The 105,818-nt window shown below is 63.0% G+C and carries 110 protein-coding genes and 6 pseudogenes; 58 read left to right on the top strand and 58 right to left on the bottom strand.

Going from position 1 to position 105,818, the window contains the following annotated elements:
- Positions 1 to 348 precede the first annotated feature (348 nt).
- From hisS to NKI47_RS22775, 7 genes are all read left to right on the top strand, one after another.
- The gene (hisS, locus tag NKI47_RS22805; RefSeq protein WP_352593745.1) at positions 349 to 1,908 is read left to right on the top strand and encodes a histidine--tRNA ligase; all 1,560 of its coding nucleotides are present in this window, start codon (positions 349 to 351) and stop codon (positions 1,906 to 1,908) included.
- A 171-nt stretch (positions 1,909 to 2,079) separates the two neighbouring features.
- Positions 2,080 to 3,198 carry an ATP phosphoribosyltransferase regulatory subunit gene (locus NKI47_RS22800; RefSeq protein WP_352593744.1) on the top strand — a complete coding sequence of 373 codons (1,119 nt, stop codon included), beginning with the start codon at positions 2,080 to 2,082 and terminating at the stop codon, positions 3,196 to 3,198.
- Positions 3,195 to 3,896 (top strand): ATP phosphoribosyltransferase, encoded by a 702-nt coding sequence (hisG, locus tag NKI47_RS22795; RefSeq protein WP_352593743.1) that lies wholly within the window; start codon positions 3,195 to 3,197, stop codon positions 3,894 to 3,896. The genes NKI47_RS22800 and hisG overlap by 4 nt, the downstream gene beginning before the upstream one ends.
- Before the next feature lie 401 nt (positions 3,897 to 4,297).
- Positions 4,298 to 6,064: an AMP-binding protein gene (locus NKI47_RS22790; RefSeq protein WP_023677129.1), complete on the top strand. Its 1,767-nt coding sequence runs from the start codon at positions 4,298 to 4,300 to the stop codon at positions 6,062 to 6,064.
- Positions 6,065 to 6,152: 88 nt separating this feature from the next.
- Positions 6,153 to 7,256, top strand: coding sequence for a calcium:cation antiporter (locus tag NKI47_RS22785; protein ID WP_352593742.1), 1,104 nt, complete (start codon positions 6,153 to 6,155; stop codon positions 7,254 to 7,256).
- 627 nt (positions 7,257 to 7,883) lie between these two features.
- Positions 7,884 to 8,990 (top strand): efflux RND transporter periplasmic adaptor subunit, encoded by a 1,107-nt coding sequence (locus tag NKI47_RS22780; protein ID WP_352593747.1) that lies wholly within the window; start codon positions 7,884 to 7,886, stop codon positions 8,988 to 8,990.
- Entirely contained in the window at positions 8,987 to 12,190 is a 3,204-nt protein-coding gene (locus NKI47_RS22775; RefSeq protein WP_352593741.1) for an efflux RND transporter permease subunit, read from the top strand. Before NKI47_RS22780 ends, NKI47_RS22775 begins: the two co-directional genes overlap by 4 nt.
- A gap of 411 nt (positions 12,191 to 12,601) precedes the next feature.
- Here the strand turns inward: NKI47_RS22775 and NKI47_RS22770 are convergent, their stop codons facing one another.
- Positions 12,602 to 13,243 (bottom strand): peroxiredoxin-like family protein, encoded by a 642-nt coding sequence (locus tag NKI47_RS22770; protein WP_352593740.1) that lies wholly within the window; start codon positions 13,241 to 13,243, stop codon positions 12,602 to 12,604.
- A gap of 414 nt (positions 13,244 to 13,657) precedes the next feature.
- On the opposite strand from NKI47_RS22770, the gene NKI47_RS22765 reads away from it, so the two are divergent.
- Positions 13,658 to 14,260: a cupin domain-containing protein gene (locus tag NKI47_RS22765; RefSeq protein ID WP_352593739.1), complete on the top strand. Its 603-nt coding sequence runs from the start codon at positions 13,658 to 13,660 to the stop codon at positions 14,258 to 14,260.
- Positions 14,261 to 14,319: 59 nt separating this feature from the next.
- Here NKI47_RS22765 and NKI47_RS22760 read toward each other — a convergent pair whose 3' ends face one another.
- Positions 14,320 to 15,228 (bottom strand): hydrogen peroxide-inducible genes activator, encoded by a 909-nt coding sequence (locus tag NKI47_RS22760; protein WP_352593738.1) that lies wholly within the window; start codon positions 15,226 to 15,228, stop codon positions 14,320 to 14,322.
- A 147-nt stretch (positions 15,229 to 15,375) separates the two neighbouring features.
- Between NKI47_RS22760 and katG the strand changes: the two genes are divergently transcribed.
- Positions 15,376 to 17,574 (top strand): catalase/peroxidase HPI, encoded by a 2,199-nt coding sequence (gene katG / locus NKI47_RS22755; RefSeq protein WP_352593737.1) that lies wholly within the window; start codon positions 15,376 to 15,378, stop codon positions 17,572 to 17,574.
- 78 nt (positions 17,575 to 17,652) lie between these two features.
- Here katG and NKI47_RS22750 read toward each other — a convergent pair whose 3' ends face one another.
- Positions 17,653 to 18,330, bottom strand: a complete 678-nt coding sequence (locus NKI47_RS22750; RefSeq protein WP_352593736.1) for an MIP/aquaporin family protein — start codon at positions 18,328 to 18,330, stop codon at positions 17,653 to 17,655.
- A 345-nt stretch (positions 18,331 to 18,675) separates the two neighbouring features.
- Here NKI47_RS22750 and NKI47_RS22745 point away from each other — a divergent pair, with 345 nt between their 5' ends.
- From NKI47_RS22745 to NKI47_RS22735, 3 genes are all read left to right on the top strand, one after another.
- Positions 18,676 to 19,965 (top strand): RsmB/NOP family class I SAM-dependent RNA methyltransferase, encoded by a 1,290-nt coding sequence (locus tag NKI47_RS22745; protein WP_352593735.1) that lies wholly within the window; start codon positions 18,676 to 18,678, stop codon positions 19,963 to 19,965.
- A 125-nt stretch (positions 19,966 to 20,090) separates the two neighbouring features.
- The gene (locus NKI47_RS22740) at positions 20,091 to 20,549 is read left to right on the top strand and encodes a PaaI family thioesterase (protein WP_023677140.1); all 459 of its coding nucleotides are present in this window, start codon (positions 20,091 to 20,093) and stop codon (positions 20,547 to 20,549) included.
- Positions 20,550 to 20,576: 27 nt separating this feature from the next.
- Entirely contained in the window at positions 20,577 to 21,251 is a 675-nt protein-coding gene (locus tag NKI47_RS22735; RefSeq protein ID WP_352593734.1) for a 5'-methylthioadenosine/S-adenosylhomocysteine nucleosidase, read from the top strand.
- On the opposite strand, the gene NKI47_RS22730 is transcribed toward NKI47_RS22735, so the two are convergent.
- Positions 21,223 to 21,549: a hypothetical protein gene (locus NKI47_RS22730; RefSeq protein WP_352457583.1), complete on the bottom strand. Its 327-nt coding sequence runs from the start codon at positions 21,547 to 21,549 to the stop codon at positions 21,223 to 21,225. The genes NKI47_RS22735 and NKI47_RS22730 overlap by 29 nt on opposite strands.
- Positions 21,550 to 21,620: 71 nt before the next feature.
- Here NKI47_RS22730 and NKI47_RS22725 point away from each other — a divergent pair, with 71 nt between their 5' ends.
- Positions 21,621 to 22,154 carry a MarR family winged helix-turn-helix transcriptional regulator gene (locus tag NKI47_RS22725; protein WP_352593733.1) on the top strand — a complete coding sequence of 178 codons (534 nt, stop codon included), beginning with the start codon at positions 21,621 to 21,623 and terminating at the stop codon, positions 22,152 to 22,154.
- 55 nt (positions 22,155 to 22,209) lie between these two features.
- Positions 22,210 to 23,772 (top strand): glutamine-hydrolyzing GMP synthase, encoded by a 1,563-nt coding sequence (gene guaA / locus NKI47_RS22720; protein WP_352593732.1) that lies wholly within the window; start codon positions 22,210 to 22,212, stop codon positions 23,770 to 23,772.
- Between the two features lie 231 nt (positions 23,773 to 24,003).
- Here guaA (NKI47_RS22720) and merBA read toward each other — a convergent pair whose 3' ends face one another.
- The 4 genes from merBA to NKI47_RS22700 form a co-directional block, all read right to left on the bottom strand.
- Complete coding sequence (gene merBA / locus NKI47_RS22715) at positions 24,004 to 26,268, bottom strand: bifunctional organomercurial lyase/mercury(II) reductase MerBA (protein ID WP_352593731.1); 2,265 nt, start codon at positions 26,266 to 26,268, stop codon at positions 24,004 to 24,006.
- 97 nt (positions 26,269 to 26,365) lie between these two features.
- Positions 26,366 to 26,512 (bottom strand): hypothetical protein, encoded by a 147-nt coding sequence (locus NKI47_RS22710; protein ID WP_352593730.1) that lies wholly within the window; start codon positions 26,510 to 26,512, stop codon positions 26,366 to 26,368.
- A 1-nt stretch (position 26,513) separates the two neighbouring features.
- Positions 26,514 to 26,807, bottom strand: coding sequence for a cation transporter (locus NKI47_RS22705; protein WP_352593729.1), 294 nt, complete (start codon positions 26,805 to 26,807; stop codon positions 26,514 to 26,516).
- Positions 26,808 to 26,825: 18 nt separating this feature from the next.
- On the bottom strand, positions 26,826 to 27,296 hold the full coding sequence (locus NKI47_RS22700) for a mercuric transporter MerT family protein (protein ID WP_502898071.1): 471 nt from the start codon (positions 27,294 to 27,296) through the stop codon (positions 26,826 to 26,828).
- 39 nt (positions 27,297 to 27,335) lie between these two features.
- On the opposite strand from NKI47_RS22700, the gene NKI47_RS22695 reads away from it, so the two are divergent.
- Positions 27,336 to 27,764 (top strand): MerR family transcriptional regulator, encoded by a 429-nt coding sequence (locus NKI47_RS22695; protein ID WP_352593727.1) that lies wholly within the window; start codon positions 27,336 to 27,338, stop codon positions 27,762 to 27,764.
- A gap of 14 nt (positions 27,765 to 27,778) precedes the next feature.
- Positions 27,779 to 28,732: pseudogene (gene guaA / locus NKI47_RS22690) on the top strand (glutamine-hydrolyzing GMP synthase); the annotation flags it as partial.
- 651 nt (positions 28,733 to 29,383) lie between these two features.
- Here the strand turns inward: guaA (NKI47_RS22690) and NKI47_RS22680 are convergent.
- Positions 29,384 to 30,031 carry a TetR/AcrR family transcriptional regulator gene (locus NKI47_RS22680; protein ID WP_352593726.1) on the bottom strand — a complete coding sequence of 216 codons (648 nt, stop codon included), beginning with the start codon at positions 30,029 to 30,031 and terminating at the stop codon, positions 29,384 to 29,386.
- Between the two features lie 286 nt (positions 30,032 to 30,317).
- On the opposite strand from NKI47_RS22680, the gene NKI47_RS22675 reads away from it, so the two are divergent.
- Together NKI47_RS22675 and NKI47_RS22670 are read left to right on the top strand one after the other, a co-directional pair.
- Positions 30,318 to 31,211 carry an NAD(P)/FAD-dependent oxidoreductase gene (locus tag NKI47_RS22675; RefSeq protein WP_352578814.1) on the top strand — a complete coding sequence of 298 codons (894 nt, stop codon included), beginning with the start codon at positions 30,318 to 30,320 and terminating at the stop codon, positions 31,209 to 31,211.
- A 133-nt stretch (positions 31,212 to 31,344) separates the two neighbouring features.
- Entirely contained in the window at positions 31,345 to 32,208 is an 864-nt protein-coding gene (locus NKI47_RS22670) for a class I SAM-dependent methyltransferase (protein WP_352578785.1), read from the top strand.
- 900 nt (positions 32,209 to 33,108) lie between these two features.
- On the opposite strand, the pseudogene NKI47_RS35195 reads toward NKI47_RS22670, so the two are convergent.
- The 5 genes and pseudogenes from NKI47_RS35195 to NKI47_RS22650 form a co-directional block, all read right to left on the bottom strand.
- A pseudogene (locus NKI47_RS35195) lies at positions 33,109 to 33,222 on the bottom strand (alpha/beta fold hydrolase); the annotation flags it as partial.
- Positions 33,223 to 33,225: 3 nt separating this feature from the next.
- Complete coding sequence (locus tag NKI47_RS22665; protein WP_352578786.1) at positions 33,226 to 34,038, bottom strand: SDR family NAD(P)-dependent oxidoreductase; 813 nt, start codon at positions 34,036 to 34,038, stop codon at positions 33,226 to 33,228.
- A gap of 34 nt (positions 34,039 to 34,072) precedes the next feature.
- The gene (locus tag NKI47_RS22660) at positions 34,073 to 34,579 is read right to left on the bottom strand and encodes an SRPBCC domain-containing protein (protein WP_352450990.1); all 507 of its coding nucleotides are present in this window, start codon (positions 34,577 to 34,579) and stop codon (positions 34,073 to 34,075) included.
- Between the two features lie 3 nt (positions 34,580 to 34,582).
- On the bottom strand, positions 34,583 to 35,182 hold the full coding sequence (locus NKI47_RS22655; RefSeq protein ID WP_352593725.1) for an NADPH-dependent F420 reductase: 600 nt from the start codon (positions 35,180 to 35,182) through the stop codon (positions 34,583 to 34,585).
- Between the two features lie 144 nt (positions 35,183 to 35,326).
- Positions 35,327 to 36,061 carry an SDR family NAD(P)-dependent oxidoreductase gene (locus tag NKI47_RS22650; protein WP_023676197.1) on the bottom strand — a complete coding sequence of 245 codons (735 nt, stop codon included), beginning with the start codon at positions 36,059 to 36,061 and terminating at the stop codon, positions 35,327 to 35,329.
- A 268-nt stretch (positions 36,062 to 36,329) separates the two neighbouring features.
- Between NKI47_RS22650 and NKI47_RS22645 the strand changes: the two genes are divergently transcribed.
- The 3 genes and pseudogenes from NKI47_RS22645 to NKI47_RS22635 form a co-directional block, all read left to right on the top strand.
- Positions 36,330 to 37,226 (top strand): LysR family transcriptional regulator, encoded by an 897-nt coding sequence (locus tag NKI47_RS22645; RefSeq protein ID WP_023676196.1) that lies wholly within the window; start codon positions 36,330 to 36,332, stop codon positions 37,224 to 37,226.
- A 17-nt stretch (positions 37,227 to 37,243) separates the two neighbouring features.
- A complete protein-coding gene (locus NKI47_RS22640; RefSeq protein WP_352593724.1) occupies positions 37,244 to 38,020 on the top strand; it encodes an NAD(P)H-dependent oxidoreductase in 777 nt (258 codons plus the stop codon).
- 108 nt (positions 38,021 to 38,128) lie between these two features.
- Positions 38,129 to 38,295, top strand: a pseudogene (locus NKI47_RS22635) (GMP synthase (glutamine-hydrolyzing)); the annotation flags it as partial.
- Positions 38,296 to 38,341: 46 nt separating this feature from the next.
- Here NKI47_RS22635 and NKI47_RS22630 read toward each other — a convergent pair.
- The 3 genes from NKI47_RS22630 to NKI47_RS22620 all read right to left on the bottom strand — a co-directional run bounded on the left by NKI47_RS22630 (position 38,342) and on the right by NKI47_RS22620 (position 42,007).
- Positions 38,342 to 38,887, bottom strand: coding sequence for a dihydrofolate reductase family protein (locus tag NKI47_RS22630; protein ID WP_023676194.1), 546 nt, complete (start codon positions 38,885 to 38,887; stop codon positions 38,342 to 38,344).
- Between the two features lie 102 nt (positions 38,888 to 38,989).
- Positions 38,990 to 39,625, bottom strand: a complete 636-nt coding sequence (locus tag NKI47_RS22625; RefSeq protein WP_352593723.1) for a dihydrofolate reductase family protein — start codon at positions 39,623 to 39,625, stop codon at positions 38,990 to 38,992.
- Positions 39,626 to 39,940: 315 nt separating this feature from the next.
- Positions 39,941 to 42,007 (bottom strand): N,N-dimethylformamidase beta subunit family domain-containing protein, encoded by a 2,067-nt coding sequence (locus tag NKI47_RS22620; protein ID WP_352593722.1) that lies wholly within the window; start codon positions 42,005 to 42,007, stop codon positions 39,941 to 39,943.
- 198 nt (positions 42,008 to 42,205) lie between these two features.
- Between NKI47_RS22620 and NKI47_RS22615 the strand changes: the two genes are divergently transcribed.
- The 9 genes from NKI47_RS22615 (at position 42,206) to NKI47_RS22575 (ending at position 51,046) form a co-directional block, all read left to right on the top strand.
- Positions 42,206 to 42,979 carry an SDR family NAD(P)-dependent oxidoreductase gene (locus NKI47_RS22615; protein WP_352451001.1) on the top strand — a complete coding sequence of 258 codons (774 nt, stop codon included), beginning with the start codon at positions 42,206 to 42,208 and terminating at the stop codon, positions 42,977 to 42,979.
- A gap of 80 nt (positions 42,980 to 43,059) precedes the next feature.
- Positions 43,060 to 44,382, top strand: coding sequence for a histidinol dehydrogenase (gene hisD / locus NKI47_RS22610; RefSeq protein ID WP_352593721.1), 1,323 nt, complete (start codon positions 43,060 to 43,062; stop codon positions 44,380 to 44,382).
- Positions 44,383 to 44,397: 15 nt separating this feature from the next.
- Positions 44,398 to 45,420, top strand: coding sequence for a zinc-dependent alcohol dehydrogenase (locus tag NKI47_RS22605; protein WP_352593720.1), 1,023 nt, complete (start codon positions 44,398 to 44,400; stop codon positions 45,418 to 45,420).
- 30 nt (positions 45,421 to 45,450) lie between these two features.
- Entirely contained in the window at positions 45,451 to 46,182 is a 732-nt protein-coding gene (gene hutC, locus NKI47_RS22600) for a histidine utilization transcriptional repressor HutC (protein WP_023676188.1), read from the top strand.
- 225 nt (positions 46,183 to 46,407) lie between these two features.
- Positions 46,408 to 47,409 carry an ABC transporter substrate-binding protein gene (locus tag NKI47_RS22595; protein ID WP_352615287.1) on the top strand — a complete coding sequence of 334 codons (1,002 nt, stop codon included), beginning with the start codon at positions 46,408 to 46,410 and terminating at the stop codon, positions 47,407 to 47,409.
- 97 nt (positions 47,410 to 47,506) lie between these two features.
- Complete coding sequence (locus tag NKI47_RS22590; RefSeq protein WP_156937326.1) at positions 47,507 to 48,304, top strand: ABC transporter permease; 798 nt, start codon at positions 47,507 to 47,509, stop codon at positions 48,302 to 48,304.
- Positions 48,305 to 48,314: 10 nt separating this feature from the next.
- Positions 48,315 to 49,097 (top strand): ABC transporter ATP-binding protein, encoded by a 783-nt coding sequence (locus tag NKI47_RS22585; RefSeq protein ID WP_023676185.1) that lies wholly within the window; start codon positions 48,315 to 48,317, stop codon positions 49,095 to 49,097.
- A gap of 165 nt (positions 49,098 to 49,262) precedes the next feature.
- Complete coding sequence (locus NKI47_RS22580; protein WP_245274676.1) at positions 49,263 to 49,703, top strand: YciI family protein; 441 nt, start codon at positions 49,263 to 49,265, stop codon at positions 49,701 to 49,703.
- Between the two features lie 86 nt (positions 49,704 to 49,789).
- On the top strand, positions 49,790 to 51,046 hold the full coding sequence (locus tag NKI47_RS22575) for an RNA polymerase sigma factor (protein ID WP_352593718.1): 1,257 nt from the start codon (positions 49,790 to 49,792) through the stop codon (positions 51,044 to 51,046).
- A gap of 87 nt (positions 51,047 to 51,133) precedes the next feature.
- Here the strand turns inward: NKI47_RS22575 and NKI47_RS22570 are convergent, their stop codons facing one another.
- The 4 genes from NKI47_RS22570 to NKI47_RS22555 form a co-directional block, all read right to left on the bottom strand.
- Positions 51,134 to 51,541 carry a PIN domain-containing protein gene (locus tag NKI47_RS22570; protein WP_023676183.1) on the bottom strand — a complete coding sequence of 136 codons (408 nt, stop codon included), beginning with the start codon at positions 51,539 to 51,541 and terminating at the stop codon, positions 51,134 to 51,136.
- Entirely contained in the window at positions 51,531 to 51,761 is a 231-nt protein-coding gene (locus NKI47_RS22565; protein ID WP_023676182.1) for an AbrB/MazE/SpoVT family DNA-binding domain-containing protein, read from the bottom strand. Before NKI47_RS22565 ends, NKI47_RS22570 begins: the two co-directional genes overlap by 11 nt.
- Before the next feature lie 107 nt (positions 51,762 to 51,868).
- Positions 51,869 to 52,297, bottom strand: a complete 429-nt coding sequence (locus NKI47_RS22560) for a type II toxin-antitoxin system VapC family toxin (RefSeq protein ID WP_352457397.1) — start codon at positions 52,295 to 52,297, stop codon at positions 51,869 to 51,871.
- Complete coding sequence (locus NKI47_RS22555; RefSeq protein ID WP_023676181.1) at positions 52,294 to 52,536, bottom strand: type II toxin-antitoxin system Phd/YefM family antitoxin; 243 nt, start codon at positions 52,534 to 52,536, stop codon at positions 52,294 to 52,296. The genes NKI47_RS22560 and NKI47_RS22555 overlap by 4 nt, the downstream gene beginning before the upstream one ends.
- A 251-nt stretch (positions 52,537 to 52,787) precedes the next feature.
- Here NKI47_RS22555 and NKI47_RS22550 point away from each other — a divergent pair, with 251 nt between their 5' ends.
- The 6 genes from NKI47_RS22550 (at position 52,788) to NKI47_RS22525 (ending at position 55,265) form a co-directional block, all read left to right on the top strand.
- Complete coding sequence (locus tag NKI47_RS22550) at positions 52,788 to 53,111, top strand: ArsR/SmtB family transcription factor (protein ID WP_023676180.1); 324 nt, start codon at positions 52,788 to 52,790, stop codon at positions 53,109 to 53,111.
- Complete coding sequence (locus tag NKI47_RS22545; RefSeq protein WP_023676179.1) at positions 53,108 to 53,518, top strand: SRPBCC family protein; 411 nt, start codon at positions 53,108 to 53,110, stop codon at positions 53,516 to 53,518. Before NKI47_RS22550 ends, NKI47_RS22545 begins: the two co-directional genes overlap by 4 nt.
- A 71-nt stretch (positions 53,519 to 53,589) precedes the next feature.
- Positions 53,590 to 53,982 carry a VOC family protein gene (locus tag NKI47_RS22540; protein WP_023676178.1) on the top strand — a complete coding sequence of 131 codons (393 nt, stop codon included), beginning with the start codon at positions 53,590 to 53,592 and terminating at the stop codon, positions 53,980 to 53,982.
- An 87-nt stretch (positions 53,983 to 54,069) separates the two neighbouring features.
- Positions 54,070 to 54,300: a hypothetical protein gene (locus tag NKI47_RS22535; protein WP_023716563.1), complete on the top strand. Its 231-nt coding sequence runs from the start codon at positions 54,070 to 54,072 to the stop codon at positions 54,298 to 54,300.
- A 4-nt stretch (positions 54,301 to 54,304) separates the two neighbouring features.
- On the top strand, positions 54,305 to 54,775 hold the full coding sequence (locus tag NKI47_RS22530) for a DUF1801 domain-containing protein (RefSeq protein ID WP_023676176.1): 471 nt from the start codon (positions 54,305 to 54,307) through the stop codon (positions 54,773 to 54,775).
- A 91-nt stretch (positions 54,776 to 54,866) separates the two neighbouring features.
- Positions 54,867 to 55,265 carry a DUF1801 domain-containing protein gene (locus NKI47_RS22525; protein WP_023676175.1) on the top strand — a complete coding sequence of 133 codons (399 nt, stop codon included), beginning with the start codon at positions 54,867 to 54,869 and terminating at the stop codon, positions 55,263 to 55,265.
- Here the strand turns inward: NKI47_RS22525 and NKI47_RS22520 are convergent, their stop codons facing one another.
- A complete protein-coding gene (locus NKI47_RS22520; protein WP_023676174.1) occupies positions 55,266 to 56,174 on the bottom strand; it encodes a dihydrodipicolinate synthase family protein in 909 nt (302 codons plus the stop codon).
- Positions 56,175 to 56,424: 250 nt separating this feature from the next.
- Between NKI47_RS22520 and NKI47_RS22515 the strand changes: the two genes are divergently transcribed.
- From NKI47_RS22515 to NKI47_RS22490, 6 genes are all read left to right on the top strand, one after another.
- Positions 56,425 to 57,522: a Gfo/Idh/MocA family protein gene (locus tag NKI47_RS22515; RefSeq protein WP_023676173.1), complete on the top strand. Its 1,098-nt coding sequence runs from the start codon at positions 56,425 to 56,427 to the stop codon at positions 57,520 to 57,522.
- A gap of 11 nt (positions 57,523 to 57,533) precedes the next feature.
- Entirely contained in the window at positions 57,534 to 58,193 is a 660-nt protein-coding gene (locus NKI47_RS22510) for a ThuA domain-containing protein (RefSeq protein ID WP_352593717.1), read from the top strand.
- A gap of 147 nt (positions 58,194 to 58,340) precedes the next feature.
- Positions 58,341 to 59,540, top strand: a complete 1,200-nt coding sequence (gene uxuA, locus NKI47_RS22505) for a mannonate dehydratase (protein WP_023676171.1) — start codon at positions 58,341 to 58,343, stop codon at positions 59,538 to 59,540.
- Entirely contained in the window at positions 59,537 to 60,451 is a 915-nt protein-coding gene (locus tag NKI47_RS22500) for a PfkB family carbohydrate kinase (RefSeq protein ID WP_023676170.1), read from the top strand. Before uxuA ends, NKI47_RS22500 begins: the two co-directional genes overlap by 4 nt.
- 98 nt (positions 60,452 to 60,549) lie before the next feature.
- Positions 60,550 to 61,332 carry an SDR family NAD(P)-dependent oxidoreductase gene (locus tag NKI47_RS22495; RefSeq protein ID WP_023676169.1) on the top strand — a complete coding sequence of 261 codons (783 nt, stop codon included), beginning with the start codon at positions 60,550 to 60,552 and terminating at the stop codon, positions 61,330 to 61,332.
- A 70-nt stretch (positions 61,333 to 61,402) separates the two neighbouring features.
- Complete coding sequence (locus NKI47_RS22490; protein ID WP_352569222.1) at positions 61,403 to 62,164, top strand: GntR family transcriptional regulator; 762 nt, start codon at positions 61,403 to 61,405, stop codon at positions 62,162 to 62,164.
- Here the strand turns inward: NKI47_RS22490 and NKI47_RS22485 are convergent.
- The 3 genes from NKI47_RS22485 to NKI47_RS22475 are packed head-to-tail and all read right to left on the bottom strand — an operon-like array spanning position 62,150 to position 62,696.
- The gene (locus tag NKI47_RS22485; RefSeq protein WP_156937321.1) at positions 62,150 to 62,338 is read right to left on the bottom strand and encodes a hypothetical protein; all 189 of its coding nucleotides are present in this window, start codon (positions 62,336 to 62,338) and stop codon (positions 62,150 to 62,152) included. The two genes, NKI47_RS22490 and NKI47_RS22485, sit on opposite strands and share 15 nt — an antisense overlap.
- An 8-nt stretch (positions 62,339 to 62,346) precedes the next feature.
- Positions 62,347 to 62,475 carry a hypothetical protein gene (locus tag NKI47_RS22480; protein WP_280952094.1) on the bottom strand — a complete coding sequence of 43 codons (129 nt, stop codon included), beginning with the start codon at positions 62,473 to 62,475 and terminating at the stop codon, positions 62,347 to 62,349.
- Positions 62,476 to 62,480: 5 nt separating this feature from the next.
- Positions 62,481 to 62,696, bottom strand: a complete 216-nt coding sequence (locus tag NKI47_RS22475; RefSeq protein ID WP_023676165.1) for a DUF2934 domain-containing protein — start codon at positions 62,694 to 62,696, stop codon at positions 62,481 to 62,483.
- A gap of 240 nt (positions 62,697 to 62,936) precedes the next feature.
- Between NKI47_RS22475 and NKI47_RS22470 the strand changes: the two genes are divergently transcribed.
- The 9 genes from NKI47_RS22470 to NKI47_RS22430 all read left to right on the top strand — a co-directional run bounded on the left by NKI47_RS22470 (position 62,937) and on the right by NKI47_RS22430 (position 69,337).
- A complete protein-coding gene (locus tag NKI47_RS22470; RefSeq protein WP_352569223.1) occupies positions 62,937 to 63,314 on the top strand; it encodes a hypothetical protein in 378 nt (125 codons plus the stop codon).
- The gene (locus NKI47_RS22465) at positions 63,311 to 64,531 is read left to right on the top strand and encodes an NRAMP family divalent metal transporter (protein ID WP_023676163.1); all 1,221 of its coding nucleotides are present in this window, start codon (positions 63,311 to 63,313) and stop codon (positions 64,529 to 64,531) included. Before NKI47_RS22470 ends, NKI47_RS22465 begins: the two co-directional genes overlap by 4 nt.
- Positions 64,531 to 64,893 (top strand): hypothetical protein, encoded by a 363-nt coding sequence (locus NKI47_RS22460; protein ID WP_023676162.1) that lies wholly within the window; start codon positions 64,531 to 64,533, stop codon positions 64,891 to 64,893. Before NKI47_RS22465 ends, NKI47_RS22460 begins: the two co-directional genes overlap by 1 nt.
- Positions 64,890 to 65,228 carry a hypothetical protein gene (locus tag NKI47_RS22455; RefSeq protein ID WP_352593716.1) on the top strand — a complete coding sequence of 113 codons (339 nt, stop codon included), beginning with the start codon at positions 64,890 to 64,892 and terminating at the stop codon, positions 65,226 to 65,228. Before NKI47_RS22460 ends, NKI47_RS22455 begins: the two co-directional genes overlap by 4 nt.
- Positions 65,229 to 65,262: 34 nt before the next feature.
- On the top strand, positions 65,263 to 66,549 hold the full coding sequence (locus tag NKI47_RS22450) for an SDR family oxidoreductase (RefSeq protein WP_352593715.1): 1,287 nt from the start codon (positions 65,263 to 65,265) through the stop codon (positions 66,547 to 66,549).
- A complete protein-coding gene (locus NKI47_RS22445) occupies positions 66,549 to 67,022 on the top strand; it encodes a DUF2269 family protein (protein WP_352593714.1) in 474 nt (157 codons plus the stop codon). Before NKI47_RS22450 ends, NKI47_RS22445 begins: the two co-directional genes overlap by 1 nt.
- 358 nt (positions 67,023 to 67,380) lie before the next feature.
- Complete coding sequence (locus NKI47_RS22440; RefSeq protein WP_352593713.1) at positions 67,381 to 68,019, top strand: hypothetical protein; 639 nt, start codon at positions 67,381 to 67,383, stop codon at positions 68,017 to 68,019.
- Positions 68,016 to 68,411, top strand: a complete 396-nt coding sequence (locus NKI47_RS22435) for a phage holin family protein (RefSeq protein WP_352593712.1) — start codon at positions 68,016 to 68,018, stop codon at positions 68,409 to 68,411. The genes NKI47_RS22440 and NKI47_RS22435 overlap by 4 nt, the downstream gene beginning before the upstream one ends.
- Positions 68,408 to 69,337, top strand: a complete 930-nt coding sequence (locus NKI47_RS22430; protein WP_352593711.1) for a hypothetical protein — start codon at positions 68,408 to 68,410, stop codon at positions 69,335 to 69,337. Before NKI47_RS22435 ends, NKI47_RS22430 begins: the two co-directional genes overlap by 4 nt.
- A gap of 295 nt (positions 69,338 to 69,632) precedes the next feature.
- On the opposite strand, the gene NKI47_RS22425 is transcribed toward NKI47_RS22430, so the two are convergent.
- From NKI47_RS22425 to NKI47_RS22380, 10 genes and pseudogenes are all read right to left on the bottom strand, one after another.
- Positions 69,633 to 70,154 (bottom strand): ferritin-like domain-containing protein, encoded by a 522-nt coding sequence (locus NKI47_RS22425; RefSeq protein WP_352593746.1) that lies wholly within the window; start codon positions 70,152 to 70,154, stop codon positions 69,633 to 69,635.
- A gap of 107 nt (positions 70,155 to 70,261) precedes the next feature.
- Positions 70,262 to 70,456 (bottom strand): annotated as a pseudogene (locus NKI47_RS35190) (c-type cytochrome); the annotation flags it as partial.
- Between the two features lie 199 nt (positions 70,457 to 70,655).
- A complete protein-coding gene (locus NKI47_RS22415) occupies positions 70,656 to 71,540 on the bottom strand; it encodes a cytochrome c oxidase assembly protein (RefSeq protein ID WP_352593709.1) in 885 nt (294 codons plus the stop codon).
- Positions 71,537 to 71,878, bottom strand: coding sequence for a hypothetical protein (locus NKI47_RS22410; RefSeq protein ID WP_352593708.1), 342 nt, complete (start codon positions 71,876 to 71,878; stop codon positions 71,537 to 71,539). Before NKI47_RS22410 ends, NKI47_RS22415 begins: the two co-directional genes overlap by 4 nt.
- Position 71,879: 1 nt before the next feature.
- On the bottom strand, positions 71,880 to 72,485 hold the full coding sequence (locus NKI47_RS22405) for a cytochrome c oxidase subunit 3 (RefSeq protein WP_352593707.1): 606 nt from the start codon (positions 72,483 to 72,485) through the stop codon (positions 71,880 to 71,882).
- Complete coding sequence (gene ctaD, locus NKI47_RS22400; RefSeq protein WP_352593706.1) at positions 72,482 to 74,458, bottom strand: cytochrome c oxidase subunit I; 1,977 nt, start codon at positions 74,456 to 74,458, stop codon at positions 72,482 to 72,484. The genes NKI47_RS22405 and ctaD overlap by 4 nt, the downstream gene beginning before the upstream one ends.
- Positions 74,455 to 75,429 carry a cytochrome c oxidase subunit II gene (coxB, locus tag NKI47_RS22395; RefSeq protein WP_352502165.1) on the bottom strand — a complete coding sequence of 325 codons (975 nt, stop codon included), beginning with the start codon at positions 75,427 to 75,429 and terminating at the stop codon, positions 74,455 to 74,457. The genes ctaD and coxB overlap by 4 nt, the downstream gene beginning before the upstream one ends.
- A 38-nt stretch (positions 75,430 to 75,467) precedes the next feature.
- Positions 75,468 to 76,001 (bottom strand): c-type cytochrome, encoded by a 534-nt coding sequence (locus NKI47_RS22390; protein WP_352593705.1) that lies wholly within the window; start codon positions 75,999 to 76,001, stop codon positions 75,468 to 75,470.
- Position 76,002: 1 nt separating this feature from the next.
- Positions 76,003 to 76,866: a substrate-binding domain-containing protein gene (locus NKI47_RS22385; RefSeq protein ID WP_352593704.1), complete on the bottom strand. Its 864-nt coding sequence runs from the start codon at positions 76,864 to 76,866 to the stop codon at positions 76,003 to 76,005.
- The gene (locus NKI47_RS22380; RefSeq protein WP_352593703.1) at positions 76,847 to 78,649 is read right to left on the bottom strand and encodes a methanol/ethanol family PQQ-dependent dehydrogenase; all 1,803 of its coding nucleotides are present in this window, start codon (positions 78,647 to 78,649) and stop codon (positions 76,847 to 76,849) included. The genes NKI47_RS22385 and NKI47_RS22380 overlap by 20 nt, the downstream gene beginning before the upstream one ends.
- A 322-nt stretch (positions 78,650 to 78,971) precedes the next feature.
- Between NKI47_RS22380 and NKI47_RS22375 the strand changes: the two genes are divergently transcribed.
- Together NKI47_RS22375 and NKI47_RS22370 are read left to right on the top strand one after the other, a co-directional pair.
- Positions 78,972 to 79,802, top strand: a complete 831-nt coding sequence (locus NKI47_RS22375; RefSeq protein WP_502897040.1) for an SIR2 family NAD-dependent protein deacylase — start codon at positions 78,972 to 78,974, stop codon at positions 79,800 to 79,802.
- A 434-nt stretch (positions 79,803 to 80,236) separates the two neighbouring features.
- Entirely contained in the window at positions 80,237 to 80,731 is a 495-nt protein-coding gene (locus NKI47_RS22370) for a hypothetical protein (protein WP_023676147.1), read from the top strand.
- A 32-nt stretch (positions 80,732 to 80,763) separates the two neighbouring features.
- Here the strand turns inward: NKI47_RS22370 and NKI47_RS22365 are convergent, their stop codons facing one another.
- From NKI47_RS22365 to NKI47_RS22355, 3 genes are all read right to left on the bottom strand, one after another.
- Positions 80,764 to 81,063, bottom strand: coding sequence for a DUF982 domain-containing protein (locus tag NKI47_RS22365; RefSeq protein WP_023676146.1), 300 nt, complete (start codon positions 81,061 to 81,063; stop codon positions 80,764 to 80,766).
- A gap of 70 nt (positions 81,064 to 81,133) precedes the next feature.
- Positions 81,134 to 81,427, bottom strand: coding sequence for a DUF982 domain-containing protein (locus NKI47_RS22360; protein WP_023676145.1), 294 nt, complete (start codon positions 81,425 to 81,427; stop codon positions 81,134 to 81,136).
- A gap of 124 nt (positions 81,428 to 81,551) precedes the next feature.
- The gene (locus NKI47_RS22355) at positions 81,552 to 81,755 is read right to left on the bottom strand and encodes a hypothetical protein (RefSeq protein ID WP_023676144.1); all 204 of its coding nucleotides are present in this window, start codon (positions 81,753 to 81,755) and stop codon (positions 81,552 to 81,554) included.
- Between the two features lie 312 nt (positions 81,756 to 82,067).
- Between NKI47_RS22355 and NKI47_RS22350 the strand changes: the two genes are divergently transcribed.
- Together NKI47_RS22350 and NKI47_RS22345 are read left to right on the top strand one after the other, a co-directional pair.
- Entirely contained in the window at positions 82,068 to 82,631 is a 564-nt protein-coding gene (locus NKI47_RS22350) for a sigma-70 family RNA polymerase sigma factor (RefSeq protein WP_023676143.1), read from the top strand.
- A gap of 50 nt (positions 82,632 to 82,681) precedes the next feature.
- The gene (locus tag NKI47_RS22345; RefSeq protein ID WP_280952093.1) at positions 82,682 to 82,810 is read left to right on the top strand and encodes a hypothetical protein; all 129 of its coding nucleotides are present in this window, start codon (positions 82,682 to 82,684) and stop codon (positions 82,808 to 82,810) included.
- A gap of 189 nt (positions 82,811 to 82,999) precedes the next feature.
- Here NKI47_RS22345 and NKI47_RS22340 read toward each other — a convergent pair whose 3' ends face one another.
- The 10 genes and pseudogenes from NKI47_RS22340 to NKI47_RS22295 all read right to left on the bottom strand — a co-directional run bounded on the left by NKI47_RS22340 (position 83,000) and on the right by NKI47_RS22295 (position 91,590).
- Positions 83,000 to 83,218: a hypothetical protein gene (locus NKI47_RS22340; protein ID WP_023676213.1), complete on the bottom strand. Its 219-nt coding sequence runs from the start codon at positions 83,216 to 83,218 to the stop codon at positions 83,000 to 83,002.
- A gap of 225 nt (positions 83,219 to 83,443) precedes the next feature.
- Positions 83,444 to 84,145, bottom strand: a pseudogene (locus NKI47_RS22335) (class I SAM-dependent methyltransferase); the annotation flags it as partial.
- Positions 84,146 to 84,204: 59 nt separating this feature from the next.
- A complete protein-coding gene (locus tag NKI47_RS22330) occupies positions 84,205 to 85,194 on the bottom strand; it encodes a GNAT family N-acetyltransferase (protein WP_031211613.1) in 990 nt (329 codons plus the stop codon).
- Between the two features lie 7 nt (positions 85,195 to 85,201).
- The gene (locus tag NKI47_RS22325) at positions 85,202 to 86,266 is read right to left on the bottom strand and encodes a glycosyltransferase family 4 protein (RefSeq protein ID WP_352593701.1); all 1,065 of its coding nucleotides are present in this window, start codon (positions 86,264 to 86,266) and stop codon (positions 85,202 to 85,204) included.
- 20 nt (positions 86,267 to 86,286) lie between these two features.
- A complete protein-coding gene (locus tag NKI47_RS22320) occupies positions 86,287 to 87,219 on the bottom strand; it encodes a glycoside hydrolase 5 family protein (protein ID WP_352593699.1) in 933 nt (310 codons plus the stop codon).
- The gene (locus NKI47_RS22315; RefSeq protein ID WP_352593697.1) at positions 87,212 to 87,973 is read right to left on the bottom strand and encodes a TIGR04290 family methyltransferase; all 762 of its coding nucleotides are present in this window, start codon (positions 87,971 to 87,973) and stop codon (positions 87,212 to 87,214) included. The genes NKI47_RS22320 and NKI47_RS22315 overlap by 8 nt, the downstream gene beginning before the upstream one ends.
- A 2-nt stretch (positions 87,974 to 87,975) precedes the next feature.
- On the bottom strand, positions 87,976 to 88,776 hold the full coding sequence (locus NKI47_RS22310) for a nucleotidyltransferase family protein (RefSeq protein ID WP_352593695.1): 801 nt from the start codon (positions 88,774 to 88,776) through the stop codon (positions 87,976 to 87,978).
- On the bottom strand, positions 88,776 to 89,879 hold the full coding sequence (locus tag NKI47_RS22305) for a CgeB family protein (RefSeq protein WP_352457422.1): 1,104 nt from the start codon (positions 89,877 to 89,879) through the stop codon (positions 88,776 to 88,778). The genes NKI47_RS22310 and NKI47_RS22305 overlap by 1 nt, the downstream gene beginning before the upstream one ends.
- Positions 89,880 to 89,893: 14 nt before the next feature.
- Complete coding sequence (locus NKI47_RS22300; RefSeq protein ID WP_352593693.1) at positions 89,894 to 90,490, bottom strand: histidine phosphatase family protein; 597 nt, start codon at positions 90,488 to 90,490, stop codon at positions 89,894 to 89,896.
- Entirely contained in the window at positions 90,487 to 91,590 is a 1,104-nt protein-coding gene (locus tag NKI47_RS22295) for an inositol-3-phosphate synthase (protein ID WP_352593691.1), read from the bottom strand. The genes NKI47_RS22300 and NKI47_RS22295 overlap by 4 nt, the downstream gene beginning before the upstream one ends.
- A gap of 159 nt (positions 91,591 to 91,749) precedes the next feature.
- Between NKI47_RS22295 and NKI47_RS22290 the strand changes: the two genes are divergently transcribed.
- On the top strand, positions 91,750 to 93,582 hold the full coding sequence (locus NKI47_RS22290; protein ID WP_352593689.1) for a hypothetical protein: 1,833 nt from the start codon (positions 91,750 to 91,752) through the stop codon (positions 93,580 to 93,582).
- Here the strand turns inward: NKI47_RS22290 and NKI47_RS22285 are convergent.
- Genes NKI47_RS22285 through NKI47_RS22245 form a run of 9 tightly spaced genes read right to left on the bottom strand, consistent with a single transcriptional unit; the run spans position 93,519 to position 102,796 of the window.
- Positions 93,519 to 93,812: a hypothetical protein gene (locus NKI47_RS22285; RefSeq protein WP_031211608.1), complete on the bottom strand. Its 294-nt coding sequence runs from the start codon at positions 93,810 to 93,812 to the stop codon at positions 93,519 to 93,521. The two genes, NKI47_RS22290 and NKI47_RS22285, sit on opposite strands and share 64 nt — an antisense overlap.
- 24 nt (positions 93,813 to 93,836) lie before the next feature.
- Positions 93,837 to 94,883, bottom strand: coding sequence for a UDP-glucuronic acid decarboxylase family protein (locus tag NKI47_RS22280; protein WP_352593688.1), 1,047 nt, complete (start codon positions 94,881 to 94,883; stop codon positions 93,837 to 93,839).
- 23 nt (positions 94,884 to 94,906) lie between these two features.
- Positions 94,907 to 96,016, bottom strand: coding sequence for a CgeB family protein (locus NKI47_RS22275; protein WP_023676130.1), 1,110 nt, complete (start codon positions 96,014 to 96,016; stop codon positions 94,907 to 94,909).
- Positions 96,013 to 97,107 carry a CgeB family protein gene (locus NKI47_RS22270; RefSeq protein ID WP_023676129.1) on the bottom strand — a complete coding sequence of 365 codons (1,095 nt, stop codon included), beginning with the start codon at positions 97,105 to 97,107 and terminating at the stop codon, positions 96,013 to 96,015. The genes NKI47_RS22275 and NKI47_RS22270 overlap by 4 nt, the downstream gene beginning before the upstream one ends.
- Positions 97,104 to 98,234 (bottom strand): CgeB family protein, encoded by a 1,131-nt coding sequence (locus NKI47_RS22265; protein ID WP_023676128.1) that lies wholly within the window; start codon positions 98,232 to 98,234, stop codon positions 97,104 to 97,106. Before NKI47_RS22265 ends, NKI47_RS22270 begins: the two co-directional genes overlap by 4 nt.
- A gap of 2 nt (positions 98,235 to 98,236) precedes the next feature.
- Entirely contained in the window at positions 98,237 to 99,340 is a 1,104-nt protein-coding gene (locus NKI47_RS22260; RefSeq protein ID WP_023676127.1) for a glycosyltransferase family 4 protein, read from the bottom strand.
- The gene (locus tag NKI47_RS22255) at positions 99,325 to 100,617 is read right to left on the bottom strand and encodes a TIGR04295 family B12-binding domain-containing radical SAM protein (protein WP_023676126.1); all 1,293 of its coding nucleotides are present in this window, start codon (positions 100,615 to 100,617) and stop codon (positions 99,325 to 99,327) included. Before NKI47_RS22255 ends, NKI47_RS22260 begins: the two co-directional genes overlap by 16 nt.
- Positions 100,614 to 101,693, bottom strand: coding sequence for an NAD-dependent epimerase/dehydratase family protein (locus NKI47_RS22250; protein WP_352593686.1), 1,080 nt, complete (start codon positions 101,691 to 101,693; stop codon positions 100,614 to 100,616). The genes NKI47_RS22255 and NKI47_RS22250 overlap by 4 nt, the downstream gene beginning before the upstream one ends.
- Positions 101,690 to 102,796 carry an NAD-dependent epimerase/dehydratase family protein gene (locus NKI47_RS22245; protein ID WP_352593684.1) on the bottom strand — a complete coding sequence of 369 codons (1,107 nt, stop codon included), beginning with the start codon at positions 102,794 to 102,796 and terminating at the stop codon, positions 101,690 to 101,692. Before NKI47_RS22245 ends, NKI47_RS22250 begins: the two co-directional genes overlap by 4 nt.
- A gap of 255 nt (positions 102,797 to 103,051) precedes the next feature.
- Here NKI47_RS22245 and NKI47_RS22240 point away from each other — a divergent pair, with 255 nt between their 5' ends.
- Positions 103,052 to 103,324, top strand: a complete 273-nt coding sequence (locus NKI47_RS22240; RefSeq protein WP_023676123.1) for a hypothetical protein — start codon at positions 103,052 to 103,054, stop codon at positions 103,322 to 103,324.
- A 406-nt stretch (positions 103,325 to 103,730) separates the two neighbouring features.
- On the opposite strand, the gene nadE is transcribed toward NKI47_RS22240, so the two are convergent.
- Complete coding sequence (gene nadE / locus NKI47_RS22235) at positions 103,731 to 104,564, bottom strand: NAD(+) synthase (RefSeq protein WP_352593682.1); 834 nt, start codon at positions 104,562 to 104,564, stop codon at positions 103,731 to 103,733.
- Positions 104,565 to 104,949: 385 nt separating this feature from the next.
- Here nadE and NKI47_RS22230 point away from each other — a divergent pair.
- Positions 104,950 to 105,635: pseudogene (locus tag NKI47_RS22230) on the top strand (IS630 family transposase); the annotation flags it as partial.
- Positions 105,636 to 105,818: the final 183 nt, after the last annotated feature.

Here is a 105,818-nt window from a genome sequence, read left to right as displayed (position 1 = left end):
GGTCGATGCCATACCAAGCCGTCGAAAACTGCTTTCCCGGCCTTCAAAAAAGCCCCATTAACTCACCAACCAGGATTTCGCTTCCCGTGCAAAGCCCTCCTTGTGGGAGAAGGTGGATCGGCGCGCAGCGCCGAGCCGGTTGAGGGGTGTTGGAAGAAATGAGGCGCAGGCGTTCCTTGGAACACCCCTCATCCGACCGAGCTTCGCTCGGCCACCTTCTCCCACAAGGGGAGAAGGAGAAGCGCAAACCCTTGCCGCTCCCGGCTGCATCGGTTAGGACACCCGCGCCGTGGAAATCGGTTATTTAACCGATCCCCGGAGCGCCACGAAACACCGAGTACCCATCCCATGGCCGACAAATCCGAAAAGATGAAAGCGCGCCTGCCGCGTGGCTTTGTCGACCGCGGCGCCGACGATCTGCGCGCCGTCGAGAAGATGATGGCGACGATCCGCTCGGTCTTTGAGCTTTACGGTTTCGAGCCGGTCGACCAGCCGCTGATCGAATACACTGATGCGCTCGGCAAATTCCTGCCCGACCAGGACCGGCCGAACGAGGGCGTGTTCTCGTTCCAGGACGATGACGACCAGTGGCTGTCGCTGCGCTACGACCTGACCGCGCCGATGGCGCGCTTTGTCGCCGAGAATTTCGAGCGCCTGCCGAAACCATATCGCAGCTATCGCTCCGGCTGGGTGTTCCGCAACGAGAAGCCCGGCCCCGGCCGCTTCCGCCAGTTCATGCAGTTCGACGCCGACACGGTCGGCACGCCGGGCGTTGCCGCCGATGCCGAGATGGCGATGATGATGGCCGATGTGATGGAGGCGCTCGGCATCAAGCGCGGCGATTACGTCGTCCGCGTCAACAACCGCAAAGTGCTCGATGGCGTGCTGGAGGCGATCGGCCTTGGCGGCGGCGAGAACGCTGGCCGCCGGCTGCAGGTGCTACGGGCGATCGACAAGCTGGACAAGCTGGGCGTCGAGGGGGTTCGTCTGCTTTTGGGCGCCGGGCGCAAGGACGAGAGCGGTGATTTTACCAAGGGTGCCGGGCTGGGTAACGCGCAAATCGATGTTGTGATCAGCTATTTCACGGTCATGGCGCAGCATGATCCCGAACAAATTGTCCAGACACTGGGATCTATCACCCCAGGGCTCAGCAATCTTGTCGAGGAAAGGAAACTCGAACATCTGGGCATAACGAATGCCTCGTTTGTCGAGGGTCTTGCAGAGTTGGAGCAGATAAGAACCATGGTCGCACAAAGCGGCTACGGTGAGGATCGCATCCGCATCGATCCCTCCGTCGTGCGTGGCCTCGAATATTACACCGGCCCGGTCTACGAAGCCGAGCTGCTGGCCGAAATCCCCAATGAGGACGGCCAGATCGTGCGCTTCGGTTCGGTTGGCGGCGGCGGACGTTATGACGGCCTCGTCTCGCGCTTTCGTGGCGAGCCGGTGCCGGCGACCGGTTTTTCGATCGGCGTCTCGCGGCTGATGACGGCGCTGAAGAACCTCGGCAAGCTCGATACTTCCGATGTCATCGCGCCGGTCGTCGTGCTGACCATGGACAAGGATACGGAAAGCCTCGGCCGCTACCAGAAGATGGTGGCCGAGCTGCGCGCCGCCGGCATCCGCTCGGAAATGTATCTCGGCGGCGCCGGCATGAAGGCGCAGCTGAAATATGCCGACCGCCGCGGCAGCCCGGTCGCCGTCATCCAGGGCGGCGACGAGCGCGCCAAAGGCGAGGTGCAGATCAAGGACCTGATCGAAGGCGCGAAAATGTCGGCCGAGATCGCCGACAACGCCGAATGGCGCGCCGCACGACCGGCGCAGGTGACCGTGGCGGAAGGCGATCTGGTCGCCGAGGTGAAGAAGATACTGGCGGCGCAGGCCGAGGAGCGGGCGCGTGGCAAGTAGGGCGCCGCTTGCTTCTCCCCTTGGGGGAGAAGGTGGCCGAGCGAAGCTCGGTCGGATGAGGGGTGTTCCAGGGAACGCCGGCGCCTCATTTCTTCCGGCACCCCTCATCCGTCTTGGCGCGTCGCGCCAATCCACCTTCTCCCACAAGGGGAGAAGGGGAGGTGGCGTTTTATGACCTCCCGCCCCGCCATCGCATCCGACATCACCAGCCTCTTCGCCGCGCGCAACACCCATGCCGTCGAGGTCGCTGTGCTGCAGCCGGCCGATCCGTTCCTCGACATGGCCGGCGAGGATTTGCGGCGCCGCATCTTTCTCACCGAGAGCGAGACCGGGCAGACGCTTTGCCTGCGGCCGGAATTCACCATTCCGGTCTGCCTCGACCACATTGCCAGCCAGGCCGGCACGCCGCGCCGCTATTCCTATCTCGGCGAGGTGTTTCGCCAGCGCCGCGAGGGCGGCAACGAGTTCTTCCAGGCCGGCATCGAAGATCTCGGCGACCGCGACACAGCCGCCGCCGACGCCCGTTCGCTGGCCGATGCGCATGCGCTGCTGTCGCTGGAGCTGCCCGGCCGGGAGCTGGCGGTGACGCTCGGCGACCAGACCATTTTCGAGGCGGTGCTTGCAGCGCTTGGCCTGCCGCGCGGTTGGCGCATGCGGCTGGCGCGCGCCTTCGGCTCGGCGCCGATGCTGGAGGCGGCGCTTGCCGACCTCGCCAATCCGCCGCGCAACAGCCAGCTTGCCGGCCCGGTCGCAGCCCTTGTCCTCGATGGCGATCTCGACAGCCTTTCGGCGCATATCGCCGGCGGCATGGAAGAGGCCGGGCTGTCGGCAACGGCCGGGCGTTCGCCGTCCGAGATTGCGCGGCGCCTGATCGAGAAGGCCGAATTGCGCAGCGTACGGCTGTCGAACGAGGCGTTTGCGGCACTAAAGAGTTTCCTGGCGATCGACGTGCCGCTCGACAACGCCGCCGGAGCGCTCGAACGTTTTGCAGCCGATGCCGGGCTTTCACTGGGGGCTGCGCTGGAGAATTTCGCAGCCCGCGCCGCGGCCATAGAACGCCTCGGCCTGCCGATGTCTGAAATCAGCTACGATGCCGCCTTCGGCCGGCCGCTCGATTACTACACCGGCCTCGTCTTCGAGATCGCGGCGCAGGATGGCGACCGGCCGCTCGCCGGTGGTGGCCGCTACGACCGGCTGCTGACACTGCTCGGCGCCAAAACGCCGATCCCCGGTGTCGGTTTTTCCGTCTGGCTCGACCGCATCGAGGCGCTGCGGGAGACGGCGCCATGATCACGCTGGCGATCCCGTCGAAGGGCCGGCTCAAGGAGCAGGCGCTGGAGGTGCTGGCCAAGGCCGGGCTTGCCGTCAGCCTGCCCGGCGACGAGCGCAAATATCGCGCCCGCATCGACGGCCTTGACGGCGTCGAGATAGCGTTCCTGTCTGCCTCGGAGATATCAGGCGAAATCGGCCAGGGCTCGGTCGATCTCGGCATCACCGGCGAGGATCTGCTTCGCGAAAACCTTGCCGATTGCGAGGCGCGCGCCGAAATCATCGCCCGCCTCGGTTTCGGCAATGCCGATGTCGTCGTCGCCGTGCCCGATATCTGGCTCGATGTCGACACCATGGCCGACCTCGACGACGTCGCCGCCGATTTCCGCCAGCGCCACGGCCGCCGGCTCAGGATCGCCACCAAATACTGGCGCCTGACCCAGCAGTTCTTTTCGCAAAAGCACGGCATCCAGGTCTACCGCATCGTCGAAAGCCTGGGTGCCACCGAAGGCGCGCCGGCGGCCGGGTTGGCCGATATCGTCGTCGACATCACCACGTCAGGCTCGACCTTGCGCGCCAACCATCTCAAGGTGCTGGCCGATGGGCTCATCCTGCGCTCGCAGGCCTGTCTCGTCGCGTCGAGGAAGCAGCGCGCTGTGGCCGACGAGGCGACTTTGCGCGATATTGCGGCCGGGATGGCATCGGTGAATTCAGGCTGACGTCGCCAATCTCCCCCCTTGAGGGGGAGATGTCGCCGAAGGCGACAGAGGGGGTCGGTACGTCTTGACGCGACTCTCCTAACGGCAGGCAGGTGCTCCACGCGAGACGACCCCCTCTGGCCTGCCGGCCATCTCCCCCTCAAGGAGGGAGATTGGCAGCTTGGCCGCTGGAACCGACCTGAAGCGATTTTCTTGACGTACAGCAATTTTGTTCTTGCTTTGTGCCGGCAGCTATGCTACTAATCTCGCTATGGTGCCAATTGGCCCCGAAGACCCGCCCTCCGTGGCGGGTTTTTTATTTTCGGCCCTTACAGGCGAGTTCCCACCCAGCCCTACCATCGGCGGGATTTCCACCACCCCGCCGGGCTGATAGGCTCGTTCTGTCTGCGGAGGACACGGCGATGCCGATCAATCTCGACGAGTTGAAGAATGCCACCAATTTGCGCTCCAAGCGCGATGGGGGTTCGTTCATTGCGCCGGTCGACGGCACGGCGCATGTCTCGGGCGAGCGCAGCGTGCCGCTGCTCAACCTGACCATCCCGGCGCTGTTTGCCGATACGGTCGGCAAATACGGCACGCTCGATGCCGCCGTCTTCGTCGAGCAGGACAAGCGCTTTACCTGGGAGGAACTGTCGGAGACGGTCGATGCGCTGGCCGCCGGCTTCCTGGCGCTCGGCCTCGAGAAAGGCGATCGCGTCGGCATCTGGTCGCCGAACCGCTGGGAATGGCTGGTGACGCAATTCGCCACCGCCCGCATCGGCCTGATCCTGGTCAACATCAACCCGGCCTATCGGTTGGTCGAGCTGGAATATGCCTTGAACAAGGTCGGTTGCAAGGCGCTGGTCACCGCCGCCAAGTTCAAGAGCTCCGACTATCTCGGCATGATCGAGACGCTGGCGCCGGAGATCGCCAAGGCCACCCCTGGCAAGCTCGACGCCAACAAGCTGCCGGCGCTGAAGACCGTTATCCGCATGGACGAGGAGAATTCGCCGGGCATGTTCAATTTCGCCGACGTGCTGGCAATGGCTGGGCGCGACGAGCATGACCGGCTCGACCGCATCTCCGACGGGCTGAAACCCGACGATGCCATCAACATCCAGTTCACCAGCGGCACGACTGGCGCGCCCAAGGGCGCGACGCTGACCCACAACAACATCGTCAACAACGGCAATTTCGTCACCGCGGCGATCCGACTCACCGTCGACGACCTGCTGTGCATTCCGGTGCCGCTCTACCACTGCTTCGGCATGTCGATGGGCACGATGGGCTGCGTCACCAAGGGCGCGACCATGGTTTTCCCGAGCGAGGGGTTCGATGCCGGCGCCACCCTGAAGGCGGTGGCGACGGAACGCTGCACCGCGCTTTACGGCGTGCCGACCATGTTCGTCGGCCTGCTCGACCATCCGGAGTTCGCCTCCTTCGATCTCACCAGCCTGCGCACCGGCATCATGGCCGGCTCGCCATGCCCGATCGAGGTGATGAAGAAGGTGGTGTCGCTGATGCATATGGCAGAGGTGACCATCGCCTACGGCATGACCGAGACCAGCCCGGTGTCGTTCCAGAGCAGCGTCGACGACCCGCTGGAAAAGCGCGTCTCGACCGTCGGCCGCGTCCATCCGCATGTCGAGGTCAAGGCCATCGACGCCGAAGGCGCCACCGTCGCGGTCGGCGCGCCGGGCGAGCTCTGCACGCGCGGCTATTCCGTGATGAAGGGCTATTGGGACGACGAGCAGAAGACCCGCGAGGCCATCGACGCCGACGGCTGGATGCACACGGGCGACCTCGCCACCATTGACGCCGAGGGCTATTGCAACATCGTCGGCCGGGTCAAGGACATGGTCATCCGCGGCGGCGAGAACGTCTATCCACGCGAGGTCGAGGAATTCCTCTATCGCCACCCCAAGATCAAGGAGGTGCAGGTGTTCGGCATTCCCGACCCGAAATATGGCGAGGAGCTGTGCGCCTGGATCGTGCTGAAGCCCGGCCAGATCACCACCGAGCAGGAGATCAAGGCGTTCTGCGCCGGCCAGATCGCCCATTTCAAGATCCCGCGCTACATCCGCTTCCGCACCGAATTGCCGATGACGGTGACCGGCAAGCCGCAGAAATTCCTGATGCGCCAGGCGATGGTCGACGAGCTGGGATTGGTGACGCAGAAGACGGCTTGAGGGCGAGGCGCTTCAGGCTTTCGCAGGGTTCGCAGGAGGGGCTTGCCCAGAAGGGACTTGCAAAAGGGGCTTGCGGAAGGGGCTTGGAATGAGTGGTTTCGCAAGATCGGCGGTTTCGTACGGCATGCCGTTGGCCGCGCTGGCGATGGCTGTCGCGGTCAGGGCCAGCGGGGTGTCGGTCGACGAAGGGTCGCTGGGCACCAGGATGTTTATCGGCGCGCTGTCGAGCGCGATCATGTTCATCACCATTTTCGTGGTGCTCGACCACGCCGAGGCGGTGGCCAGGCGGGTTGGCGAGCCGTACGGCACGTTGGTGCTGACCATCGCCGTGACGGCAATCGAAGTGTCGATCATCGTTTCCATCATGCTGCACGGAGCCAACAACCCGACGCTTGCGCGCGAATCCGTGTTCTCGACGGTGATGATCACCTCCACCGGTGTTGTCGGCATGTGTCTGACGTTTGGTGGCTGGCGCCATCGCAAGCAGGCAATCGTCCGGCAAGGGACCAGCGCCTATCTGGCGGTGCTGGTCGCGCTCAGCGTCATGACGCTTATTCTGCCGACCTACACGCGAACCACCGATCCCGGCACATTCTCGGCGGCGCAACTCGGCTTCGTCAGCGTGCTTTCGGTGCTGCTTTATGCCGGTTTTCTGTTCGCGCAGACTGTCCGCCACCGCGACGATTTCATCGACGGGCAAGCGCATGGCGCCGCAGTGCGAACCGACGCTCACGAAAGCGTCGCCGCCGGCGCTGTTCTCCTGCTGATCGGGCTGATCGGCATCGTCATGCTGGCCGAACAGGTCGCCGCCAGCGTCGAGGATGCGCTCGTCGCCTACCAGGTGCCGCAGGCCGACGCCATTGTCGGCGCGATGATCGCGGGCTTGGTTCTGATGCCGGAGGCCATTTCGGCGGTTCGCGCCGCACTCAACAACGAGCTGCAGCGCGGCCTGAACGTCGCCATGGGTTCGGCCTGTGCCACAATCGGCCTGACAATACCGGGCATAGCCGCCGCCAGCCTGCTGACCGGAAGAGGCCTGACCCTGGGGCTGCCGGCGACCGACACGGTGCTTTTGGTTCTGGCGCTCTTCATCTGCAATGTAAGCTTTAGCACCGAGAGAACGACGTTCTTGACCGGCTTGGTGCATCTGGTGGTGTTTTTTACTTGGGTGTTTTTGATATTTGTGCCGTGAGGGTTGGGGGGGAGGTGGCAAACCACTATCGACCGGTTTTCGAACGAGCGGTCATCCGTTTCCGCATTGAGTTGCGAAGTAGGCGAGCCGCAGAAGTTCCGGATGAGGCGATGGTCGAGAATTGAGAGTGGTGACAGCAAAGACGGCTTGAGGGGTGGGCGCCAATTTGTCTCCTTTGCGCCGTGGGCGGACGCTTAGCACCAAGGCCTTGAACGTCTCGATCTGCAGCCGATTGCGGAATGGCGGCTTTAACGTTTGAAGAAGGATTGCGGACGTTCAGCCCGACGGGACCAAGGTCTGCTCCCGGGTCTAGCCGTCCCGTCTCAATGGCGTCCCGGACCGCCCGGTGGATCTGCGTTGCCAGTGGCGGGTGGCGGGGCAGCCACAGGGTGGACATTTCGGCCCACATGGAAAATGATCATGTTGCCATGCACAACACTGCAGTGCTCTGATCTCGACGAAAAGCCTGAGCGTAGAAGCGGATCAACCGACCTCCGGGTCCAGCGAGCGAGGACGCAAATGGACACCCCAGAGAATGGGCAATTGCATCGCGACGCGGGCGGGCGACCCTGTCGATCGGCCGGCTGGCTTCCCCGCGCCGCCGTGTCGGCGGCATTCCTGCTCGGCATGGCTTTCAGCAGCACTGCGTTTGCGCAGGACCAGCAGCTACCCGTGGTGACAGCGGCCAAGCCGGTGGTCCGTGAAATCGTCGAAGACGACGAGTTCGTCGGGCGCTTCGAAGCCGTCGACCAGGCCGCCATCCGTTCGCGCGTCAGCGGCTATCTGGACAAGGTCAGCTTCCAGGACGGCGCACTGGTCAATAAGGGCGACCTGCTCTTCACCATCGACGAGCGTCCGTACCAGGCGGCTTATGATGCCGCCAAGTCGCAAGTGGACGTCGCCAAGAGTCTGCTCGAATTCTCCAAGATGCAGCTGGATCGCGCCGACGAACTCGCCAAGACCGGCAATATCTCAACCGCGACGGTCGACGACCGACGGCGGGAATACCTTTCGGCGCAGGCGCAGATGCAGGGCGCGACGGCTGCGCTGACGACGGCCAGCCTGAACATGGAATTCACTGAGATCAAGGCGCCCTTGTCCGGCCGCATCGACCGCCGGCTGGTGTCGGTCGGCAACCTCGTGCAGCCGGATTCCACCTTGCTGACGACCATCGTTACGCGCGATCCGATCGACTTCTATTTCGACGTCGATGAGCGCCTGTATTTCAGCTATGCCCGCGACGCGAAGGAGCGCGGCGGCAGCATGCAGGAAGGCGCCGGCGGGCTCGAGGTGGTAGTTCGCGTCGCCGACCGCGCGGAGGCGGTATTCAAAGGCAAGCTCGATTTTGCCGAGAACCGGATCGACAACGCGACCGGCACCATGCGGGTGCGTGCAAGGTTTCCCAACGCCGATGGCATTCTCCAGCCAGGCATGTTCGGGCGCATCAACGTGCCGGGGTCGCTGCCGCATAGCGGCGTGCTGGTGCCCGACGAGGCGATCGGCGCCGATCAGGATCGCCGCATCGTGTTCCTGGTGGATGAGGCCGGGATGGTGTCGGCGAAGCCCGTGCGCACCGGCCCGCTTCTCGACGGCTACCGGGTCATCCGCCAGGGCCTGACCGGCGACGAGACAATCATCGTCAAAGGGCTGATGCACGCCAGGCCCGGCACCAAGGTGAAGGTCGAGATGGTGACGTTGCCGCCCAAGGCCGAGACCGCCGAGTTGCAGCAATGAGGTTCGCACATTTCTTCGTCGACCGTCCGATCTTCGCATCGGTCGTTTCGATCGTCCTGCTGATCCTCGGCGGGATTGCTTATACCCAGCTGCCGGTCGCGCAATATCCCGAGATCGCGCCGCCGACCATCGTCGTTCGCGCGCAGTATCCGGGTGCTGACGCCGAGACGGTCGCAGCGACGGTGGCAACGCCGATCGAGCAGGAGATCAACGGCGTCGAGGGCATGCTCTACATGTCGTCCTATTCGTCGGGCGACGGGGCGATGGCGCTGACCATCACCTTCAAGCTGGGCACCGATCTCGACCAGGCTCAGGTGCTGGTGCAGAACCGCGTGTCGGTCGCCGAGCCGCGCCTGCCCGAAGAAGTCCGCCGCCTCGGCATCACCACCACCAAGAGCTCGCCCGACCTGATGATGGTCGTGCACATGCTGTCGCCCGACAATACGTACGACCAGCTCTACGTCTCGAACTACGCCCGCTCGCGGGTGCGCGACATACTGCTCAGACTAGACGGCGTCGGCGACCTCATCATCTTCGGCGAACGCGAATATTCGCTGCGCATCTGGCTCGATCCGGAAAAACTGTCCGCCCTGGGGATGACCTCGGGCGATGTGGTGCAGGCGCTGCGCGACCAGAACGTCCAGGTGTCGGGCGGCTCGATCGGCGCGCCGCCGACCAGCACCGGCACGGCGTTCCAGTACACGGTCACCACGCAAGGCCGCTTCAACGACGCACGCGACTTCCGATACGTGATCGTCAAATCGACCGACGACGGCCGCCTGATCTCGCTGCAGGACGTGGCGCGCATCGAGCTCGGCGCCAAGGATTACGTCACCAACTCCTATCTCAACGGCAAACCGGCGGTTGCGCTCGCCATCTTCCAGCGGCCGGGCACCAATGCGCTCGCCGCAGCCGCGGAGATCCAGGACAAGATGAAGGAGCTTTCCCGCGACTTCCCGAAGGGGTTGAGCTACGACATCGTCTACAATCCGACCGAGTTCGTCGCCGAGTCGATCCAGGAGGTCTACAAGACGATTCTCGAGGCGATGCTGCTGGTCATCATCGTCATCATCGTCTTCCTGCAATCGTGGCGCATGGCGATCGTGCCGATCGTGGCGATCCCCGTGTCGCTGATCGGCACGCTGGCGGTGCTTTACGCCGCCGGCTTCTCGCTCAACATGCTGACGCTGTTCGGCCTAGTTCTGGCGATCGGCATCGTCGTCGATGATGCGATCGTCGTGGTCGAAAACGTCGAGCGCAATATCGCCAGAGGGCTGGCGCCCAATCCGGCGTCGCACCTGACCATGGACGAAGTCGGAACGGCCGTCATCGCGATCTCGCTGGTGCTGATAGCCGTGTTCGTACCGACAGCCTTCATCCCCGGCATTTCTGGGCAGTTCTATCTTCAGTTTGCGATCACCATCGCGGTGTCGACGGCGATCTCGGCATTCAATTCGCTGACGCTTTCGCCGGCGCTGGCCGCACTGCTGTTCAAGCCGCATCACGCCGCGGCGGCGCCGCCGCGCTTTTTCCTGGCGCGGTTCGGACGGGCGCTCGCCGACGGCTTCAATCGCGGCTTCGACAGGGTCGCCCATTGGTATTCGAGCATCATCCGCGTGCTGGTCGGCTCGTGGATGACGATCGCCGCCATGCTGGCCGTTTTCGCGGCCCTCATCTACGCCACGGCCTACATGGTGCAGTCGGTGCCGCGCGGTTTCATTCCGTCGCTTGACCAGGGCTATGCGATCGTCGTCATCCAGTTGCCGGACGGCGCTTCGCTGTCGAGGACCGATGCGGTCATCCAGCAGGCGTCGCAGATCATCCAGAAAACGCCAGGCGTCGACTACGCAGTCGCCTTCGCCGGCTTCTCCGGCGCGACCTTCACCAACGCCAGCAACGCCGGCGTGATCTTCGCCAGGTTCAAGCCGTTTGACGAGCGACTGAAAGCCGGCCAGTCGGCGACCCAGGTCATCGGCAATCTGTTCGGCAGCCTGCAAAGCATCAAGGAAGCCTTCATTATCGCACTGCCGCCGCCGCCGATCCGCGGCGTCGGCAATGCCGGCGGCTTCAAGCTGCAGATCCAGGAGCGCAACAGCGCCGACATGCGGCAGATCCTGGCGCTTGCCAACGAAATCGCCGGCAAGGCCAACAAGACGCCGGGGCTGACGGGCGTGTTCACCACGTTCTCCGCGTCGAGCCCGCAATTCTTCCTGGCGATCGATCGCGACAAGGCGCGCATCCTGAACGTGCCGATCCCCAACATCTTCGAGGCGCTGTCGATCAATTTGGGCACCGCCTACGTCAACGACTTCAACGCTTTCGGGCGCGTCTACCAGGTGCGGGCGCAGGCCGACCAGGCGTTCCGTCTCGATCGCGCCGACATCTTGAAACTGAAGGTGCGCTCGGCGACCGGCGCGCTGGTTCCGCTCGGCACGTTGGTCGAGATCCGCGATGTCACCGGCCCGGCGCTGGTCCAGCGCTACAACATGTACGTTTCGGTGCCGCTGCAGGGCAACGCCGCGCCCGGCGTTTCCACGGGCGACGCGCTGGCATTGATGGAAGGGATCACGGCAAAGACGCTGCCGGCCGGTACCTCCTATGAATGGACCGAGCTCGCCTATCAGGAGCGCAACACCGGCAATGCCGCTGTCTATATCTTCGGACTGTCGGTGTTGTTCGTGTTCCTGGCGCTGGCGGCGCAATATGAAAGCTGGGTGCTGCCGTTCGCCATTGTGCTGGTGGTGCCGCTCGGCGTGCTCGCGGCGTTGCTCGGCGTGTCGTTCCGAGGGCTGGACAACAACATCCTCGTGCAGATCGGCCTCATCGTGCTAATCGGGCTTGCCGCCAAGAACGCGATCCTGATCGTCGAATTCGCGCGGCAGGCGCAGGAACGCGGGCTGTCGGCCGCCGAGGCTGCCGTCGAAGCCTGCCGGCTCAGGCTGCGGCCGATCCTGATGACCGCTTTCTCGTTCATCCTCGGCGTCGTGCCGCTGATGATCGCAACGGGCCCGGGCGCAGAAATGCGCCAGTCGCTCGGCACCGCGGTATTCTCCGGCATGCTCGGCGTCACCTTCGTCGGCCTGTTCCTGACGCCGGTGTTCTACGTCACGCTCAGGTCGCTGTTTTCACGGCGCAAGCCCCGTGCCGAGGCCGAGCCTTCGGGGCCGGCAGAGGCGCCATCGGAGACGGCCGCCGAGTAGGGTTACGAATTCGCCGCGTCGGGCGCGGCTTATCACTCCAGAAAATCGGCGCGGCGCGGCAACGGCCACGATCTGCGCGACCTCGGCGTCGAGGTGCGGCGGAGACCCTGCCCGGTCTGATCCAGCCTAACAGCCGCATCCAGCTCGGCGAGACGATGCCGGGCGGCGAGGCCAATGCGATCTTCTATCTGGTCGACCGGGCGGGGCTTGAGGGCGCACCCGCGACCTCCGGAGTCCTCGCTTGCGATGTCTGCTTTCAGGACGCGGAGAAGCTGATCTCTACGGCCGACATGGGGCGCGAAGCGGTCATCCACGATCTTCAGGTTTTGACCCAGGACGGCCTTTCCCCGGTAGTGAGCGGGAAGGGCGCGGTCGTCGAGCGAGTTGTCAGCCGCCTATTTCCGCAGCCCATTAATGTGCAACTTGGGAAGCCGCTGACATCAATTCCTCCGGATTCGGCGCCTTGGGGGTATTGAGGCCAGCCTCCAGAACTTCAGTGAAGCTCCAGCGTACAATGCCCCCTCGGTCGATGAGAAACTGACCAACCAGCAGCTCCTTAGCGGAAGCCATCATCTGTTGATCGGCTTCCGTAATCTCATACCCCTCCTTCTTGTTGAGCAACTCGTTTATTGCGATGGGGTCCATAGGCTCGGGCAACTCGCCCGGGAGATCGATACGGATCCCCATGACCTTGTCCATCCCGATCTCGCGCAAGCCGAAAGCACGGTGCGAGGCCCGCTCCGGGTCGGACGCGGCGAGAAGATCGGGTGTCGGATGGTAACGGAAATAGAGCCGTGCCCGCTCTACCGGTGTATTGACGACCGCCAGGCATTCGACGCCTTTCTCAGCCAGAGCCGGCTTGAGTTGCGCCATTGCCGCGACATTGCGCCGGCAGAACGCACAGTGCAGGCCTCGAAACAAGCCGATCAACAATGGGCTACGACCTCGAAAATCAGTGAGCGCGATTTTGCCTTCGCGGGAGATCGCATCGAGAATAATATTCGGCGCCCGGTCGCCCGGCTGCAGCGGGCGTTCGACATTACTCGTGGACATGGACAACCTCCTCGCCCGGGTAAGCACACCCAGTCATCGGGGGTTGAGTCCGTGCTGGGGGACGCCAGGGCAAAAATTGCTTTCGACCTTTGCCATACTGCCGAGGTCGAGATTACGCGCGTTGCAGGTGCATCATAACACGAAAAAAGCCTCTGCGGGTCGCCCGTTTCGCGAGCTGTCGCGAGCGCTGTGGTAAACAGTGTATCGTCTCATCCGTGCCATGGGACGACACAGCGGCGGGACCGATTGGATCTTCACATGCTTGCGGTGTTCAAGGCTTGAAACTTGGGCGGCTTCAATGTGCCCGGACGTCAAATGCCGACCGCATGGATCGCGGATCTCTGCCCTCAGCGGAACCGAGCGCCGTGCAGCCGGTTAATCGGCATGAAGCCACCACCAATCCAAGGCCACACCATGACCATTCTGCAAACCACGAAGAAAGCCGTCGAGCAGGTCACCGGCATCGCCAGGCCGGGCAAGCGCGAGGTTTCCGATCTTCTCCGGCCGCGCAAAGCGAATGAATTTCGGTTCAGGGATGATGGCCTGGTGCCCAACCATCCGTTCTGGCCGCTTGTCGTCTATCGCGGCGCCGTGAAGCTGCCCGAGGAATTCGATCCGGCGGCGGTCATGGAGGCGCTTTTCGACGCAAATGGCTGGGGCGATAGCTGGCGCAACGGCATCTACGGCTACGTCCACTACCATTCGCGGATACACGAGGTGCTGGGCGTTGCGCGCGGCACGGCCAAGGTCCGCTTTGGCGGCAGCAAGGGACGAACGCTGTCGCTGAAGGCCGGCGATGTCGCGGTTCTTCCGGCCGGCACCGGGCACCAGCGTCTTTCCGCGTCCGACGATTTTCTGGTTGTCGGCGCCTATCCTCCATCCGGCACCTATGACCTGTGTACGACCGCCGCCGACCATGCCAAGGCAGTCGTCACGATCCCCAGGGTTGGCCGTCCGCGCAAGGACCCTGTCTATGGAAGCAACGGCCCGTTGCTCGCAGCCTGGGAAAAGGATTGAAGCCGTTCCTTTCTTGCGGGTTGGCTTCGGGGCTAAAACCGGATCCTTGACCCGCCGCTCTACGCTGCCAGCACCGCCGCATCCAGCCCGCGGATGATCTTGGCCAGTTCGACGCATTCGTCGTGGCGCACCTTGTTGCGCCGCCAGGCGAGGCAGATCGTGCGCTGCGGCATCGGCTCCTGGAACGGCACGATCTTCAGATCGGGGATAGTGCTGGCCGGCCCTGCCGCCATTTCCGGGATGAGCGTGACGCCGAGCCCGTGCGCCACCATCTGTAAGAGCGTCGTCAGGCTGGTCGCGCCGTAGCTTGCCATCGCCACCGGCCACACGCTGCCGCAGACGGCGAGCGCCTGTTCGCGCAGGCAATGGCCTTCCTCCAGCAGCATCAGCCTTTCCAGCGCCGGGCTTTCCGGCGGCACCGGCGGTGAGGCGAAGGCGGGGTCGCCGGCCGGCACGGCCAGGAAGAACCGGTCGGCGAAGAGCGGTTCGGTGACCAGGCCGGGATAGTCCAGCGGCAGTGCCGCGACGAAGGCATCGAGCTTCCCCGAGCTGGTGTCGTCGACCAGCGAGGCGGTCACGGCTTCGCGCAGTTCCAGCTGTAAGGCCGGGAAATGCCGTTTCAGCTCCGGCAGCACATGCGGCAGGAGATAGGGCGCTACCGTCGGGATGATGCCGAGCCGGAAGCGGCCTTCCAGCGCCGGGCGGCCGCGCCGGGCCGTCGCCTCGACGTCGCGGACGTCGGCAAGAATGCGCTCGATGCGCGGCAGCAGGGCCACGGCCTCGTCGGTCATCCGCACCACCTTGCCGCCGCGCTCGAACAGACGGCAATTGAGCCGCAGCTCCATCTCGGCGATCTGCGCGGACAGCGCCGGCTGGCTGACGCCGGCGAGTTTTGCCGCGCGGCCGAAATGCAGCGTCTGCGCCAGCGCCTCGAAATAATGCATCTGCCGGACGGTCAAACCGATCATAAGGAAAACCTATCAGAATAAACAGCAAAGGCAATTTGTCTTTATCGGCTGGGCGGGCTAGTCTGGAACCATTCCAGGATGGCGCGGCCGCTGGCCCTGCCCGGAAAATCAACAAAATCCCGGAAAATCAACAAATCGGAGGCAAAGATGGACGCGAAAACCGACGACAACAGCGCCGGCAAATGCCCGGTCCCACATGGATCGGCCAGCAGGAGCAACCGTGACTGGTGGCCGAACCAGCTTGACCTTGGCGTCCTCCACCAGCAGTCCAGCCTCTCGGACCCGATGGACGAGGACTTCGACTACGCCAAGGAATTCAAGAGCCTCGATCTCGATGCGGTGATCAGGGATCTGCACCAGGTGATGACCGATTCGCAGGATTGGTGGCCGGCCGATTTCGGCCATTACGGCCCGCTCTTCATCCGCATGGCCTGGCACAGCGCCGGTACCTATCGCATCGGCGACGGCCGTGGCGGCGCCGGCGCCGGCCAGCAGCGTTTCGCGCCGCTCAACAGCTGGCCGGACAACGCCAATCTCGACAAGGCGCGCCGGCTGCTGTGGCCGGTCAAGCAGAAATACGGCAGGAAGATCTCCTGGGCCGACCTGTTGATCCTCACCGGCAACGTCGCGCTGGAATCGATGGGCTTCAAGACCTTCGGCTTCGCCGGCGGCCGCGCCGATGTCTGGGAGCCGGAGCAGGACGTCGACTGGGGATCGGAAACCAAGTGGCTCGCCGACGAGCGCTATTCCGGCGACCGTGAACTTCACGGCCATCTCGGCGCCGTGCAGATGGGGCTGATCTACGTCAACCCGGAAGGGCCGAACGGCACGCCCGATCCATTGGCCGCGGCGCGCGACATTCGCGAGACCTTCGCTCGCATGGCCATGAACGACGAGGAAACCGTGGCGCTCATCGCCGGCGGTCACACCTTCGGCAAGACCCACGGCGCCGGTGATGCATCGCTGGTCGGGGCGGAGCCGGAAGGCGCCGGCATCGAGGCACAGGGCCTCGGCTGGTCGAGCAAGCATGCCACCGGCATTGCCGGCGACGCCATCACCTCGGGCCTCGAGGTGACCTGGACCACGACGCCGACCAAATGGAGCAACAACTTCTTCGACAATCTGTTCAACTACGAATGGGAGCTGACCAAGAGCCCGGCCGGCGCCCATCAGTGGACGCCGAAGGGCGGCGCCGGTGCAGGCACCGTGCCGGACGCGCACGATCCCTCGAAGCGCCGCGCGCCGGCGATGCTGACCACCGACCTCGCGCTGCGCGTCGACCCGGCCTACGAGAAGATCTCGCGACGGTTCCATCAGAATCCTGATCAGTTCGCCGATGCCTTCGCCCGCGCCTGGTTCAAGCTGACCCATCGCGACATGGGTCCGGCCGTCCGCTATCTCGGCCCGCTCGTGCCGAAGGAAGAGCTGATCTGGCAGGACCCGATACCGGCAATCGACCACGAGCTGGTCAGCGAACAGGACATCGCCTCGCTGAAGGCGAAGATCCTGGCCTCCGGCCTGTCCGTTTCCGAACTGGTCTCGACCGCCTGGGCCTCGGCCTCGACTTTCCGCGGCTCCGACAAGCGCGGCGGCGCCAACGGCGCCCGCATCCGCCTGGCGCCGCAGAAGGACTGGGAGGTCAACCAGCCGGCCCAGCTGTCGAAGGTGCTTGCGCAGCTCGAAGGCATCCAGAGCGAGTTCAACGCCGGGCAGACAGGCGACAAAAAGGTCTCGCTTGCCGACCTGATCGTTCTCGGCGGCGTCGCCGCGGTCGAGAGGGCGGCCAAGGACGGCGGCCATGACGTGGGGGTGCCGTTCACGCCAGGCCGCATGGACGCCTCGCAGGAACAGACGGATGTCCAGTCCTTCGCAGCGCTCGAGCCGAAAGTCGATGGCTTCCGCAATTATGTCAGGGGCAAGCAGCCGATGTCGGTCGAAGCGATGCTGGTCGACCGGGCGCAGCTGCTGACCTTGACGGCGCCGGAGATGACGGTGCTCGTCGGCGGGTTGCGGGTGCTCGGCGCCAACACCGGTCAGTCGAAGCACGGGGTGTTCACCGACAGGCCGGGCACGTTGACCAACGACTTCTTCGTCAACCTGCTCTCCATGAACACGGTCTGGGATCCGACCGCCGGCTCCGATGAAGTCTACGAAGCGCGCGACCGCAAGACCAAGACGGTCAAGTGGACCGGCACCCGCGCCGACCTGATCTTCGGCTCGCACGCGCAATTGCGTGCGCTGGCCGAGGTCTACGGCTCGGCGGACGCCGGGCGGAAGTTCGTCAGGGATTTCGTCGCGGCCTGGACCAAGGTGATGAACGCCGACCGTTTTGACTTCGCGGCCTGATCCGGGCATACGAATTTCTCGACGCAACAAAAAGGCGCGGGCCTCGACCCGCGCCTTTTCCATGAAGCCTTCGAAAAATCAGTCCTTCTCGAAGATACCGGCTTTGGCGACCACGCCGGCGATGGCGCCGCCGATCAGCGGCGCGACGATGAACAGCCACAGCTGGCCGATCGCCGCAGTTCCCGAAAACAGCGCCGGGCCGATCGAACGGGCCGGGTTGAGCGATGTGCCGGTCACCGGGATGATGGCGAAATGCAGTCCGGCCAGCGTCAGGCCGATGACCAGGCCGGCGAAGGCCGTGGTGTGCTTGGCGTTGGTGACGCCGAGGATCAGCGTGACGAAGGTGAAGGTTCCGATCAGCTCCCACAGGAAGGCCGAGCTGACGCCCCATTTCGTCACGTCCCAGCCATTGGCGCCGAAGCCGCCGGTGTGGCCGCCGACCTGTCCGGAGACGATGATCCACAGCGCCAGCGACGCGATGATGGCGCCGATGACCTGCGCGATCCAATAGGGAATGACATCCCTGGCCGGCATCCGCCCGGCGAGGAACACACCGAGCGTCACCGCCGGATTGAGATGCGCGCCCGAAATCGGGCCGATCGCATAGGCCGCCGCGATCAGGCCGATGCCGAACGCCAGACCGATGCCTTCCTGGCCAAGCGGCAGCGCGCCGCCGAAGCCACCCGTCACCACCGAAGCCGTGCCGATGAACACCAATAGAAACGTGCCTAGAACTTCCGCCAGATAAGTTTTCATTGCCCTCTCCTCGTATCGACCCGCGGCTCCGCTTTTTCTGCGACGCGAATCACCGCGCAAAGAGTATTCGCAACCGGAAAACTTGCAAAGCAGAGCAGTTGCACCAGTCGGCATGCTTGTGCGTGTCAGACAAGCACATTAGAGACTTGTAATATATTGATCGAATTGTTTGGTTCCGCATGCCGGCGCCCGCCTGGTGGCGGCGGCTCGCGATGCACCAATCCACATTCGTCACCCCTTTGCATGGATTGTCTCGCCGTCGGCGAAACAGAACTGTTTCAATCAGGACACGAAAAGCTCTAAGAGCAGGGCCGGAATTAATTTGCTGAGTAATGGAAGACGACAATGAGACTGGGCGGGCGGCTGGCGGCAGCCATCGAAGTGCTTGACGACATTGGCCGGCGTCACCGGCCGGTGGCCGATGCGCTGAAGGACTGGGGCCTGTCGCACCGCTTCGCCGGCGGCGGCGACCGTGCCGCGATCGGCAACATCGTCTACGACGCGCTGCGCCGCAAGCGCTCCGCCGGCTGGCTGTTGGGCGAGGACACGCCGCGCGCCATCGGCTTCGGCGCGCTGCTGCTCGAATGGGGCCAGACGGCGCAGTCGCTGAACGAGGCGCTCGAGGGCGACAAGTTTGCGCCGCCGCTGCTTACCGCCGACGAATTGAAAACGCTCGGCGGTCGCCGGCTTGCCGATGCGCCGCCGGCCGTCAGGGCAGACATCCCCGACTGGTGCATGCCGCTGTTCGAACGGGCGTTCGGCACGGCCTGGGTGGAAGAGGGTGCCGCGCTGGCGACACGCCCGCCGCTCGACCTCAGGGTCAACACGCTGAAGGCCGATCGCGGCAAGGTGCTGGCGGAATTGGCGGAGACCGGCGCCAAGCCTGCGCGGATCGCGCCGCACGGTATCCGCATCCCGCCGATCGAAGGCGACGGCAGGCACCCGAACGTGCAGGCCGAGCCGGCCTTCCAGAAAGGCTGGTTCGAAGTTCAGGACGAGGGTTCGCAGATGGCGGCCGAACTGGCCGGCGCCGAACCTGGAATGCAGGTGCTCGATTTTTGCGCCGGCGCCGGCGGCAAGACGCTGGCGCTGTCCGCGGCGATGGACAATCGCGGCCAGATCTTCGCCCACGATGCGGAGAAGGCAAGGCTGGCGCCGATCTTCGACCGCATCCGCCGTTCGGAAAACCGCAATGTGCAGATCGTCACCAGGCCGGCCGAACTGCCGCCGCTCGGCAAGCACATGGATATCGTCCTGATCGATGCGCCCTGCACCGGCAGCGGCACCTGGCGGCGCCGGCCGGATGCCAAATGGCGGCTGACGCAAAGACAGCTCGACGCCCGCAAGGGCGAGCAGGAGACGATACTCGATGCCGCCAGGGACTTCGTCAAACCCGGCGGCCTGCTGGTCTACATCACCTGTTCGGTGTTCGACGAGGAGAATGGCGACCAGGTTTCGGCCTTCCGGGACCGCCATCCCGGTTTTGTCCCGCTCGATCACCGCCAGCTTTGGGACAGCCGTTTTGCGGGCCACGAAGCGGCAATGCGGATAGGCGCCGCGGGCGGCATTTCGCTGTCGCCGTTGCTGAGCGGCACCGACGGCTTTTACTTCTGCGCGCTGCGGCGGGCCGGCTGAATCGTTGCCATCGATACAGGGCTAAGCCGAATGCTGCAGTGCAGCATTTGCGATTGCCTGCCGCCCACCCCTCTGCGATAAATGCCTTTGCAATAAGATTTGCCGAGAAACGAAGGGCGACGGCCATGGCAGCAAAGATCGTTCCTGCTCCCGATTATGAGGACCGCGTCAGGACGTCCTTCGCGCGCCAGAACGCGATGATGACCATTGGCGCCGAGCTGACGCTGGTGACGCCCGGCATCATCGAGATCGAAATGCCCTATTCTGCGGCACTGACGCAGCAGCACGGCTTTCTCCATGCCGGCGTCATTTCGACGGCTCTCGACTCGGCCTGCGGCTATGCAGCATTCTCGTTGATGCCGGAAAATTCCGGCGTGCTGACCATCGAGTTCAAGGTCAATCTGCTGGCGCCCGGCAGGGGCGAGCGCTTCCTGTTCCGCGGCTCGGTGACCAAGCCTGGCCGCACCATCATCGTCGCCGACGGACAAGCCTATGCGTTCGCCGTCGACGGCGAGGCCAAGCTGATCGCCACGATGACCGGAACGATGATGACGGTGCTCGGCCGCGACGGCATCGAGGGCTGAGGAACGGGCAGGGGAGGATGGACGATCATGGCCGGCAAGGCACCTGGTGAGCTCAACCCGATCTCCGGCAAGTCCGTTCTCTTCGTCATGGCGGCCGAAGCCGAATACGGTCCACACCTGCAGCGGCTGTTCACGCCGCTGCTGACCGGCGTCGGACCGGTCGAGGCCGGTATCGGGCTCGGCGCCGAACTGTCCCGGCTGCACGCCGGGAAGGCGCTGCCGGATCTCGTCGTGTCGCTCGGGTCGGCGGGCAGCCGGACGCTGGAGCAGACGGAAATCTACCAGGCCGTTTCAGTCGCCTACCGCGACATGGACGCCTCGCCCCTGGGGTTCGAGAAGGGCGCCACGCCGTTCCTCGACCTGCCTGTCAGCGTGCCGCTGCCGTTCAGAGTTCCTGGCATCAGGCAAGCGACGCTGTCGACCGGGGCGGCAATAGTCACCGGCGCCGCCTACGACGCGATCGCCGCCGACATGGTCGACATGGAAACCTTCGCCTGCCTGCGCGCCTGCCAGCTGTTCGACCTTCCGCTTATCGGCCTGCGCGGCATTTCCGACGGCGCGGCCGATCTGAGGCACGTCGGCGACTGGACCGAATATCTGCACGTCATCGACGAGAAGCTGGCCGCCGCGGTTCAGCTGCTGGAACAGGCGATCGCCTCCGGCGCGATCGACTTCAAGCTTGTTGGGGCGGCAGGTTCTTAGCGTTGCCGAACAGCACGCCGATCATCCTGAAGCGAACGGCGTTGTCGCGATTGATGTAAGTGACTGACCCGGGCTCGTGATCGAGGGTCCAGCGTCCGGTCGCGCCGGTGTCCCAGTCGGCGACATAACCGTCATCGAGCATCCGCCAGCGCCCGCTTCGCGCCTCGCCATCGTCGAGCAGCATGTGCGCGGCACCCTCGCTTTCAAAATAGACGTAAGCCTCCTTGCCGTTTCGTTCCAACACATGGGTCATGCCCGGAATGAGCATTGCAAGGGTTTCCTTCTGAAGTGCTGCCATGATTTCCTCCTGAATTGAAGTCGCCGATTGCCTTGATCGGCATCGCCACTTAGAGTGAACTAGTAGTCAAGATGCTTGACTATGTATCGGGCGAGAAGAATTTGGTCAAGGGCCTTGACGAAAAACCTGAAACGCTGCCGGATCACATAGGTTGGCGGCTGTGGCAGGCGAGCCGCGCCTGGCAGACCGAGTTCGCCGCTGCGATGCGCGCTGCCGGCCATCACTGGTTCACCGAAGCGCGTGCCGGCCTGCTTGGACACATCCCGCGCGGCGGCATGCGCCAGTCGGCGCTGATCGAGCGCTCCGCGATCTCAAAGCAGGCGATTCAGCAATTGCTCGATGGCCTGGAGACGGAAGGTGTGTTGCAGCGTCTGCCCGATCCGCAAGACGGTCGCGGCAAGCTTGTGCGCTACACCCGCAAGGGCCTGGACGCCCTGCGCGATGGCGACCGCATCAAGCTGCAGATCGAACGGAGCTATGTTGCCCGCCTTGGTCACGAGCGTTTCGCGGCGCTGATGGACGCCTTGCGGTCACTCGATACAACGCAAACTGATGCATTGGACAAAGCCTCTGGCGTTGAGGACGACACACCGGAATCGAAGTGAAAGCGCGACCTCACAACCCATTGCGCCGACTCGTTTCTTTCTCTAAACGCTCGCCATGAAAACAGCCAATCATCCCGACACCGTCCTGATTGTCGATTTCGGCAGCCAGTTCACCCAGCTGATCGCCCGCCGCATCCGCGAGGCCGGCGTCTTTTCCGAGATCGTGCCCTTCCAGTCGGCCGAGGCGGCGTTCAAGCGCATCGATGCGAAGGCGGTGATCCTGTCCGGCGGCCCGGCCTCGACTGGTGACATCGGCAGCCCGCGCGCGCCGCAGATCGTCTTCGATGCCGGCGTGCCGGTGCTCGGCATCTGCTATGGCCAGATGGCGATGTGCGTGCAGATGGGCGGCGTCGCCGAAAGCTCCGACCATCGCGAATTCGGCCGCGCCTTCGTCGAGATCGCCAAGGACAGCCCGTTGTTCGAGGGCCTGTGGGCGCCCGGCCAGCGCCATCAGGTGTGGATGAGCCATGGCGATCGGGTCATCTCCCTGCCCAAGGGGTTCGAGGTGCTCGGAAAATCGGAGGGCTCGCCCTTCGCCATCTTCGGCAATGTCGAGCGCAAGATGTACGGCCTCATGTTCCACCCCGAAGTGGTGCATACGCCGGACGGCGCCAGGCTGCTCCGCAACTTCGTCCACAACATCGCCGGCATCGAAGGCGACTGGACGATGCGCGCCTACCGCGAGCACGCGGTCGAGACGATCCGCAAACAGGTCGGCAAGGGCAAGGTGATCTGCGCGCTGTCGGGCGGCGTCGATTCCTCGGTCGCGGCCTTGCTGATCCATGAGGCGGTCGGCGACCAGCTCACCTGCATCCTTGTCGACCACGGTCTGATGCGCAAGGACGAGGCATCAGGCGTGGTGGAGATGTTTCGCCAGCATTACAATCTGCCGCTGATCCTGGTCGACGCTGCGGACCGTTTCATCGGCGCGCTCGAGGGCGAGTCGGACCCCGAGAAGAAGCGCAAGACCATCGGGCGGCTGTTCATCGAAGTGTTCGAGGAGGAGGCCGAGAAGCTCGGCGGCGCCGATTTCCTGGCACAAGGCACCCTCTATCCCGACGTCATCGAAAGCGTCTCTTTCAGCGGCGGCCCGTCGGTGACCATCAAGTCGCATCACAATGTCGGTGGCTTGCCCGAACGCATGAACATGCAGCTGGTCGAGCCGCTGCGCGAATTGTTCAAGGACGAGGTGAGGGCGCTCGGCAAGGAGCTCGGCCTGCCCGACAGCTTCATTGGCCGGCATCCGTTCCCCGGTCCCGGTCTCGCCATCCGCTGTCCGGGCGGCATCACCCGCGAAAAGCTGGAGATCCTGCGCGAGGCCGACGCCATCTATCTCGACGAGATCCGCAAGGCCGGTCTCTACGACGCCATCTGGCAGGCCTTCGCCGTGCTGCTGCCGGTGCAGACCGTCGGCGTGATGGGCGACGGCCGCACCTACGAGTTCGTCTGCGCGCTGCGCGCCGTCACCTCGGTCGACGGCATGACGGCAGACTTCTACCATTACGACATGGCATTCCTGGGAGCAGCCGCCACCCGCATCATCAACGAGGTACGCGGCATCAACCGCGTCGTCTACGACGTGACGAGCAAGCCGCCAGGCACCATCGAGTGGGAGTGACGGATAAAAGCGGCGGCGATATCGTAGTTTGGAGTAGTTACGACAAGTCTTCGTGGGACTCTTGAGCGACCTCCAATGACTCAGGATCTTCCTCGTGTGATTTGATGGCGCTTTCTCGAAAAGTAAAGAGAGGTGTGGTCGGCGGAGTATATTGGCGTGCTGGAGCGTACAATTCGGCGGTTCGCTGGAGATCGGCGCAGCTGGCGTCGCAATCGGAAAATGAACGCAATCCTAGCCAGCGCAGCACGACAACTTGGCGACGTCCTTGGCAAAGCCGAGTGCCGCGAGCTTCAAGCCCTCGACAGTGGTTAAATACGGAAAGATCGCATCGGCAAGATCCTCGACGGTGAGGCCATGCCGGATCGCGAGCGCCGCGGTCTGGATGCTGTCGGCGCCTTCCGGCGCGAGAATATGCGCCCCGAGCAGCCGGCCGCTGCCGGCGTCGGCGACGAGCTTGATGAGCCCACGGGTATCGCGAGCTGCGAGCGCGCGGGGCACCTGGTCGAGACCGATTGTCGAGACGCGGACAGCATGCCCGGCCGCGCGCGCCGCCGCCTCGGTCAGGCCGACGCTCGCCACCTGCGGATCGGTGAACACGATGGCCGGCATGGCGCTGTTGTCATAGCGCAGGCTGTCGCCGTTGAGAGCATTCTTTGCGGCGAGCTTGGCGCCGTAGGCTGCCATGTAGACGAACTGGTCGCGGCCGGTGACGTCGCCGGCGGCGTAGATGCCGGCTCTTGTCGTGCGCATGCGATCGTCGACGACGATGCCGCCCCTCGGCGAGAGGGCGATGCCGTGCTCGATGAGCCCAAGGCCTTCGATGTTGGCCGTGCGGCCGGTGGTGATCAGCACCTGATCGGCGTCGATCGTCGTGTTCTGGTCGTCGCGCGAAACGTCGAGCGAAATGCCGTCCTCGGTCTTGCGGATCGCACGGTAGGCGATGCCGGAGACAACGGCGATCCCTTCGTCCTCGAAATACCCTGTCAGTGCCGCGCCGATCTCGGGCTCGGCCTCGGGCAGCAGGCGCGACCGGAACACGAGCGTCACCCTGACGCCGGCGCGAGCGAACATCTGGGCGAGTTCCGCTCCGATATAGCCGCCGCCGATGACGAGCAACGATCGCGGCAGCTCCCCAAGATCGAGCGCGGTCGTGCTGGCCAGATAGCGTACGGTCTCGATGCCAGGGATGGCGGGCACCGCCGGTCGCGCGCCGGTCGCGATTATGATCTTGCCAGCGGGAATGCGCGCGCCGTCTACCTCGACACCACCTTCCACGAGCCGCGCCGCGCCCTCGCGATAGGCGATGCCGTTATAGGCCGGCAGCAGGTCAATGTACTTGGCCTGGCGCAGATCGGAAACCAGCGCGTCCTTCTGGCGGACGGTTCCGCGCCAGTCCGTCAGCTCGGCCTCGGCCGCGATGCCGGCGAAACGTGCTGCCACGCGAGCGTTGTGAAGTGTCTCGGCAGCGCGGATCAGCGTCTTCGATGGGACGCAACCGATATTGACGCAAGTGCCGCCGATGGTGCCGTGGCCGATGAGGGCGACTTGCGCACCCTGATCGGCGGCGGTGATCGAAGCCGAGAAGCCGGCTGAGCCGGCGCCGATCACCGCAAGATCGTAGGCGCCACCATTGCGACCGTTCGTGCGAAAGCGACAGTCCGCGACTGCGGCCGTCTTCGATGTCGAGCCGACCGAGGATTCTGCCGCGGTATCGAGGCCAGCAAGGCTGGGCCCGAAAAGAGCCCGGCCAGCCTCCAGCGCTTGCTCGATCGACAGCCGGAATCCGGGCTCGTCCGTGGAGCGCTCGCCGCGCCAGGCAGAGAGGTGGTCGTCCGAACAGAAGAAGGCGGTCGTCGCACATAGCGAGCTGGCGGCGCACGCGCCTTCATAGCGGACGCTATGCCACATGACGGCCGATCGCGGCTCGATCTCGGCCAGCCCCCGCCCTTGGTTCCGCGTGGCGATCCGGATCGGTGCACCGCAATGGCGGCAGCGCGAAGCTATCGCGATGTCGCGATCGGTCATGGCGCCGATGCCGAGCGCGTCGACAGCGCACATTGCGTTGAGAACACGCCCGTCCAGTGTGACGTGGTGCCCCGTGTCTCGGTCCGTGAAGGGATAGGCGCCGACGATCCGCTCACAGTCGAGGACGACCAGGTCGCGACCGCGGAGCTCTTCGAGCAGAGGCCGGATGGCCGTCCCGCTCAACCCCGCGCGCTCCGCGAGCGCGCCTGCAGTCGGGGCTCGTCCGTTTTCGGCGTAGAGTTGGAGCAGTGCGACGCGAACGCGGTCCGTGGCGGGATCGTAGCCGCTCCAGCGATCGAACACATGGTCGGAGCCGACCATGGCCTGCAGGGCATCTTGGACCGCCGGCGATGTGACCACGGACCAGTCCGGAAACGTCACGCCGGGTCGCACGGTGTAGCTGGGCAGCGTCGCGGACGCCGAAGCTGCAAGCTTGTCCCGTGATGAGGAGGATGCGCAGCAATCATTCATGGTTTCACGCCTTCCTTATGAATCCTCGTCTCGCAGCCCGCCGCTTTTGCCCGGCAATGGTGGAAGCCTCACGCGACGAGACCGAGGCCCGCGACGATCAGGGAAACACCACCGGACCCGCACCCGCCAGCCATGCACTGAGGCTGGCCAGGGGCAGGCCCACGGCGAGGAGTGGCGCCGCGCAGCAAATCGCGGCGAGGATGGCGCCGGCCACGCCGGCGCGGACCAGGGCGCGGTCGCTCATCTCAACTGCCCTGCTGTGTCGGATGGGCCGGATAGCCGGCATTCATGCTAGCGGTCGCGATAGTATCCGGGTTCGTCTTAGCGTCGTCGAAGGTCACGGTCGCGGTCTTGGCTTCGAAGGAGACGGCGACCTTCGCAACGCAGGGGACCGCCGCCATTGAGCTCTGCACGATGTAGGGACATGAGGCGCAGGTCATGTTGTCGACAGCGAAGGTGACGGTGCGCTCGCCAGCCCACGCGGCCGGAGCCACGATAACGGAGCCGATCAGGGCGAGCGCGCTCAAATACTTGGTCATGGATGAAACTCCTTTGTCTCAGGCGCGAAGCAGCAGTGGGGCGACATAGTCGAAGGCGAAGGCGGCGATCACCAGCACGGTCGCGATCCAGAGCGCGAGCTGCACGAGGCCGTTGGGGATTGGGCGCGCGCAAGCGGCGTCATCGGCGCAGGCTCGCCTGGGCTTCCAGTAGACGAGGTAGAAGCCGCATCCGAGAAGGCTTGCCGTGCCGGCGACGAAGAATGGCTTGTAAGGCGCGAGCGCCGTCAGATTGCCGATCCAGGCCCCGCCGATGCCAAGGCTGAACAGAAGCAGCGGCACGATGCAGCAGGAGGAAGCCGCGAGTGCGCCGAGAATGCCGCCCACGGCGATCAGACGCTGCCGCCCGGCGTCGCCTCGTTCAGAGGCAGACAAGTCTGCAGCGGCAGTTTGGGCCGCCGTTGTTCCGGATCGCGATGCAACCGTGTCCGGCCTCTCTTCCTTGCCGAAATCCCAAGTCTGTCGTAACATGCAGTCTGTAGTCACTACAGGGTCAAGAGAGATTTTGCGATGCGCGATCACACCGTGGTGAAGGGCCTGCAGCGGGCCGAGCTCGCCCAGCGAACGGGATGCAACCTGGAGACCGTGCGCTACTACGAGAAGGTCGGCCTTCTGCCCGAGCCGCCGCGTACGACGAGCGGCTATCGCAGCTACGACACCATGCACGAGCGGCGCCTTTGCTTCGTGCTACGCGCGCGAGAGCTAGGCTTTTCCCTCGATGAAATCCGCGAACTGCTGCGCCTCGTGGATGAACGCGATCGGCCTTGCGGCGAGGCAAGAGATGTGGCCGCCGCCCATCTTAAGGACGTGCGGACGAAAATCGCTGACCTCAAACGGATGGAGCGCATGCTGAAGGAGGTGGTCGCGCAATGCGCTGACGGCACGTTGCCGGAGTGCCCGCTGATCGAGACGCTGTTCCAGGAGCGAACTACCGCATAAGTGCGTCCGAAGGCGACTGGACGATGCGCGCCTACCGCGAGCACGCGGTCGAGACGATCCGCAAACAGGTCGGCAAGGGCAAGGTGATCTGCGCGCTGTCGGGCGGCGTCGATTCCTCGGTCGCGGCCTTGCTGATCCATGAGGCGGTCGGCGACCAGCTCACCTGCATCCTTGTCGACCACGGTCTGATGCGCAAGGACGAGGCATCAGGCGTGGTGGAGATGTTTCGCCAGCATTACAATCTGCCGCTGATCCTGGTCGACGCTTCGGACCGTTTCATCGGCGCGCTCGAGGGCGAGTAGGACCCCGAGAAGAAGCGCAAGACCATCGGGCGGCTGTTCATCGAAGTGTTCGAGGAGGAGGCCGAGAAGCTCGGCGGCGCCGATTTCCTGGCACAAGGCACCCCCGACGTCATCGAAAGCGTCTCTTTCAGCGGCGGCCCGTCGGTGACCATCAAGTCGCATCACAATGTCGGCGGCTTGCCCGAACGCATGAACATGCAGCTGGTTGAGCCGCTGCGCGAATTGTTCAAGGACGAGGTGAGGGCGCTCGGCAAGGAGCTCGGCCTGCCCGACAGCTTCATCGGCCGGCATCCGTTCCCCGGTCCCGGTCTCGCCATCCGCTGCCCGGGCGGCATCACCCGCGAAAAGCTGGAGATCCTGCGCGAGGCCGACGCCATCTATCTCGACGAGATCCGCAAGGCCGGCCTCTACGACGCCATCTGGCAGGCCTTCGCCGTGCTGCTGCCGGTGCAGACCGTCGGCGTGATGGGCGACGGCCGCACCTACGAGTTCGTCTGCGCGCTGCGCGCCGTCACCTCGGTCGACGGCATGACGGCCGACTTCTACCATTACGACATGGCATTCCTGGGAGCAGCCGCCACCCGCATCATCAACGAGGTACGCGGCATCAACCGCGTCGTCTACGACGTGACGAGCAAACCGCCAGGCACCATCGAATGGGAGTGAGGGAAACGGTGATGATAGGCGGCTCTAGCGTAGAATTTCGCAGAAAATACAATGATTTGCGGGCAGGGCAGACTGCTAGCCAGGGCACATTATCAATGGAATTGACAAACCTATCAAGTCATTGAAATCGTTAAGTTTATCGGAGCGCCTGGCGCGGCTCGCAGCTTGTAGCAGATCACTCTGTGGGTACTTTTGACGGTGCTTTTCGTATCCGATAGAGCATTCTAAAAAGTACCGTCATTCGTTTTTGGGATTTGACGGTACTTTTCTGTGCGTCAACGCTTTGAAATATATAACGAAAATTGCCCGTAGCATGACATTTCTGCGCTGACGGTACTTTAGTTGTCGACATACATAGTTTCAGCTTTGGCTGCGGTACCGATCGATGTTCCGGACCCGATCGCAAATCGTCGGATGGCACCGTCGCATCACCTATCAAATGTTGTCCCGACTGCTGCCGGATCTGCGATGGAGAGAAGCGTCGACCGCATCCAGGCGGGAGCTTGGACCGCGGTAGATGCGAGCGTCTTTTTATCGTTGGGAGAAAGATGAGGTGCCGCGATCTGTGCAAGCTCGGCCGCGCGCGCCGGCCCAATATGACGAAGCGCCTGGACGACGGTCCCGGCCAAGCTGCCCGGAGCAATCAAATGCCTATCCGCCCGCGTGGTCGTTGCCACCGTGCGCGGCGATGAACATGGCGACGGCCGACCGGCAATAGGATTCGATTTCGTTGTCGTCCTCTGCTCTCGCCTCATCGAAGCGTGCGATAATCAGGAGATCGGATCCTTTGAAAAGCGCGGCAAACAAGCGGGCGGACCGGAGAGGATCGGGCACGTTCAGAACCGCCTTCGCGTGCAACTGACGCAACAGGGCCTCGATTTGGGCGATGACATGGGCGGGGCCGGCTTCGTAATGGAGCTTGCTTAACGACTTTTGATTCGTCTGGTCGGCCATGATCATGGCTTCGACACTGCGGACGTCCGAGCTCAACAGCGTGCGAAGCAGGGATGATCCCACCGCCATGAGTTGATCTTCGACCGAACCGTCGACGCCTTCAAAAGGGGCCTGCGGTGCAAACTGATGGCAGCGGGTCGCGATGGCCGCGCTGAACAGCGCCTCCTTGTTCTCGAAGTGCCGATAGATGCTGAGCTTGGATATCTTCGCCCGCTGGGCGACCTTGTCCAATGTCGTCGCTTGAAAACCCAATTCCACAAAGAGTTCGCACGCGGCGTCGACTATCGTTTGGCCAAGCGCCTCGTTGGCGGGCCGGCCGCGCCGGCCCTGGCTGTTTACGGTCACGACAATTCCAGTACTTGACAGTATCCTAATTCGTGCATTACGATACCATGTAGTATCGGAAATGTGCAAGCCAGTGGGTAGGTTTCAACCTGTTGTCCAAATCAAGTTTCCCCGGGCCGCCCGGCGATATCGAATGCGGCATTGTCCGGCCGGTCAACACAGATGGGCGACTTTCTCGCAGAGGCCGAAGCCCTGCTCGCTGCCCGTCTCGAGCGCGTATCGCTGGACGATATTGCGCGCTAGGCCCAGCCCAACCCCCTCCATCCACGACACGGAGCCCATCACCATGGATGACGTCATCATCATCGGCGGCAGCTTTGCCGGTCTCGCCGGCGCCCTGCAGCTCGGCCGTGCCCGCCGCAAGGTCACCGTTCTCGATACCGGCCTGCCGCGCAACCGCTTCGCCGGCCACTCGCATGGTCTGCTCGGCCACGATCACAAGCCACCGCTGGACATCCTGGCCGAGGCGCGGCAGCAGCTGGCGCGTTATCCCACGATCAGGCTGGTCAATGCCCGGGCCGACAGCGTCTCCGGCGCCGTCGACGATTTCTCCGTCCTCACTGGCGATGGCGAAAGCCTTGGGGCGCGCCGCCTGATCCTGAGCTATGGCGTCGCCGACCAGATGCCTGATGTTCCGGGCTTTGCCGAAGGCTGGGGCACGTCCATCGTGCCCTGCCCCTATTGCGACGGTTTTGAAGTCGCCGGCCAGCATTGGGGCCTCGTCTGGTCCGGCCCGCAGTCGCACCAGTCTGTCAGGCTGTTCCACGATTGGACCGACAGGTTGACGCTCTTCGCCGATGGTCACGACATTCCGCCCGATATCCGGGCCGATCTCGCGCGTCGTAACATACCTGTCGTCGATGGCCGGATCACCGAGATCGCCCATCACGGGGGCCATCTCGCCACCGTCAATCTCGATACCGGCCCCAATGTCGCGGTCGACATCCTGTTCGCGCATCCGCGCAACAAGCCGTCCGCAATCCTGCATGAATCGCTGGGCCTCGCCACGGTCGATACGCCCCTCGGCATCGCCCTCAAGGTCGACGAGCGCCGCGAAACCAGCATGCCCGGCATCTACGCCGCCGGCGACCTTGCCAACCCCCTCATGCCCTCGGTCACCACGGCATCATCGCACGGCGCGATGGCGGGCATCTTCGCCCAGCAGTCGATGCTGGTTTGAGAGCACAGATTCCCTTCTCCGGTTGCCGCGGGCTATCAAATTCAGAAGGTTGCGGGCCGGTGTCACGGAACGCGGGCCCCCTCTCGCCTGAGGGGAGAGCCTAGCAAAGAAAGAATCAGAACAAGGATATGGCATGGCAGAGAAAAATGTTTATCAGGTAGCCGACTGGAATGGCCAAAGCGGGGAGCGCTGGGTCGCTTACCAGGCCCGGCTCGATGCCATGATGGCGGTGTTCGGCCAGGCCGCGATCGAAGCCGCCGCGCCCGCCACGGGCGAACGCGTGCTGGACGTCGGCTGCGGCGCGGGGGCGTCTAGTCTGGATCTGGCCGCCCGCGTCGGCGCGGGGGGCCATGTGCTAGGCGTGGACATATCCGAACCGCTGATCGGCAGAGCGCGCGCGCTAGCGCCGCAGGATACGCCGGCCCTGTTCCAGGTGGCCGACGCCAGCAGCACCGCGTTGCCCGAGGGCGCGTTCGACATCCTGTTCTCGCGCTTCGGAGTGATGTTCTTTGACGATCCTACGGCGGCGTTCGCTCATATGCGCCGTGCGCTCAAGCCGGGCGCGCGGGTCGCTTTCGTCTGCTGGCGCGGCATGGCCGAGAACGATTGGGTGCGCTTGCCGATGGGCGCGATCAAGGGCATCGTCCCGCCGACGGCGCCGCCCGATCCCGAAGCGCCCGGCCCGTTCTCGTTTGGCGACCAGGGGCGGGTGGCGCGTATTTTAACGGCGGCTGGCTTCACCGATGTCGCTATCGCGCCATTCGATGCCTCCATCCCGTTCGGCGAGGGGGGGACGCGGGACGCGGCGATCGACGACGCGGTGGAGATGACACTCGAGGTCGGCCCGCTGTCGCGCGCTCTCGCTGATCAGCCCGACGACATCCGCGCCCGCGCCTCGGCCGCGGTTCGTGCCGCCTTCGCGGGCCTCCCCGGCGAGCGGTCGGTGATGATCGACGGCGCGGCGTGGATCGTCATCGCACGCAATCCGGCAAGCTGACAGGGATTAACAGGGGAGACGCCCCCGCTCGGTGGAGCGGGGCGTCTTTGGCCGGTCAGATTGATGTCCCTTCTGGCTTGGAAGCCGCCATTAGCGAGCTAGAGGCTTTGATGGCGGGGTACAGCGTTTGCACGACACTCGAAAACGTTGGTGCACGTGCTTACGGAGCACGTAGCGGGTACGACGTCCGCACGCGATGTATTCGAGGCTGCACAGAACGCCGCCAAGGCGTAAGTCCGGGACGGATCAAGGCATGAGAGGAACTGCGTGTCGTTCAGGCTCTTGCGAGCCGTGACGGTCTTTTTGCCGACGGGATCGTGAAGGCACAGCTAAAGAATGTCGAAAATCGACCAATCGATGCCGATAGTCGCTGAAACCGAGCAGATTTTGAATCGCCGAAATTCTCCTTTGAATTCAAGAGCGCAAATTTCTGACGGATCGGGGAGACGGTTCTTCATTGCGTGCAGAAAGAATTTGTGCAGGGAATTCAATGCGTTACGATCACTTAAAACAATCGAGTGGGAATGATGGGGCGTACGGTAGAGTAGGTTGGAGTACTGTCGGATATATTCGGAAATTGTTGGTCAACGATAGGAAGCGATAGTTCGCGGGCGATTCTGCAAGAACAAGCAGCCGTTTTGCAGGTCGGCGATAGACCTTCGATTATGTGTAGAGAGGCTCAAAGGGATCGATACACCGCGCCGTCCACAGCACATGCTTTGGATTGGAGCGCCGATCCAATTCCTCGGACAATAGACATCATGTTCCGTGGATTTGTATCATGGTCTAAGCCCCGGGGCGGGACCAACGAGACGAGCGCACGGCCGCCGAGCACAGCGGGGACGGCGCCGTAGCTGAATACGTTCTCGTGCCTCGCATAGTTTCAGAGTGCTCCCGCAATGCGTGGATCGTGCGCATGCCCGTGCGGCAGATCCCTGTAGACTTAAGCGTGCCATGCTTCAGCAGCTTGGCCGACAGCGGACCCGAGTTGGCGAACGGAACAATTTGGTCGTCCTGCTACGCGACGAAGCGGACCACGCCACCATCCACCCGCAAAGCCGCGCCGGTGGTCGCCGAAGCCTGCTCCGAGCATGTGTAGATGATCATGTTGGCCACCTCATCGGTGGTCGCGAAGCGGTGGATGAGGCTCGTCGGACGCATCGCCTGCAGGAATCCCTGCTCGGCTTCGTGCTGCGTGATTCCATTTGCGTCAGCCTGTTTCGCCATGAAGTTGCCCAGGATCTCAGAGCGGGTAGGTCCCGGCAGGACGGCGTTGACGGTGACGCCCGTGCCCGCGACCGCCTCGGCAAGCCCGCGTGAGACCGCGAGTTGAGCGGTCTTGGTCATGCCATAGTCGAGCATTTCCTTAGGGATGTTGACTGCGGATTCGCTACTTATGAACACGACGCGGCCCCAGCCTTTCGCCACCATCCGCGGCAGGTAATGACGGCTCGCGCGCACGCCACTCATTACGTTCAACTGGAAGAGGTCAAGCCAGTCCTCATCGGGGATATTTGCGATATCCTCGACGCCGTTGTAGCTCCGGATGTGTGCTGTACCGACGTTGTTCACAAGGATATCGGCGTCCGGCGCATGCGCGATCAAGGCCTTTGCCCCCTCCGCTGTCGCAAGATCAGCGGCGATACCCGAGATGTCGCTGCCGGGGAAGGCCTGCCGCAGCTGCCGCACCGCCTCATCGACCCGAGCGTTTCCACGGCCGTTGACGACGACCGATGCACCGGCACGCGCCAACCCCTCCGCCGTCGCGCGGCCGATACCGGCGGTGGATCCGGTAACGATGGCCTTGCGGCCTTTGAGTTCGATATTCATCTCATTCATCTCCAAAATTAAATAGGAAGCGCAATCAATCCACTGTCGTCTTCGCTGTTTCCGCCTCCGCTGCGTGGGCGAGGCTTTCGACCCAGTCTTGGTGATACCGGTAGAGTGCGCCGGGATGTTTGCGCCCGAGCTCATCGAGGAAGAAGGGGCCCTGCTGCGTTTCCTCGGTCAGCACATGGCAGCCATGGTCTGTAGGCGTGATGACCCAGCCATGGTATGCGCTTGAGCCGGTCTCGTCGCCATCAACTGTCGTCGCCCATGCGAGCCTGCGAAGGGGCTCGCATTCCGTCACGACCAGACTCATCGGAAATCCAACCGTCACACGGCTGTATCGCGTTCCGAGCGCCAGTTCCGGCTCCCCCGTCAGAATCTTGACCTGATCCTCGGCGGGAAAGTAGCTCGACCAATTCTCGGCTTCGACGAGCAGCTTCCAGACCGCTTCAGGCGGCGCCTTCACGTCAATGTCGTTGAGTGCGTAGATGGCCGACGTTTTCGGATCATATCGCTCGGGCCAGGTCACATGGTCGTACATCGATTACTGCTCCTTCTTGAACAAATCCTGGAAGATGAGCTGGCCCCAAGTGCGGCCGCGTGCCTGCACCAGCGCGCCACCCTCGTTGAGCTTTCCCAGCTTGACGGGTGCGAACCCGAGTTGTTTGGCCAAGGCCGCCACGGGAGCGGTCGCGTCCTCGTCGTCGCTCGACAGAAAGACGACACGGTGCCCGCCCTCGACGATCGGATCGGCAGCCAGGGTGGCCGCAACCAGATGATTGAACCCTTTGACGAGCTTGGCGCCGGTGAACGCCTTCGCGACGAAGGCGGAGGACGGCAGGCCGTCCAGCTCTTCAGGGACTGGAAACGCGTTCATCGCGTCGATGACCGTCTTGCCTTTCCAACTCGGCAGGGCTTTCGCAACCTCGCGATGCTCCCCGAACGGGACCGCCAAGATAATTGTGTCGGCCTCGAGTGCATCCCGCAGCGACTTGGCGACGACCGTGGGTCCAATCGCCCGAGCCTGCGGCGCCAACGCCTCGGGCGGCCGGCGGCTCGCGACGGCCACGTCGATGTTTTTACGGGCGAAGGCGTGGGCGAGGGCCTGGCCTATCTTACCGAATCCTACAATTGCGTAGCTCATAATGCTTCTCCGATCCGTGTTGGTATTGATTCCTTCAACGGCGCTGGGTTATTCGTTCCGCTGTGTGGCGACCTTTGCGTGGTCGTTCCACCATGGACACGCTAGTTCCCGCCGGTCAGCCGCTTCCCGTGATCCGGCGCGATTTCAGATGGCCGAGAAGCCGCCATCGACAGACAACTCCACCCCATTCACGAAGCTCGAATCGTCGGAAGCAAGAAACAGCGCGGCCGTCGCAATTTCCTCAGGACGCCCCATCTTTCCCCGCGGGATCAGGGATTCGAACATCTGCTTCGCCTCCTCGGTCAGAACTTGGTCCTGCATCGGTGTGGCGATCGGCCCCGGGTGCAGCACGTTCACCCGGATATTCCTGCCCTTGAGTTCGTTGAGCCACCCGCGTGCGAATGCGTGCAGCGCCGCCTTGCTCGCCGCATACACGCTGTAACCAGGAAAACCTTTCACCGAAGCAACTGACCCGGTCATGAAGATCGATCCGCCATCGTTGAACAGCGGCAACGCCTTCTGAACCGTAAACAGCGTGCCGCGCGTATTCAGGCCGAAGGCCGCATCGAAGTGCTGCTCGGTAATCTCGCCCAGTGGGACGGCTTCGCCCGTGCCGGCGCTCGCGTACAGGACGTCGATCCTGCCCTTTTCCCGCTTGACTGTATCGAACAGGCGGTCGAGGTCGTCGAGATTGGCCGCGTCGCCGCGCACGCCGGTCACGTTCCGGCCGATCAGCTTGACGGCCTCGTCCAGCGCCTCCTGTCTCCGGCCCGTGATGAAAACATAGGCGCCTTCTTCAACGAACCGCTTGGCGCTCGCCAGCGCCATGCCGCTCGATCCACCCGTGATGACTGCAACCTTACCCTCAAGCTTTCCCATGACTTCTCCTTTCGTGGTGTCGGGACGGCATCTGCCTCCGAGAACCTCGAAATGGGTCCGCCGGCGTCAGTTGTTGAGTGCGGAAGCGCGCACATCGGTGGTGCGAAATCGATCCGGCTGGACGACTGACGCCAGCCGCGACGATCGGCGTCCGCCGTTCGGAATTGAGCCGCGCTCGTCGACATAGGCTATGATGACCGCCCGTACTGCTGTTCGATGTGTTAGATACGGGCTTTGGAAGGCGCACCGCGCGGTGCCGGATTGCACCATGATCGACTGGGATGACGTTCGCTACTTTCTTGCCGTCGCGCGCGGAGGCTCGGTGCGGGCCGCCGCCGAGCGCCTCGGTGTGAACCACTCGACCGTGCTGCGACGCGTCGCCCAGCTCGAGGAACGCCTCGGGGTGCAGATGTTCGAAAAGCTGCCTTCGGGCTACCGCCTGACGGCTGCGGGCGAGGAGGTCCTCGAGTTCGCGGACCAGATGGAAGTGTCGTCGCACCTGCTGGAGACGCGCGTCTTCGGGCGCGACCAGAGCGTGCGCGGGCTTCTGCGGGTGACGCTGGCACCGCCCCTCGCGACACACCTGCTCATGCCGGACTTCGCCGATTTCGCGCGTCTGCATCCGGATATCGAGATGGAAATCTTGTCGTCCGGCGAGCTGGCAAATCTGACCAACCGAGAGGCCGACGTCGCGATCCGCGTCGTCTACGACCGCAAAACCCTGCCGCTCAATCTTCATGGCCTGAAGGGACCGGAGGTGTTCGGCGGCGTCTATATGTCCTGTGATCGACTAGCCGCGTGGCGTGCGGGCGCGCCTGATCCCATCCGGTGGATCGTCATAAGCATTCATGGAATTCCGGAATGGGCCAGCGAGGGTGAGGTTCGCACCACGGGGGTTCCCTTCAGGACCACGGACGCCGAGGCGCAGATCGTTGCTGTACGGCAAGGGCTCGGGATCACGACACTGCCCTGCTTCGTCGGCGATGCCGACCCCCTACTGGTGAGGGTGCCGGGCACCGACCTGCACATGTACGGAACGCTCTGGCTTCTCACACAGGGGGAGACACGCAAGACGAAGCGCGTACGGCTCTTCACGGAGTTCGTATCCCGCAGGCTCGCCGCGTACGCGCCGCTTCTCGCGGGGCTGTCCATATCGCGCGACTGACGCCTGGCAGGTCGCCGATGGCGCTGTCTCGAGCGTACCGCTGTAGAAGGGCCATTCTCGGCGTTGAAAAACAATTGCTCTTTGAAGACTGTGGCGCGTACAGCTATTTCGAAATCCATGATTGGTATGAGAAGCTTCGCCCGAACCGCGCCGCACGAATGATGACGCGCAGCGCAACCAAATTGGGGAGGATTCAAAATATTAGTATGCGATGTTTGATTGTCACGGCTCATCCACTCAATCCAAGCCTTTGCCAAACGCTTTCGAAAGCAGCTATCGACACCCTGATGGATGCGAAGCACCAGTGCCGACATGTTGATCTGTATCGATCTGGCTTCTTCCCGGCTCTTACACCGGCGGAGCGCGCGAGCTACTATTCCGGATTCGAGACTACAGAGGTAGCTAAAGAGATTGAGGATCTTCTCTGGGCCGAGACTATCGTCTTGATTTTTCCCACGTGGTGGTTCGGACCTCCAGCTATATTGAAGGGCTGGTTCGACAGGGTATGGGTGCCTGGTATTGCCTACGATCACGCAGCCGATCTTGGTGCCATACAACCGCGACTTCGCCAGTTAAGGAAGGTGGTTGCAATAACAACTTTGGGCTCCCCTTGGTGGGTCGATTGGCTGATCCTCAGGCGGCCAGTGCGGCGTGTTCTCAAGACAGCTATTCTGAATACCTGTGCTCCTCAAGCCTCGCTTACGTTCCTTTCATTTTACAAGGTTGAAAGTCTGCCTAGGCAAGGTGTCGATGCTGCGATAAATCGCATTAGATCAATGCTACAGCGTCTATAGCTAAGCCCCGTCACAATGCTCCTTTTCCTTGAAGGGCGCACGTAGAGCAATGCCCGTGGGGACAGCGCGGCTCGTGACCGCTGCCCTTATCGGTATGTACGCGCATACGCGCCGAAAGCGTCACCATCGGTAGATGGCAGCACCGCGGATATCACCGTCACGACATGGCATTCCTGGGCGCCGCCGCCACCGGCATCATCAACGAGGTGCGCGGCATCAACCGCGTCGTCTATGACGTGACGAGCAAACCGCCAGGCACCATCGAGTGGGAATGAGCTCAAATTCGGTCCGACGGACGTTAGGGTGTCGGGTGGGTTGTGATCAGGCGGGAACGTACGTCACTCTGATCGCGTCCTCGCCAACCCGGTCGCTGGCCACGAGACGCAGCGGCGGCCGCGGGCCGGCGAAGAATGGCTTGCCGCGACCAAGCACGATGGGACGGAAGTAGAGCCGGTACTCATCGATAAGGCCAAGCTCGGTCAGACTACCCGCAAGCTCCGGTCCGGCGACTTCGATCTCGCCCTCGTGTTCGGCTTTAAGCGCCCTAACGAACCCTTTGAGATCGTCGTCCACCAGCGTGGCGTTCGGCCCGACCGACTTCAGGGTGCGAGAGACGACCCATTTCGGCTGCGCCCGCCAGGCCGCCGCAAAGTCGCGCCCGACCTGGTCCTGTCCCGACTGATCCTCGTCCCAATAGCGCATTACCTCGTACATGCGCCGGCCGTAGAGGCTGCCGGCGATCCCGCGCACATGGGCGTTGAAGTGGCGATGGAGCGCCTCTCCGGGCATCGGCAGCCCGGGCCCGCCCTCGGCGCCAGCGACATAGCCGTCGAGCGACTGCATCATTCCGAACACAAGCTTCGCCACGCACAGGCTCCTATCGATCGACGACGATCCGAAGGGATCGCATTCATTCAAACCTCGCCCTCACTTCGCCGGTTCGCTGGCTGCACACATTCTCTGACGTGTTCACGTTGGCCGGTAAATCTGCGCCACCGCGCCCCCCGGGAAGGCTTTCGAGCTCACCAGCTTGAGAGACATCGGCGCGACCAGTTCGGAGAACAGCGGCAGGCCTTTGCCCAGCGCCACGGGGGCCACCATCAGGGCGAGCTGGTCGACCAGTCCTTGGGCGACGAGACTGCGGGCGAAGCTCACTCCGCCGTGGGCGATGATCGGCTTGCCCTCTTGGGCTTTCAACTTCGCGACTTCCTCCGCCAAGTCACCGCTCGCCACATAGGCCTCCGCCCAACTTTCACCACCGGGCTGCAACTTCGCCGGCTGTCCGGTTCCCGCGTTGACGGCGCGAGCCTCATCGAGCGCCGCCGACTTGCTCACCTCCCTCAGGATCTCCGGTCCCCGTCGTGAGAAGACGGCCTTGGGGATCTGGTTCATCGGCGCCGCGAACTGCTCGCAGGAGGTCGGCCACCAGGCGGCCATGTCACGGAAGCTGCGGCTGCCCATGATGTGCAGGCTCGAGTTCCATATGAACTCTACGCCCGAGGCCTTCGCCTCTTGATCGGCGCCGAACATCCATGTGTTTCGGCCTTCCAGGTCACTCACGAAGCCGTCGATCGATATGGACATCTTCAAGATCAGGTCTCTCATCGCGTCTTCCTTGCCCTGGTGAGACCCAAGGACGGGCCAGATCGGTCAGTTCCGACAATTCGTTGCGGGATAGTCCGACAACGCTTGCACGCCGCCGAAGAAGGGATACCGAGCTTCCTTGCCTAGTCGGCGAGGGTGTCGTTGATGCCGCGCCAAATTCTGGTTCAGCGCCGTTTGTCAAAGCAGCGCACCTGAAGGTTGCGGCTGAGGCAACTGCCGTCCGTCAGGTGGGGAGAGGCATGTGAGACGAAGCCGGTGCACGCCGACTGATTTGATTCCCAAAACCGGATACGGATCTTTCCGTAACGGCGCCAATCAGCTTATCGATTTTTCTCGGCCGGGTTCTCCTTTCGTGGCGCCGAGGCGGGTAAGCAGATTGAGCGTGATCCTGCCGACATCGTTCATGGCGCCTGCGGCTGGCAGCGCGCCGCACCAGGCAACCGAGCTTGCGGAAAAGATCAAGCCGCCTGCTGCGAGCTTTCGCAGGGTCATTTCGGCGCAGCGGCGGGCGATGTGCTGCCTATCCCCGCCCTCGTACCAGCGCGTCGGATCCTGAAAGAAGCTGTCGGGAAATCCCGTCGCACGCGCGATCACGACGGTGTCAGCGGAAGTGCCGAGGGCCGGATCCGTCGCATCCACTTCGTAGCCCGCGGCACCGCCCAGCACGATGCCGTCGGTGCCGAAGGTCGCATTTTCAACGCCTTCGAACAGCCATGCGCATCCTGCTTCATGGCTTTCCTCAGTGCGCGTGAAAGGGCGTGCGCCATCGAAACCCATCAATGAGATTGCACCGCCGATCAGCGAGAATTCGCCTCGGCCGCGGCAGCGGAGATAGCCGCCTGGTTCGTTGGTGATCGACAGCGCCTGTTCGGCGACCGGGCCGTCCCAGGTTCGGCCGGCCTCCAGCGGCGAGCGCCGCAACTCCATCAGATCGTCCTTGAAAGCCACAGTGGCAGCAAAGCCGTTTCCGCCGAGATAGGCGATGCTGCCGCCTTCGGCCACAAACTGCCGCAGCGCCTGCTCCATCTCGATCGACATATATTCGGGATGACTGCCGGTGACGACGGCTTGATGTCGACGCAAACCGTCTATGCCGCATTCGTGCAAATCGTGATCGGTCATGACGTCAAACACGATTCCATTTTCGTGGCAGAATCGGAGGAAATGCAGATCGACCGGCAGGTTGTGTGGGCAGCCGCAGAGCGGATAATCGTAATCGTCCCTGAGCGTCACTTTCGGCTTTTTGTAGGAGCAGATGGAAACACCGCTAAGGTCAGAATGGTAGTCGTAAAGGGATTTCAGATTGTTGGCGATCGCGAAGCGATGTCCCCGGTCGTCGCCTTTCCATTCATAAAGATGATCCGGGAGATATTCGTCCGCATAAGCGAGATAGGTGGCCGTCGGCACGAGAAACAACAGCGGCGACGAAACCTGTGAAGAGGTGACGAAGAACACCACGCGTTCGTAGCCACCCTCCCATTCGACCTGGAACGCGTAGACGCCTGGGTGTGCGTTTTCGGGGATCGTCGCGCGGTGCGATGCCGGCCATGCAAGCGGGCCGATGTCGTCGTCGTGGCAATGGATAGCGTCGTAGTGCGACGGCACCAAGCGAGGCTCGAAGCTCGATCCGTCCCACCGTGCCGAAGTCACGCAGAAGGCTGGCTGATTGATCACATCCAGGAGCAGCGGATCTGCTCCGCCCGACGACAGGATCGGCTGCGTTGGTAACAGCGTCGGGAAATCCCAGGCAACAGTCCCGTGTGGGGTGTCGAGCCGGATCGCGGCAAATTTCGCGTTGAGGGTAGGTTCGTGGTTGGTGGCACTTGCGCCGAAATGGATACCGTGCGCCTGGAGGTTCCGCGCCGGGCCGCCAAAACCTTCATGGAGTTCGTAAGGCGCGAGAAGATCATGGGATTTGATGCGCAGACGCGATTGTTCCTGCCGCAGGTCCAACTCGACAGTGAGCCACACACCAGTTGGCGCCTTCTTCTCGACAGGGGTTTCGCCGCCGATTTCCACGACAAATGCGCCGTCGCGGAGGCGCAGCCCGAGGGCGCCTGCTTCCAGGATCGTGCGCGCACCTTCGTTGCGCGTGAGGAACAGCTCGAAACGAATGCCGTGGACGGCTTGTACTTTGACCAGTTCGCCGGCTCGCACGAACAGGAACGACCCCTGGTCGAAATGCCGACGCCGTGCTTCACCTATCGTTTCGATGGGCCAGGCGAGAAGTTCCGGAGCCGGCTTGTCGAGCCGGCAAATTCGTGTGGCCTTTATCGGCCGATCGCATGACAGGCTGAGGTTGATCCGCTGGCCTGCTTTGGCACTCCAGGGGGTGGTATAGCCGACCACGCTCATCGCGTCGTGGTCTACTGCGCGCTTCATCTATCCCTCCCGATGAACTCCAGATGGGCTGGGGCGAACCGCGTAGACCGGTCCGATGTCGGCCAATGCGCTGCCGCTCTGACAAGCAAAGTTCCGCATGGCGCACTACAGCCATGATGTACATGCTTGTATAGATAAGCTGCATTCGGATAGTCTCGACGCGATCGGTCCAAGCGCGACATTACCAAGGAGGATGACATGCGCAACGCATCTCTCTTCGATCTGTCAGGCAGGAAGGCGCTTGTAACCGGCGCAAGCCGTGGCATCGGGCGCAGCATCGCCGAGGCGCTCAGCGCGGCCGGCGCCGACGTCGCGGTCACGGCGCGCAGCGTGGCCTCGCTCGAGAAGACGATGGCCGCCATCCGCACCGCCGGCGGGGTCGCGCACGCCATCGCCCTGGATGTCACCGATGTCGACCGCTGCCGGGCGGCGACAGCCGAGGCCGGCAGCCTGCTCGGAGGTCTCGATATTCTCGTCAACAATGCGGGGGTGGAAGAGGTCCGGCCTTCACTCGATGTCGACGAGGCCTTGTGGGACCGGATTGTCGATACGAATCTCAAAGGCGCCTTCTTCTGCGCCCAAGCCGCCGCGCGGCAGATGAGAGACGCCGGACGGCCCGGCGTCATTATCAATCTCTGCTCGCTGACCTCCGAGGTTGGGGTTCCCACGGCGGTGCCGTACGGCTCGTCGAAATCAGGCCTCCTCGGCATGACGCGAGCGCTTGCGGCGGAGTGGGCCGATCTCGGGATCCGGGTCAACGCCATTGCGCCTGGCTATTTCAGGACAGCGATGACAGACGTGTTCTACAGCAACGAGGCATGGCAGCAATCGATGCTTGCCAAGATTCCGCAGCGCCGTTTTGGTGATCTCTCGGACCTGCACGGAATCGCGGTGTTCCTCGCTTCGGATGCGGCAGCCTACATAACCGGCCAGTCCATTCCCGTGGATGGAGGCTTTCTCGCATCGATTTGAAGGCTTCAGTGGCCGGAGACGTGTCCCAGAAGTGATCGACAAGCGCTAATCGTAATTGTGTTCTAAGAAAAGGAGCCGCCATGTCTGACGTCAGCTTCCACCGCCTGTCATCCCTCAGTGTCGATCAGCGGTCCAGTTTACTGAAACGCGCCGAAGGAGATCTGTCTTCCTTCATCGAAAAGGTCCGTCCAATCATCCAGGCCGTCAAGGATGAAGGTGACGCGGCCTTGCTCCGGTTTGCACGCGAACTCGACAAAGCCGATGTTGCCGACGGTGGACTGAAAGTTTCGGAAGCGGAGTTCGACGCGGCATTCGACAAGGTCGAGAAGGATGTCGTGGAGAGTATCCGGTTCGGTATTGAGAACATCCGGCATTTCCACGAGGAGCAGCGCCCGGAAACGATGTGGCTCAAGGAAGTTCGGCCGGGCGCCTATGCGGGTGACCGATACACACCGATTGCTTCCGTTGCGCTTTATGTTCCGCGCGGCAAAGGCGCCTTTCCCTCGGTGACGATGATGACCTCGGTTCCGGCGGTGATTGCCGGGGTTCCCCAGATCGCGATCGTGACGCCTGCGACTTCGGATGGTTCCGTCGACGCCGCGACGCTGGTTGCTGCCCGCATCGCCGGCGTGGAGACCGTGTACAAGTGCGGCGGCGCCCATGCGGTCGCCGCCGTCGCCTATGGGACCGAGACTGTGAAGCCTGCCGTCAAGATCGTCGGGCCGGGGAGCCCGTGGGTGGTGGCGGCAAAGAGCGTGTTGTCCCCGATCATCAACACAGGTCTCCCCGCCGGTCCTTCCGAAGCGATCATTTTTGCCGATCACAGCGTCGACGGCGGCCTGGCTGCTCTTGACCTGTTGATCGAGGCCGAGCACGGGCCGGATTCCTCGGCCTACCTGGTGACGCACAGCCGCAAGGTCGCCGAAGCCGCGTTGATTGCGATACCGGAACACTGGTCCAGGATGAGCGAACAGCGTGTGGAGTTCTCACGCGCGGTGCTGACTGGAAAGCGCGGCGGCATCGTGCTGACCGAGTCGCTGGAGGACAGCTACCGGTTCATCAACGACTATGCGCCGGAGCACCTCGAGATTCTGTCAACCGAGCCATTTGCGCATCTCGGACGTATCACGGAAGCCGCCGAGATCCTCATGGGTCCGCATACGCCGGTGACCCTCGCCAACTTCGTCCTGGGACCCAATGCGGTGCTGCCGACCAGCCGGTGGGCGCGAACCTTTGGACCGCTTTCCGTGACGGATTTCGTCAAGAGATCGTCGGTCGGCTATGTGACCTCGGCGGCCTATCCGGAACTCGCCCTGCATGCCCGCAGGCTCGCCCGCTACGAAGGATTCAGCTCGCATGAGAACGCGGTTTCGGAGATCCGCGATCGCTATCTTGCCGGCTGAGCGGAAACGATGACGATGAGGGCGGCGCGACTCTATGGACCCGGCGACTTGCGCGTCGAGGATATCGCCGCGCCAGGCGCTCCCGAGCCAGGCTGGGTGAAGCTAAGGGTCGATGCCGCAGGCATTTGCGGTTCCGATCTCCACAACTTCCGCACGGGCCAATGGATAAGCCGATCGCCTTCGACGGCTGGCCATGAGCTGACAGGCACGGTGATAGCCATCGGCGAGGGCGTGGATACCGTCGGTGTTGGCGACCGAGTGGTCGCCGATTCCCGTTTCTGGTGTGGAGAATGCGCGCAATGCCATGCAGGCAGGCGGCATCTTTGCACGTCGCTGGGCTTTGTCGGCGAGATATGCGACGGCGGATTTGCCGAACAGGCGGTCCTGCCCGCGCGCCTCCTGCACATCGTCGATGCCGTGCTTGACGAACGGGTCGCGGCCATGGCCGAGCCGCTGGCTGTAGCGTTGCACGCAGTGCGGCGTCTGCCGAAAACGGCCGGCTCCGTTCTTGTCGTCGGCTGCGGGACTATCGGCGGGCTTGCCGCACTGCTGCTTTCCCGGACATTCGCAGATACCGTGCTCGTCGCCGATCGCAACCCTGGCCGCTGCGCCCGCGTGGCGCGGGTCACCGGCGCCAGCATCGTCGATTTGAACCGGGACGCCATTGCCGCCGCCACCGCGGATGCCCCCTTGCTCGCTGCCGTCGAAGCAACCGGCAGCGTCGCAGCACTCGGCCAGTTGCTCGGCGTTCTCGATGCCGGCGGCACCGTTGCGATGGTCGGCATATTCCATGGCCGCCTCGATATCGATCCCAACATCCTGGTTGAACGCGAAATAGCATTGCTGGGATGCCACGCCTTTGCCGATGAGCTTCCCGACGCCATTCGGATGCTCGGCGAATTGACCGAGCCCATGGTCGAACTGATCGACCGCGAGATCGGCCTGGATGATGTTCCCGCAGCCTATGAGCGGCTGTTGGCGGGGCAGGGCGATGGCTTGAAAACGATCATCCGGATGCGGTGTGCCGGGCGCGTGTGATTTCCGAACCTGCCGGAAAGGATTTTTGAAATGATAACTTTGCCCGACACCGCCAGCCCTCTTTACGAGAAGGTCAAGGACTACATCCTGACGAACATCGGAACGGGGCGATGGAGCAAGGACCGCAAGCTGCCGTCCGAAAATGAATTCGTGGCGACACTCGGCGTGTCTCGGATGACGGTCCATCGTGCCTTGCGGGAGTTGACCTCTGCGGGTTTTCTGATCCGGCTCCAGGGCGTCGGCACATTCATCGCGCCACCTCGACCGCAATCCGCACTGATCGAGATCAACAACATCGCGGCGGAAATTGTCGCGCGGGGAAACCGGCATCGCTCCGAGGTTATCGTCCTCGAAAAGATCATGCCGACAAAGGAGCTCGCGCTTTCGTTCGAGTTTGCAAAGCGCGTGTCGGTCTATCATTCCATCGTCGTCAACTTCGAGAACGACCTGCCTGTGCAACTGGAAGAGCGCTTCGTCAACCCGGGCCTGATACCCGACTATGACAAGCAGGATTTTTCCAGGACAGCGACCTACGACTATCTCATGCAGAAAACCCCGGTGACGGAGGTCGAGCACATCATCTCGGCGACCCCTGCCGATGCCGAGACGGCGCGGTATCTGGGCATCGACGTCGGCAGCTGCTGCCTGTTTCTGCATCGCCGGACATGGACGGGCGCCGTCGTTGCCACGATCAGCAAGCTGACTTACGTTGGAAGCCGCTACTCGCTTGGCAGTCGGTATTCTCCGTCCAAAAAAACCTGATCGCAGTGGAGCGATTCAGAGTCGGAAAGAGGTGTCTAACTTGTATATGCATGTATGTATTTAGCCTTGACATCCGCTGTTGCTGACGTTGAAGTGTCGTCGCACTTCGGTTGAACTGACAGCTAAGATGCCGAGGCACGATGCCGCAAGAGCAGAAGCCCGCATTCTCACCAGGCCGGATGTTTGGCTCAAAAAAGCGGCCTGATCATCAAGGGGAACAAGATGATGCGTAACCTAGCAGGACAATTTCGGGCACTCGTTATGGCTGCTGCCGTCGGGTTTGCCCCGGCGGTCTACGCGGCCGACACGACAATTCCGGCGACGCCTGAGGCAGGAACATTCAAGATCGGCATCGAGCCATGGCTTGGCTACGGCCAGTGGCACGTCGCCGAAGCCAAGGGTCTGTTCAAGGCAAACGGGCTGTCCGACGTGCAGATCGTGAACTTCGCCGAGGACAAGGACATCAACGCCGCCCTGGCGAGCGGCCAGCTCGATGCCGCCAACATCGCGACCCACACGGCTATGGGAATGGTTGCGGCCGGCCTGCCGGTGAAGATCGTGCTTCTGCTCGACGTCAGCATGACGGCAGACGCCATGATCGCCGGCAAGGACGTCGCCTCCGTCGCCGACCTCAAGGGCAAACAGGTCGCTTTTGAGGAAGGCACGACGAGCGACATCCTGCTCAAATACGCGCTCGCCAAGAACGGCATGTCCATCGCCGATGTCCAGCCGGTTCCAATGCCGGCGGCGGATGCCGGCAGCGCGTTGATCGCTGGCCAGGTTCCGGTCGCGGTTACCTATGAGCCTTATCTCACCGCGGCCAGGGCACAGAACAAGGACGTCAAGCTGCTCTTCACCGCAGGCGAAGATCCCGGCCTGATCAGTGACGTGTTCGTGGTGCGCGATGAGGTGATCAAGTCGCGTCCCGGCCAGGTGCTTGCCATGATCAAGACCTGGGATGCGGCCCTGAAGGCTTACAATGCCGACACGCCCGACGGCCGGGCGATCATCTCCAAGGCAGTCGGTTCGAGCGTCGAAGACCTCAACACCGCCTTTGATGGCGTGCGTTACTATACTCTCGCCGAAAATAAGGATGCGCTGACGGGCGAATTTTCCACCAAGACATTCGCCGATGTCGAGGCAGCCGCCAAGAACGCCGGGCTGCTTCAGGCGGACGTGACGCCGGAGCAGATGATCGACCCGTCATTCGTCAAGGCCGCGAAATGACGAGGGCCGGCTCGCGGTGGTGACGCAAATGTCCGAGCAGCGTGCGACCAAGCCAAGCCCGTCTCACGCAGCGCCGGGGCCGGTGATCAAACAGCCGATGCGCCGTCGCCGATCCTCCGGGATAGGCGCGCCCATCGCACGCTCGCGCTTCCTGATGATAGCAGTGGCGGTTTTTGCCGGCCTCGGTCTTGCTTGGTGGGCGGCAACGGGGCTGGGACTGGTAAAGCCGATTTTCCTGCCCTCGCCGGGGAGCGTGGTGACCCAGCTCGGCAAGCTCTCGGGTGACGGCACGCTGTGGCTGGATGTCAGAGCCTCGATATACCGTATTTCCATTGGCTTCCTCATCGCCTCGGCATTGGCGATTCCGATTGGCGTGCTGATCGGCAGCTTCAGGACCTGGGAAGCGGCGATCGAGCCGCTTGTGGATTTTATCCGCTACATGCCGGTGGTCGCTTTCGTGCCCCTCTCCATCCTGTGGTCGGGGACCGGCGATGCCCAGAAGTTCCTGATCATCTTCATCGGCACCTTCTTTCAGCAGGTGCTGATGATCATGGACAATGTGAAGCGGGTTCCCGCTGATTTCATTGGCCTTGGCAGGACACTCGGCCTGCCGGATCGCAGGATCCTGACGCGCATTGTGGTTCCCAGCGCCTTGCCAGGCATCTGGGATACGTTACGCATCAGTCTCGGCTGGGCATGGACCTGGCTGGTGTTGGCGGAACTTGTCGCGGCGACATCAGGCCTCGGCTACCGCATCACCGTGTCCCAACGCTATTTCCAGACAAACACCATCATCGGCTACATCCTGCTACTGGGCGTGCTTGGCCTCATTACCGACCAGGTCATGAAGGCACTGGGAAAAGTGCTGTTCCGGCAGGAGGGCCACGTGCAATGAGGCCGGGCCGATGAGTTTGCCCAAATTGGGGATCAAAGGTCTCCACAAGAGCTTCGGCACGGGCGCGCGGCGCACGGAAGTGCTGCGCGATATCAATCTCGATCTTGCCGACAACGAGTTCGTCTCGCTGGTGGGCACGTCGGGTTGCGGCAAGAGCACGCTGCTGTCGATCGTTGCCGGACTGCAGGATTTCGACGCGGGAGATCTTGCCATCGATGGCGCGCCGATCCTGCAGCCGGGCCTCGACCGCGGCGTCGTCTTCCAGTCCTACACCCTGCTTCCCTGGCTGACGGCGCAGCAGAACATCGAGTTCGCGCTCAAGGCCGCGGGTCATGATCGCGCGACCTGCCGCAGGATAGCACGCGAGCATCTCGATCTGGTCAAGCTCCCGCACAGCGCCAATCGCTATCCGTCTGAGCTTTCTGGCGGCATGAAGCAACGGGTGGCCATAGCGCGTGCCCTTTCCTATCGACCCAAAATGCTTCTGATGGACGAGCCCTTTGGCGCGCTCGATGCCTTGACCAGGCATCAGATGCAGGAACTCCTGACGCAGATCTGGGAGGAGCACAGGCTCACCGTGCTCTTCGTCACCCATGATGTGGAAGAAGCCGTCTACCTGTCGGACCGCATCGTCGTGATGGGGATCGGCCCGGGACGCATCATGCAGACCTTCAATGTCGACATCGAGCGCCCGCGCCGGGAAGAGGTCATGGAAACCCCGGCCTTCATGGATTTGCAGCGCAGCGTACACAAGGCGATCCGCGAGGCTTCAAAACGTCCCGAAATGGTTTAGGCGGGCCACTCAATTACTTACAATCGGCGACCACCGTTGCGCCCAATCTCGATATCGCGCCATCGCGATTCCTGACCAGGGGAGCCGCGATCGGCGGCTTTCTCCTCAACCTCGAAAAAAATTTGCAGGACAATGTCGATTTCCTAAACTCCGTTCGTCGTTTCGATGCCGGCCGGTGAGTCCGGCTCAACAAGGAGACAGACGATGCGTGTGATGGTGCTCGTGAAGGCTACCGAGGACAGCGAAAAGGGCTTTGTCCCCACGCCCGAGGCGAAGGAGGCGATGGAGGCGATGGGCAGGTTCAACGACGAGCTGCGCAATGCCGGCATCTTGCTCGACGCCGATGGCCTCAAGCCCTCCTCGCAGGGCAAGCGCGTTGCGTTCGATGGTCCCCGCCGGACGGTCATCGACGGGCCTTTCGCCGAGACCCGCGAACTGGTCGCCGGCTTTTGGCTCTGGGAAGTCAAGGACATGGACGAGGCTGTCGCCTGGGTGAAGCGCTGCCCCAATCCCATGCCCGGACCGAGCGAGATTGAAATCCGGCCGCTGTACGAGATGGCTGATTGGCAATGGGAATCTGACGCCGGAGGTCACGGAAATCCATGACCGGACGCGCGAGAAGCTCAGCGGCAACTGAACCTGTCGGCCGCAACCTGCTTTGCCTTCGTTATGGCTTTGGCCGATAAGGCAGCATGACGGCAGGCGAGACGCAGCAGGCGATCGAGGCGATTTTTCGCATTGAACGTGCCCGGCTCATCGCGGGCCTGGCCCGCCTCGTGCGCAATGTCGATCTTGCAGAGGAACTGGTGCAGGACGCCCTCGTCATACCCCTATCCGAATGGTCCAGGACCGGCGTTCCGGCTAATCCCGGCGCTTGGCTGATGACGGTCGCCAAACGCCGCGCCATCGACGCGATCCGTCGCGACAAGATGCGCGAGCGCAAGCATGAGGAGATCGCGCGGGAGCTGGACGGCGACTGCGATGGTACGGCCGAGGGAAACGAAATGGCCATGAACGACGATCTTGGCGACGAGCTGCTGGGCCTCATCTTCACAGCCTGCCACCCCATACTTTCGGCCGACGCCCGCGCGGCCCTCACGCTGCGTGTCATCGGCGGCCTGACGACGGACGAGATCGCCCGTGCTTTCCTGTCGAGCGAGGTGACGATCGCCCAGCGCATCGTCCGCGCAAAGAGGACGATCGGAAAGGCCGGGCTCAGCTTCGAGGTGCCGCGCGGCGCCGAGCGTGCGGCGCGTCTGTCCTCGGTGCTGGAGGTCATCTATCTCATCTTCAATGAAGGCTATGCTGCCACGGCAGGCGACGACCTTGTCCGCCCGAGCCTGTGCCTGGAGGCACAACGGCTCGGCCGCATGCTGGCGGGGTTGATGGCCGAGGATGCCGAGGTGTTCGGCCTGCTGGCTCTGATGGAAATCCAGGCATCGCGCCTGCCGGCACGCATCGGGCCGGACGGCGCCCTCTTGACCCTGACCGAGCAAAACCGCGCGCGCTGGGACCAGCTGCTGATCCGCCGAGGCCTTGACGCGCTGGCCCGTGCCGAAGCCCTCGGGGGCGATGGCCCCTATGTGTTGCAGGCCGCGCTTGCAGCCTGTCACGCGCGGGCGCGCAGTCCGGCCGATACCGACTGGCCCCGTATCGCAGCGCTCTACGACCGGCTGCGTGCAGTGATGCCCTCGCCGGTGGTCGATCTCAATCGAGCGGTCGCCCACAGCATGGCCTTCGGGCCCGAAGCGGGCCTGCGGCTGGTAGACGAGATTGCCGACGCCGCCGCCTTGCGCAATTATGCGCCATTGCCGGCGGCGAGGGGCGATTTTCTGTTTCGGGCCGGCCGGCTGGCCGAGGCCCGCGCCGAATTCGAGGCTGCGGCCAAGCTCACCCGCAACGTGCGCGAAGCGGCCTTTCTCCTCGCCCGCGCAGACGCTTGTGGTTGACAGCATCGCTCTCCGTGCCCGACGCGCCGCTCGGCAACATCGAAAGCCGCCAGTTCGCTCCCGGCCAGCCCCCTTCAATGAGCGTGATCAGCTCGCAACGCGAAAGGGATTAACGATGCGCAAGCCTTCGTCGAGCGCCATTGCGTGCTGCATGTCCTCCGACCAAAGTGTATCGCAGCCAGCGTGAACCGCCGCGGAGGCGATCATCGCGTCATAGGTGGAAAGGCCGTACCGCTCGGCGAGCCTCAATCCTGTTTCGTGGGTCTCGAGCGTGAGCGGATGAACCGTCAACAGGCCGCGCAGCGTGGTCAGCAGCGCATGCGTTTCGTCCCATGACATTTGCATCTTCCGACGCGCGACATTGGTGAGTTCATTGAGAACCTGCACGCTGATCGCCCCGCCATCGGCGATGACCGCCTCGGCCCGATCCGCCTTCGCCGTGTCGCCTGACGCGATATGAAGAAGGACATTGGTATCGAAAAAACTAACGGGCATTTGCCTCGTCCCGATCGAATTTGAAGTCAGCGGGAAGCCGACCGCGGAAGGCGCGGAGACGCTTCAGCAACTCCTCACGCCCGGGCTTCCGCGCGACGCCAAGCTGGCGGGCGTCAGCGACATGGATTTCGATCTCATCGCCTTCCCTGAGTTCAAGCGCTTCGACCACAGCGGCGGGAAGGCGGACCGCAAGACTGTTTCCCCATTTGGCGACCTGCATGCCACTTCCTCTCTTAGATATACGCTGGAAGAAATGTATATCCACAAGTCGTCAAGGTCAAGAATTGCAGCCAATCGGTTTATTCATTTTGGAGGAGAGGGCCTCGATCATGCCAGCAACTGCGTCGGCACGCCGAGAATCGGTCCTGCCTCGGCGAGCCGCTGGTCGAGGGTCCACACCGTGGCGCCATGCTCCGATGCCGTCGCGAGGTGCAGGGCGTCGCCAGCACGAAGCCCGAGCATATGCTGATCGGCGAATTTCGCGGCGACCCGAAAATGCCCGCCCGTCACCGGCAGCACGGTGAAGCTCTCAGCGACAAGCTTATTGAACATCGCGAGCGCTGCCGCGCGTTGCTCCAGGTCGATTTGTCCGGTCCGAAGCTTGATCGCCATGGCGCAGGACATCTCGGTGATGGTCCAGTCGCTGATCACAAGTTGCGCAGGGTCCTGCTCCGCCAGCCAGCCCTGAACGCGCGCGGTCATGGCTTCGTTGGATAGCGCCGCGATGATCAGCGAAGTATCGAGATAGGACGTCAATAGCGATCGCCATCTCGCATCGATCGCACCAGATCGGTGGCAGCCTGAGCCTGCAGAGGCATGGTTGCGGTCAGGGATTGGAGCAGGACGGCGTCGATCCGTTTGCGAGGGCGGGCCACGGCCGTGAGCCTGGCGACCGGCTTGCCACGCCGGGTTATGTCGATCGAGTCTCCAGCTTCAACCCGGTCGACGAGCTCACTCAGATGTGCCTTGGCGTCCGCCAGATTGACCGCGTCCATGTCACGCTCCTGACCATGTAGATAGTCATATAGCGCATCACACTTGACGATTCCAGCGCAGAGTACTTTGGCACACCAGGCTGCCCCCAGGTCAGCGACCGTCGCGGCGCTCGTTCCACTTCTTGAAGCAGACCGCTGTGTGAGCGAAGCAGGTGATCGCTCCTGCAACGAGAATTGTGCCGCTTCCCGCTTGACTCACACATATCCCGGTGGTTATACATCGATCAATAGCCGAAGGGTTATCGATCCCAATGCCAAAGGCTCACGATGTACTCTTCAGAACGCTTGCCGATCCGACTCGGCGCGCTATTTTTGAGCGGCTGTGTCGCGAAGGAGAGCAGACGGTCGGGGCTCTGACGGCTCAGGCCGGGATCTCGCAACCGGCCGTGTCAAAACATCTCGGCGTTTTGAGGCAGGCCGGGCTCGTGCGCGACCGCCATGCAGGGCGACAGACCCATTATAGCGCGCAGCTTGCTGCGCTTGCCCCCCTGATTGACTGGACAAGCCAGATGACCGGGTTCTGGCAGAGCCGGTTCGACGACCTCGAAGACCTGCTCAAAAGGATGGACCAGTGAACCGAACGTCGACCGAAACACTCTCCGTCATTGTTGAACGGGAAATCGCTTATCCGCCCGAGAAGATCTGGCGCGCGCTCACGCAACCACACTTGATCGAGGAGTGGCTCATGAAAAATGACTTCAAACCTGTCGCGAACCACCGCTTCAATCTTCACGCAGACTGGGGCTCTGTCGAGTGTCAGGTGCAGACGGTCGAGCCGAACAGAACACTGACTTACACGTGGGATACCAAGGATCTCAAGAGTGTCGTCTCCTGGACCCTCACCCCCACGAGCACCGGAGCCCGCTTGCGCATGGAACAGTCGGGCTTCCGGCCGGATCAGCAGCCTTACTTCCGGGGTGCCAAAGTCGGCTGGCCGAGGTTCTTTGACGATCTGGAGCAGGTTCTGGCGCGGACGGACTGAGATCCGCTGGGCTATCCAAGCAAGGGCTCTGTTACAGAGCGACATCACGAGGCGATAATGGAGGCAAGCCAATGAAGATCAAGTTGGCCAAAGTATACGTGGACGACCAGGAAAAGGCACTGGGCTTTTACACCGAAACGCTCGGCTTTACCAAGAAGGCCGATTTCAGCAATGGGCCGTTTCGCTGGCTGACCGTTGGATCACCCGACGAGCCGGACGGTGCCGAGCTGCAACTCGCGCTCAATGACAACCCGGCTGCAAAGACCTACCAGCAAGCCATTTTCCAGCAGGGCCAGCCCGCGGTCATGTTCTTCACCGATAACGTCAAGGGCGACTACGAGCGCATAAAAGCGCGCGGCGCCGAGTTCACGATGCCGCCGACCGAAGTAACCGGCTCGACCATCGCCCAGCTGAACGACAACTGCGGCAATCTCGTTCAAATCACCCAACTGGCGCGCTGGTAAAGCATGCGTTCAGTGGCGTGGCTGCCCGGCGGGAGTCGCCAAACGGGCCGCCCGATCCGCTTCGGTTCGTCTTCAGAGGAGGTCTCAATGGATTGGAACAAATGGGTTCGGCAGATCCACCGCTGGCTGTCGATTATCTTTGCGGCGGTCGTCGCCGCTATCTTCATCAGCCTGGGAGCAGGCAAGGAACCCGCCTACTGGGTATACCTCTTGCCGCTGTTTCCACTCGGCTTGCTCCTGCTTACCGGTCTGTACATGTTCGTGCTGCCTTACGCGCCCAAGTGGCGCAACGCAGGGGGCACCGGCGCATTGGAGTGAACGCATGGCCAACAAGACGTCCATCAAGTCAGCGGCGGTCGCGAAGAAGCCCGCCGCCAAGCCTGCAGCCGCCAAGCCGGTCCTCCTCGCAGGCGGCAACCCGCAGATCCCGAAGGGTGATGGTGACGCTCCTGTGCAGGCCTACATCGCGGCCATGCCGGGCTGGAAACGCGACGTCGGCCGCCGCCTCGACGCACTCATCGAGCGCAACGTTCCCAACCTGCGCAAGGCCGTCAAATGGAACTCGCCCTTCTATGGCGTAGAGGGTCAAGGCTGGTTCCTCAACTTCCATTGCTTCACAAAGTACATCAAGCTGGCTTTCTTCCGCGGCACGTCGCTGCATCCTGTCCCTCCAGGCGAGTCCAAGCACAAGGACGTGCGCTACCTCGACATCCGCGAGGACGACCAGCTCGACGAAGCTCAACTCACCGACTGGGTAAAGCAAGCCAGCCAGTTGCCTGGCGAGCGAATGTGAGTGGAATGCGAGTCATTCCCGCAAACCCGGTGCCGACTAGCGGTATTCATGTGACGGGCGAGCGGCAACAACCCTAGGGAAAGCGACAATGATGATGAAGAGTGGCTCTATGGAAGGAAATGCAGAAAGCTCTCCCTCTCAGCTGATAGATGCGAGGATCAGTGAGCTGGGCGATTGGCGAGGCAAGACGCTTTCCCATATCCGCGCTCTCGTCAAGCAGGCTGACCCGGAAGTGGTCGAGGAGTGGAAGTGGCGAGGCGTTCCGGTGTGGTCGCACGCCGGAATAATCTGCACCGGCGAGACCTACAAGAACGTCGTGAAGGTGACCTTCGCAAAGGGCGCCTCCCTGCCGGATCCTTCAGGCCTGTTCAACTCCAGTCTCGAAGGCAACACCAGGCGCGCCATCGATATCCGTGAGGGCGAAGATATAGATGAGAATGCGTTCAAGGCGCTGATACGCGCTGCTGCCGCCCTGAACGCGGCCCGATAGTCAGCTCCGGCCGATATGGTCGGCTAGCGGGCCGAGAGCGGCGAGCAAAGCTTCGCCGGTGGCTTGCGTCGCGTTCTCATGCGGCGCGCGCAGGTTCAGCCAGCGTCTGTCGCCGGACCGTACCGCCAGCACTGCCTTCATCGCGGAGATGAGGCCGGCGTCCTGGATGATTTTGCGGAACGCCTTGATGGCGGCATCCGCGTCAGTAATGTCCTCTCCCGCCAGTGCTGCGTCGTAGAGGGCCCGGATCGCTGCGGCATTCAGATTGACCGTCGCCGAGATGCATCCCGCAGCACCGTTGGCGAGGCCTTTCGTCAGCTGTGCTTCCGAGCTCGGGAACACCGCGACCCTTGGGGCTGCCGCAATGACTGCCGCGGTGTTGTTCCAATCGCCGGCGCTGTCCTTGTAAGCCACCACGACATCCGGAAACGCTTGGCTCAAGCGGGCGGTCAGCGCCGGGCTCACCGGTACGCCGGAATTCTGCGGGATGTGGTAGAGGATCATCCTCATCGCCGGGTTCGCCACCCGTTCGATCAGCTCGCCATAGTAGCGGGCCTGTCCGTTGTCGCCGGCGGCCGTATAGAAGAACGACGGCAGCACCATCACCCCGGCACAGCCGAGCCCGACGGCATGCGCCGTCAGCTCGACGGTCTCGGCAAGTGCTGTGACACCGGTGCCGGGCATCAGATGGCTTGGCGAAATGCCGGCCTCGACCAGCCACTCCAGCGCTTGCATTCGCTCGCGCAACGAGACGGACAAGGCCTCGCCCGTGGTGCCGAACGGCGACAGGAAATGCGCTCCCTGATCCAGCACCCATTTGGCGTGGGATATCCAGAGATCGCGGGCGATCCGGCCGTCGTTTTCGAACGGCGTCAGGATCGGTGCGATGGTTCCTTGTGGGCGGATCATTTGCGTCCTTCTAAAGCCGGCATCAAAAATGTCGAGCAAGCTACATGAAGCAATGTTGCTGAGTACCGGCCGTTCGACCTCGAAAGCAAGCGGCTCGCGCATAGGCGCGCGATTGTGATCGGGCGGCGGTTCTGAGGCTCTCGAGGTATATCCTTGTCACGGGATAACACGGGATAACGTCGTCTGGCCGAAAGGGGGGTGACAAACGAGTTCTGCTGTTTCATCAATGCCGCCTTTTGAGGAGAAGCCCATGCGGAGGATCGGTGTCGGCATTATCGGCTGCGGCAACATTTCGGATGCCTATCTGAAGGCATCGCCACAATTCCCGGTGCTCGACATTGTCGGCGTCGCCGACATCAACCGGGCGGCAGCCGAGGCGAAGGCAGCGGCCTACGGCCTGGCTGCCATGCCGGTCGACGCGCTGTTGGCCGATCCGCGCGTCGAGATCGTGCTCAATCTGACGACGCCGCAGCATCATGTGCCGGTCGGCCTGCAGGCTGTCGGGCAAGGCAAGCACGTCTATTCCGAGAAGCCGCTGGCAACGACGCTCAGCGACGCCGAGCGGCTGGTCGCGGCGGCGCGCGAACAGGGCGTGCGCGTCGGCTGCGCACCCGACACCTTTCTTGGCGGCTCCCACCAGACGGCGCGGCGGCTGGTCGATGAGGATACGGCTGGGACCATTGTCGCCGGCTCTGCCTTCATGCAGGTGCCCGGCCACGAGCTCTGGCATCCCAATCCGGATTTCTACTATCAGCCCGGCGGTGGGCCAATGCTCGACATGGGACCGTACTATCTGACCTGCCTGGTCAATCTCCTGGGTCCGGTAAAATCCGTGACCGGGCAGGCGAAGTCTTCCTACGCCACCCGCACCATCGGTTCTGGACCGCGCCAGGGCGAAACCATCCGGGTCGAGGTGCCGACCCATATTTCCGGCCTGCTCGCATTCGAGAATGGCGCCGCGGTCTCGATCACCACCAGCTTCGACGTCTGGAAGCATGAACACAATCACATCGAACTTTACGGAACCAAGGGCTCGATGATCGTCTCCGATCCCAACCAGTTTCAGGGCGACATCAGGACCAGCCAGCGCAAGGGCGACTGGACGGTGGCCGATCAGATCCATTCGTATGGCGACGGCAATTACCGGGGCCTCGGCCTTGCCGACATGGCGCAGGCGGTCGTCTCGGGCAGGCAACACCGCGCCAGTCTCGATCTTTCCCTCCATGTCCTGGAAATCATGGAATCGATCATCTCTTCAGCAGAGATAGGGCAGGGTATCGATCTCAGATATCGCTGCGCCCGGCCGGCGCCGATGCGCGCCGACCTGCCTTTCGGAATTCTGGAATAGGGAATAATGCGATGAGCAAGACGGCACTGATTTTCTGGGGCGGCTGGGAAGGTCACACCCCGGCCCGAAGCGCCGAAATCGTCAAGGAGATGCTGGCCGGCAACGGCTTCGACGTGCAGCTGGAGCAGGGGACTTCGGCACTTGCCGATCCGCAGCTGGACAAGCTCGATCTCATTGTCCCGGTGATCACCATGTCGACAATCGAAAAGCCGGAGCTGCAAAACCTGACCAGCGCCGTCGGGGCCGGCACCGGCCTTGCGGGCTTTCACGGCACTATGTGCGACAGCTTCCGCAACGAGCCGGAATACCAGTTCATGACCGGCGGCCAGTGGGTCGCCCATCCCGGCAACATCATCGACTATCACGTCGACATCACCAGGCCAGGCGATCCGGTCATGCAGGGCATCGACGGCTTCGCCTACCGTTCAGAGCAGTATTACATGCATGTCGATCCGACCAACGAGGTGCTGGCGACGACTACTTTCACCGGCGAGCATCTCGATTTCATCGCCGGCGTCGTCATGCCGGCTGTCTGGAAGCGCCGCTACGGCAGGGGCCGCGTCTTCTACAGCGCGCTCGGGCACACCGCCGACGAGTTCGCCGTGCCGCAAATGCGCACGATGTTCGAACGCGGCGCGATTTGGGCCAGCCGAAACTCGGACCTTGGATAGCCGTTCAATCTGAACGCCACGTATCGTTGTAATCTCTCATAGGGCGGCCACCCGAACGCGGACACAGGCACTAGACTGCGGCAATTGACTGCCATGGTAGCATCCAATACTTGTAGTCTCATCGAAAATTCCGTAGCTGGAGGTCGAATGAAGCAGACGTGGCGATGGTTTGGTCCGAGTGACGCGGCAACGCTTGCCCACGCAAGGCAGGCCGGCGCAACCGGCATCGTGACGGCATTGCACGACATCCCTTACGGCGAAGTCTGGCCGATCGACGCCATCAGGCAGCGCCAGGGGCTTATCGAGGCGGATCCGGCGATGGGCCTCAAATGGAGCGTCGTCGAGAGTGTGCCCGTGCACGAGGACATCAAGCTCGGCCGCGGCGATCTCGACCGGCTCTACGACAATTTCAGGCAGACCTTACGCAATCTCGGCGCCTGCGGTGTGCGCACGGTCTGCTACAACTTCATGCTGATCCTCGACTGGACCCGGACCGACCTGGCTGCGCCGCTGCCGGGCGGCGGACGGGCGCTCCGGATGAACATGCACGAGCTTGCCGCGTTCGATTGCTACATGCTGCAGCGCAAGGGATCTGAGCGCGACTATGCGTCCGATGTTCTCCAGCGGGCGAGCGAATGGTTCGAGGCGACGCCGGATGCGTCAAAAGAGCGTCTGCTTGCCAACATCATGGCCGGCCTGCCGGGCGCCTTCAAGCGCTATGACATAGCGGAATTGCGCGAAGTGGTGGCCGAGCAGTCGGGCCTGTCGCACGACCGGCTGCGCGAGAACGTCGTCCGGTTTCTCGAAAACGTGCTGCCGGCGGCCGAAGAGGCGGGCGTCACGTTGGCGATCCACCCGGACGATCCGCCGCGCGATCTCGTCGGCCTGTGCCGGATCGTCAAGAACGCCGACGACATCGCCCTTATCCTGGACGCCGTGCCATCGGCCCATAGCGGCCTCACCTTGTGCACGGGGTCGCTGGGCGCCAACCCGGCCAATGACGTGCCCGCCATCGCCAGGCGCTTTGCGCACAAGATCAACTTCGTGCATCTGCGCAACGTCAGCAAGGACCCGGACGGCTCGTTCATGGAATCCGAGCATCTGAGCGGCGATGTCGACATGGTCTCGGTGGTTTCGATCTTGCTCGACGAGCAGCAACGCCGCCGCGACGCCGGGGAACCGGCGGCGCTGCTGCCGTTTCGCCCGGATCATGGCCACGAGCTGATCGATGACGCCGCGCGGCACACCCATCCCGGCTACCCCGTGATCGGCCGTCTTCGCGGCCTTGCCGAATTGAGAGGCGTGATGACGGCGATTGCCCATCAGCGCGGCTACCGGCTGCAATGACGGCGCCCCGCCTGCTCTGCGTCGGCGCGCTCACCTACGACACGATCTTGCGCCTCGATGTCCTGCCCTCCGGCGCCGGCAAGTTCCTGCCAAGCGAGGCCGTGCAGATCGCGGCCGGCATGGCAGCAAGCGCGGCCGCGTCGGCCAGCCGCCAGGGCGGGCAGGTCTGGCTATGGGCAAGCGTCGGCGACGATGCTGTCGGCCGCGATGTCATCGGCCAGATGGAGGCGGAGCGGGTCGACTGTTCGCTGGTGCGCAGGGTTGAAGGTGGCCGCTCGGCCATTGCCACGATCCTGGTCGATGCCGCCGGCGAGCGTATGATTGTGCCCTTCTACGATGCAGTCACGCAAGCCGATCCTGACCGTCTTCCGCCCGCGGATTTTTCCCGCTTCGACGCCGTGCTGGTTGATGTCCGCTGGCCCGGAGCCGCGGCCCTGGCGCTGGCGAAGGCTCGCGAGTGCGGCATCCCGGCGATCCTTGACGCCGATGTCGCGTCGCGACCGGTGCTCGACCGGCTGCTGCCGCTCGCCTCGCATGTCGTTGCTTCGCTGCCGGCGGCACGCATCCTTTGCGGTCCGGAGATATCCGCCGGTTCTGCCGTCGCCATTCTCGGCGAACGGACCGGCGCCTTCGTGGCGGTCACCGATGGGGCGAACGGCACCGTGTTCCGCTACTCGGGCAGCAATGACGTCCGTCATCTGCCGTCGCCGCGGGTCGAAGCCGTCGACACTCTGGCGGCAGGCGACGTGTTCCACGGCACCTTCGCTCTCGGCCTGGCCGAAGGTTGGGACGAAGAGCGGGCGATAGCAGTGGCCAGCGCCGCCGCCGCCCTGAAATGCCTGCGCTTTGGCGGACGTCTTGGCGCACCGACGCGCGCGGAAACGCTGGCTTTCATGCAAGGATCGACATGATGCCGAACACGCTTGGGCCGGCTCGGTGGAAAGAGCACGTCAAGTGGCGCCCGTCGACTACCATGGCAGTCGCTGCGCAACTGTTCGAGGGAGGATAAATGGCTGAGTTCAAAAAACGCGCACTGGTCACCGGGGCGGCCATGGGCATTGGCCGTGCTGTCGCCGAAAGACTGGCCGAGCAAGGCGTCGACCTGATCCTGTTCGACCGGGCGGGCGATCAGTTGGATGAGGTAGCGGCGCAGCTTTCGGCGCGCGGCGTGACCGTGCACACCGTGCTTGGCTCGACCGCCGACACTGAGGCCTGTGGCCGCGCCGTCGAGCTTGCCCGGTCCGCGTTCGGCGGGCTCGACATGCTCTCCCACAATGCCGGCATCCAGCGTTACGGAACGGTGGAGACCACGGACGAGGCGCTTTGGGACGAGGTGATGAACGTCAACCTCAAGGCTGCCTACCTGCTCTCCCGCGCGGCGATGCCGCTGCTGCGGCAAAGCCGCGGCGCCATCGTCCATATGAGCTCGGTGCAGGGTCTGGCCAGCCAGGAAGGGGTTCTGGCCTACAGCACGGCCAAGCACGGCCTGATCGGCCTGGTCAAATCGATGGCCGTCGACTATGCGCCGCTCGGCGTGCGCGTCAATGCCGTCGCTCCGGGTGCGGTCGACACGCCGATGCTGCGGGATGCGGTGAAACTCAACGATAAGCCCGACGAGATCCTGCGCATCCTCGACAATATGCATCCGCTCGGCCGTACCGCCCGGCCGCAAGAGATTGCCGCAGTCGTCGCCTTCCTGCTGTCCGACGATGCCTCCTTCGTCACCGGCGAGGTCGTACGCGTCGATGGCGGCCTGCTGGCGCGCATCGGCGGTTCTCCGCGCAAGGAATAATGTCGGCGCTGCTGCTTGCGCAGGCATTTCATGAACGGCTTGAAGCTGCAGAGCCAATAAGGGGTCGCCGATGGCAGGGCTTTTGGGAATGCGGACCATCACCGAGGGGCGGTTGGGCGAAACCGGCCCCGGCGTATCGGTCGCGGCGAGGACGTTCGAGGTTCTGCTCGACCAGATCCTGACCTTCCGCCTGAAGCCGCACGAGCTGATTTCTGAAAAGGCGATGTCGGAAGCCCTCGGCGTGAGCCGCACGCCGGTCAGGGAGGCGCTCGCCCGGCTGGCCGGTCTTGGCTTGATCGACATTTATCCGCAGCGCGGCAGCATGGTGGCGCCGCTCCGGATTGCCGATCTCGAGAAATCGCAGTTCCTGCGCGAAGCGCTCGAAGTCGGCCTGATCAAGCGCGCGGTCGAGAGCCCGCGCCGTGCTGACCTGCTTGCCGTGCTAAAAGGCGAACTGGCCGTCCAGGAGACGTTCGCCTCCATCGCGGACGACAGGCGCTTCTTCAAGTCGGACGAGCTGTTCCACCAGCATATCGCCAGTCATGCCGGGTTTCCCGGAATCTGGGCCGACATCAGCGCGGCGAAGCTGCACATGGACCGCTTCCGCTTCCTGTCTTTTCCGCGCCTCGACAGCATGTCGGTGGTCCTCGGCCAGCATCGGCGGATTGTCGATGCGCTTGAGCAGGCCGACGCGTTTGCGGCGGAAGAGGCGATGCGAACGCATCTTCGCCGCATCTTCGAGGTGCTCGAAATCGTCCAGGAGCGCTATCCCTATTATTTCGCGGCAAACGGCAGTGTGAGCCTGCTTTCGGCCGGCTCAATCCAAGCCTGAGCCTTTCTTGCGCGCTTCCGAAGGCGTCTTGGTCTTGCTGCCGGATTTGTCGGAAGCTGGCTCGGCTTTGCGATCTTGACCCTCGCCGCCTTGCTCCTTGCGGAGCTGATTTTCCACTACCGATCGCGATCCTTCCGCCGGGTCTTGTTCAGGATGAGTATCGGTTCCCGTCATGTCGGCTCCTATCCATTTTGATCAATTGCGTGCGGCGTGGGCTGACCTCCGCCGCCGGTTCTGTCGCGCCCGATCATCAGCCAGGCGGCGAACAGCACGACCAGTACGACCACGATCCAGGCGACGAAACGAGGCATCGGCCTCATGTCCCTCGCCGCCGCTTGCTGCCGCGTGCCTCCGGATCGGAGCCGGCCTCGACCGTTGGATCGGGCACGACCGGGCCGCGTTCGGCCTCGGAACCCTCAGCTTCGATCTCCTGCACGGCCTGATCCCAGTGCTCGCGCTCGCGTCCTTGCGGACGGCCTTCGCGCTCCCAGATCTCATGGGCTCGCTGCCTGATACGCTCTTCCCTATCCATGGCCTTTGCCTCCTCAGCCCCTAATCCGGCGATCGCTGGTTTGTTCCGCGGTGCCAGCGCCGTTCATCGCGGTTCAGTTGACCTGATCACCCAGCGCTCTAGATCAAACTTCGCGCCGAAGTCGCTTGGTGCGGGGAGAACAATCGTGTGGCAGCAACGCTACAAGCACGTATTGTAAATGCCGTTACAGCCGTCGGTCTTCGACCAGACCGCCCGTGCTTGCTGCTGATAATATTTGTATTGACGGCATGCTCGCCTTCCGACCAGGTCGAGCAGCAGTCGAAAACCGCGGCTTCCGCCACACAGACTGCATCGCTGGTCCTGGAGAGCTGGATCGCTGGGGGAGCCCCGTCGGAATACACGTCGCGCACTTTGCAATCGGCCGGCAAGGCGCTCGCCGATGCCGGTGCGCAAATCCAGTCCGCCAAGTCGCCTGAGCCCAGCGGGCAAGCCGGTCTGACGATGGCGGTTGGACGGCTTTCGGCAGCGGTAATTCGCGCGGCGACGGCCGTGCAGAACGGCAACCGCTCGGAAGTGGAACACGCGCAGCAGGATCTGCGGGCCGCCGCCGCCGATCTGAGCACGTCCTACGCGAAATATTTCGCGCCGAAATCATGAAGAAGCTGCTCGAAATATCGCTCGGCGTCGTCACCAGCGTTGGCGGCTTTCTTGAGGTCGGATCAGTGGCGACCGCCGCTCAGGCCGGCGCGGCGTTCAGGTTTCAGCTGATATGGGCCGTCGTCCTGGGCACGTTCTGCATCATCTTCCTGGTCGAAATGGCCGGACGCTTCGCCGCAGTTAGCCATCACACCATCGCCGACGGGATCCGGGAACGGTTTGGCTTCAACGCCTTTCTGTGGCCGTTGCTTGCGACCTTGCTGGTCAACTTCCTGGTCATGGCAGCCGAAATCGGCGGTGTTGCCATTGCGCTCGAGCTCGCCACCGGCATCGGCTTTCAGTGGTGGGCGCTGCCGGTCGCTTTTCTGGCATGGCTGTTCCTTTGGAAAGGCACGTTCGGATTCATCGAAAAAGGCGTCGCGATCCTCGGGCTGGTCACGCTGTGCTTCGTGGTTGGCGCAGTCATGCTGAAGCCCGATTGGGAGCAGGTCGCGGCCGGGGCCGTGCCCACACTGCCGGATCACGACGCGGCCAACTACTGGTTCATGGCGGTCAGCATTCTTGGTGCGTCGATCTCGCCCTATCTGTTCATGTTCTATTCGTCGGGAGCGATCGAGGACGAGTGGGACAAGAGCTATCTCGGAGCCAATCGGGCCATTGCCGGCCTGGGCATGAGTTTTGGCGGCACAATCGCTATCGGTGTGCTGATTGTGGCGGCGCTCGTGCTGGCCGCGCACGGCATAGAGCAGGTCGATGACTACCACCAACTGCCACTGATGCTGATTCCGATCTTCGGTTTCTGGGGATTTGTCCTGTTCGTTGCTTCACTAGGCATTGCCTGCTTCGGTGCCGCGCTCGAAATCGGCCTGCAGCAAGCCTACCTTGTGGCGCAGGGTTTCGGCTGGACTTGGGGCGAGAACCTGAAACCGCGCGACGACCCGGGTTTCAGCACCGTCTATACGATCTTGTTGGTTCTCGCCGCCATTCCGATCGCACTGGGCCTCGATCCGCTGAAGCTCACCATCTTTTCCATGGCGCTGACGGCCGCCAGCCTGCCGCTGACCGTGGTGCCGTTCCTCTTCCTGCTGAATGACGAGCGTTATGTCGGCGAGCACCGCAATGGCATGATCGCGAATGCCGCGGTCATCTTCATCATCGCGCTCGGTTTCGTGCTCGCGATCGTGACCATTCCTTTGCAGATATTCGGAGGCACGTGATGAAGTTGCTGCGCGACATCCTGGACAAGCAAGTAGTCGACCGCGAGCAGGTCAAGATCGGCAAGGTCGACGGGCTGGTGGCCGAGCTCAGGCCAGGCGAGCCGCCTAAAATCGTTGCGGTCGAGCTCGGCTCGATCACGCTGGGGCGTCGGCTTGGCGAGCGACCCGGGCGCTGGATGGCGCGGGTTGCGGCAAGGCTCGGCGGCAAGCGCCATGCCGAGCCGCACCGCATCGCCTGGAACAAGGTGCGCGACATCGGCGTCGACATCGAGTTCGATATCGACGTCCGCGAAACGGCGATTTTCGACTGGCAGGACTGGCTGCGCGATCATGTCATTGGGCGTATTCCGGGAGCTGGATGATGGCCACCGTCAATCTTGAGCAATTGGCTGGCAGGAATGTGCTTTCGCACGGCAAAAGCATCGGCCGTATCGAGGAGATACGCGCCGAACCGGATGGCGACAACCTGGTAGTTGCCGATTACCATGTCGGCATCTACGCGGCCTTCGAGCGTCTGTCCGCTTCGGCCATCGGCATTGCGGTCCTCGACGCCTTTCGATTGCGCAGTCGCGACAGCGTGTACCGCATTCCCTGGGACAAGCTCGACATCTCCGACCCGGCGCGGCCGCGGTTGTTATGCACGACGGAAGAACTTTCCGGTATGAAGGGGAGTATCGAGGGCGATAAACCGGAATGAACGATACTTTCCCGCCGTCGGAGAATGGGGTCCAGTGAAAGTCCTGGTTACCGGCGCCACCGGCCTGATCGGTGCCTCCGTCGTGGCACGCCTTCTTTCCGAAAGGCATGAGGTGATCGGATTGGTCCGCAGCCCCGGCGCAAGCCGGGCCGGCAATTATCAATTGCTGGTGCTGGACATGGCGGCGGCGCTGCAGCCCGAAGACTGGCTACCGCATCTCAGGGGTGTCGACGCCGTCGTGAATTGTGCCGGCGTCCTGCAGGACAGCCCTGGCGAAAAGACGCGCGAAGTCCATCGCGATGCGGCGGCAGCACTCTTCCTCGCCTGTGCGCGGGCAGGGGTTGCCCGGGTAATCCACTTCTCGGCGATAGGCGTCGATCGGGCGCAGCCTTCGGCATTCTCGGCGACGAAACTGGCCGGCGACCAAGCGCTTATGGCGCTTGATCTGGATTGGGTGATCCTGCGCCCGTCCGTGGTGCTCGGCCGGCCGGTGTTTGGGGCCAGCGCATTGTTTAGGGGTCTCGCCTCGCTGCCGGTGCTGCCGTCCATGCCCGGCACCGGCCGGCTCCAGGTGGTACTACTCGACGATGTGGTCTCAACAGTCGTCTTCCTTCTCGATCCCGACAGTCCGTCTCGCGTCGTGTTGGAACTTGTCGGTCCCGAACAGCTGAGCATGGACGAGGTCGTCGGCAGCTATCGCCGATGGCTCGGCTGGGCTCCTGCAGCCAGGTTTGTCTTGCCGGCGGCTGTTGCAAGGCTTCTCTACCGCCTCGGCGACCTTGCCGCGATGTTCGGCTGGCGTCCACCGATGCGCACCAACGCGGCCAGAGAGATCGCCCGAGGAGCGGTTGGAGATCCCTCGGACTGGACCGCCGCGACCGGCATACGCCCGCAAACCCTGGCGGGCTTCCTCGCGCTCAATCCGGCAACGGTGCAGGAAAAATGGTTTGCCCGGCTGTATTTCATCAAGCCTGCGATCTTCGTCGTCCTGCCCGTCTTCTGGATCGTGACGGGTATTGTGACGCTGACCACCGGCTATAACGGTGGCATCGAGCTGATGCAAAGCACGGGGGCTGGCATCTTGTCGGCGCCGACCGTGATAGCCGGTGCTCTTGCCGACATCGCCGTCGGCGCGCTCCTAGCCTGGCGGCCAGCGACGCGAAAAGGCCTCTATGGCGGCATCGCGCTCTCGCTCTTCTACCTGGTCGTCGGAAGCTTCCTGAGCCCCGATCTGTGGAACGACCCGCTTGGGCCGTTGCTCAAGGTGTTGCCGATCCTGGTGCTGCACTTTGTGGCCTTGGCAGTGCTGGAGGAGCGTTGATGCTCTATTTCCTGCTGAAATTTCTGCATGTCATCGGCGCATCCGTGCTGCTTGGTACCGGCGCCGGTATCGCTTTCTTCATGCTGCTCGCCCACAGGACCGGCAATGCCGCGACGGTTGCGGCGGTGGCGCGTATCGTCGTCGTCGCCGACTTCCTTTTCACCGCGACGGCCGTGGTCGCGCAGCCTTTGACCGGAGCCGCGCTCGCCTGGCAGGCAGGCTACTCGCTGTCGGAGGGCTGGATCGTACTTTCGATCGCGCTCTATATCTTCACCGGAATGTTCTGGCTCCCGGTCGTCTGGATGCAAATGCAGATGCGCAAGCTGGCATCGCAAGCCGCCGCTGCAGGCGCGCCGTTGCCGCCGCGCTATCATAGGCTCTTCTGGCTGTGGTTCGCCTTCGGCTTCCCCGCCTTCGCTGCCGTGCTCGGGATTTTCTGGCTGATGATCGCGCGGCCTGCGATCGAGTGGTAGGTCGCAGGCAGGTCCCACTGCGATAATGCCCAGTCAAAGCACTACGGAAAAATTCCGGCCCATGCAGCGCCATGTGCCGGAGCGGACCTGCGCCTCGACCTGTAAGTCGCACCGGAGTCCGGTCTCGTATCATTTCCAACCGCGCGCTCACCGCCATCGGCACAGGACAAGATCCCGTCTTGAGGCTGGTTAGGCTTCGCTTACCAAAAAAGATGACGTCTGAGGGAACACGGGAAGCACAGGCAAGTTCGGTGCGCAGTGGAGGAGATTGCGCCATGAACAGTGTTATTTATCTCATCGGCCTTGTCGTCGTCGTGCTTGCAATCCTCTCCTTCCTCGGATTCCACTAGGAGACACCATGCAGGACCAGGACGATCAGGGCCGTCAGACGGCCGATTTCGAGACCGCCAGAAGCGAGCTTTCAGAAAGACTACAACGGGAAAAGCAGACCGCGACGGAAGCGCTCCACGATGCGCGTGACGAGATCACCAGGAAAGCCGGAGATTACGCATCGGAAGCAAAGCAAGCGTTGTTCAACAAGGCTGAGGGAACGCAGCGCGACGTGAGCGCCAATCTCAAGGCCTTCGGCGGCGCATTGCGCGCGGCAAGCGAGCATCTTGCCAATAATGATCAACGGACCGCTTCGAAATTCGCCCTTGACGCCGCAGGCGGGCTCGAGCGGCTTTCCTCGTCCCTGAAGGATAAACCGTTCGACGAGGTGCTTGGCGAAATTCAGTCGTTCGGCCGTGAAAACTCGGGGGCGCTGATCGCCGGTTCGGTATTGGCAGGCCTGGCGTTGGGGCGGTTCATCAAGAGCTCGCCACCCTCTGCCCAAACCGGAGCACCGGGCCAGTCGGGAACAGGCCGGGCGCCCGAGACGGGTCCTAGCTCGAATGAGTCGGGATGGCGATCGGTAGAGGCAGTTGAGCCGGCCCCGCTAGGATCCGATCAGTCCGGCGATGACTGGGCCAATGCAAGCCTGGAGCGAAACCCATGACTGACAATCAGGACACTCGCAGCCTGACAACCCTTGTCAGCGATCTGGCACAGCAGGTCACAACACTGCTTCAAACCGAAAGCAGGCTGTTGCGGGCTGAAATGTCGGAAAAGGTAAGCAAGGCCGGCGCCGGCGCCGTGGAGGTAATGGGAGGCGCCATTTGCCTGCTCGCCGCCCTGATGGTGCTTTTGCAGGCGCTGGTGATTGCCTTGGCGAGCGCCGGGCTGGGAGCCGGATGGTCCTCGCTGCTCGTCGGCGTCGTGGTGGGAGTACTGGGCGTCATACTCTTGCGCTCCGGCAAGGCAAGCATGGCTCCCTCAGAGTTGACCCCCGACCGGACACAAGACCAACTTAAACGCGACGCACGCGTGATCAAGGAACAGATAAGATGACCGACAAATCCGCAGCCGAGTTGGAACGCGATGCTGATATTGCGCGCGCCAGAGTGGCAGATACCGCAGACTCGATCCGCAGCAAGATGACACCGGGCCAACTGATCGACGAATTCACCGGGATGTTCAGCGGCGAGGGATCCGCCATGCTCAGCAATCTTAAGACTCAGGTCAGGGACAATCCGTTGCCGCTTACATTGGTCGGCGCGGGCCTGGCCTGGCTGATGCTTGGCAAGGGCACCTCGGTAGACAGTTCAGCACCTGGTGCCTATTCGACCGGCAGGGAACCTGACGGCAGCCGAAACGTCTCTGACGAGCGGAGCTTGGGCGGGGCCTGGCAGGACTCACGCGGCGATGAGTACGGTGCCGAGGGCGAAGCTTCCGCCGGCTCCATGCTCTCCGATGCCGCTCGTTCGGCTGCGTCCGTGGCAGGCGGTGCGACTGAGGCTGTGGCAGACGTTGCGAGCGGCGCCAAAGAAAGATTGAGAAGCACAGCCGGGCAGGTCGGCTCGGCCGCGACCGATATGACGGGCCGGGTGCGGCAGTCGGCGCAGGACCTGTTCCAGCGCGAACCTCTGGCAATGGCCGCGGTGGGCCTTGCCGTGGGCACAGCCATCGGCGTGATGCTGCCTCACACCGCCGCGGAAGACGCGCAACTCGGCCCTTACCGCGACAAGCTTCGTGACAGTGCCGAAGAAGTCTTTGAAGAAGGCGTGGAGCAAGCCAAGCAGGTCGCCGCCGAAGCATATGAGACTGTAAAGGAAGAGGCTGACCGACAGGGTTCCAGCGGCGACGCCGAGACGTTGGTCGACCGCGTCGAGAAAGTCGTGAAAAAGACGGCAAGCAAAACCGAGGAAGCCATTCGCGATCGTTTGCCGGAGACCGACGAGGCTCCCAAATCGAACGAGTCTCCCGAAACGACGTGATAGCGCTGCGGTCGTTCGTGGCGATTCCAACCGCGGGTCGCCTCGCGGTTGAACATCGAAGTCGGCGCAACCTTCCGCAGACAAATGTGATCGCGGCGCTGAAGTCATTAGCCGAGGCGCTCCGGTCCGTTCCGATTCTTCGCTTGAATCCGTTCGGTTCTTCGGGCTGCATGAAGCGTGTCTGGCCAACGGCGTGGCGTGCAGTCTTAGCAGCACTGTCCAATAAAAAAACAACCACCCCGTCAATTCGACTGGGTGGTTGCCAGGAATTCCTCTCGGCCAGCGGCGGGGCGGCTTAACTTTTGGCGGTCTCTCCCGCCTCACGCAGCCTGGCGTATTGCAAGGTGACGCCGCGCAGGTTCTGCTTCAACCAGTCGGCCATTTTCTCTTCTTCGCTGAGATTCTGCTGAAGAGAGTTGATCGCCTGATTAAACCCTCCGGCCTCCCCGAGCACGAGCAATGAGTTGTAAGCCGCGATCTCGTAATTTTCGAATGCAAAGTTGGCGAAGCTGTTCTTGAGGATTTCGTCGCCGGCTACGGAATGTCCCATCGCGGCCATGCTGCCGACCATCGACATAGCCGTATCCTTCAATGTGGAATGGTCCTCACCGAGGCGATCCAGAATGGATTCCAGGCGGGCGATCTGCCCTTCGGTCTCCGTGATATGCTGCTGCAGGCGGTCGGCGACCTGCGGATAGTTCTCGATCCGCTTGACCTGAGGCTTCATGATCGACAGTGCTTGGTTCTCCATGGCGTGGGCATTGCGCAGCCCGACAATGAAGATCGAGCGGGTTTCGGAATTGACATCAGTGTCCATAGCATTTCCTCGCGGTTTGATCGGTAGAACCAAACCTCGGCCTTGCCGATTTGTTCCTGGCGAGATGTTGCAGCCAACCCTGCTCTTCAAGAAATGCTGCAACAAAGTCATTTCAGCGAGTAGAGGTAGGCAGCGACGTCCCGCGCCTCCTGCTCAGAAATCCTGGTCGAAGGCATTGCCGTATGCGGATTGATCTCCCTTGCCCCACGGATCCACCGAATCAGGTTCTCCGGCCTATTGCGCAAGACGCCGCCGACATAGACCCGGGTGGGCAGGCTTGCGTCGAGGCGTGGACCGACTAACCCTTGCGCACCGGGAACGCCGGTGATGGTGTGGCAACCGGCGCAGCCATTGGCCATCATGATCGGTATAGCGCGGGCGCTGACACCGCCGGTCGCATTGTCGGCCTTCTGCTCGACCCGACGGCTTTGCTCGAAGTACAACGAGATCCCGGCCAAGGCTGCAACGAGCACGACAATAACCGCAGCGCCAATTACGGCTTTAGACAGCGTGAAGCGCATGCGACGCCTCCCGGTCCTTTCGGCTGCTCGAGCGAATCCACAGGCCGGCCAGCAGCAACGCGGCCCCGCCATAAATCAAGCCGGCCGGAACCCACATCACCAGACCGGCGAGCTGCTGGTCCTCGAGCGGGCTAAGGTTCCACAATTCCGCGCCTGCTGCGTTTACCGGAAACCACAGCCTTGGCGAGACCAGCAGCAGCACCCCGAGCAGGCCGGTGTGCAGCGAGGTGAAGAAAAGGTGCATGACCGCGCTGCCATAGGCTTGTTCGCGGCCTGAACGCGGCAGCAGTACCCACCAGAACAGCAGCCCCGTACCGAAGAAGCTGGCATGTTGCGCATAATGCAGGACACTCTGTGCAAGCGCCGCCTCGAACAGCGCCGGAACGTGCCACGCCCAAATCGCGACGCCGTGCAAGAAGGTCGCGGCTGCAGGGCGGCTGACGGCGGTCCAAATGGTTCGAAGCACCTTCGCGTGCCCGGCTGCGCCAAATGCCAGCCGCAGCCTGATCGGCAACGCCCACATCAGCGCCGCCGCCGGGCAGGAGGCGACCAGCAGGGGTGCCGCCACCGCCATCAACAGCTCGTGCTCGATCATGTGGGCGGTGAAGACGCGCTCACCCAATGCATGGAGCGGACTGACCAGTGCTGCCGCCAAAATGGCCCAGCCGGCCGCGAACAGCACGGCCTGCCGCAGTCGCAACGGCCGGCTGCGGGCGCTCCGCCGCCACAGCCGAAAGGCGCCTGCCGCGTAAAGCACTGCGACCACGGTTAGCGGCAGCGTGATCGGCAACGCCAGCGTCCAGCCGGCCTGCGGGGCGCCGGCACCGTAGCAGATCGAGGTCGAGAAGAGCGCGTCGAAGCTCATCGCAAGCAGCCGTCAAGAATGAGCGAGGCGGCGCCTTGCATGACGATCACCAGCGCAAACAGCACCGCGCTGAGAATGCCGATATTGGCGACGAAATCCTCGGTGGCGCGCGTACGATCCGGTTTAAAGGCGGCGCCGCCTTGCTGGCGCGCCCGCCACGACAGCACGCCGCCGAGCAAGGCCAGCACTGTCAGCACCAGCGCAATGACCGGTATGACGGGAATGCCATGAGCGCACTGCCACTCCACGAACGCATAATTCAGCTGCGTCGACACCGCCCAGGCCAAAGGCCCGGACAACAGCCCGCCCCATGATGTGCCCAAGCGAAGCGCACGCATCTCAGTCAAGCCTCGGCATCCAGTAGATCAACAGATACATCGGGATCCAGGTCGCGACCACGAAATCCCAGTAGAAGACGTTGTCGCCAACGTCCCCGAAACGCCGGCCGCTATAGCCATGGCGCGTGAACATCAGGACTGTCAGCACCAGCGTGTCGCCGACGTCGGTAATCAGATGCGTTGTGTGAAGGCCGAGCAGCACCCACAGCATTGAGCCGTACGCATTGGTATCCCAATAAATGTTGAGGGCCGGAAATTCGAACCACCGCACGACAAGCGGTGCAATACCGAGCAGCGACATGACGATCAGGCCGATGCGCACAGGCACCATGGCACAGGCTTCGGCGTAGCGGTTCAGTATGTGATTGGGCACCACGCTGGCGAGCAGCAACAGCGTGACGATGGTGCCCGGCCAATGGTTGGGCGGCGGCACGCCCAATGGCCATTCGGGCGACAGATAGGCAAGGTAAAGATAGGCGCCTGCGGCGAGCGCGAAACCGATGCCCTCGAGCGCCATGAAGGCGAGGGTGCCCCACCAGGTCGGGCTGCGTGGTCCGAGCCCGAAGGTCGGGAGTTCGGAAATGTCCGCGAACGGGCGCTGTTTCATTCCTCATCCTCCGGATCGCCTTTTGGCCAGAACCAGCCGATCAGAGTGACGGCGATCGGTCCGGCCCCCCAAATCACCGCCCACGGGCTGAAAATCGAATAAAGAAAGGTGGCGCCGATCGCGAGCGCGGCGAACAATGGCCAGATCGATGGCGTCGCCGACTTCTCGCGTACATCGGCATGCGCCTCTGCCACCGTCGAAACAACAAGTTCGCGAACGTCGACGCGAAGCCCGGTCGCAACCGGCAGCGCGTCGTGTTCGGCCCAGAGCGGCTTGGAGTGGGTAACCACCGGAATCCGGGCGAAATTATAGCTCGGCGGTGGAGAGCTCGTCGCCCATTCCAGCGTGCCGGCATTCCAGGGATTGTCCCCGGCCGGGGCGCCCCTCGAGGCGCTGTACACCAGGTTTGTAGTGAACAGAACGAAGCTTAGGAACAGGATGACCGCGCCGGCTGTGATGAACAGGTTGATGTTGCCCCAGCCGAGTTCCACCGGATAGGTGTAGACCCGCCGCGGCATGCCCCACAGGCCGACAATGTGCATCGGAAAGAACGCCGCATTGAAGCCTAGGAAGGCAAGCCAGAAGTGCCAGCGTCCGAGACGTTCGCTCATCATCCGGCCGGTGATCTTGGGGAACCAGAAATAGGTCGCGCCGAGCAGCGGGAACACCGACCCGCCGATCAGCACGTAATGGAAATGCGCGACCACGAAATAGGTGTCGTGTACTTGCAGGTCCAATGGCACCGACGCCAGCATCACGCCAGTCAGGCCGCCCGCAACGAACGTGAAGAAGAAGCCGAACACGAACAGCAGCGGCGTTCTGATTATCGGGCGTCCGTCCCACAATGTCGCCAGCCAGCAGAAGATCTGCAGCCCGTTCGGGATGGCGATCAACATGCTCGAGGCGGTGAAGAAGCTCGCGCCGAGCTTCGGCAGGCCGGTTGCGAACATGTGGTGGACCCACAGGCCGAACGACAAAAAGCCGACCGCAATCAAGGCCAGTACCATGCCCAGATAGCCGAATACCGGACGCCGGGCGAAAGCGGCGATGATCGAGGACACCATGCCGGTAGCCGGGAGGAAAATGATGTAGACTTCGGGGTGGCCGAAGAACCAGAACAGGTGCTGGAAGAGCAGTACGTCGCCACCCTCGGCGGGGTTGAAGATATGGGTGCCGACCAGCCGGTCGAGGATCAGGAACGTCGACGCGATCATGACCGCTGGCATGGCGAACACGATTACGAAAGAGGTGACCAGCATCGCCCAGACGTAGAGCGGAATCTTATCGAGCGACATGCCCGGCGCACGCTGCTTCAGCACGGTTACGATGGTGGCGACCGCGACCGCCAGCGATGACACTTCGGTGTAAGTGATCATCTGCGCCCACACGTCGGAACGCTTGCCTGGCCCGAATTCAGGACCGGACAGCGGCACGTAGGAGAACCAGCCGACGTCGGGCGCCATGTCGAGTGCAAACGACACCCAAGCGAAGAGGCCACCGGAGAGATAAATCCAGAAGCTGAATGCATTGAGGCGCGGAAAGGCGATGTTGCGGGTGCCGACCATCAGTGGCACGAGGTAGATGCCGGTCGCCTGAACGATCGGCACTGCAAACAGGAACATCATGGTCACGCCATGCATGGTGAACAGCTGGTTGTAGCGGTCGGGCCCGATCAGCCCACGCTCCGGCCCCGACAGTTGGATGCGCATGGCAACGGCGCTGAGGCCACCGAGGCACAGGAAGACGAAAGCGGTGATCAGGTAGCGCCGCGCGACAATTTTGTGGTCGACGCTCGAGAGCGCACCGATGATGCCTGGCGCCGTCTGCCATGTCCGCGCCAACCAGCCGTCAAGGCTGGCGTCGTCGAGGCCGGTATCGCGAGGACCGTCGCGTTCGGGAGCTAGGTCACCCTTTTGTGCTGCGGCGCGTTGCTGGGCGAGGTCACGCCCATGGGCCAGGTCGGCGCTACTCATTTCAAGCCCTCGAGATAGGCTACGATTGCATTCAGCTCGTCCCCGTTCAGTCCCACCACGGGCATGTGGGCACCTGGCTTGATCCCTTGCGGATCGGCTATCCAGGCTGCGAGATTGCCCCGGCTCATCGCCAGCGTTCCGGCAGCGAGCGTCCGCCGGCTTGCGATATGTGTAAGGTCGGGAGCGACCGTACCGCCGGCGATGGTGCCGCCGATCTTGTGGCACATCACGCATGGCCGTTTGAGGAACAGGTCGTGGCCGGTTTTGGCCTCGGCCGACACGGGGGCGGCCGCCGGCCGCAGCTGATCGTTCAGCCAGGCGTCGAATACAGGCCGAGGTTCGGCGATGATGAAGGTGCTCATATTGGCATGCTGCGCGCCACAGAACTCGGCGCACTGGCCGCGATAGACGCCGGGTTTGTCCGCCTTCAGATCGAGAACGTTCTCGTGGCCTGGAATGAGGTCCAGCTTGCCCGAGAGGTTCGGGACCCAGAAGGAATGGATAACGTCGGTCGAGGTCACTACAAGCCGCACCGGCTCGCCCGCCGGGATGTGGATTTCATTGGCGGTCGTCAGAATGCGGTTCGGCTGATCATTTTCGTAGCGCACCTCCCACCACCATTGATGCCCGGTCACCCGGATCGTCAGCGCCGCATCCGAGCCGATAGCAGCGAGCGTCCGGTTGGCGAAGTAGCTCAGCAGGGTCAGGCCTACCAGGATCAGGGCGGTAGCGGCGAGTGCGGCGACGACAATTCGCATCTTGCTGCGCTCGGCGGCAGCGTCGAGTACAAGCGGATCGCCGAGCGGCGCCGCGCGCCGGGCCAATGGCATGATCAGCACAGCCAGCACTAGAAGCCAGACCACCGTGCACAGCGCGGTGAAGAACCAGATCAGCCACGCAAGCTCACCCGCGGCCGGGCCTTTTGGGTCGAGCGCCGATTGCCAGCCGCTGCATCCTGCAAGGAGCAGCATGCAGGCTGCGCCGCAGCACACCCTGCAAACAAGGCGGTTCACGGCGACTTCCCCAGAGTCGCGGCATCCGGCAGGCGATTTTCGGATGGATGGGGCATCATGTCGTCGTCGCGGCTCGGCGCAGCGGATTTTGGCGCGTTGCCGCTCAACGCGCGGACGAAGGCGGCAAGCTCCCAGATCTGGTCGTCCGGGATCTTGTCGCGGAAGCTCGGCATGCCGTTTGGCCGACCGTCCCTGATCGTGGCGTGGATGCTTTCGATCGAGCTGCCATAGAGCCACTTCTTGTCCATAAGGGCCGGGCCCATGCCGCCACCGCCATTGGCATGGCAACCGGAACAGTTGAACCAGTTGAACAGACGCTTGCCCTCGCTGAGGTGGAAGGCGTTGGCCTCGAACACGCCGGCCTTGGTATCGGACGAGGCCGGCCGTTGGCCGCCCGGCTCGAGGGCCGTCACGGCTGCCGGTTGGTCGCCCGAGCCGAACGCCGACTGTGGACGCGTGTCGCGTTCCTCACGCTGGCACCCGGAAACCGCGAGGATCGCGAACACCAGCAAGGGAAGACCGCGCTTCATTTCAAGGCGCTCCGACAGGATCGAGGCGGGGCACCTGGTAGGTCGCCAGGATCGCGTCGATCTCGGCGCGGTGTCTGGTCAGGGCGGCGTTCACCTCGCTGCGCAGCGTATCGTCGCCACGGCGCACGCCCATCGAGATGTCGAAGATCATCGGCAGTTGCGGGCCGTCCACGCGCGGCGAAACCGGCGTGATCCGCAGCGCCACCTTCTGCCTGGCTGCAAAGTAGCCGGCCAACGGTCCCCAGACGACGGCCATATCGATGTCGCCATTCGCGACCGCCTCAATGATGCGTGCTGGCGGGTTCGGCGCCGAATAGTCGCCATAGACGGGGAAACCGATGAGATGGCCGACGATGCCACGACGGCCAAGCGCCTGGACGGGGGGCGAGTTGGCGCCATCGTCGCCTATCAGCTGGACGCCGATGTGCAGATCGCGCAGGCGAGGATCGTTGAAGGACGTGATTTCGGGCACATCTTGGCGTGTCACGAACACATAAGAAGACCGGTAGTAGGGCGCGGTGGTGCGCAGCATCTCGAGATTGGCGGGCGTGCCGGGCACAAGATCGCACAAGCCAGCTTTCAACGTGTTGCGGACGAAGCCGCGCCGCTGTGCCCACCACGTGTAGGAAACAGTCGCACCAAGCTCCCGGGCGATGAGTTCGGCGATCTTGTTTTCAAAGCCCTGCCTGGCGGCATTGGAGAACGGCATGTTGTTGGGATCGGCGCAGATCCTCAACTCGCGCGCATTGGCAACGGCGGCAACGAGCGAGAGTGCCAGTGCGCCAACCGCGACGGCTAACCGCCGCGAACGCGTTCTCCGTGGCCCCGCAACTCGGCCGATCGTCTCAAGGCAGCCGGAACACATACAGCGTACCTCCCGGCGTGGTTACATCCTTCAGATCCTTCATGACGTTGACGAAGCCGAGCGCGGCGGTGGCGTCGCGCGGGTCGAGATCGCCGGATACGATCGCGCCGGCCCAGCCACCGACGCCCGAAAGAATCGCGACATATTGGTGCCCGTCCGGGCCGCGATAGGTGATCGGCTGGCCGATGATGCCGGACGACGTCTTGAACTGCCAAAGCAGTTCGCCGGTCCTGGCGCTGACCGCCTTGAACCAGCCTTCCATAGTGCCATAGAACACGACGTTGCCGGCGGTGGCGACGGCGCCGCTCCACACCGGAAAATTCTCCTTCAGGCTCCACGCCGGCTTGGCGGCGGCGACATCCCAGGCGGTGAAAGCACCGCGATTGCCGCCCGGCCCGGGAATCATTCGCACGTTCATGCCGACATAGGGCGTGCCGGCGATGTAATTCACCTCGACGCCTTCTTCGTCCATGCACATGTTATTGTGCGGAATGTAGAGCAGGCCGGTCTTTGGCGAGAACGCCGAAGGTTGCCAGTCCTTGAGGCCAGATGCGGTGGGACAGATGTCGCGGACGACCTTGCCGGTGCCGGTCTTCTTGTCCGGATTTACAATCAGCCGGCCGGTCTTCAGGTCGACGCCCTTGCTGGAATTGACAGGCCCGAACGGCACTGCCGACAGGACCTCGCCCGTGGTGCGGTCCAACAAATAGACGTAGCCGTTGCGTTCCGGCCGCACCAGCACCTTGCGGGGCTTGCCCTGCCAGGTCATGTCCAGCAGCACCTGCTCGTTGATGCCGTCGTAATCGTGCAAATCGTGCGGGGTCCACTGATAGAACCATTTGGCTGCGCCTGTGTCGGGATCGCGGGCAAAGATGCCGGCGGTCCATTTGTTGTCGCCAGGTCGCAGATCCGGGTTCCACGGACCGGGATTTCCGGTGCCATGGAAGATCAGGTTGAGGTCCGGGTCATAGGAGATCCAGCCCCATACATTGCCGCCGCCGATCTTCCAGGCGTCGGGCGGCCACGACGTCACGCCGAGATCCTTGCCCTTGTCCATGTCGTAATGCGGCTTGAAATCGGGGCCGATCAGCACCTCGGCGTCCGGGCCGGTATTGTGGGCCGTCCAGACGACGTGCCCGTCGCCGGCGTCGAGGGCCTTGATCCAGCCGCGTACGCCCATTTCGCCGCCGGAATTGCCAACCAGCACTTTGCCCTTCACCACCAGCGGCGCCATGGTGATGGTCTCGCCGATATTGATGTTGCCGATATGGGTGTTCCAGACCGGTTTGCCGGTGGCCGCATCGACGGCGATGGCATGGCCGTCGAGCGTGTTGAAATAGATGCGCCCGTCGAAGAAGGCTGCACCGCGGTTGACCACGTCGCAACAGGCAACGCCCTGCGCCGCGGGCTCGGGATTGGGCTCAAACTTCCACTTCATCGGCGCGCCGGGCTTGGTAAGGTCAAGCGCATAGAGGATGTTGGGAAACGGCGTCACGATGTACATCGTGTTGCCGACGACCAAGGGCGCAGCCTCCTGGCCCTTGTTGACGCCGGTCGAGAAGGTGAAGGCCACCTGCAGGTTTTTGACGTTGTCTTCGGTGATCTCCGCAAGTTCGCTGTAGCGGGTGGAGGCGTAGTTCTTTGCCGGCATCGCCCACTGGCCGTCGTCGGGCGGAGCAGCTGCGGCCGGCGGATTTATCGCAGGGCTTGATGCTGGCTGAGCAACCGCCGCGGTTATCAGTGCAAACCCCGCCAGCAGCCTCCATCCCAGTATTGCAGCCATTGGCCTCTTTCCCCTTTTGCCAGGCACCCTATTTTTCGCCGCCACCAGTCGCGCTTGCCTCATTTGCTGTCGAGTTGCCGACGTTGGCGCAGAGCTCCATTAGCTGCAGCTGCGCCGTGTTTGTTGAACACTCTCCAACGCGTGAGCGGCGCAGAAGTGCCAAATGCAACGAAATAAATGTCGGATTCGGTTGGCCAAAAGTCGGGGGCCGGGCGCTCGGGACAGCCGATCCGAGTGTCCGCACTCAAGTCGGAAGTAATTCTATTCCGGCAGTGGTCCTGGCTCGGCTGGAACGGAGCGGCACCTATCGCAGTTGTGTCGAATGCTGTCTGCAGTCGAGCAACTGGCTCAATCGGTGAAAGAGCGACGAGCTATCTTGTTCGTTGGAGCCGGGGTGTCGATGAGCGTCGGCTTGCCGTCCTGGCAAAAGCTCATCGAGCACATGCAAAACGAGCTCGGCCTTCACGAGGACATGATCGGCGCACCGGAGGCCAGCTATCAGGCCCTTGCCGAATACTACCGGCTGAAGCAGGGGAGCCTCGGCCCTTTGCGCAGTTGGATGGATCGTGAATGGAGCGTCTCGCGGGAAGAAGTGCAGCGGTCGGCAATCCACAAGCTCATCGTATCGCTCGATTTTCCGATCATCTACACCACCAATTATGATCGCAACCTCGAGGTAGCCTTCGAGATCCATGGCCGGCCCTTTGTGAAGGTGGCCAATGCAAAGGACTTGCCCAAGACGACCGGCGAGGTGACGCAGATCATCAAATTCCACGGCGATTTCGACGACGACAAATCGCTGGTCCTGGCGGAGACCGATTATTTCGACCGGCTTTCGTTCGATTCGCCGCTCGACGCGAAGTTTCGCGCCGACGCGCTTGGGCGCACCATCCTGTTCATCGGCTACAGCATGTCTGATATGAACATCCGTCTGCTATTGCACAGGCTTTGGCAGACCTGGCGGCGGTCGGGCTACGAGAAGAGCCGCCCGAAATCCTTTATCTTCATGTCGCAGCCGAGCATCGTCCAGGAGGCTGTTCTCGGCCACTGGGGCATCGAAATGCTGACCGAAGAGGCCGACGATCCTGAGGACGCGCTGCTCGCATTCCTGAACGAACTCAAGGACAAGGTCGGCCGGCCAGACGGCGCGTGAGAAAACTTGCCGAAACGGATTGGCCAGGCGCTGGGAACCGGCTGATCCGGGACCGAGTCTGAATGGGCGCACGCAAACACCAGCGAAAAATGCATGCCAAACACGACCTGTCGGCCGAGTTGCCTATGAGATCGATTGTTTTGCCCGCAGGTGCGGCCTGACCAGGGACGAAGCACTCAAGATGATGCGAAATGCCGGCAGGTCCAACGATGGCACCAAGGCATCTGGCGAACCCGGGCCGAAGTGGCCGCATGGGTTCTACATAGCGGGCGGCCGGACGGTCATCCGGCACAGCTGCTTCGTCGTCTGTCTCGGTATCCGCATGGCAGTCGGTGGTGGAGCGCACCGCTGAGGATCGAGCGATGCAGCGGCCGCCGATGGAACATCCGCCGACAATTTTCGTTGACATGCTCCACTAGGCGAAGAGGTCGAGCATGTCGAAGTTCCAAGCCGCTACCCCGGAGCGTTTGCAGCAGCTCAGGCTCGAGGCGACAGCGCACTTTGCGCCGCTCATACTGCGCGAGGCGCTGGTGCGTCTCTGCCGAGCGTGTGGAAGCGAGAGCCTCGAACGGTTCGAGAAGACCATGGTTGACCAAATCGAGGCATCGCGTGACGAAAAGGCCGATTTCGACACAATGAAGGAATTTGCCATCGAACAGCTCTATGGCTGGATTCGAGAAGTCAGGTCTTCACCGGACATGACACAGCCGCTGGAGAATGTAGACACCCGAAGGACCCCTGGCCGCTCGGAAGAGCCGCAGACGCTGGAAGACCAGCTGCAGGCGGGTCTGGAGGATTCTTTCCCCGCAAGCGACCCGCCGGCTGTTGTTTCCACCGCGATCCCCGGCGGATCGAAGAAGCTGGTCGGAACCGACGAGGTCCTCAGGCAGCAGCGGGAGAAAAAGGCCGAGGAAGCCAGCCATTCGTGATAAACGGCTCTGCGGGGAAGCAGCCTGCCGGTTCACCCGCCGTCCGGCATGAAGGCCGTCCGGGCATGTGTGTCATGCGGCTCGCCTTCGACAAGAATCTTCGCTTCCAAAGCCGCGTCGATAAATGCTTCGCGGGCTTCCGCTGCCGTAATCTGGCCGATCTGGGCGCCATCCAATGCATCTCCCGCCATCAGCGACAACGGGGCATTGCGGGCAGGCCATTTCTCGCTTTTGAGGCAGTAAGAAGCCTCGAAAACGGAGCTGACCATTCGCGATCGTCCCGGCTTGCCGAAGTAGATGCAAACCGGAGCATCGAACTTTATCTCCAGCATGGCGGTCCTCCCGATTTAACCACCCTTGATATAAATTAGCCTCAGCAGGTCACATGGCCTGCTGGGCATTTTAGCCGACGTCGCGAACCGCAGTGGGATTGGTGCCTGCTGGTATTTCGGCGGCGACATCGTGCGCCAGAATGCCCGCCTTGCGGGCGAATGCTTCGAACGCCGCGCGCACGGTCTCGGCATCGACCTCGTCAGCCAGCCCGGCGCGACAGGCGTCGAACGCCGCCTTGTGCGCCGGGCCGCGACTCGGCCATTCGTTCAAGACGTCATAGGCCTGCCAGATATTTTCGACATGGCGAGGGAAACCAAGGCCGACGAGAATTGGAACGGGGCGGCCAAACGATTTTTTTGTCATCTGTGTCTCCGCGAAAGAGCCTGTCGCATCAACGCTGGGCGGACGCGAGGCCCATGCTCTTTAACGCGGGATTGCTGCACGGGTTGCAGCGGGTTGTTCGATCGTGCGCCGGCCGATGCTGGCGTCATTTGTTGGTCCGCATCTTTTGCCGGGGATTGATACCGCCTTGAGGCGTGGTGTCGTTCTCGACATCGCCTTCGAACGTGTTGTCGCCCTGATCGAGCCGGTCGCCCTCCTTGATCGTGCCCTTGGAACTGCCGATGCCGGGATCGTTGGCAAGGTCGCTATCGGCCGGCGTTTTGCCTTTGGCGTGCTTGTTTCCTGTCATGGGTTCCTCCTGTTTTGAGGTGGCGGACTGTCCTTGAGGTGGCGGCCCAGGCTCGCTGCGAAAATCGCGTTTCGACACGCCAATGGCGGCGCCCCGGATTTTCGGACGGCCTGGATTCCAACTCCGCGATACCGGTGGTTGTTCCGTCAAAAATATCACCGCCGGCTGGGTTGCCCAGCCAAGCCGCTCCGGTTCCCGATCCGGGTGATTTTCGCCAGCCGGAACGATCTTTCGCCCAATGCATTTAACTGGTCTGCGCTCACGAACTCATTCTGGACGGGAGCTGGACCATTGCCACCTACAGCCTACGCCTTGGCGACTCGCGAAACCGAAGAAGTTTCCATCGTCGACCTCATACCCGCTTTGAGGGCTTTCGCCCGCACCTTCTGCCGCACTCCCGATGATGCCGACGACCTGGTCCAGGAGACGCTGACCAAGGGCTTGGCCAACATTGACAAGTTCGAAGCTGGAACGCGCATGAAGTCATGGCTCTTCACGATCATGCGCAACACCTACTACACGCGTGTCAGGGCCGCGGTGAGGGAAGCGCCCGGCCTGCTCGACTGCGCTTCGCTGCGGCCGATCTCGGAAGCGACGCAGGAATGGTCCGTACAGGGCAAGGAAGTCCACCAGGCCATCCAAAGCCTTCCTGAGCACCAGCGCGAGGTTCTGATGTTGATAGGCGTTCTGGGCATCAGCTATGAGGAAACGGCCGAAATATGCGGTTGCGCGGTGGGAACCGTGAAGAGCCGGCTCAACAGGGCACGCGCCGGCGTGCTGGAATACCTTGGCGAAAGTTCCTCGCAAACCCTGATGGAAAGGCGCAGCTATCTGTCCGAAGGACAACTGGACTTCGAAGCCGAGAGGCGCCGCTAATACACGTCACGTTAGTTACTGGTTTCGCGCAAGCGCCTTTCGATAAGCGCATGCTGCAACTCGATCGCAAGTTTGGTCAGCCTGTCAGGAACCCTTTCCTGTTCGATGGCCGCAAGCAAGGAAGCGATTTCCCGGTCTATCGTCAGATCGGCACGCGTGCTGACGGAATCTTCCCTTGAGCGAGACATCGCGTTCTCTTGGCAAATGTTGGTCCCTTCACTTCACTCTGGTGGCAACAGTGCGAGTTTGCAAGAATTTGCAGGGCGTCCATGCGACCGGCATCGGTCCTTGCACAGCTTCGTCAGCGGTTGGGCTCTCGCCGCCTTTCAATTGCTCACCGGCTGCAAGCTCGCATGCTGCCGCAACGATCAGTCTTCAGGCCGCCGATCCGCTGAATGATCCTGGTACTGCTCGGACTTGACCCGATTGCCGTCGAGCCCACGCTCCTTGGTGTGCTGCTTCTTGTCTCTGTTGGACAGAACGGCGTTCTCTCCGATCTTGTCCTTGGGAAGATCGGTCATCGCGCCAGCGCCAGCGCCTTTGCCGTGACTGCCGCGACCGATGTGCTTCTTGCTGCCGGACGCCATCTTGTTCTCCTTCATACTGTCGAATAGCGGCTTTTCCCGTTCGGCATCCGAACCAGCGTTGGGCCGCAATGTTCCGCCGGAAATCGTAAGCAGGAAGGCATCGCCGTCCCAGTGCCGGAACGGCTTTTCGCCGTCGACGAGGACTTGCATGCCATTTGCGTTGGCGAAGTTATGGACATCGGCGCGATCCAGCGCCGGCGATCCGCGATATGAATAATTCAAAAGCGCGGCCATGCCCGGCCTCTTCAGCACGCGCGCGATTTCCACGAAATGTCGCTCCGCAAGGCCGGCCAGCACCAGATAGGGAAAGCTGTCGACGGCCAGCACGCGGTCGAAGCTGGCATCGCAAAAATCGGCAAGATCGAAACCGCGCGCAGGGCGGAATTCTACATTGCCGAGCCCGGCGCATCGCCGGCGGGCGATCGAGATCATCGCTGGGGATATATCGCTGCCAACGATCCGGTGCGACAGAGCGGAGAGCGCCTGTTCGAACCGACCGATACCACAGCCGATATCCAGTATGTCGCGGTCAGTGCCGGTAAAGCCTCGCCTCTCCAGCCATGCAACGATCTCAGCCGTAGCGGCAGAGAGCTTTTCCTCATTGCCCAGCGATGACAGCTGGACGCTTGCCGCCGGGGAGATCGCCGCCGCCGCGTCAAACCCGGCCGCCAGCCGCTTGACGACCGCATCGTCGGTCTCGTCCTCGCCACGCTCGTGCCGAACGGCACCACCTGTTTTGCGCAGCGTGGCGAAGATCTCGGGCCTGCGCCGAAGCAGGTCCGCAATCCGTTGCAGTTTTGCCGTGTTTCGCGGGTCAGCCGAGTGCGTGTTTTGCGCAATCTTCGCCAATTCTGCAGCATCGATTCCTGTCTCGAAACGGAGAGCCAGCCTTGCGATGACGGCTTCGACGCCGGCACCGTCTGCCATGCACTCCTCCAGCACCCGCCTTGCTGATGTCGACCGCCGAGATTCCGGCTGGGTCGCGCTCATCGCCCTTTGCTCCGCGTCCAGATCTTGCGCATCGTCCACCGGTCTACGGCGCCCCAGCTGTACTTGTAGGCCTCTTGTCCGCGCAGAAAATCGAACTCTTCCGCGCCTTCGCAGATCGCCTGCCTTATCGCTTGGCCGATGAGCAGCGCGCCGGGACTTTCCTCGGCATAGGCCGGATCGAAGCCACCGAGATAAGCGCAAGCGCGGCCACGATGATGGAACCCGTAATAGGCGCCCACGATCGCGTTACCGATCGTGATAAGCCAGCATCGGGCAAGCACCTGTGCGACCAGCTGCGGCAGCGCCTGACGGTGGAATGCTTCCACGCGGGAATCGGACAGAACGCCGTCGCCGTGTCCGGCCCAGCGCGCGCGGTGAAGGCGGATCAGGTGGTCGAGGAATGTCTGCGGATCGGACAAAGCGGGTTCGATGGAGACACTGCCGCGTCTCGACGCGGCCCTGTGGGCGCGGCGCAATTGGCGCCTCCGCCGCGCCGGAACACAGCCTTGAAGCGTCTGGTCGCCGGCGAGGGCGAGCACCGGGCAAGCGGCGTGACCGACGGCTTGGCATGATTCGAGCGCGGCATGCCTGATGGCAAGGCCGGCGCCGCCGGGAGGCAGGTCCTGCAAGATCCACTGTGACCAGCCGACGGAAAGAACGGCGCCACCGATGACTGCGCCGACCGGTTCGGCGATCTCGGGAAGACAAAGGACATCCAGATAGTCGCTCAACGAAATGCCGAGCGGAAGCAATCGCGCGCCGGCGTCGTGGCGTTCCAGATAGAGTGGCGCCAGGCCGACCAGATCGTCGCCACGCCAGATGGCGACCGTCGCTAGCTCGCCGGGAGCAAATGTCCGCCACCATGGCAGCAACCATGCGGGAGACTGGAACGGCGTCGCCGAGGGACTGCGCGACCAGAGTTCCCACCAGTGCGGCTCGAGGGCTTCGAGGTCCGCCGGATCGTCGATGATCTCACTGCGGAGCATGTCGCGCTCACTTTGCCGTCGCGAGCTGCCCGCTGTCTGTGCCGAGCCGTGCCAGCGCCCGATAGGCGTCCATGTAGGAGGAAACCATGCGGTCGAGTGAAAAGCGCCGCCGCGCCTCGGCTCGGCAGGTCTCGGGGTCCAGGCTGGGTGCGGCAGCGATGGCTTCGGCCATCTCGTCGACATCCCCGACCAGATACCCGGTCTTGCCGTGCTCGATCACATCCGGCAGTGCGCCATTCGGGAAGGCCACCACGGGGGTGCCGCAGGCGAGCGCCTCCATGGCGACGAGCGAACTGGTTTCCGCGGCAAGGCTCGGGATGACTAGGCAGCGGGCTGTGTTCAGCAGGCGCCGCTTGGCGACAAAGCCGAGCGGACCAAGGAAGCGGCGCCGGTCGTCCAGCCGGGGTTCGACCTCGTCGCGAAAATACGCTGTGTGCGTTTCGTAGGGATAGACCTTGCCACCGATGACCAGCGGCACTCTGGCCTTCTTGGCTGCGTCCAGCGCCAGATGGATGCCCTTTTCCGGGCAGACGCGGCTGAGCACGAGCGCAAAGTCGTGTTTGGCCTGCGGTTCGCTCAGCGCGTCGACGTCCACTCCGTTGGGAATCGGCCCGATCAGCCTGGCTCCCGGCGGCGCGGTTCTTTGCTGAGCCGCCGATACCGCATGCAGCCACAGATCCTCCCGCGCCGGATTGAGAGCGTCGGCCGGATACCAGTCGAGCGGCAAATGCAGGGTCACCAATGTCGGCCCGTCGCCCGGCAGATAGGCATCGAAATCGATACCGTGCAAATGGACCACGTCGATTGGCCAGCGAGCGCGTGCGGTAGCAATTGCGGCGCGATGAGCACGCTGTGCCCGGCGCTTCGCCGCTTCATCGAGCACGCCCGGTTCGGCCGGCGTCTCGATGAGGACACCCGCAGCGCTCGAGCCCTGGCAGCCGATCACGATCGAGCGGTGTCCGGCCTGTACGAGCGCCTGGTCGAGCATCGACAGCACCTGCTCGGCACCACCGACCGCATCCGGCCCGACCGGGGCGAGGGGATAGGCGACGTTGAGGACGGTGAGCGTCATGGCTGGAGAGCCGAAGCTCCTCACGCTGCGGAGGCGCGCAGCCTGCCGACCGAAGGGGCAGCGATGCTGCCGGCATATCGGCGCGTCATTGCCGCGCAGAAGTCGGCGAATTCCTCCGGCACCAGCGGCGGACTGCTGTGGTGCGGCATCATTCCGCGGTGTTCCGGCGTGAAGCAGAAGGTGACCGTCACGTCGAAGTCGGCCAACGCCTCCATCTGCCTGTCGAACCAGTCAAGTGCGTTGGGCCTGAAACTGTCGGCCCAGGAAAGCCCGGTGCGCAGATTGGTGACGCCGAGGCGTTTCATCCAGGCAACGGCGTCGTCCAGCCGGTGATCTTCGAAATGGAACCACTGCACCAGTCCCATTGCCGGCGTGTGGTGCAGGAACTCCTCGAGCGCGGGCTTTGGCGTGCCGTCCTGGCGGAGCAGGCCCATGTAGAAATGGCGGTAGTAAGACGAGCCTTCCGCCTCGCGATGGCGCGTCGTCGCTTCCCACTCGCGCGGCAGGTCGTAGAGGCTGTACCATTGGATGCGCGGTGCGTTGCCGATCAGCAATTCCGCGGTCCGGCGCAGGCCCCAGACCTGTACCTCCTCGGCGCCGAAGGTCGACACGCCGACCTCGCTGACCCATACCGGAAGATCGGTGACAGCCGAAATCTCCCCGATCTTCTGCGGCCATTCGTGGATCTGCCAGAGGTTCCAGTCGAGCGGGAAACCGTGCACGGCGACAGCATCGACATGATCGAGCACGTCGAACTCCTTCATCCGTGTCATGAAACCGGCATCGATCGGCGAGATGCCGCCAAGGACCTTGGTCAAGGCCGGATTCTCCGACGCGATCGCGTCGGCGGCCAGGATTGCCATGTTGGCGAAGCGGCTCCAGTCGGGGTCGAGCTCGGGATCCCAGTGGGATTTGTTGTTGGGCTCGTTCCAGATCATCGCGGCTTCAATCATTTATTTGTCCTTTCGACGGGTAGACGACGCCGCCACCGGCCGGCACGTCGGCGGTGCGGCAGAAATAGACCTCCTGCTCCGGTTGCAGGACGATCTCGAAGCCGGCGCTGCGCAGCATGGCTTCGGTGCAAGCGCGATTGGGAATCCACCAGTTGGTCGGGTCGTCGGCATAGCGATGCTCGATGAAATGCAGCTTTGGGAACTCCGGCCGGTCGAACAGGTCGTGGGTCCAGAAATGATAATTCTGCTCGAGCGCCGGCACGTTGGTGCTGCCGCGCTGCATCGACTGGAAGATCATCAGGTCCCGGGCGACGTGCTCCCGGATCAGATCGAGTGCGAGCAAGGGATGGCGCAAATGGTAGAGCACGCCCATGAACAGCACGATGTCGAACCGCTCATGCAGGGCGCCGACGTCGTAGACCGAGAGCTGCCGGAATTCGATGTCGCAGTCTGCTACCTCCGCGGCAAAGCGCGCCTGCGCCAGGTAAGCCTCATCGAAATCGATGCCAAGCACGCGACCGGCGCCGCGGCGTTTCATCTCGATCGAATAGAAACCCGCATTGCAGCCTATGTCGAGCACCGCCTTGCCGGAAAGATCGGTGGGAATCGCGTCGGCGAATTTGCGCCATTTGATCAGCGGATAGTTGCCGAGGAAATGGTCGGGAGCGGTTTCGATGCCGGCCAGTTCCATATTGTGGAACCATGGGCCGAGCGCATCGATACGGCGGCGGATTTCGGCATCGGAATGCAGCATGGCTAGCCTCCTTCGCCTGCGAGGACAGGGACGTGCTGGTGGCCGGGCAGCGTAATGGCGACTTGGTCGTCCTTGGTACCGGCGGCGCTTTCAAGCAGGCGAAGTGCGGTGCGGTAGCCGTTGAAGGTGCCGACGTCGACATAGGCGGTGCCAGCCTTGATGCCATAGGCATCGCCTCCGGCGGCGAGATAGGCATTGACCAGCGTGCCGATATATTCGTCGCACCGGTCCCGTTCCCGCCACAGCGCGGCGAGCTGGTGAAGGGTGCGGCCGGGCATCTTGAACGCACCCCAGATCCAGTTCGATTGGGCATTCTGCTGCTTGACCTGGATTTGCTTCACCCGGTCGTCCTGGTCGACAACGACGGCATCGAAGAACTCCGGCTGGTCCACCGGAAACAGCAGGAAGGACAGGCCGTCGTCCGGGAGGGCCAGGAAGCCGTCTTCGGGAAACCAGATCGTATCGGGCAACCCGACCAGAACGGTCTCATCGGCTGTGACGAGCGGTGCGGCACGGAAGATGGCGTCGCAAAGGCCGACCGGAGAGGGCTGCACCACAAACAGCGCAGTCGCGTCGGCATAGCCGGCAGAATAATATTCGAGGATATCCGACTTACCCGAGCCGATGACGAAGCAGATCTTGTCGGCCCCCGCGCGCACCATGCGGCGCACCAGGTATTCGCTGACCGCGCAAGGCCGCTCGGTGTTGCCGTCGATGCGGCTGCCGACCGGCAGAAGCTCCTTCGAAAAGCCGAGCGGCTGGATGCGGCTTCCCCGTCCGGCTGCGGGCACGATGCCCAACATCAAACTGCCTCCTTCAACGGCTCGCCATGCGTGGAGCCGTGCAGTGCATCGGACAGGATGCGGTCGAATTCCTTCGCGCGCCGCGCCGAGGTGTGTTCGTCCAGCACCCGCTCGCGCGCTCGGCGGCGGATAGCGTCAAGCTCGGCGTCGGACAGGTCGAGCGCGGCGACCACGTCGTCGGTGCTGTTCGCCACGACGATCTCTTCGCCGGGCCGGAAAAAGGCCTCCAGTCCCGGCCATGTGTCGCTCACCATCGCGGCACCGCAAGCGGCGGCTTCGAACAGCCGGCCGGAAGGACACCAGCCCCTTTCGGCCATCGCCTCGCGGGTCACGTTCAGGGTCAGCCGTGATGATGAAAAGAAGGCGGGGTGGTCGGCCGGCGGCAGATGCCGGACGAAGAAAATATTGTCGCTCCACGGGAATTCCTGCGGATATTGTGCGCCGCCAATGATGAAGCGGCGCTCCGGCAGGCGCGCAGCCGGACTGACCAGCAGCCTCTCGACCCCGGCCTGGCGGTCTGCCGCATAGGTCCCGAGATAGGAAAGGTCGCCGGCAAACTCCGGCCTGGGCGGGGCGGGCCGGTGTCGCTCTGGATCGACATGGCCGTAGAGCGGCATGACGCGGCGCGCACCCAGCATCGACCTCAATGCGTCGATCGCGGTTCCTCCCGTGTAGCTCAGCACGAGATCGAAATCGCGAAGCCCTTCCGGCCCGAAATAGGCCGGAGGCTCACCCTGTTCGATCCGCGCCAGCGTCACCGGCGTATCCAGATCGTAGAACACCTTCAGCCCGCGACAGGCCTGGTGGGCAAGGCGCGACGCGCTCACGGCATCGGGGCAATAGGAGGTGACGATGACCACATCGGCCTCATTCATCGCCTGCTCGGCAACGCGCTGGATGTCCTCCCAATCCTGATAAAGGACGAGGTTGCCGCCATCCAACTGGTCGAGGTCGCGCGTCCCGGCATAATAGGGAGTGTTGCGTTCGAAGAAGGTGATAGACCAGCCCAGCCCGGCCATCGCCCGGATCAATCCGCGCCACAGCGTGGCGTGCCCATTGCCCCACGACGATGTCACGGTAAGACCGAAAATGACCATGCGCATCCGGCAATTCCTCGTCAGGCAGCTTCGTTGAGTCTGATCAGCTTCGACCCCCAGTCCCCCCAAACAACCGTGGTGATCGACGCTGGGTCGATATCGAAGCGAAAGCAGTTTCCCAGCGACAGGCCGAGCACCTTGCACACGGTGGCCTTGATGACGTCGGCATGGCTGACCAGTGCGACGCCCTGGTTCTGGTAGGTGCCGCGGACCTGCTCGATCAATGAGACGACGCGTTGCTGCACGTCCAGCATGGTCTCGCCGCTCGGTGTTCTCGCCTGCTGACGGTGGTCGTTCCACACCCGCCAGTCGGCATCCTGGTTCAGCTCTTCGAAGGTCTTTCCCGACCAGGTGCCGAAGTCGATCTCATCGAGTTCCTCGCGGATCACGATTTCACCGGCATTGCAGGCAAGCGCGATCGGATTGGCAGTCTCCTGCGTGCGTTCGCGCGGGCTGCAGAAGATTGCCGCTATCGCCTCGCGTGCCATGCGGTCTGCCAGATGCGAGGCCTGTGCCTTGCCGGCTTCGCCGAGGCAAACGCCCGCCATCCGTCCGGCAAGATAACAGCCGACATTGTCGTGCGCGGCGTGGCGCACCAGAAAGAACGTCGTCGTCATTCCGCGGCATCGAGCATCGGCTCGTCCTTGCCGGCGATGAAAGAGAGCGTGCGCTGGCGGGCTTCCGCGTCGGTGAACTGCTCGGGCGGCGATTTCATGAAATAGCTGCAGGGACCGGTCAGCGCGCCCGCGATACCGCGGTCGAGCGCCAGCTTGGCGCAACGCACCGCATCGATGACGACGCCGGCCGAATTGGGCGAATCCCACACTTCCAGCTTGAGCTCGGCATTCAGCGGCACACCGCCGAAGGTCGTGCCTTCGACCCGGATATAGGCCCACTTGCGATCGGTCAACCACGGCACATGGTCGCTCGGCCCGACGTGAATGTTGCCGGGCTCCAGGGGAACGTCGATCTGGCTGGTGACGGATTGCGTCTTTGAGATCTTCTTCGATTCCAGCCGCTCGCGTTCCAGCATGTTGAGGAAGTCGGTGTTGCCGCCGAAATTGAGCTGGTAGGTGCGATCGATGCGCACGCCGCGCTCGCGGAACAGGTTGGCGAGCAGACGATGTACGATCGTCGCACCGACCTGGCTCTTGATGTCGTCGCCGATGAGCGGCAGGCCGTGCTGCTCGAAGCGCCGGCGCCACTCCGGCCGCGAGGCGATGAAGACGGGTATGCAGTTGACGAAGGCACAGCCCGCCTCGAGCGCGCACTCGGCATAAAAGCGCGTTGCCTCCTCCGAACCGACAGGCAGATAGGACACCAGGATTTCGGCGCCGCTTTCGGCGAGGATCTTGCTGATGTTGGCGACGGGTTCGTCGGCCTCCTGGATCTCGTCGCGCAGATATTTGCCGATGCCGTCCAGTGTCGGCCCGCGTTCGACGCGAACGCCGGTAGGCGCCACATCGGCAAAGCGGAAAGTATTGTTCGGCGCGCTGTAGATCGCGTCTGCCACATCGCGTCCGACTTTGCCCTTGGCGACATCGAAAGCGCAGACCACCTCGATGTCTTTGACATGGTAGCCGCCAAGATCGGCATGCATCAGCCCGGGGATGGGCTCATCGCTCCTTGCGTCACGGTAATAGGTGATGCCCTGAATAAGGGAGGAGGCGCAGTTGCCCACGCCTACTATTCCGATCCGAACTTTCTTCGATCCCACGAAACCGCTGCCTATGCTGTTGAAGGTAAGTTCTTCGTGCCAAACCACCTGCCTCGCTGATTGTTCCTTGCCGGCTGCAAAAATCGTGCAACCGATGGTGGATCAAAGTAGCGCTCGCCGAGTTGTGCAGCTGGGAGTGAGGCCAACCGGGACGGAACAATGATCGTCTATGGCGACCACAAGCGAATTGAGAGCGCGCGATATGTTCGCGGCTCGGCCTGCGAAGCGGCCGGGCACATTGCGGATATGCCAAGCGGGATCGGACGGCACGCAGCCCTGGTCGGCCTGTTCATCAAGATCTCGGAATTGGTCCAGGGCCTTGCCGATGCTGAATTCGAGGCCAACGGCATGGACAGGAATTCCCGACAGCGGATCGCGGGCGCAAATCTCCTGGTCGGCTTGGCCCGGGACGTGGGCAGATCGTGGGCGGCCGGATTCGCCATCGACGGCCCGGTCGATGCCGAAGTGCCGCGAATGCTGGCCGAACTCGATTGCGATGGCGAAATCCTCATCGGCACGGCCGAGGGCTACGCCCATTACGCGCTCTATCCGGAGAGCTATTTCGTCGCCGCACGGCAGTCGGGTCTCGATGCGAACACATGCGTAATCGGCATCCGCAGCATCGGCCTGGGATTGGCAGCGATGGTGGCGGCAGCCATCGGCGCGCCGGCACCCGTCAGCGTCCGTCCGACCGGTCATCCGTTTCGCAGGCGGCTTGCCGCCGATCCGGAACTGATCGGCGGCTGGAGGACAAGGCCATCGGCCCATTTCGCTGTCGTCGATGAGGGCCCGGGCCTGTCCGGCAGCTCGTTTCACGCAGTCGTCGCATGGCTGCAAAGGCTGGGCATCGATGCCAGGCGCATCCATCTGTTCCCAAGCCATTCGGCTGGCCCGGGCCCCGAGGCATCGACGAACAGTCGGGAGGCATGGACGGTTTGCCAAAAACACAGCGTGGATTTCGAACGGACTTTCCCCGCTGGATCCGCTGTCCCGACGTTGCGGGATTGGGTGGCCAGGACGATCGGCAGCACAGCGGCCAGCCTGACCGAAATATCTGGCGGAGAGTGGCGTCGCTTTCGAGACAGGACGGAGGAACATTGGCCACCTGTTCACCGCGGCTTCGAGCGGCGAAAGTTTCTTGCTTCTGCGGGCCGGGAAAAATGGTCGGTCAAATTCGTCGGCCTCGGTGAAATCGGAATGCACAAGGCCGAGACTGCCAGGAGGCTGAATGACGCAGGCTTTGGCCCGGACATCGCCGGGCTGTGCCATGGCTTTCTCGTTGAACGCTGGATCGACGGTACAACGCTGGAGCGGGCAAGGCATTCGAAAGAAAAAATGGTCGCTCATCTCGCGCGCTATCTGTCCTGGCGCGCAGCCAATCTGCCCGCCTCCGAACAGGGCGCCTCGCTGGAGGCGCTTGCCGACATGGCCGTGCGGAATACAAGTGAGGCGCTGGGCGAAAGCCGCGCGGCGGAGCTGCAGACCTGGTTCTCGAAACAGGCTCCGCCCAAGACCATGCAGCGGGTCGAGATCGACGGGCGGCTTCATCCGTGGGAGTTCATCCTTTCGCGCGGTGGAAGGCTGGTCAAGACGGACGCCCTCGACCATTGCCGATCGCACGATCTGATCGGCTGCCAGGACATCGCCTGGGACATTGCCGGCGCCCGTGTCGAGTACAGCCTCTCCGACGCAGCGACTGCGGCACTGTGCAAAGCTGTCGAGGCGACTACGTCTCGTCCCGTCGATGCCAATCTGGTCCACTACTACGAGCCCTGCTATCTCGCCTTCCAGCTTGGCTTGTGGAGCATGGCTGAGCGATCGGGCGATGATCGGGAACAGATCCGGCTGGCGGCCGCGGCAAGACGTTACGCTGCCGCGCTGCTTCGTTTCCTGGAAAGCCAAGGCGACCTGCCGCCGCTCGAGCGGGATCAGTCCAGCCGGCGAAGCATATCCGCTTCCTTTTCGAGGATGGCCGCTACCTCCTCGCGCTGAAGATGCGTCATCATCAGGCTCACACAACATTCCAGATAGGTGATGGAGGCGCGCCGCAGGAAGGCAGCCGTCTCCTTTGCGGCCATTTGTTCGATGTCTTTGGCGGATCGCTTCGGATGCACAATCGTCTCCATGCCGGTACCTTGGCAGAACCAGAAGCTGGACGGGTTGTTCCCGCGACGAGAAAAAGTGACCAAATCCGAGACGACGGCGCTTTCCGTCGTGACCAAGCAGCGGCCAGACGCTCCCCGCCTTCAGGCCGGCAGATTTTGCAGCCGGCCTGATGCAGAACGCACGGTGGCGGCAATTCGACGTCTTCCGTCGATCATCTGCGCCGTCTCAAGCTCGGCAAAATAGCCGATTGTGCGCACCAAACCCTGCCTGAGCGGCACTTTTGGCGACCAGCCGAGAAGCTTCCTTGCGCGGGAAATGTCGGGTTGCCGACGACGAGGATCGTCTTGCGGCAGCGGCAGGAATTTCAAGCCCGATTTGGTTGCGGTCATGCCTCTCACCAGGCTCGCCAGTTGCAGGATGGTGAACTCCCCCGGATTGCCCAGATTGACGGGCTGGCTCGGATTGGGATTGACCTCCATCAACCGGATCAAGCCGTCGACCAGATCGGAAACGTAGCAGAACGACCTGGTCTGCAGCCCGTCGCCGAATATCGTCAGCGGCCGTCTCTCGAGTGCCTGCATGATCAGATTGGAAACGATCCGTCCATCCGCAGGATCCATCCTGGGACCATAGGTGTTGAAGATGCGCGCTACACGGATATCGGTTTTTCCCATTCTCAAATAATCGAAGCACAAGGTTTCGGCGGTGCGCTTGCCTTCGTCATAGCAGGCGCGGGGGCCGATGCAGTTCACGTGGCCGACATAGTCTTCCTTCTGCGGATGCTGTTCGGGATCGCCATAAATTTCGCTGGTGGACGCCTGCAGGAACCGGGCGCCATTGCGGGCGGCGAGCTCCAGCAGATTGAGCGTTCCGATGACGCAAGTCCGCGTCGTATGGACCGGGTCGGCCTGGTAACGCGGCGGCGAGGCCGCGCACGCCATGTTGAAGATGCGGTCAACCGGTTCGCCAAGCTCCAACGGTCGGCAAATGTCTTGCTTGATCAGCCGAAAATCCGGACGATCGGCGATCGATGCTATGTTCTCCATGCGGCCGGTAAGGAAATTGTCGACGCAGATCACGCGCCAGCCGGCCTGGAGCATTGTCTCGCAAAGATGCGAACCGAGGAAACCTGCGCCGCCGGCGACAAGCACGGTCTTGGTCCGTTGCGCCTTTCTTGATAGCTGCATCTCTATCTTCTCCCGTCTGCGGGTCATGCTGCGCTCTCGACGTCCAGATCGAGAACAGAACGTGGCGATTTGGCCTGCGCCAGCAGCGAAACGAATTCGCGGGCTCTTGCGATGCTTGTGTGAGCTGCGAGGATGAGCACGCGCGCCTGCCTGGCCATGGCAAGCCGGGCGCCGTCGGATTCCCCAGACAGGATACCGATTACGTCCTCGGTCCTGCGCGCCGTGTGGATCGTCCGCTCTGGAAACAGGCTGTCCAGTCCGGCCCAGCTATCGCTGATGATCGCCGTGCCGCAGGCGGCTGCCTCGAAGAGGCGCACGCTGGGCGACCATCCGGCCGCGATCATGGAACTGCGCGTGACGTTCAACGTGTAGCGTTGGCGGCTGTAAAAGGCGGCGTGATCTGCCGGCGGCAGGTGTTCGATGCGATCCACATTGTCCGGCCAGGCGATTTCGCGCGGATATTGCGAGCCTGCCACGACGAAGCGGCGCTCCGGCATGCGACGCGCCGGTTCGAACAGCAGGGCCTCTAGCGTCGCCTGGCGGTCGGGGCTGTAGGTGCCGAGATAGCCGAGATCCCAGCGGATTGGATCACCGGTTCCGTGATGCCGTTCCGGGTCGACGGAGCAGTAGAGCGGCTCGGCCCGCCTCGCGCCGAATTCCGCCGTCAGACGGGCAAGCGTCGGCCCGCCGGTGAAGGAGAAGTAGACGTCGAAATACGGGACCTGCCGCCTGGCAATGTACTCGCAATCATCGGTCGAAAGCTTTGCCAGCGTGATCGGCGTGTCGATGTCGTAGAAGCAGAACTGACCCGTGCACAGCGATGCCACGACGTCGATGATTTCAGGGCCTTCGGGAACGAAGGAGCCGACGACCACGATATCGGCATCGCGCAGACAGCGCGCAAAATTGCGGCGAAGATCATCGATCGTTTCATAGTAGCGCAAGGCGCAGAAATCGGGATCGCGCAGATCCCGGTGACTTGCGTACCACGGCACGTCGCGTTCGAGAAAAGTGACGCGGTGGCCGAGTTCGTGGAGACCTTTAAGCAGCCCCCGAAAGGTGGTGGCGTGGCCGTTTCCCCAGGATGAGGAGAGCGACAGGCCAAGAAAGACGATGTCGAGCGGCTTTGTCATTCGGCCGCCTCCACGGTCGGACGCTCGAAATGGCGCCTGAAGATGGCGTCGGCTAAAACGGCACGTGTCGTGTAGGTATGTTCGCCAAGCACGCGCCGAAGCGCCGATGTCCCGATCGCCTTAGCCCGTTCGGCACTAAGGCTTTGCATGATCTCGGCGACGTCCTCGCCATCGCGCGCGACCAGGATTTCCTCGCCGGGTTTCAGGAACAGGTCCACGCCGAGCCAGGCGTCGGTGATGAGGCATGCGCCGGCGCCCGCCGCCTCAAAAACGCGCGTCGCAGGTGAAAAGCCATTGGCCGCCATGCTGTCGCGGCTGATGTTCAGCACCGCCTTGGCCGTGACGTTCAATGCATTGTGGTCGCGCGTGCCGACATGGCCGAGCCATCGGACATTGGCGGGCATCTGCTTGTCGCCCCAGCCCGATCCGCCGAGCAGGAAGCGCTGATCGGCGGAGCGGCCGGCCGGGTCGAGGAAGAAGGCTTCGACGCGCGCCTCGCGGTCCGGCAGCCGGTTGCCGAGAAAGGCGAGATCGCAGGCAAAGCGCATGTCCTTGCCGACCGGATGATGCGTTTCCGGATCGAGCGCATTGTAGATCGGCACGCATTCGGCCGCCCCCATTGCCCGATAGGCCCAGACCACCGGGTCGCCGCCGCCATAGGTCAGCACGAGGTCGATTTCCTGCAGCGCGCGATGCAGCGGATGGTCGGGCTCGTCGCGCAACTGGCCAAGCGTCGCCGGCGCATCGACATCCCAGAATACGGTGAGCGCACCGGCACGGGCGTGATCGAGCACCGCCCGCAACAGCGCGTCGTCGGCGAAACCGACGCCGCTCGCCTTGACGACGATATCTGCCTCCGCCGCCCGCGCCGCCACCTGCATCAGCGCCTGTGGGGTCGCCTCATAGACGACGACGGCACACCAGTCCGGCGCCTCGATGTCGCGGTTCTTCTGGCGATCGTAGACATCGGGCTCATAGAAGGTGATGTCATAGCCGAGCCTGGCCAGAGCCTTGAGCAGCCCGCGGTAATAGGTGGCCGCGCCGTTCCAGTAGGACGACAGCAGGCTTGACCCGTAAAATGCAATCTTCATTCGGCGGCCTCCGTTGCAAGAATCGTGTCCGCGGCTTGGCGGCGCCCGCATTCGGCGAGCACGCCGAACAATTGATCCGCCCGGTGCCGGCATGTGTGCCGCAAGCGGATGGTCTCGAGGCCCGATGTCGCCAGAGAAGCGGCGAGATCCGCGTCGTGCAGCACGGCGCGAAGATGACGCCGCATCTCGGAACCGTTGTTTGCAAACAGAAAATCTACGCCGGGCCTGAACAGGCGTTCGACATCGGACCACGGCGCCGAAACGAGCGGGATGCCGCAGGCGAGCGCCTCGAACATGCGGATGGTCGGGATGCCGGGCAGGCTTTCGCGGTATGGACGCCTGGGGATGTGCACTGTGATGCGGTTTGCTGCAAACGCCTTCGGCACGTCGGCGTTGGCGATCCAACCTTCGTAGCGCAGGCCGGCGGCCGCAAGGTCGGCGAGCGCTTGCCGTGGATAGCGAACGCCGTGGACAGTGCCGCTCAATCCGAGCTCACGCACCGGCTCGACCAGGAATTCCCTGATTTCGGCGCTGCGCTCGTCGTCGCCCCAATTGCCGATCCAGATCAGGTCGGCGCAGCGCTCGATTTCAGGATGGGGCTCGAACAGATGGTCATCGGCTGCCTCGTGCCAGGTAAAGACCCGCTTGCCCCATCCGGCGCGAAGATAGCTTTCCCGCAGCGCCTCGCCGAAGGCGAGCACGCCGTCGTAATGTTCAAGCTGCAAGGCAGAAATCGCTTGCGTGGCCGAGATGGCGCGATGGTGCGTGTCGTGGAACAGCAGCGTGAAACGGCCGCCAGTTGCTTTCGCCTTGCCCAGCCGCGCAACAAGGTCCGGCTCGGTCCACTCATGCACGATCACCACATCGGCATCGGATATCCAGGCTTCGTGGTCGAAAGCGGCATCGTAGGTCACCGGCATCAACTCGGGGAAATCCTTCCGGAATCGCTCGATCGCGAAGGACCCTTTCTCGGCTACCAGGTTCGACCGGCTCCAGCCGTCGGCGGGTTCCAGCGCGATCGCCTGGTGCCCGCGCGCGACCAGCTCGCGCATGATGCCGCGCAGGAAATGTGCGTTGCCGTGGTTCCAGTCGGAAACGATCGAATGGGTGTAGAATAAAAATCGCATAATCAATTATCCGCCATGGTGGCCAGGGCCGCCTTGTCGTAGACGCCGCGCATGGCGGTCGCCTGCCTTGCCAGTGAAAATCTGCGGCTTCGGCGCGCCGCCGCCTCACCGAGTTCTCGCCGGCGCTGCGCGTCATTGCAAAGGCCATTGATGCAGCTGGCGAGATCGCCCGGATCGCGCACGTCGTAGAACAGGGCCGCGCCGTCCCACAGTTCCCGGTAGGTCGCGATATCGGCGAGCACCAAGGGCGTTGCCGACATTGCGGCTTCCAGCGTGGCCAGGCCGAACGGTTCGTAGAGCGACGGCGATACGAAGATACCGGCCCGAGCCATCAGCGAGCGCACTTCCTCATGTGGCACCGGCCCGAGGGGAACGGCGCCACTGAAGCCAACATGCTGGCCGTCCGGCCCTTGCTGCGAGCCGGCGACGAAGACCGGCCATTGCGTCAGGGAGGCGGCCTGGTCCAGCACCGCCGCATTCTTTCCTTCGTCCCACCAGCGCGCGGCGGCGAAAACGACCGATTCCCGTCTTTCGCTCTTCGCGCCGGGCCGCGCCCCGTTGCCGACGACGCTCAGGCGCGCGATCGGCCCGTAGCAGGTTTCGAGCATGTCGGCATGGCTGCGGCTGGGCGCAACGACCATTCCTGCTTTGTCGAGACCGCGCCGGTTGCGGTCCTTCTGCCAAGCCCATTCGCCGTCCGCCGCCTGTCCCTTGACGGCGTGGAACCATGTCACCACGCAGGAATGCGACACCGCCACGACGGGGCAGGGCACGTCGAGCCCCGCGGCCTGCGTCGGCGCGTTGAGATGGACGATTTCGACGGCGTAGTCACGTATGAGCGGGTGCAGCTCCTGCTGCAATGTGTCGAGGTCGTGCTCGTTGCGGGTCATCCAGTCGGGCGGCGTGTTGAGCCATGTCAGCGTTGCGAATGACTGGGCCTCCTCGGCCTGCTGCCTGGACGGTTCCGGACCAAGCCCGGCAAGCACGACGCTGTCGCCGCCGGCGACCAGTTGCCTGGCCAGATCGAGCGCATAGCGCCAGACGCCGCCAACCGCATCGACAGTCATCAGGATACGCCGCGGCCGCGGGCTCAGTGTCCGCAACATGTGGCCTCCAATTCGGCCAGCGGACGCGGCCGCTTCTCCTGGATGTCGCTGAACGTTCGGAAGGATGCGAGATAATGTTCATGCGCGCGCTCCCAGGCGAGATCGTCCGGCTCGCCCCAAAGTTCGCGGTAGCTCGGCGAACTCGGATAAGGATAGAGCGGCACCGGTTCGTTGGCCCAAACGCCGTTGTCGATCAGGTGCTTCCGCCAATAATCGACGAGCGCGGGATCGTCCTCGACCACGCCGATCAGATTGGCCTGCACGAACGGCACGTGGCGCCTTGCGTCGACCAGCAACGCGGCCAGCTCCTCGGTGCCCAAACGGCAGCGTTTTGCCAGCATGGCGCGGCCTTCCACCGTCAGGCTTTCGAGGCCCGCCTCGATCGAGACGCAGCCGGCGGCACCGAGCAGCTTCAGCAATTCCGGCTTCCAGAGGTCGATACGGGTCTGCACGCCGAACTTCACATCACGATCGACCAGCGCCTCCAGCAATGCCTTTTGCGGCAGGAAGATCTCGTCGATGAAATAGATGTAGCCGACGCCCTGTGCGATCAGCCGGTCGATCTCGGCGATCACTGCTTCGTGGTTCCGGCGGCGATAGGCATCGCGGAAATCGATCTTGGCGCAGAAACTGCAATTATACGGGCAGCCGCGCGACGCCTCGACCTCCGCTCCAAAGCCGACCTGGTCGTCGTCGAAGCGGTGATGATGGTGCGAATGGGCGGCAATCCAGTCTGATGGCCATTCGAGCGCTGGGTGATCGATGAACGAGCTCGCATGCACGCCGCCGTTCGAGACCAGTTCTCCATCCTCGAAGTGGGCGGTGGACGGCACCGCACTCCAGTCGTCGCGGCGGGCAAGTTCCGCGACCACTTCCTCGCATTCGCCGCGCACGACGATGTCGACGCCAAGCTTGCGCAAAGTCGGCGTCGGCGTCGCCGAGCCATGCGGCCCGACGGCGACGGTGCGACCGCCGCGCCCGGCAAGATGGTTGAGGAAATCGGCCGGCACGCGCAACTCGGGCGGTGCGCAGCGCCAGAACAGGTAGGTCGGCGCGGTGCTGACGATGGTCATGTCAGGCTCGAATGCGGCGACGCGATCGGCGAGCGCGGCGTTGTCGAGCTTCTGGATCTGCCCGTCCAGCATCAGCACCTCGTGGCGGGCTGCTTCGAGCAGCGCTTTCGAATAGCCGAGTTCGAGCGGCAGATGCGGCTGGCGGCAGCCGAAATAGATGCTGTCCTGGTACGTCCAGGACGGATTGACCAGAGCGACCCTCATGCCACGTACCTCGCCGGTTCGGGATGCGGGTCGAGGCGATGACGCTGCAGCCAGTCGGCGAGGTCGCGGATGCCGTTTTGCCACGGGACGTGCGCTTTCCACCCCAGCGCCGCCTCGATCGCGCGCGTGTCGGCGACGAAGAACGGTTGGTCGCCGGTGCGTTCGCGGTCGTAACGAATCGGAACGTCCCGTTTCGTTATGTCGCGAATCTCCTTCAGCAGCATGCGCAGGCTGACGGCGTTTTCCGGTCCGCCGCCGAGATTGAATGCTTGGCCCTTGATCGCCTCGATGCGGTCGAGCACGGCGCGATAAGCCGCGACCGCGTCGGCAACATGGAGGATGTCGCGCACCTGCTTGCCATCACCGTAGATGGTGATCGGCCGGTCGGAGAACGCGTTAAGCAGGAAATGGGCGACCCAACCCTGATCCTCCGTCCCGAACTGGCGCGGTCCATAGATGCAGCTCATGCGCAGCACCGCCGTCGGCAGGTCGTATGACTTGGCGTAGTCGAGGACATACTGGTCCGCCGCGCCCTTGGAGCAGCCATAGGGCGTGCAGAAATCGAGGCCGCGCGTCTCGTCGACGCCGTGCGCTCGGACGCCCGCGTCGCGAGGCGCGTATCTGCCGTCTTCTTCGCGCATAGCAAGGTCGGCGAGGCGGCCATAGACCTTGTTGGTGCTGGCGAAAACGACGGGGATGCGCTTGCCGCTGCGGCGAGCGGCTTCCAGGACGTTGAACGTCCCGCGCAGGTTGATGTCGAAATCCTCGTCCGGCCGAACCAGGCTCGTGGTGACGGCGGTCTGCGCGGCAAAGTGGAAAACCGCCCTCGAGCCTGCCACCAACGGCGTGAGCGCCTCGGCGTCACGGACATCGGCGATTTCGACAGCGAGGCGGTTGCCGTGCTTTTGCGTCAGCCATTCCAGGTTCTGTTCGATGCCGGGACGGCTCAGATTGTCGATGACCAGCACCGGCTCGCCGTCCGACAACAGGCTGTCGGCGAGGTTCGAGCCGATGAAGCCGCTGCCGCCGATAATGGCGACGGGCGCTTCGCGAAAATTGCGTGAATCCGGTCTCATGATACCAGCCCTCGCGCTTCGAGTTCCCGCTTCATCTCGGCGCTGCGATCGATGGCGACCGTGTTACGCACCCAGGCGACGAAATCGCCGAGCGAATGCTCCAGCCGGTGCTGCGGCTGGAAGCCGAGCAGTTCGCGCGCCTTGGAGATGTCGGCAAAGCAGTTGCGGATATCGCCGGAGCGTGCCTTGCCGAGGATTTCCGGCTGGCGCCCAGGCACGCCCATCGCTTCGGCGAGCAGCCGGGCGACCTCGCTGACCGGGTAGGCCCGCCCGCTGCCGATGTTGATGACGTGGCCGCGCGCCTGAGGCTGTTCCAGCGCCAGCCGGAAGGCGAGGGCGACATCGCGTACATGAACGAAGTCGCGCTGCTGTTCGCCGTCTTCGAAAATCAGCGGCCGCTGGCCATTGGCGATGCGCGAGGCGAAGTTCGCCAACACGCCGGTATACGGGTTGGAGAGTGCCTGTCCGGCGCCGAAGACATTGAACAGGCGCAGCGCCACCGCATCGACGCCATAGGCTTCGCCGAAGATCAGTACGGCGCGTTCCTGGGCGTATTTTGTCAATGCGTAGATCGAGGCGAGGTCGACCGGTTTCTGCTCGTCGGTCGGCAGCGGCAACAGGACTTCTCCTTCCGGCGACAGGGGATTCCATTGGCCGCTGCGGATGTCGTCCGGCTGCCGTCTTGCATTGTCGATGCGCTGGCCGTCCGGCGTGGCATAGAGACCCTCGCCATAGACGCTCATCGACGAAGCAACGACGATACGTTCGATCGGGCGTTTGATCAGCACTTCCAGCAACGTGGCGGTGCCGAGGTCGTTGGCGCCGACATAGCGGGCGATCTCGTACATGGACTGGCCGACGCCCACTTCAGCCGCCAGGTGAATGATCGCGTCGACATCGTCGACCGCCTCTGCGATGGCGTCGCGATCACGAACGTCGCCTTTGATCAGCTTGGCGCCTGGCGGCAGGCTGATTGCCTCGCCGCCATGCACCTGGTCCAGCAGCGCATCGAGAATTGAAACCCCATAGCCATGTTCAACGAGTTCCTGGGCGACGTGGCGGCCGATAAAACCGCAGCCTCCCGTGACCAGTATACGTTTCACGACAACTCCTCATACGAATGGCTTTGCCGCCCCAAACTTCCGGGCGAAAGGTTTGTTCCCTTGCTTCAACAAAGTTCAGGAGGCTCGCCGGGGTAGGTTCAACCAGGCGTGGGAACATCGAAGGCTGCTTGGTGTTAGGAGCCATGTTCGACCAACCGCGCACATGCCGGGCAGCGATGCATCTGCTGGTTGTGTGGAGGCAGACCGGCAACGCGGGGGTCTCGCGGTCTGCGGTGGAATCGAAGGGAGATTGCGATGTCTGAATCGAAGACGACCACCGATCACGACGAAATCCGCCGTTGGGCCGAGGATCGCGACGGGCGGCCGGCGGTGGTGCGCACCAAGGGCGAGGGCGGCATACTGCGCATCGACTTCGGCGAGCCTGAAGAGACGTTCGAGCCCGTCGAATGGGACGAGTTCTTCAGGATCTTCGATGAGAACGAACTGGCGTTCCTCTACCAGGATGAGACCAGCGGCGGAAAGACTAGCCGCTTCAACAAGTTCGTCGAGCGCAGCCGGAAAGGCTAACATCGTCTAGTACCCCTGCATGTCGCGTTGGCCGCAGAACTATTCGAGACGACGGAAGCGATCGAGCGCGTCCTCGTCATAAGGGATGCCTCCCAACTCTCGGGGTGCGCCGAGGCTAGACTTCGCCTGGAAAAGGCGACGACGCGCATCATCGACTATGGCAGCGGCGACCTCACGCAAGAACCCTTTCACGTGAGGATCGTGCTTGCAGATGGCGTCGCCGCCTACGTCGGATCGGCCAACCTGCTCAGGCGCTCGAAGGTAGCAAACCCGAGTGCGGAATGTTATCGAGGGTCCGGCTGTTCATGCCGTCAAAGTGCTCGTCGATGCGGTTGCCAACATGGCGGAAGCAATCTCCACGAGGTGCTGACCACGAAACGGTATCATGGAACTATTGCCAATGCCGTCATGGCGAGAGTGTTAGCGCAATCGCTGTCACCAGAAGCGCGCGCTTATGTGCCGTGCTGGAATGCACATGAAGAATCCGCGTCCGCGCGGCCTCGTCGATTTCCTTGCCTTCGAGGAAATCGTCGATCTGTTCATACGTGACGCCATGGGCATCTTCGTCAGGACGAAGCGGGACAAGGTTCTCCAGGTCGGCGGTCGGGATCTTGTCGACGAGTTCGGGCGGAGCGCCCAGATGCGCGGCCAAGGCTCGCACCCTGCGTTTGTTTAGCCCCGAAAGAGGAAGGATATCGGCGGCGCCGTCGCCGAACTTGGTGAAGAAGCCCATCAGTGCCTCGGCCGCATGGTCGGTGCCGATGACCAGTCCTCGGCTGGCGCCGGCGAGCGCGAACTGGGCAATCATGCGCTGACGCGCCTTGATGTTGCCAAGCAAGAAATCCTCGCGGCCTGCGTCGCCGAACTCGACACCAGCCCGCTTGATCGAATCTAGCATTGCGTCGGCAGCCGGCTTGATGTCGACCCGATGCACTTCGTCCGCCCCTATGGTGTCCAAAGCCCGCTGGGCGTCGCTCTCGTCGGCCTGGTTGCCATACGGGAGCCGAACGGCCAGGAATTTGGCGTCGTATCCAGCCGTTCGCAGTTCCTCAACGGCCCGTTGAGCCAGAAGGGCCGCGGCAAGTGAATCCACCCCGCCGCTGATCCCCAGCACATAGGTGCTGAGCCCCGATGCACGCAGATACGTGCCGAGAAATTCGATACGCCGGCGTGCCTCCAGCGCGACGTCAACACTGGGAGCGACACCCAACGCGTTGATAATCATTTCCTGTTCGGTCATTGGCAGTGGGTGGTCCTGATATCACAGCATTCCGTCTGGTACCTCTGCACAGAGGATTCAATTGGTTCGATGGGTTGTAGCCGGGGAAGCCTATCGGGTTCGACAAGCAATTCAATGCAGCGCGCGAGGCTGGTTGCCTGCGGATCAATCCAGCGCGCTCAAGGGCGAGCACCATCTGATGGACGGAAGGTGCGGTGACGCCGAAGAAGCGCTGCATGTCGCGTTCGGCCGGCGCGCGACCGTTTAGCAGGCCGTAGATCCGGATGAAGGCGAGGTACTGGCCCTGCTTTTAGCTGAAGCAGGGTCGGTCTGGCGGCCGTCCGTCAACTAATTGATTCATTTTCTGACTCTTCCGGAACCTCCGCAACCGAAGGAGGCCTTCCGGATGAATGTACGCTATCGCGTCGATCTCGACCAACCCGAACGCGACGAACTCACAGCCATGCTGGCAGGCGGCAAGCATCCGGCGCGCAAGCTCAAGCGGGCGCAGATCCTGCTTGCTGCCGATGCCGGCCGCAGTGACGAGACCATTGCCACAACGGTGGCGGTCGGCGGCTCCACTGTCTACCGCACCAAGCGCCGCTTCGTGGAGATGGGCCTGGAGGCGGCGCTCAGCGAAGAGCCACGCGCAGGCGCGCAACGCAAGCTGACGGGCAAGGAAGAAGCCCTGCTGGTGGCACCGCCTGCTCCAGTCCGCCGCCGGGTCGGGCCCGTTGGACACTGGATCTGCTGGCCGATGCGTTCGTCAACCTGACCGAGCACGAACAGCTGTCGCGCGAGACGGTGCGCCGGCGCCTGGCCGAGAACGATCTCAAGCCGTGGCGCAAGGACATGTGGTGCATTCCAAAGGTTGACGCGGAGTATGTCGCGCGCATGGAGGATGTGCTCGACCTCTATGCCGAGGCACCGGACCCGAAGCGGCCGGTGGTGTGCTTCGACGAAAGCCCGACCCAACTCATCGGCGAGGTGCGTCAGCCAATCCCGGCCGCGCCGGGAAGGCTGGAGCGCTACGACTGCGAGTACAAACGCAACGGCACCGCAAACCTGTTCGTCTTCCTCGACGCGCATCGTAAGCGCTGTTTGCCTCGCACCTTGACCACGACGCCGTTGTGCCGTTTCGAAGACTGCCGCTGTGACGGAGATGGCAACAATGCGCCAATGAACGAACCCGCTCGCGGGAGGGGCGCGGGGTTTGAGGCGTGAGCTTTGTTGGCAGCGTCGGTGAGGCTTTAATCGATCAGGGGTGACGGACGG

The sequence above is a fragment of the Mesorhizobium sp. M0633 genome (assembly GCF_040320645.1).
Lineage (GTDB): Bacteria > Pseudomonadota > Alphaproteobacteria > Rhizobiales > Rhizobiaceae > Mesorhizobium.
The sequence above is the reverse complement of the archived record's forward strand: the minus strand, read 5'-3'. Positions and strand labels throughout refer to the sequence as shown.

Bases quoted from the DNA above. Each gene is read 5' to 3' on its own strand.
- hisS (WP_352593745.1), top strand. From the start codon at position 349: ATGGCCGACAAATCCGAAAAGATGAAAGCGCGCCTGCCGCGTGGCTTT.
- NKI47_RS22800 (WP_352593744.1), top strand. From the start codon at position 2,080: ATGACCTCCCGCCCCGCCATCGCATCCGACATCACCAGCCTCTTCGCC.
- hisG (WP_352593743.1), top strand. From the start codon at position 3,195: ATGATCACGCTGGCGATCCCGTCGAAGGGCCGGCTCAAGGAGCAGGCG.
- NKI47_RS22790 (WP_023677129.1), top strand. From the start codon at position 4,298: ATGCCGATCAATCTCGACGAGTTGAAGAATGCCACCAATTTGCGCTCC.
- NKI47_RS22785 (WP_352593742.1), top strand. From the start codon at position 6,153: ATGAGTGGTTTCGCAAGATCGGCGGTTTCGTACGGCATGCCGTTGGCC.
- NKI47_RS22780 (WP_352593747.1), top strand. From the start codon at position 7,884: ATGGCTTTCAGCAGCACTGCGTTTGCGCAGGACCAGCAGCTACCCGTG.
- NKI47_RS22775 (WP_352593741.1), top strand. From the start codon at position 8,987: ATGAGGTTCGCACATTTCTTCGTCGACCGTCCGATCTTCGCATCGGTC.
- NKI47_RS22770 (WP_352593740.1), bottom strand. From the start codon at position 13,243: ATGTCCACGAGTAATGTCGAACGCCCGCTGCAGCCGGGCGACCGGGCG.
- NKI47_RS22765 (WP_352593739.1), top strand. From the start codon at position 13,658: ATGACCATTCTGCAAACCACGAAGAAAGCCGTCGAGCAGGTCACCGGC.
- NKI47_RS22760 (WP_352593738.1), bottom strand. From the start codon at position 15,228: ATGATCGGTTTGACCGTCCGGCAGATGCATTATTTCGAGGCGCTGGCG.
- katG (WP_352593737.1), top strand. From the start codon at position 15,376: ATGGACGCGAAAACCGACGACAACAGCGCCGGCAAATGCCCGGTCCCA.
- NKI47_RS22750 (WP_352593736.1), bottom strand. From the start codon at position 18,330: ATGAAAACTTATCTGGCGGAAGTTCTAGGCACGTTTCTATTGGTGTTC.
- NKI47_RS22745 (WP_352593735.1), top strand. From the start codon at position 18,676: ATGAGACTGGGCGGGCGGCTGGCGGCAGCCATCGAAGTGCTTGACGAC.
- NKI47_RS22740 (WP_023677140.1), top strand. From the start codon at position 20,091: ATGGCAGCAAAGATCGTTCCTGCTCCCGATTATGAGGACCGCGTCAGG.
- NKI47_RS22735 (WP_352593734.1), top strand. From the start codon at position 20,577: ATGGCCGGCAAGGCACCTGGTGAGCTCAACCCGATCTCCGGCAAGTCC.
- NKI47_RS22730 (WP_352457583.1), bottom strand. From the start codon at position 21,549: ATGGCAGCACTTCAGAAGGAAACCCTTGCAATGCTCATTCCGGGCATG.
- NKI47_RS22725 (WP_352593733.1), top strand. From the start codon at position 21,621: ATGCTTGACTATGTATCGGGCGAGAAGAATTTGGTCAAGGGCCTTGAC.
- guaA (WP_352593732.1), top strand. From the start codon at position 22,210: ATGAAAACAGCCAATCATCCCGACACCGTCCTGATTGTCGATTTCGGC.
- merBA (WP_352593731.1), bottom strand. From the start codon at position 26,268: ATGAATGATTGCTGCGCATCCTCCTCATCACGGGACAAGCTTGCAGCT.
- NKI47_RS22710 (WP_352593730.1), bottom strand. From the start codon at position 26,512: ATGAGCGACCGCGCCCTGGTCCGCGCCGGCGTGGCCGGCGCCATCCTC.
- NKI47_RS22705 (WP_352593729.1), bottom strand. From the start codon at position 26,807: ATGACCAAGTATTTGAGCGCGCTCGCCCTGATCGGCTCCGTTATCGTG.
- NKI47_RS22700 (WP_502898071.1), bottom strand. From the start codon at position 27,296: ATGTTACGACAGACTTGGGATTTCGGCAAGGAAGAGAGGCCGGACACG.
- NKI47_RS22695 (WP_352593727.1), top strand. From the start codon at position 27,336: ATGCGCGATCACACCGTGGTGAAGGGCCTGCAGCGGGCCGAGCTCGCC.
- NKI47_RS22675 (WP_352578814.1), top strand. From the start codon at position 30,318: ATGGATGACGTCATCATCATCGGCGGCAGCTTTGCCGGTCTCGCCGGC.
- NKI47_RS22670 (WP_352578785.1), top strand. From the start codon at position 31,345: ATGGCAGAGAAAAATGTTTATCAGGTAGCCGACTGGAATGGCCAAAGC.
- NKI47_RS22665 (WP_352578786.1), bottom strand. From the start codon at position 34,038: ATGAATATCGAACTCAAAGGCCGCAAGGCCATCGTTACCGGATCCACC.
- NKI47_RS22660 (WP_352450990.1), bottom strand. From the start codon at position 34,579: ATGTACGACCATGTGACCTGGCCCGAGCGATATGATCCGAAAACGTCG.
- NKI47_RS22655 (WP_352593725.1), bottom strand. From the start codon at position 35,182: ATGAGCTACGCAATTGTAGGATTCGGTAAGATAGGCCAGGCCCTCGCC.
- NKI47_RS22650 (WP_023676197.1), bottom strand. From the start codon at position 36,061: ATGGGAAAGCTTGAGGGTAAGGTTGCAGTCATCACGGGTGGATCGAGC.
- NKI47_RS22645 (WP_023676196.1), top strand. From the start codon at position 36,330: ATGATCGACTGGGATGACGTTCGCTACTTTCTTGCCGTCGCGCGCGGA.
- NKI47_RS22640 (WP_352593724.1), top strand. From the start codon at position 37,244: ATGGCGCTGTCTCGAGCGTACCGCTGTAGAAGGGCCATTCTCGGCGTT.
- NKI47_RS22625 (WP_352593723.1), bottom strand. From the start codon at position 39,625: ATGAGAGACCTGATCTTGAAGATGTCCATATCGATCGACGGCTTCGTG.
- NKI47_RS22620 (WP_352593722.1), bottom strand. From the start codon at position 42,007: ATGAAGCGCGCAGTAGACCACGACGCGATGAGCGTGGTCGGCTATACC.
- NKI47_RS22615 (WP_352451001.1), top strand. From the start codon at position 42,206: ATGCGCAACGCATCTCTCTTCGATCTGTCAGGCAGGAAGGCGCTTGTA.
- hisD (WP_352593721.1), top strand. From the start codon at position 43,060: ATGTCTGACGTCAGCTTCCACCGCCTGTCATCCCTCAGTGTCGATCAG.
- NKI47_RS22605 (WP_352593720.1), top strand. From the start codon at position 44,398: ATGAGGGCGGCGCGACTCTATGGACCCGGCGACTTGCGCGTCGAGGAT.
- hutC (WP_023676188.1), top strand. From the start codon at position 45,451: ATGATAACTTTGCCCGACACCGCCAGCCCTCTTTACGAGAAGGTCAAG.
- NKI47_RS22595 (WP_352615287.1), top strand. From the start codon at position 46,408: ATGCGTAACCTAGCAGGACAATTTCGGGCACTCGTTATGGCTGCTGCC.
- NKI47_RS22590 (WP_156937326.1), top strand. From the start codon at position 47,507: ATGCGCCGTCGCCGATCCTCCGGGATAGGCGCGCCCATCGCACGCTCG.
- NKI47_RS22585 (WP_023676185.1), top strand. From the start codon at position 48,315: ATGAGTTTGCCCAAATTGGGGATCAAAGGTCTCCACAAGAGCTTCGGC.
- NKI47_RS22580 (WP_245274676.1), top strand. From the start codon at position 49,263: ATGCCGGCCGGTGAGTCCGGCTCAACAAGGAGACAGACGATGCGTGTG.
- NKI47_RS22575 (WP_352593718.1), top strand. From the start codon at position 49,790: ATGACGGCAGGCGAGACGCAGCAGGCGATCGAGGCGATTTTTCGCATT.
- NKI47_RS22570 (WP_023676183.1), bottom strand. From the start codon at position 51,541: ATGCCCGTTAGTTTTTTCGATACCAATGTCCTTCTTCATATCGCGTCA.
- NKI47_RS22565 (WP_023676182.1), bottom strand. From the start codon at position 51,761: ATGCAGGTCGCCAAATGGGGAAACAGTCTTGCGGTCCGCCTTCCCGCC.
- NKI47_RS22555 (WP_023676181.1), bottom strand. From the start codon at position 52,536: ATGGACGCGGTCAATCTGGCGGACGCCAAGGCACATCTGAGTGAGCTC.
- NKI47_RS22550 (WP_023676180.1), top strand. From the start codon at position 52,788: ATGCCAAAGGCTCACGATGTACTCTTCAGAACGCTTGCCGATCCGACT.
- NKI47_RS22540 (WP_023676178.1), top strand. From the start codon at position 53,590: ATGAAGATCAAGTTGGCCAAAGTATACGTGGACGACCAGGAAAAGGCA.
- NKI47_RS22535 (WP_023716563.1), top strand. From the start codon at position 54,070: ATGGATTGGAACAAATGGGTTCGGCAGATCCACCGCTGGCTGTCGATT.
- NKI47_RS22530 (WP_023676176.1), top strand. From the start codon at position 54,305: ATGGCCAACAAGACGTCCATCAAGTCAGCGGCGGTCGCGAAGAAGCCC.
- NKI47_RS22525 (WP_023676175.1), top strand. From the start codon at position 54,867: ATGATGAAGAGTGGCTCTATGGAAGGAAATGCAGAAAGCTCTCCCTCT.
- NKI47_RS22520 (WP_023676174.1), bottom strand. From the start codon at position 56,174: ATGATCCGCCCACAAGGAACCATCGCACCGATCCTGACGCCGTTCGAA.
- NKI47_RS22515 (WP_023676173.1), top strand. From the start codon at position 56,425: ATGCGGAGGATCGGTGTCGGCATTATCGGCTGCGGCAACATTTCGGAT.
- NKI47_RS22510 (WP_352593717.1), top strand. From the start codon at position 57,534: ATGAGCAAGACGGCACTGATTTTCTGGGGCGGCTGGGAAGGTCACACC.
- uxuA (WP_023676171.1), top strand. From the start codon at position 58,341: ATGAAGCAGACGTGGCGATGGTTTGGTCCGAGTGACGCGGCAACGCTT.
- NKI47_RS22500 (WP_023676170.1), top strand. From the start codon at position 59,537: ATGACGGCGCCCCGCCTGCTCTGCGTCGGCGCGCTCACCTACGACACG.
- NKI47_RS22495 (WP_023676169.1), top strand. From the start codon at position 60,550: ATGGCTGAGTTCAAAAAACGCGCACTGGTCACCGGGGCGGCCATGGGC.
- NKI47_RS22490 (WP_352569222.1), top strand. From the start codon at position 61,403: ATGGCAGGGCTTTTGGGAATGCGGACCATCACCGAGGGGCGGTTGGGC.
- NKI47_RS22485 (WP_156937321.1), bottom strand. From the start codon at position 62,338: ATGACGGGAACCGATACTCATCCTGAACAAGACCCGGCGGAAGGATCG.
- NKI47_RS22480 (WP_280952094.1), bottom strand. From the start codon at position 62,475: ATGCCTCGTTTCGTCGCCTGGATCGTGGTCGTACTGGTCGTGCTGTTC.
- NKI47_RS22475 (WP_023676165.1), bottom strand. From the start codon at position 62,696: ATGGATAGGGAAGAGCGTATCAGGCAGCGAGCCCATGAGATCTGGGAG.
- NKI47_RS22465 (WP_023676163.1), top strand. From the start codon at position 63,311: ATGAAGAAGCTGCTCGAAATATCGCTCGGCGTCGTCACCAGCGTTGGC.
- NKI47_RS22460 (WP_023676162.1), top strand. From the start codon at position 64,531: ATGAAGTTGCTGCGCGACATCCTGGACAAGCAAGTAGTCGACCGCGAG.
- NKI47_RS22455 (WP_352593716.1), top strand. From the start codon at position 64,890: ATGATGGCCACCGTCAATCTTGAGCAATTGGCTGGCAGGAATGTGCTT.
- NKI47_RS22445 (WP_352593714.1), top strand. From the start codon at position 66,549: ATGCTCTATTTCCTGCTGAAATTTCTGCATGTCATCGGCGCATCCGTG.
- NKI47_RS22440 (WP_352593713.1), top strand. From the start codon at position 67,381: ATGCAGGACCAGGACGATCAGGGCCGTCAGACGGCCGATTTCGAGACC.
- NKI47_RS22435 (WP_352593712.1), top strand. From the start codon at position 68,016: ATGACTGACAATCAGGACACTCGCAGCCTGACAACCCTTGTCAGCGAT.
- NKI47_RS22430 (WP_352593711.1), top strand. From the start codon at position 68,408: ATGACCGACAAATCCGCAGCCGAGTTGGAACGCGATGCTGATATTGCG.
- NKI47_RS22425 (WP_352593746.1), bottom strand. From the start codon at position 70,154: ATGGACACTGATGTCAATTCCGAAACCCGCTCGATCTTCATTGTCGGG.
- NKI47_RS22415 (WP_352593709.1), bottom strand. From the start codon at position 71,540: ATGAGCTTCGACGCGCTCTTCTCGACCTCGATCTGCTACGGTGCCGGC.
- NKI47_RS22410 (WP_352593708.1), bottom strand. From the start codon at position 71,878: ATGCGTGCGCTTCGCTTGGGCACATCATGGGGCGGGCTGTTGTCCGGG.
- NKI47_RS22405 (WP_352593707.1), bottom strand. From the start codon at position 72,485: ATGAAACAGCGCCCGTTCGCGGACATTTCCGAACTCCCGACCTTCGGG.
- ctaD (WP_352593706.1), bottom strand. From the start codon at position 74,458: ATGAGTAGCGCCGACCTGGCCCATGGGCGTGACCTCGCCCAGCAACGC.
- coxB (WP_352502165.1), bottom strand. From the start codon at position 75,429: ATGCTGCTCCTTGCAGGATGCAGCGGCTGGCAATCGGCGCTCGACCCA.
- NKI47_RS22390 (WP_352593705.1), bottom strand. From the start codon at position 76,001: ATGAAGCGCGGTCTTCCCTTGCTGGTGTTCGCGATCCTCGCGGTTTCC.
- NKI47_RS22385 (WP_352593704.1), bottom strand. From the start codon at position 76,866: ATGTGTTCCGGCTGCCTTGAGACGATCGGCCGAGTTGCGGGGCCACGG.
- NKI47_RS22380 (WP_352593703.1), bottom strand. From the start codon at position 78,649: ATGGCTGCAATACTGGGATGGAGGCTGCTGGCGGGGTTTGCACTGATA.
- NKI47_RS22375 (WP_502897040.1), top strand. From the start codon at position 78,972: ATGCTGTCTGCAGTCGAGCAACTGGCTCAATCGGTGAAAGAGCGACGA.
- NKI47_RS22370 (WP_023676147.1), top strand. From the start codon at position 80,237: ATGTCGAAGTTCCAAGCCGCTACCCCGGAGCGTTTGCAGCAGCTCAGG.
- NKI47_RS22365 (WP_023676146.1), bottom strand. From the start codon at position 81,063: ATGCTGGAGATAAAGTTCGATGCTCCGGTTTGCATCTACTTCGGCAAG.
- NKI47_RS22360 (WP_023676145.1), bottom strand. From the start codon at position 81,427: ATGACAAAAAAATCGTTTGGCCGCCCCGTTCCAATTCTCGTCGGCCTT.
- NKI47_RS22355 (WP_023676144.1), bottom strand. From the start codon at position 81,755: ATGACAGGAAACAAGCACGCCAAAGGCAAAACGCCGGCCGATAGCGAC.
- NKI47_RS22345 (WP_280952093.1), top strand. From the start codon at position 82,682: ATGCTGCAACTCGATCGCAAGTTTGGTCAGCCTGTCAGGAACCCTTTC.
- NKI47_RS22340 (WP_023676213.1), bottom strand. From the start codon at position 83,218: ATGGCGTCCGGCAGCAAGAAGCACATCGGTCGCGGCAGTCACGGCAAA.
- NKI47_RS22330 (WP_031211613.1), bottom strand. From the start codon at position 85,194: ATGCTCCGCAGTGAGATCATCGACGATCCGGCGGACCTCGAAGCCCTC.
- NKI47_RS22325 (WP_352593701.1), bottom strand. From the start codon at position 86,266: ATGACGCTCACCGTCCTCAACGTCGCCTATCCCCTCGCCCCGGTCGGG.
- NKI47_RS22320 (WP_352593699.1), bottom strand. From the start codon at position 87,219: ATGATTGAAGCCGCGATGATCTGGAACGAGCCCAACAACAAATCCCAC.
- NKI47_RS22315 (WP_352593697.1), bottom strand. From the start codon at position 87,973: ATGCTGCATTCCGATGCCGAAATCCGCCGCCGTATCGATGCGCTCGGC.
- NKI47_RS22310 (WP_352593695.1), bottom strand. From the start codon at position 88,776: ATGTTGGGCATCGTGCCCGCAGCCGGACGGGGAAGCCGCATCCAGCCG.
- NKI47_RS22305 (WP_352457422.1), bottom strand. From the start codon at position 89,879: ATGCGCATGGTCATTTTCGGTCTTACCGTGACATCGTCGTGGGGCAAT.
- NKI47_RS22300 (WP_352593693.1), bottom strand. From the start codon at position 90,490: ATGACGACGACGTTCTTTCTGGTGCGCCACGCCGCGCACGACAATGTC.
- NKI47_RS22290 (WP_352593689.1), top strand. From the start codon at position 91,750: ATGATCGTCTATGGCGACCACAAGCGAATTGAGAGCGCGCGATATGTT.
- NKI47_RS22280 (WP_352593688.1), bottom strand. From the start codon at position 94,883: ATGCAGCTATCAAGAAAGGCGCAACGGACCAAGACCGTGCTTGTCGCC.
- NKI47_RS22275 (WP_023676130.1), bottom strand. From the start codon at position 96,016: ATGACAAAGCCGCTCGACATCGTCTTTCTTGGCCTGTCGCTCTCCTCA.
- NKI47_RS22270 (WP_023676129.1), bottom strand. From the start codon at position 97,107: ATGAAGATTGCATTTTACGGGTCAAGCCTGCTGTCGTCCTACTGGAAC.
- NKI47_RS22265 (WP_023676128.1), bottom strand. From the start codon at position 98,234: ATGCGATTTTTATTCTACACCCATTCGATCGTTTCCGACTGGAACCAC.
- NKI47_RS22260 (WP_023676127.1), bottom strand. From the start codon at position 99,340: ATGTTGCGGACACTGAGCCCGCGGCCGCGGCGTATCCTGATGACTGTC.
- NKI47_RS22255 (WP_023676126.1), bottom strand. From the start codon at position 100,617: ATGAGGGTCGCTCTGGTCAATCCGTCCTGGACGTACCAGGACAGCATC.
- NKI47_RS22250 (WP_352593686.1), bottom strand. From the start codon at position 101,693: ATGAGACCGGATTCACGCAATTTTCGCGAAGCGCCCGTCGCCATTATC.
- NKI47_RS22240 (WP_023676123.1), top strand. From the start codon at position 103,052: ATGTCTGAATCGAAGACGACCACCGATCACGACGAAATCCGCCGTTGG.
- nadE (WP_352593682.1), bottom strand. From the start codon at position 104,564: ATGACCGAACAGGAAATGATTATCAACGCGTTGGGTGTCGCTCCCAGT.